Raw genomic sequence first — 82,440 nt, 5'->3', positions numbered from 1 at the left:
CCCTTTCCCTCACCCCTCCGACCCCCCGCCGCGCCCGCGCCCGCACCCGCGCCCGCGCCCTCGTCACCGCCGCCTGCGCCACCGCCCTGCTCACCGGCGCCGCCGCGTTGACCGCCCCCGCGAACCCGGCTCCGGAACTGGCCGCGGCACCGGTCGCCGCCGAGGCGCAGCTCGCGGCGTGCGGCGAGGGCTCGTACCAGGCGGAGGCCGTGCTCAGCGGCAGTACCTGGACCGCCCGGCGCGGCAGTACGGTCACGTACACCGGAACCGACATGCGCGCGGCGTTGCAGGCCGCCGTCAACAGCCTCACCTCCGGGCGCACCTCGAAGGAACGGGTCGTCGTGCGCGGCTCCGGGTCCATCGGCGCGGGCTCCCGGGTCTCGCTGCCGAGCTACACCGTGCTCGACGTGTGCGGCACGATCAACGTCACCGGCACGGGCTCGGGCGACCAGGCGCCGGTCTACTCCCGGGGCACCCGTGACATCGAGGTCCAGCACCTCAACCTCACCGGCACCCCGCTGTACGGGATCTTCCTGCGCAACGTGCAGAACGTCGTCCTCGGCCAGCTCGATATGCGTCTGACGCGCGGGCTCGGCGTCCGGATCGACAACCGGGGCGACACCAGCCAGTGGACGCGCAACGTCAGGATCGACAACGTGTACGTGTCCGGAGCGAGCAGCCACGCGGTCGAGACGTACGGCGTCGACGGGCTCACCGTGGGCACGGTGACCGCTCGCAACGTGGGCGAGTCCGGACTGCTCCTCAACCAGACCATCAACGCCACGGTCACCAAGGTCGACGCGGACGGCGCGGGCGCCGGCACCGGTTACGCGGCCTTCCGCATGGCCAACCGCAACGGCCGTGTGGGCAGCGCCTATCCGACCAACATCCGGATCGGCGAGGTGATCGCGCGCGGCGGCGGACGCGGCGTCTTCTGTGTCTCCGAGAGCGGCGGCGCCGTCATCGACCGGATCAACCTCACCAACACCGGCAACAACGCGATCCTGATCGAGAACTGCTACAACGTGAATCTCGCCGCCCAGAGCGGCACGGTCTCCGGCGGTGGTGAGATCCGGCTCGCGGCACGGTCGGAGTTCGCCAACAACCGTGACATCACCGTCCAGAACCTGACGGTCACCAACTCGTCCATCAGGGAGAGCCCCTGCGGCGAGAACACCACCTTCCGCAACAACCGCCTGGTCAACAGCGCCCAGACCATCTGCTGACCGGTCCCACCGCAGGGCGCGCCCGTCCCGCCGTTCCGGTCCGACCGCATCCCTAGGGAGGACGCGAGGGAGGGCGCGAAGGACGGCGCGAAGGACGGCGCGAAGGACGGCGTAAACGATCAGGGCGCCGCCGCATAGCACCGGACGGCGACCTTCTGGTCCGGCCCCCACCGCTGCTCGACCGTGGCCAGCAAGCGCCAGCCGAGCCGTTCGTACAGGGCCGCCGCAGCGGTGTCGGACGCCACGACGTCGAGTACCGGATGCAGTCCGCGCCGCCGCGCCTCGGAGACCGCCCGGGCCAGGAGCGTCGCCCCGAGCCCCAGGCCACGGGCCGACGGATCGACGAAGAGGCGGCTGACCACGGCGGTCTCGTCGACCCCCACCCCCGCCCGGGCGCTCCACAGTGCGGGCGCGGCGTCCGTCGCCTCGCTCCGGGACAGTCCGACGTGACCGGCGATCCGGCCGTCGTGTTCCGCCACCCAGGCGGCGACGAGCGAGGGCGGCGACAGCCACGCGTCGGGCCGGTCGGGCCAGTTCACCGGATAGCCGTCGTGTTCGTGGACCGCCGCGAGCGCGCGGACACAGTCCCCCAGGTCGCGACCGGTCCGAGGCCGGACACTCCGAACGGTGTCCTCACCGGACGCGTTCTCGCCGGCCGCGTTCTCACCAGAGGCGTTTTCGTCGGACGCGTTCTGACCGCATGCGTTCTCGCTCTTCACGGTGGTAGGGGAACACAGGGTCGAGACCGGCAACCACCCACTTTTCCGCCGGGCCGGGCGCAACGCGCGCGCCCCCGTCGTCGCGCCGTCCGGCATCTCCGCGTCCCCGCCGTCACACCCGACGCCGCTCGGGCAGACAGGCCTGCGGGCAATCTTGACGCCGGTGATGTTACCGGTAACACTGCGAGTGGCCCAGTCCCGGAGAGGCGGAGTTCCGCGTGCCCGACACACCGACCGCGCAAGAGGTGAAGGACATCCGACCGGCCCCGGTGACCAGGGTGTTCAGCCCCGCCGCCGTGGTCGCGTCCTGTGTCGGCTTCGTCCTCATCGGCGCGCTCCAGGCGCTCTACGGCCCCGCCATCCCCGCTTTCCGCGAGGCGTACGACCTCTCGCCGTCGTCCGCCGGGCTCGGGCTGAGCGCCCACTTCATCGGCGGTGTCGCCGGCGTGCTGCTCTTCGACCGGCTCTACGGGCGGATGGGCAACCGGCGGATCCTCGGCGCCTCCTACCTGCTGATGGCCCTCGGCGCGGCGGGCTTCGCGCTCGCCCCGAGCTGGCCCGCGGGACTGGCCGCCGCCCTGCTCGCCGGACTCGGGTTCGGCGGCATCGACTACGGCCTCAACCAGCTCTTCGCCGTCGGCTTCGGTCACCGCTCGACCGCCATGCTGAACATCCTCAACGCCCACTTCGGCATCGGCGCGATCCTCGGCCCCGCCCTGATCGCCGCCGTCGGCGCCGAGCACTACCCGGCGCTCTTCCTCGCCTTCGCCGCCGCCAACCTGCCCCTCCTCTTCTGCCTGCGGGGCGTACGCGACCAGGTGCCCCAGCCGGCCTCCGCCGCGACCGCCGCGACCGATGCGACCGCCGCGACCGACGCGACCGGCACGGCGGCGCCCGGCACGACGGCGGGCGGCTCGGCGCTCGGCCGCAGCCTGGGCTCGGTGCTCGCGGTGTTCGTCACCCTCTATGTGCTGCACGTAGGCATCGAGGCGGGTGTCGGAGGCTGGGAACCCACCCACCTGGAGACGGTCGGATACGGCGCCGGGGCCGCCGCGACCGCCACCTCCGTGTACTGGCTGATGATGACGGTCGGCCGTTTCCTGGTCGCCCCCATCGCCCTGCGCCACTCCGCGCAGACGATCATCACCGTCTCCTGTGCCGGCATGACCGTCTGTCTGCTGCTGGCCTCGGTGCCCTCCCTCGCCCCGTACGCCTACGCCGGCGTGGGCCTGTTCATCGCGCCGATCTTCCCCACCGGTCTGCCCTGGCTGAACGCGGCCGCACCCCGGGCCCGCCGGGCCGGAGCGCTCGTCATCGCCGCCTCCATGATCGGCGGCGTGGCGGCGGGCCCGGCGCTCGGCAAGGCCATCGAGTGGTCCGGCGTCCGCGCGGTCCCCCTGCTGCTCGGCGCGGTCTCGGCCGTGTGCCTGGCGGCGACCCTGTGGCTCATCCGGGCCACACGCTCCACCTCCGGTTCTCCGTGAGCCGGCAGTGCAGCCGCCCACCCCCCACTGTCCGCCGACGGACCCCCGTCGTCGCCCACCCCCCGCACGTCCCAGCCGAAGGGAAACAGCCTTGCGCTCGCCCGCTCTGACCACGTCGTCCGACGGTTTCCTCCTGCACGGTGAACCGTTCCGGATCATCTCCGGCGCGATGCACTACTTCCGCATCCACCCCGACCTGTGGGCCGACCGACTGCGCAAGGCCCGGCTGATGGGCCTGAACACCGTGGAGACGTACGTCCCCTGGAACCTCCACCAGCCCGACCCCGACAGCGACCTGGTCCTCGACGGACTGCTGGACCTGCCCCGCTATCTGCGTCTCGCCCACGCCGAGGGACTGCACGTCCTGCTGCGCCCCGGCCCGTACATCTGCGCCGAATGGGACGGCGGCGGCCTGCCCTCCTGGCTCACCTCGGACCCCGACATCCGGCTGCGCTCCAGCGACCCCCGCTTCACCGACGCCCTCGACCGCTACCTCGACATCCTGCTGCCCCCGCTGCTGCCGTACATGGCGGCCAACGACGGTCCCGTCATCGCCGTCCAGGTCGAGAACGAGTACGGGGCGTACGGCGACGACACCGCGTACCTCAAGCACGTGCACCAGGCGCTGCGGTCACGTGGCGTCGAGGAACTGCTCTTCACCTGCGACCAGGCCGGCTCCGCCCACCACCTGGCCGCCGGCAGCCTGCCCGGCGTCCTGTCCACCGCCACCTTCGGCGGCAGGATCGAGGAATCGCTGAAGGCACTGCGGGCCCACATGCCCGAAGGGCCCCTGATGTGCTCGGAGTTCTGGATCGGCTGGTTCGACCACTGGGGCGAGGAGCACCACGTGCGGGACGCGGAGAGCGCCGCCGCCGACCTCGACAAGCTGCTGGCCGCCGGGGCCTCCGTCAACATCTACATGTTCCACGGCGGCACCAACTTCGGCTTCACCAACGGCGCCAACCACGACCAGTGCTACGCCCCGATCGTCACCTCCTACGACTACGACGCCGCCCTCACCGAGTCCGGCGACCCGGGCCCCAAGTACCACGCCTTCCGCGAGGTGATCGCCCGCCACGCCCCGGTCCCGGACGAACCGGCCCCGGCCCCCGCGCCCAGACTCTCCGGCATCACCGTGGAGTTGGACCGCCGCGCCCCTCTGCTGCCGTACGCGACCGCCCTCGACACCTCCCTGGCGCGCAGCGAACACCCGCTCACCATGGAGGAGTTCGGCCAGCGCTCCGGCTACGCCCTCTACCGCACCACCCTCCCCGAGGCGGGCGACGGTCTGCTGCACTTCACCGGCGGCGTCGGCGACCGTGCCCAGGTCTTCGTGGACGGCGCCCCCGTCGGCGTACTGGAACGCGAACGCCACGACGAGACGCTGCCGCTGCGCGTGCCGCGCCCCGGCGCCACGCTCGACGTGCTGGTCGAGAACATGGGCGGCGTCAACTACGGCCCCCGCATCGGCGCCGCCAAGGGCCTCCTCGGCCCGGTCACCCTCAACGGCACCGCCCTGCTCGGCTGGGACACCCACCGCCTCCCGCTGGCCGACCTGTCCACGGTCCCCTTCGCCCCGGCCGAGGCGGCCCCGGTCACCGTTCCCGCCTTCCACCACGGCACCTTCGAGGTCGACACCCCCGCCGACACCTTCCTGTCGCTGCCCGGCTGGACCAAGGGCCAGGCCTGGATCAACGGCTTCCACCTCGGCCGCTACTGGAACCGGGGCCCCCAGCGCACCCTGTACGTCCCCGGGCCCGTCCTGCGGGCCGGTGCCAACGACCTGGTCCTGCTGGAGCTCAACGCCACGACCAGCTCGCGCGCGCAGTTCACCGACACGCCCGACCTGGGCCCGGTGAAGCCCTGATGACGCGGCCGCACCGCGTGCGCCTCCCGGGGCCCGGCGAACCTCCACGGCGAGGCCACCTGCCCTTCGCCGACGCGCCCGGCGTGCCCGACCCCATCGAGGTCGGCAGCCGGCTGTTCACGCGGGGCGGCCGCCCCTGGTTCCCCGTCTCCGGCGAGTTCCACTACTCCCGCTACCCGGCGGGGGAGTGGGAGGAGGAACTGCTGAAGATGAAGGCGGGCGGGGTGACGGTCGTCGCCGCGTACGTCATCTGGATCCACCACGAGGAGACCGAGGGCCGCGTCCGCTTCGACGGCGACCGCGACCTGCGCCGCTTCGCCGAACTCTGCGCCCGGCACGGCCTGGACTTCGTCCCCCGCATCGGGCCCTGGGTGCACGCCGAGGTCCGGGGCGGAGGCCTGCCCGACTGGGTCCTGGCCCGCACGGACGCCCCGCGCACCGACGATCCCGCCTACCTCGCCCCCGTACGCACCTGGTACGCGGCGATCGCCGAGCAGCTCCGGGGCCTGGGCCGGGCCGACGGCGGCCCGATCGTCGCGATCCAGATCGAGAACGAGCTGTACGACCAGCCGGACCATCTGCTCACCCTGAAGCGCACGGCCCAGGAGGCCGGCCTGTCGGCCCCCCTGTGGACGTCGACGGCCTGGGGCGGGGTGCGGCTGCCGCCCGACGAACTCGTCCCCCTCTACGGCGGCTATCCCGAGACCTTCTGGACCGAGGCGGACGGCGGCTGGCCCGACACCTGCCGCAAGCACTACTTCTTCACCCACCAGCGCGACGACGAGGGCATCGGCGCGGATCTCCGTCCCACCACGGTGCGGGGCGGCGACCCGGAGCTGCTGTCGACGCGATTCCCCTGGGCCACCTGCGAGTTGGGCGGCGGCATGGCGGTGGCGTACCACCGCCGACCGCGCGTCGAGGCCGCCGACGTCGGCGCCCTCGCCCTCACCAAGATCGGCTGCGGCTCGGTCTGGCAGGGCTACTACATGTTCCACGGCGGGACCAACCCGACGGGCGACCTCACCCCCCTCCAGGAATCGCACGCCACCGGCTACCCCAACGACCTGCCCCGCCTCACCTACGACTTCCAGGCCCCCCTCGGCGAGTACGGCCAGTACCGCCCCTCCTACGACGAACTCCGCCTGCAGCACCTGCTGTTGGCGGACTTCGGCGGACTGATCGCGCCGATGGACTCCGTCCTGCCCGAGCGGCGGCCGACGGGCCAGGACGACCGGGAGACCCTGCGCTGGGCGGTCCGCGCCGACGACCGCTCGGGCTTCCTCTTCGTCAACAACCATCAGCCGCACGAGCCGCTGCCGGAGCGCCCCGACACGACGTTCGAGGTGGAGTTCCCCGGGGACGGGCCGGTGCTGTCGCTGCCGAGCACACCCGTCGGGATTCCCCGAGGCGCCTATTTCTGCTGGCCGTTGCGGCTGGACGTGGCCGGGCTGCGGCTCGACTGGGCCACCGCGCAACCCGTCTGCACGGTCGACGACGGCCGTGGCCGGACGATCCTGGTCCTGGCCGCGACCGACGGCATCGCCCCCGAACTCGCCCTGGACCTGCGCACCGTGACGACCGTCTCCGCGCCCCCGGACGCCGACGTCACGACCGCGGGTGAGCGCGCCCTGGTGACGCGGCTGCGCCCCGGCACGGACGCCCTGGTCGAGGTCGACACCACCGACGGCCGCCGGGTCGGCCTGCTGGTCCTGGACGCGGCGACGGCCCGTGGCGCCTACCGGGGGCCCGCCTGGGGTGCCGAGCGGTTGATCCTGTCGGCGGACGGCGGCGTGGTCTTCGACGCCCACGCGGACGAGGTACGGGTCCACAGCGCGGCCGGGGAACCGTCGTTCGCCGTCCTGCCCGCCCCGGAGCGGGCTCCGGTGGTCGCCGGGGCGATGGTGAAGGAGGCGGTGGACGGGGTCTTCGTCCGCTACACGCTCCTCGCCGCGGACGACGCGCGACCGGTGGGCGACGGGCGTCACGCACCCGGCGACCCCGGCGGCGCGCTGCCGGTCACCCTGGTCCGGCCCGCCGGCGAGGCACCCCCCGTCACCACGGGCGTCCTGGGACGGGCGAGCGTGCCCGCCGACGCGCACTTCGACTCGGCGGCCGCCGAGTACCGCGTCCCCCTGCCGGCCGCCCCGCCCCCCGGCACCCTGCTGCGCCTGCACTGGACCGGCGACGTGGCCCGTGCGTACCTCGGGGACCACCTCGTCGCCGACCAGTTCCACTCGGGCCGCGTCTGGGACATCGGCCTCGACCGGCTGCCCGCGGGAGCGGCACGGTCCGAGGGACTCCGGGTGCGGGTGCTGCCGCTGCCGGCCGGGGCACCGGTGTACGTGCCCGGCTGGTCGGGAGACGAGCGGATCCCGGCGCAGGTGCTCCGGGCGGAGTACGTCACGACCCGCGCCTGGCACCTGCGCCCCGGCTGATCCAGGGGCCGCCGCCTCCGGGCGGTCCTATTCTGTGGCCCCGGGAGAGGACCGCCCTCGACAGCACCGCCCCTGACCGCATCCACCCCGACAGCACCGCCCCGGACAGCACCGCACCGACCGGACCCCGTGGAAAAGGAAACAGCCGTATGCCCCGAAGCACCACGGACGGCGGCGCGGCCGGCCACGACCCCGGCGAGACCGGCCGCACGCGCAGCCGGCGCAACTTCGCCGGCTCCCGCCCGGTGATGGACGACGTCGCCCGCCTCGCCGGTGTCTCCAAGCAGACCGTCTCCCGCGTCCTCAACAACCACCCGGCGGTCCGGGCGGAGACCCGTGAGGCCGTGCTGGAGGTCATGCGGACGCTCGGCTACCGTCCCAGCCGCAGCGCCCGCTCCCTGGCCAGCGGCCGCACCCGGATGCTCGGCGTGATCTCCTTCGACGCGGCCCGCTACGGTCCCGCCTCCACCCTGACCGCGATCAACACGGCCGCCCAGACGGCGGGTTACCTCGTCAGCTCCATCGCACTCGACACGGCCGACCGGGACACCGTCGTCCAGGCGGTGGACCGGCTGTCGGCCGAGGGCGCGGACGGGATCATCGCCATCGCCCCGCAGCGCCCCGTCGCCACCGCGCTCGCGCAGGCCCGCCCGGACACCCCGCTGGTGATGCTGGACAACGGCCTCGGCGACGGCACCCCCGTCGTCTCCTCGGACTTCACCGCGGGCGCCCGGCTGGCGACCCGGCATCTGCTGGACCTCGGCCACCCCACCGTCTGGCACATCGCGGGCCCCACCGGCTGGACCTCCGCCGACCGACGTGCCGCGAGCTGGCGCGAGACCCTGCGGGACGTCGGCGCGCACGTCCACGAACCCCTGGTGGGGGACTGGAGCGCCGACTCCGGCTACGCCTTGGGCCGGCGGCTCGCGGCCCGCCCGGACGTCACCGCCGTGTTCGTCTCCAACGACCAGATGGCGCTCGGCCTGCTGCGCGCCCTGCACGAGGCGGGCCGCCGGGTGCCGGACGACGTGAGCGTGGTCGGCTACGACGACATCCCGGAGGCGGCGCACCTGCTGCCACCGCTGACGACGATCCGCACGGACTTCCCCGAGATCGGCAGGCGGGCCCTGCGGTTGCTGCTGACGCAGTTGGACGATCCGGAGGACGCCGGTGAGGGGGTGGAGAGGGAGCCGGTCATCCCGGTCGAGCTGATCGTCCGCGACAGCACGGGTGCGGCGCGGTAGCCGCCGCGCGCTGCGGGGTGCGGGGTGCGGGGTGCGGGCTGGGGGGCTGGGGTCGTGGTGGGCTGTGCGGGCGGGCTGCGGGTCGGGCCTTGTAGTGGGCCGTGAGGGTGCGGGCCGCGGGTCGGCCCGGTTGCCCGTGTGGTTGCCCGCGCCCCCTTGAGGGCGCGGGTTCGCTTTCGGTTGCCGGGTGCTTCGGCTACAGGGTCTTGAGGTAGTCCGGGAGTTCGGTGCCGGGGGCCAGGTCAGGGTCCGGGATCGGGGGCTCGTAGCCCTTGCGGAGGGGGACGACGCCGGCCCAGTGGGGGAGCGTGAGGTCCTCGGGCTCGTCGTTGACGCCGCCGGTGCGGGTCTTGGCCGAGACCTCGTTCAGGTCGAGGCGGATCACTGCCGTGGCCGCGAACTCCTTGCCGTTGGCGGGCCGGGAGTCCCGCGAGCGGCCCGGTACGACATGGTCGACCAGGGCGTCCAGGGCGATCCGCCGCTCATCCGGGTCGGTCACCTGGTGCGCGGTGCCGTGCACCACCACCGAGCGGTAGTTGATCGAGTGGTGGAAGGCGGAGCGGGCCAGGATCAGCGCGTCGACATGGGTGACCGTCAGGCACACCGGGAGGCCCGGGTCGGCCTGGCCCGTCATCCGCAGCGGCCGCGAGCCCGTCGAACCGTGCACATAGAGCGTCTCGCCGACCCGGCCGTACAGCGTCGGCAGCACCACCGGGGCGCCGTCGCGGACGAAGCCGAGATGGCAGACGTATCCCTCGTCGAGTATCGAGTGCACGAGTTCCCTGTCGTACGAGGCCTTCTGGGCGGCTCGGGTGGGGACGGTGCGCTCGGTGGGGGTGTAGGCGGCGGGCGGTGGTGTCGTCCGCTCGGGTGTCGTCGTCCGCTCGGTCCCCGTCATTGCGATCTCCATTGCACTAGTGCATAATCTTCTTTGTGCTAGGAGAATACATGATCACTGGGCGGCGCGCAGTCGAGATTGCGGCGAGCGTCGAGCAGGCGGTGGCGGCGGGCGAGCTGGAGCCCGGTCAACTGCTGCCGCCCATGCGGGAGTTGGCGGACCTACTCGGGGTGAATCCGAATACCGTCGCGGCCGCCTACCGCACGCTGCGCGAGCGCGGGGTCATCGAGACCGCCGGCCGCCGGGGGAGCCGTGTGCGGTCCCGCCCGGCGACGACGGGGCGGGAGTACATCCGGGTGGAGGTGCCCGAGGGGGTGCGGGACCTCGCCGACGGCAATCCCGACCCCGCGTTGCTGCCGCGCCTGGCCGAGGTCTTCGCGGCCGCCGCCGAACAGGGCGACCGTGAACCGGTCCTCTACGGGGCGGGCGCCGTGGAACCCGAGTTGGCGCGGATCGCGCGGGCCGAGCTGGACGCCGACGGGGTGCCCGACGGACCGGTCGCCGTCACCTCGGGGTCGCTCGACGCCATCGAACGGGTCCTGGCCGTCCACCTCAAGCAGGGGGACGCCGTCGCCGTCGAGGACCCCGGGTGGGGGAGCGCGCTCGACCTGGTCCCGGCGCTCGGGCTGCGGGTCGTCCCGGTCGGCGTCGACGACGAGGGGCCGCTCCCCGACGACGTACGCAAGGCGCTGGAGGGCGGGGCGCGGGCCCTGATCGTCACCGACCGGGCGCAGAACCCCACCGGCGCGGCCGTGAGCGCCGCTCGCGCGCGTGCCCTGCGGTCCGTGCTGCGGGAGCATCCGGAGACCTTGCTCATCGAGGACGACCACGGCTACCGGATCGTCGACCAGCCCCTGCATCCGCTCGCCGGGGGCACCCGCAGCTGGGCCTTCGTGCGGTCGGTCGCCAAGGCGTACGGCCCCGACCTGCGGCTCGCGGTGCTCACCGGCGACGCGGCCACCCTCGACCGGGTGCGGGGACGGCAGCGGCTGGGGCCGGGCTGGGTGAGCCGGCTGGTGCAGCGGGCCGTCGTCCGGCTGTGGTCCGGCGGCGCGGTGGACGCCGTGAGTGTGGCGGCGGCCTACGGGCGGCGGCGGGACACGCTGATCGGCGCCCTCGCGCGGCGCGGGATCGAGGCGCACGGAGTCAGCGGGATGAACGTGTGGATCCGGGTGCCGGACGAGACCGGCGCGGTCGCCCGGCTGCTGCACGCCGGCTGGGCCGTGGCGCCCGGGGCGCGCTTCCGGATGAGCGCCCCGCAGGGGATCCGGATCACCGTCTCCACCCTCACCGAGGAGGAGATCGGGAGGGTGGCGGAGGCGGTGGCCTCGGCGATCGGGCCGGGGCCGGGCGCGGGGGCGGGGACGGGGTACGCGTGACGTCCGCGGGGCGGGCGCGCGGCCTGTCTGGTGTGTGCTGTGCCTCCCGTGGTGCCGTGTCTCTGCGGCGTGCGCGTGCCGAGGTGTCTCCGCCGTGCGTCGGATCAGGTGCGCGGCCTCACCTGTGTCAGGGCGGCGCCGGCCAGGACGATCGCCGCGCCGACCGGGGTCGACCAGGTCAGGGACTCGCCGAGGAGTGCGACACCGGCGGCGGTGGCGATGACCGGGATGAAGTAGGTGACCATCTGGGCCGTCGTCGGGCCGACCTCGGAGACGAGGCCGTACTGGACGAGCATCGCGACCCCGGTGCCGAGGGCGCCCAGTGCGACGACCGCCAGCAGGGGCAGTACCGGGTAGCTGCTCGGCACGCTCGTGAACAGCGGGGTGACGACGGCCAGTTGGGCGGTGGCGAGCAGCAGTTGGGCGCCGGTGAGGGAGAGGTGCGACGCGGTGGTGCCGGCCAGGGTGCGGCGGACGTAGATCCAGCCGACGGGATAGCTGAGGGAGGCCAGCAGGGCCATCGCCGTGCCGGTGGCGTCCAGGCCGTGGAAGCCCTGCCAGGCGCCGAGCACGGTGAGGACACCGAGAAAACCGAGGCCGAGACCGGCGACCCGCACCCGGGTGGGGCGGTCCTCGGAGAGCGCGACCAGGGAGAGGGCCATGCCCCACAAGGGGGAGGTCGCGTTGCAGATGCCCGCCAGCGTGGACGGGATGGTCAGCTCCGCGTAGGCGAACAGGGAGAACGGCAGGGCGTTGAGGAAGAAGGCGGCCACGGTCAGGTGTCCCCAGGTGCGGGCGCCGCGTGGGAGCCGCTCCCGCCGCACCGCCATCGCCGCCGCGAGCACCAGGGTGCCGAACAGCAGCCGTCCGAAGGTGACCTGGAAGGGCGCGTACGCCTCCGTGCCCACCTTGATCAGGAGGAAGCTGAAACCCCAGACGAGGGAGAGGAAGGCGAAGCGCACCCGCCAGTCGACGGCGGCGCGAGAGGGGTGGGAGACGCGGCCGGGGGCTCGGGTGGGCGTGGCGGTGGTCATGCGCACCACGATGACGCTCAATGATCTCGTAGCACAAGCGAGAATTGATGACGCGATTCTCGTAGTATCGCTTACATGTTGAACCTGGAGCGCCTGCGCACCCTGGACGCCCTCGCCCGGCACGGCTCGGTCAGCGGGGCGGCCGACGGGCTGCATGTGACGACCTCGGCCGTCTCGCAGCAGATGGCCAAGCTGGAACGAGAGGTGGGGCAGCGGCTGCTCGCCAAGAACGGGCGGGGTGTGCGCCTCACCGACGCGGGGCGGCTGCTCGCCGAGCACGCCGCGCGCATCCTGTCCCAGGTCGAGCTGGCGCAGTCGGCGCTGGAGGCACAGCGGGGGCAGGTGGTCGGCGAACTTCGGCTGGCCGCGTTCCCGACGGCCGTCCGGGGGCTGTTTCCCGCCGTCTTCCGCGCGCTGCGGGAGGACCATCCCGCGCTGCGCGTGCGGTCACGGGAACTGGAACCCGAACTCGCCGTCAACGCGGTGATCCGGGGCGACGTCGACCTGGCCGTCGTCCTCGACTGGTACAACAAGCCGCTGCCCGTGCCCGAGGGGCTGGCCAGGGCCGCGATCCTCGACGACCCGGTGGAGGTGGCCCTGCACGAGGACCATCCGCTCGCCGGCCGGGACGAGATCGACCTGCGGGAGCTGGCTCAGGAGCCGTGGGTCGCCTGGCCCGAGGGCGAGTTCTGTCACGAATGGCTGCTCTACACGCTGCGGGCCAACGGCATCGAGCCCCACATCGCCCACCGTGCAGGCGAGCACCACACCCAACTCGCCCTGGTGGCCGCAGCGTTGGGTGTCTGCATCGCGCCTCGGCTCGGCCGTGACCCGATGCCGGCCGGAGTGCGGACCGTGCCGGTGCGCCATCGGGTCCACCGCAGCGTCTACGCGGTGTGGCGCTCGGACGCCGACCGGCGGCCGTCCATCAGGGCGGCGGTGGAGGCACTGCGGGCGGCCGGGGACGCGTGCGGGGTGGGCTGAACATCACGGCGATACGAGTTTGCGGAAGTCCCAGGACGCGACGGCGTCCGGTGTCAGGCGCAGCCAGGCGTGCCTGCCGTCGTGGGGCATCTCGTCCATGCCGAAGTTCTTCCGGGCGAACAGCCGCTCCACCTCGGCGAGTTCGGGGACCGGCTCGCCCGTGCGCGGCGCCTCGCCGACGAACTCGACGGTGCCGGACAGCTCGACGCCGCGCAGTTCGCCGTACTCCTCTCCCGCGTCTACCACGACGGCCACGCGCGGATCGCGGCGCAGCGCGGACCAGCGTTTGCTGCGCGTGATCGAGTAGAGCCAGAGCGAGGTGCCGTCCCACAGGAACCAGAGCGGGCTGACGTGCGGGGCGCCGTCGGGCGCGACCGTCGCCACCCGGCAGGTCCGCCGCGTGCTCAGGAACTCGTCCAGTTCGGCGGGTTCCATCATGATCTTCCGGCCCCGGCGCTGGGTGGAGGTCATGGAGTCCTCTCTTCTGATGTGGCGTCAGAAGAGCATCGGTCGTCTTCCGTCCATGTGCAAGGGGCGTTACGCTCCACCGCCCGATCGCCGGTGACAGGGGGACGTCATGCCCGCGCACGCGAGTGAGCCGAAGCGGCGGCGGGAGCTGGGCGGGCTCCTCGACCCGGCCACCACCGTCCTGCTCACCGTCGAGTGCCAGCAGGGCGTCGTCGGGCCCGACACCGCACTGCCCGAACTCGCCCGGGAGGCACGGTCGTCGGGGGCGCTCGCCCAGGTCGCCCGGCTGGTCGCCGCGGCCCATGGGTGCGCGGTGCAGGTGCTGCACGCCGTCGCCGAGCGGCGGCACGACGGTCGCGGCGCCAGCCGCAACGCGCGGCTGTTCCGCGCCGCAGAACGGCTGCCCGTACGGCAGTTGACGGGCACCGCGGCCGTACGGGTCGCGCCGCCCATCGAGGTCGCCGAGGAGGACCTGATCGTACGGCGGCTGCACGGCCTGTCCCCGTTGGCGGGCACCGACGTGGACGCGCTGCTCCGGAACCTCGGCTGCCGCACCCTGGTCGTCGCCGGTGTCTCGGCCAACGTGGCCGTGCCGAACGCGGTGTTCGACGCGGTCAACCTCGGCTACACGGTCGTCGTGCCCGGCGACGCCATCGCGGGGGTGCCTGCCGACTACACCCCCGCGATGATCCGCCACACCCTCGCGCTGGTCGCCACGGTCGCGACCACGGACGAGGTGGTGGCCTGCTGGGAACGGCCCGTGGGCGGACCCGCGGGCGGCTAGTGCCGCGACAGGCAACGTTCGCCCCGTCGCGACGCCCGGCCCTGGCGAACGCTAGGCGAGGGCGATGGAGTCACCGGACACGGTGACCTCCTTGGCCGGCAGCGGCTTCGTCGCCGGTCCGCTCTTCACACTGCCGTCGGCGATCGAGAAGTTGCTGTTGTGGCAGGGGCAGTTGATCACGCCGTCGGCGATCGACTTCACCGCGCATCCCTGGTGGGTGCAGGCGGAGGAGAAAGCCTTGAAGGTGCCCGCCTCCGGCTGGGTGATGACGACGCCCTCGCTCTCGAAGATCTTGCCGCCGCCCTCGGGGATGTCCGAGGTCTTGGCGATCGCCGTACCGCCCCCGCCGCCCGTGCTGCCGCCGGTCGTGTCGCCGCCGGTGTCACTGCTCGCGTCGCCGCCGGCCCCGGCGCCGGACGAGCCGGCGGGTGACGGGTCGTCGTCCGATCCGCACGCGGTCAGCGCGACGGTGAGCCCCGCCACGCCGGCGGCCGCCATGACGGTGCGACGGCCCGGGATCGAAGCGGGTTTGGTCGTTTCGCTGGTCATGCTGACGGTTCCTTCCGAGATGGCTTCGCACTTTCGCCCATGGATACGGCGGGCGCGTGCTTGAACGTTCAGACAGGGTGCACATCTTGGCCTGTCCGGGATCACGACAGTGTCAAAACCAGCTGTCCGAATGCTGTCGGTCGGTGACGTCAGCGGGTACTTCTCGCGATGTTGCGGAGCCTCTCGCCGGAACGCGGGGCGTGGCCCGACCCTCTCGCCAGGTCGAGCCACGTCGTGCCGGGCCGTACGCGTAGTCCGCGCCGCACGCTCAAGCCGCGGCGTTCACCGCCGGGTCCGCCTGCCCCGCCGGGCTCGCCGCGTCCGTCCGACCTGCCTGGTCCGCCCGGCCCGCCGGCTGGACCGTTCGGCGGCGGCGGACCGGCATGCCCACCGTAGGGTGGGCCACGGCCCAGGCCGCACCCTTGCAGATGAGTTCCTTGTAGACGGCGGCGAGGCGACCGGTGAGGGCCTTGGGGACGGCCTGGTCGTCCGCGGTGACGAACTGGATCAGGCCCTCCCTGCGGCCGAGCGAGACGCACTGCTGGAAGTAGCGGATCGCGACCTTCGGAAGCTTCTGGCCGGTCAGACGGGCCGCGATGGCGTCGGCGGCCTGCCACGCGGTGGGGACACCGGAGGCGCACGACATCCGCAGCGGCTTGTCGCCGGGGCCCGTCACGAGGGCCGCGTCGCCGACGGCGTACACCTCCGGGTGCGAGACCGAGCGCATGCTTCCGTCGACCACGATCCGGCCCGTGCCGGAGACCTCCAGTGTGCTGGCCCCGGCGATCGGGTGGACCGCGAAGCCGGTGGCCCACACCGTGACCGCGGCCGGGACGGCCGGGCCGTCGGTCAGGACGCGGTCGGCCTCGACGGCGGTGACGGCGGTGTGTTCGTGCACGGTGATGCCCAGCCCTGCGAAGACCTTCCGCAGATGTCCTCGGCCCTTGTCGGAGAGCCAGTCGCCGAAGCCGCCGCGGGCCACGAGGGCGACGTCCAGGTCAGGGCGGGTCTCGGCGATCTCGGTCGCGGCCTCCAGACCGGTGAGTCCGCCGCCGACGATCACCACGGGCTGTCCCGCGTCCAACTGGGCCAGCCGCTCGCGCAGCCGGAGCGCTCCGGGGCGGCCGGAGATCTCGTGGGCGTACTCGGCGGTGCCGGGGACGCCCTGCGGGTTCCAGCCGCTGCCGAGGGCGTAGACGAGGGTGTCGTACTCCAGTTCCTGCTGCCCGGCGCCGTGCGCGTCGACGACGGTGACGGTTTTGCGGTCGGCGTCGATACCGGCGACCTCGGCGAGCTTCACCTCGACGCCGGTGCCCGCGAACATCTCGTCGAACGGGCGGGGCCGGAGCTCCTGGCCGACCGCGAGCTGGTGCATCCGGACGCGCTCGACGAAGTCGGGCTCGGCGTTGACGAGGGTGATGGCGACGTCTGCGCGGTGCAGCCGCTTGGCGAGGCGCCCGGCGGCGGCGGCCCCGGTGTAGCCGGCTCCGAGGACGATGATGCGGTGCTGCATTTCCTGCTCCTGTCTGCGCGGTTCGGACGCTTGCCCTTGCTCGGTCACGCCCCTTGAACCGGGCAGCCCTCGATTTCCTGACAGGAAAAGAATGTGAACCGGGTCACACCCTCGCTGGAGGGTGTGACCCGGTTCGTGGAAGGGCGCCGAATGCCCTCGGGAATGCCGCGGAGGGCGTTGGTCAGAAGGCGTGGAACAGGGGTTCCCCGTGCTCGGTGGCCGCCCACACCTCGGTGGCACGTTCCAGCTTGTCGGGGTTGACCTGACTGCGGAACGCGGCGATGCCGTCCCCGCCGATCTCCAGACAGATGATCCCGACGACCCGGCCGTCGACGACCGCCAGGACCGCGGGGCCGCCGTTGGCCGTCGAGATGTGGATCTCCGGTGAGCCGCCGACCATGGCCCGCTTGACCGGGGCCGGCTTGAACAGGCCCCGCATGAACTTCGCGACCGCGAGAGCGCCCTCGAACGCCTTGGCGCGGGCCGGGACCTTTCCGCCGCCGTCGCCGACCGCGATGGCGTCCGAGGTGAGCAGCCTGACCAGCGGCTCGGTCTTCCCGCTGGTCGCCGCCGCGAGGAACTCCTCGACGATCCGTCGGGCCGCCGCCTCGTCGATCTCCGTACGGGCCTTGCCCGCCGCCACGTGCTTCTTCGCCCGGTGGAAGACCTGCTGGCTCGCGGCCTCGCTGATGTCGAGGATCTCGGCGATCTCCCGGTGCGGGTAGTCGAAGGCCTCCTTCAGCACGTACACCGCCCGCTCGCCCGGGGTGAGGCGTTCCAGCAGGGTGAGGACCGCGTACGAGACGGATTCGCGCTGTTCGGCGGTGTCGGCCGGGCCGAGCATCGGGTCGCCGGCGAGCAGCGGCTCGGGCAGCCACTGGCCCACGTAGGTCTCGCGGCGGGCGCGAGCCGAGGTGAGCTGGTTGAGGCACAGGTTGGTGAGCACCTTCGTCAGCCAGGCCTCGGGCACCTCGATCCGGTCGACGTCGGCCGCCTGCCAGCGCAGGAACGTCTCCTGCACGGCGTCCTCCGCCTCGCCCGCCGAGCCGAGGAGACGGTAGGCGATCGCCTCCAGACGGGGCCTCGCCGCCTCGAACCGGTCCACGTCGTGCGTCGTCAGCGCCATGTCCCGGATCCTAGTGCCGGGGCGGGCAGCGTTTGCCCGTTGAGGAGCGGCGTCCGGTGCGTGAGAGCCGGTGATCACCCTTGGTTACTATGCTCACTTCACTGCCGGAGGTCGGCAGCACGGTGTGAGTGTGGATCGCAAGGTCGAAGAGATGGGTGGCCCGGGAACGTGCTGAAAGAGGTCGCCGCGACCCGCTACATCGCACCGCTGCGGGAAGGCGGCTCGCTGCCCGGTCTCGTCGAGGGCGACGACCGCGGGATGTACGTCCTGAAGTTCACCGGCGCCGGTCAGGGCCGCAAGACGCTGGTCGCGGAGGTGGTCTGCGGTGAGCTGGCGCGCCGGCTCGGACTGCGCGTGCCCGGTCTCGCGACCGTCGACCTCGACCCCGTCCTGGGCCTCGGTGAACCCGACGAGCAGGTGCAGGAACTGATCAAGTCCAGCGGCGGCACCAACCTGGGCATGGACTTCCTGACCCGGGCGATCGGCTTCGATCCGCTGGCCTTCGGGCTCGGGCCCGAGGAGGCCGGGCGGATCGTCTGGTTCGACGCGCTGATCAACAACGTCGACCGCTCCTGGCGCAACCCCAACCTGCTGATGTGGCACGGCGAGCTGTGGCTCATCGACCACGGTGCCACCATGATCTGGCACCACCACTGGCCCGGCGCCCGCGCCTCCGCCGCCAAGCCGTACGACGCCGCCGACCACGCCCTCGCCCGCTTCGGCCCCGACGTCGCGGCGGCCGCCGCCGCACTCGCGCCCCTGGTCACCGAGGACCTGCTCGACGAGGTGACCGCCGAGATCCCGGACGTCTGGCTGATCGACGAGCCCGGTTTCGACTCGCCGGACGCGCTGCGGCGGGCGTACGCGGAACCGTTGCTCGCCCGTGCCGCCGGCATTCACGAACGCATCGAGGGGATCAAGTGAGCGACCGCTTCCTGGGGACCGGGGCGACCGGGCAGGACGTCTACGAGTACGCGCTGCTGCGGATCGTGCCCCGGATCGAGCGGGGCGAGTGCTTCAACGCGGGCGTCCTCGTGTACAGCCGCTCCCGGGCCCTGGTGGCGGCCCGTACGCACCTCGACGAGGCCAAGCTGCTCGCCCTCGACCCGGGGGCGGACGTGGCGGGCGTACGCGCCGCGCTGCGCGCCGTGGAGGGCGTGTGCGCCGGGGGAGAGGCGGCCGGGCAGGCAGCCCGCGACGACGCCGGACGGCGGTTCCGGTGGCTTGTCGCGCCCCGTTCCACGGTCGTCCAGGCCGGACCCGTGCACACTGGGCTCACCGCGGATCCGGCCGCGGAGGCCGAGCGGCTGCTCGCCCTGCTGGTGAAGTAAGGGATCACACCTGGTGGAACGTTGACACCGGGTGCCAGGACTTCTAGCGTCACGTGTGCTGAAGGTACTAAGCGGTCGCTCACCGGATTGGGGGCGCCGCAGGAGCCGCATCCCAAGGGCGAGGAGAACCAGCAATGTCCACCACTGAGCAGCGTGTCGCCGTGGTCACGGGTGGCGCGCGCGGCATCGGCGCCGCGACCGCCGTACGACTGGCCGCCGAGGGGCGGGCCGTCGCGGTGATCGACCTCGACGAGGCCGCGTGCAAGGACACCGTAGAGAAGATCACCGCCGCGGGTGGCAGGGCGCTCGCGGTCGGCTGCGACGTCTCCGACGAGGCCCAGGTCGAGGCCGCCGTCACCCGGATCGCCGAGGAGCTGGGCGCCCCGACGATCCTGGTGAACAACGCGGGCGTGCTCCGCGACAACCTGCTGTTCAAGATGAGCGCGTCCGACTGGGACACGGTCATGAGCGTGCATCTGCGCGGCGCCTTCCTGATGGCCAAGGCGGTGCAGAAGTACATGGTCGAGGCCAAGTTCGGCCGGATCGTGAACCTGTCCTCGTCGTCCGCGCTCGGCAACCGGGGCCAGGTCAACTACTCCGCCGCCAAGGCCGGTCTGCAGGGCTTCACCAAGACCCTGGCCATCGAGCTCGGCAAGTTCGGCGTCACCGCCAACGCGGTCGCCCCCGGCTTCATCGTCACCGACATGACCGCCGCCACCGCCGCCCGCGTCGGCATGGGCTTCGAGGACTTCCAGGCCGCCGCGGCCACCCAGATCCCCGTGCAGCGCGTGGGCCGACCGGAGGACATCGCCGGAGCCATCGCCTACTTCACGGGCGAGGACGCCGGATTCGTCTCCGGCCAGGTCCTGTACGTCGCCGGCGGACCGCTCAACTAAGGGATCCAGAACATGACTTCGGTGGAACTCCCCGAGCCTTCGGGCAAGGTCGCGCTCATCACCGGCGCCAGCCGCGGCATCGGCTACGGCATCGCCGAGGCCCTCGTCGCACGCGGCGACCGGGTCTGCATCACCGGTCGCAACGAGGACGCGCTCAAGGAGGCCGTCGAGCAGCTCGGCGCCGACCGCGTCATCGGCGTCGCCGGCAAGGCCCACGACGAGGCCCACCAGGCCCACGCCGTCGAGCGCACGATGGAGGCCTTCGGCCGCGTCGACTTCCTGGTCAACAACGCCGGTACCAACCCGGTGTTCGGCCCGATCGCCGACCTCGATTTGAACGTGGCCCGCAAGGTGTTCGAGACCAATGTCGTCTCCGCGCTCGGCTTCGCCCAGCGGACCTGGCACGCCTGGCAGAAGGACAACGGCGGCGCCATCGTCAACATCGCCTCCGTCGCCGGTGTCTCCGCGTCGCCGTTCATCGGCGCGTACGGCATCAGCAAGGCCGCCATGATCAACCTGACCATCCAGCTGGCGCACGAGTACGCGCCCAAGGTCCGGGCCAACGCGATCGCGCCCGCCGTGGTGAAGACCAAGTTCGCCCAGGCCCTCTACGAGGGCCGGGAGGCCGAGGCGGCCGCGGCCTACCCGCTCGGGCGGCTCGGTGTGCCCTCCGACATCGGGGGCGCCGCCGCGTTCCTCACCTCCGAGCAGTCGGACTGGATCACCGGGCAGACCCTTGTGGTCGACGGCGGCATCTTCCTCAACGCCGGGGTGGGCTGACAGAGTACGGCGGGCGCCGGTACATGATTCACCGAACATCTCCGGCGCCCGTCCGCACCCCTCACGGGGCCTCGACAACGCCGTCACACGCGGACCGACCAAGGGCTCCCCCAGCCGGGCAGGACCGGCCGACGGGCCTGCGGTATCGTTCGGCCACTCTTGGTACGGCATTTCGAGGAGCATGCACGTGTTCAACCGGAACCGATACTTGCCGCCACTCGCGGTGATCGCGTCCATATCCATGGTGACCGGGTGTGGTGTGTTCTCCTCGGACGCCTCGGACGACGCGGACCCCATCATCGTGGGGACCACCAGTACGCCGAGCACCCTGGACCCGGCCGCGGCCTGGGACAGCTCCTGGGAGCTGATGCGCAACGTCTTCCAGCCCCTGCTCGGCTACTCGCCCGGCGGGTCCGAGCCCGAGCCGGACGCCGCCGAGAGCTGCGAGTTCACGGACAGCTCCAGCACGGTCTACAGCTGCACGCTGCGCGAGGGCCTGAAGTTCTCCAACGGGCACACGCTGGACGCCAAGGCCGTCAAGTACTCGTTCGACCGGATCAAGAAGATCAACGTCAACGGTGGCCCCGCCGGCCTGCTGACCACCCTCTCCCGGGTGCAGACGAAGGGCGACCGCGAGGTCGTCTTCCACCTCAGCCAGCCCGACGCGACCTTCCCCCTGGTGCTCACCACGCCCGCGATGTCGATCGTGGACCCCGCGGAGTACCCCGCGGACAAGCTCCGCGAGGGCGGGGACATCGCCGGCTCCGGGCCCTACAACCTCGACTCCTACGACGAGGGCAAGACGGCCGAGCTGGTCCGCAACGACAACTACAAGGGCATCGCGGACCTCAAGAACTCCGCCGTCACCATCCAGTACTTCCAGCAGTCGGACGAGATGGTCAAGGCCCTCAAGAACAAGGACATCTCGGTGATCTACCGGGGTCTGGGCGCCTCGGACATCGTGGACATCCAGGCCAACCACGACGAGGAGGGGCTCCAGATCGTGGAGAACCCCACCACCGAGATCAGCTACCTGGTGTTCAACCCCAAGGACCCCTGGACGAAGAACCCCGCGGTGCGCAAGGCCGTCGCCCAGGTCCTCGACCGGCCGGCGCTCGCGCACAACATCTACAAGGACACCGTCGAGCCGCTGTACTCCATGATCCCCAGGGGTCTGGTGGGCCACACGACGGGCTTCTTCGACGACTACGGCAACCCCAGCGCGACCAAGGCGAAGGCCATCCTCACCGAAGCGGGCATCACCGAAACGGTTCCGCTGGAGCTCTGGTACACCACCGACCGCTACGGCTCCCAGACCAAGCCGGCCTTCGAGGAGCTGAAGCGACAGCTGGAGGGCTCCGGCCTGTTCGAGGTCACGCTGAAGAGCCGCCCCTGGAAGACCTACTCCGAGGGTTACCAGAAGGGCGAGTACCCGGTCTTCGGGCGCGGCTGGAACCCCGACTTCAACGACGCCGACAACTTCATCGCCCCCTTCGTGGGCGAGCAGAACGCGCTCGGCACGCCGTACGACGCCCCCGAGATCACCAAGAAGCTCCTGCCGGAGTCGCGCGCCGAGAGCGACCGCGGGGCCGTGGCCGAGGAGTTCGAGGAGGCCCAGCAGATCCTCGTGGACGACGCGCGGCTGATCCCGCTGTGGCAGGGCAAGGCGTACACGGCCGCGAACGAGGAGATCGCCGGCCTGGAGAACGTCATCGACCCCGCGACGATGATGATCATGTGGCAGCTGTCGTGGAAGACCAGTTGGTGATTCCGGGTGCCGGGTCCCGTTGTCAGTGGGCGCCTGTAGGTTCTGTGCTCTGACGGCGGCCGTGCTTCGCGCGGCTGCCCATGGCCGCGCGCTGCGTGGCCGTGAAGTGAGCGCACACCGGAGGAAGTTGACGTGACCGACATCGCCATGCTGCCCGAGTCCTGGCGCGGGGTCCTGGGGGACGAGCTGCAGCAGCCTTACTTCAAGGAACTCACCGAGTTCGTCGAGGAGGAGCGTGCGAAGGGTCCCGTCTACCCTCCCCGTGAGCAGGTCTTCGCCGCGCTCGACGCCACGCCGTACGAGAGCGTGAAGGTGCTGGTCCTCGGCCAGGACCCCTACCACGGCGAGGGCCAGGGGCACGGGCTGTGCTTCTCCGTGCGGCCCGGGGTGAAGACCCCGCCGTCGCTGCGGAACATCTACAAGGAGATGCAGGCCGAGCTGGGCACCCCGATCCCGGACAACGGCTATCTGATGCCGTGGGCCCAGCAGGGCGTGCTGCTGCTCAACGCGGTCCTCACGGTCCGGGCCGGCGAGGCCAACTCGCACAAGGGCAAGGGCTGGGAGAAGTTCACCGACGCCGTGATCCGCGCGGTGGCCGACCGACCCGACCCGGCGGTCTTCGTGCTGTGGGGCAACTACGCCCAGAAGAAGCTCCCGCTGATCGACGAGGAGCGCCATGTGGTGGTGAAGGGCGCGCACCCCTCGCCGCTGTCGGCCAAGAAGTTCTTCGGCTCCCGGCCGTTCACGCAGATCAACGAGGCCGTCGCCCGGCAGGGCCACGAGGCGATCGACTGGACGATCCCCAACCTCGGCTGACGGGCCGCTCGTCCCTCCGCACCCGCCGCCGCTGCCCCACCCCTCCGTACGCGCGTGTCCGTCCGGCCCCTCCGTACGCGCGTGTCCGTCCGGCGGCCGTACAGCCGCCGTACGGCCGCCGGGGCACCCCCGCGGTCGTACGGAGCGGCCTGACCGGGATTGCGGGTGCCTGCCGTTAGCGTCGAGAGGGACAGGCGGGTCTCAGGGGCCGACGAGTGCGGAGGACACGGTGGTGGAGCGACAGGACCGGATGGCGTCGGACGCCGTGATGACCCGGATCGGTCAGGCGGTCATGCTGCACCACGGAGGTGACCGCGAGGAGGCCCGGGACCGTCTGCTGCGGCTGTGGGCGGAGCTCGGTGAGGACGGCGCGCCGCTCCACCGCTGCACCCTGGCGCACTACATGGCCGACACCCAGGACGACCCGGACACCGAACTGGCCTGGGACCTCAGGGCGTTGTCGGCGGCCGACGAACTCTGCGAGGGCCGTACGGCGCAGGCCGGCGAGGAGCTCGCGGTGCGGGCCTTCTACCCCTCGCTCCACCTCAACCTCGCCGCCGACTACGCCAGGCTGGGCCGCCACGACGCGGCCCGCAGCCACCTGCGGCTGGCCCGGGGAGCGCTGGCCACGCTGGGGGACGACGGCCATGGCGACACGGTCCGCACCGCCCTGGCCCGCCTGGAGGCCCGGCTCGACGGGACGGGCCCCAGCGGAGGGGAGACACCGGGACCGCCGCGACAGCGGTGAGGGGTGCTGTCGGGCCCAGCGGGGGCCTGGTGCGCGGGCCGCCGGGGATCAACGGCCGTAGACGTCCTTGCAGATGGCCGCCTGGGGGGTGTCCTTGCCCCAGCCGCCGTATCTGTGGCCGAGCGCGCAGACGTCGGAGTTCTTCGGCGGGGTCGTCGGGACGGACTCGGGCAGGGGCGGGATCTCGACGTGGGGGCGGGACCCGGGAGGTGGGCCCGGCCGCTCGCGGGGAGCCGGTCGCTCGTCGCGGGGCGGTGGCGGCGCGGCGGGGGCGGGTGCGGCACCGGTGACCGGCGGAGCGGACGTGGCGGGCCGCGGTTCCGGGGGCGCGCTCGGGGCGGCTTCCCGGGGCGGGCCGACCAGTTCCAGGGCCTCGCGCGCCGGGGCTTCCACGATCCGGGTCTCGGTGGTGCCGTCCGGGCGGGGCTCGGAGGGTCGGTACGGGTCGGGCGACGCCTGCGGCGGGGGCGGGTGGTGCGCGGTCACGCAGCCGGTGAGAGCCGAGACGGCCACGGTGACCAGGAGCGTTGCGGTGGTGGTCGGTCGATGCACGCGCGCAACTCTGCTGTGTCCCAGCCGCTTTGGGGAGGGAGCGGGCGGATGATGCCCCACACGGGTGACGCCCGCGGCTCCCCGACGACGCCACGCGCCGCACCCTGCGGGAACGCGACCCTCGCGACCCTCGGCCTTCGCTCCCCGGTCCCTCGCTTCCCCCGTCCGTCGTCTCCCCAGTTCTTCTCCCCGGGGCCCCGGTCAGTACCCGGTGACCCCGTCGATCCGCTCCCGGAGCAGGTCCGCGTGACCGTTGTGCCGCGCGTACTCCTCGATCATGTGGGTGTAGAGCCACCGCAGGCTCGGCGCCTCGCCCGACCGCCGGTGCGCTGCCTTGGCGACGTCGTCCAGGGCGAAGCCCTCGGCGTTGCGGCGGGCGACCGCGATCTCCGCCTGCCAGGTCCCGTACGCCTCCTCCCAGGTGTCGGCCGGGGTGAGGTGGAACTCCCCGTCCGGATCCGCCTCGCTGAAGTAGATCGGCCCCTGGTCGTCGTCCACGAGCACCTTGCGGAACCAGATGCGCTCGACCTCCGCCATGTGCCGCACGAGACCGAGGAGGGACAGCTGAGAGGGCGGCACCGAGGCGGTCCGCAACTGGTCGTCGTCCAGGCCCTCGCACTTGAGCGCGAGGGTCTGCCGGTGGTAGTCGAGCCAGCCTTCCAGCATGGCCCGTTCGCCGGCGGTGACGGAGGGTTCGGAGCGCAGTTCGGTCATGCCGGCCATCCTCGCAGCCCCCGTATGCTGCCGACGAGGTATTTCGACGGCACACCGTGGACGGGAGACCCCTGTGAAGGTCGGCTGCATCGGGCTCGGCGACATCGCCCGGAAGGCGTATCTGCCGGTGCTCGGCACCCAACCGGGGCTCGAACTCCATCTCCAGACACGGACGCCCGCCACCCTCACCCGCGTCGCCGACAGCCTCCACCTCCCGCCGGACCGGCGCCACACCGACCTCGACGCGCTGCTGGCCCAGGACCTCGACGCGGCCTTCGTGCACGCGCCCACCGCGGCCCACCCCGAGATCGTGGAACGCCTGCTGGAGGCGGGGGTGCCGACGTACGTCGACAAGCCGCTCGCCTACGAACTGGCCGACTCGGAGCGGCTCGTACGGTTCGCTGAGGAGCGCGGCGTCGGGCTCGCCGTGGGATTCAACCGGCGGTACGCGCCCGGGTACGCCCAGTGCGCGGACCATCCGCGCGAGCTGATCCTCATGCAGAAGAACCGCATCGGCCTGCCCGAGGTGCCGCGCACGATGGTCCTGGACGACTTCATCCATGTCGTGGACACCCTGCGGTTCCTGGTGCCGGGCGACATCGAGGACGTGACCGTACGAGCCCGGACCGAGGGCGGACTGCTGCACCACGTGGTGCTCCAGCTCTCCGGGGCGGGCTTCACCGCGCTCGGTGTCATGAACCGGCTCAGCGGCTCGGCGGAGGAGATCCTGGAGGTCTCCGGGCAGGACACCAAGCGACAGGTCGTGAACCTGGCCGAGGTCGTCGACCACAAGGGACAGCCGTCGATCAGGCGGCGGGGCGACTGGGTGCCGGTGGCCCGGCAGCGCGGCATCGAGCAGGCCGTCCTCGCCTTCCTCGACGCGGTGCGCGCGGGCCGGGTGCTCAGCGCGCGGGACGCGCTGGCGACCCATGAGCTGTGCGAGCGGGTGGTGCGGGCGGTGGAGGACCGGTCCGCCGCCTGACCCGTACGGCCCGCCCGCCCTCGAAGGCGCCCCAGGCCAGCAGGGTCAGCAGCGCCGCGTCCACCGGCCAGTCCCCGAACCGGACGTACGGCGTCGTACCGCTCGCCAGCGGCACGTCGTACACCCCCGTCGTGCTCTCGTCCGTGCCGAGCCGGGCGCCGACGCGCTCGCCGTCCGGTCCGTGCACCGCCGAGACGCCGGTGAGCGTCGCGTGGGCCATCGGGCGTCCGGTCTCGGCGGCTCGCAGCGCCGCCAGCGAGGCGTGCTGCGCGGGGGCCCAGCTCTCCTGGAACGTCGAGGTTGCCGACTGTGCGAGCAGCAACTCGGCGCCGTCCCGGGCGAGATGGCGGCTCATGTCGGGGAAGGCGGACTCGAAGCAGACCATGGGGCCGATCCGCAGTCCCTTCCCGGAGTCGAACACGACCTGCTCGGTGCCGCGCCTGCGGTCCTCGCCGGCCGCCTCGCCGACGGAGGTGGCCCAGCCCAGCAGCGAGCGCATCGGGATGTACTCGCCGAAGGGGACCAGGCGCATCTTGTCGTAGCGGTCGCCGGTCGGGCCGTCCGGCCCCACGAGCACCGAACTCTTGTAGATGCCGGGACGGTCGGAGCGGCGCGCGTCCACGTTCACCAGGATGTTCGTGTCCGTCTCGCGGGCCAGTGCGGCGATCCGGTCGGCGAGATCGGGGCGGTCGGCGAGGTCGTGGCCGACGCTGCTCTCGCCCCACACGATCAGGTCGAGGTCCTGCCCGGCCAGCCGTCGGGTGAGCGCCTCCTCACGGTCGAACCGGTTGTCGGGGCCGTCGGTGACACCGGGCTGTACGACGGCGATCCGCACCTCGCCCCGGACGTCGGGGCGCGGCGACCACAGCCACACCGCCGAGGTCGCGGTGGCCGTCGCGACGAGACCGGCGAGCGCCGGCGCCCGCGACCGGCGCACCGCGACCAGCACGGTGACCGCGACGTTGACGGCCACCAGCAGGAAGCTGATCAGCCAGACCCCGCCGACCGAGGCCAGCCGCAGCGCGGGCTCCACCTGCCACTGGCTGGACCCCAGCAGCCCCCACGGCCCGCCGAGGCCCTGCCAGGAGCGGACGAGCTCGATCGCCAGCCAGCCCGACGGCACCACCAGCAGCGCGGCGGCGACCCGGCCCGGCGACGGCGTCCCGGCCAGGAAGCGGCGCACCAGCCAGGCCCAGGGACCCCACAGCGCACCCACCAGACCGGCGATGACGAAGGTGAACACATGGAGGTTCGGCAGCAGCCAGTGATGCATGGCCAGCATCAACGCGCATCCGCCTAGCCAGCCGTCGTACATGGCCCGGCGGCCGGTCGGGGCCGTGCGGACCAGGAGCATCCACGGCACCAGCGCTCCCCACGCGAACCACCACAGGCCCGGTGCGGGAAACGCCAGCACGGGCAGGGCCCCGGCCACGACGAGCGCTGCTCGTCGCCGCCACGGGGAGGCCGACCAGTCCGCCGTCCGCCGCCATGGGGAGGCCACCCAGTCCGCCGTCCGCATACAGCGCCTCCCTGCCCACCGGTGAGTTCTTCCAGTGTGCGCGCCGAGGACGATCTCCGACAGAGGGCCTGGGCGGTGTGGGGGCGGTCAGGCCGGGGAGGGGTGCTGGGCGGGGGTGAGACCCTCGGGGGCGCGGCGCCATTTCTCCTGGACGACGACCTCGCGCAGGCGCCAGCCGTCCGGCGTGCGGACCAGGGCGAAGGCGTAGCGGCCGCCGCAGACGAAGTCGGGGGCGGTGGATCCCCCGTCGTGGCCGGCGAAGCGCATCGGGTTGACGTAGTCCGCGCGGACCCGGGCGGTGTCGCCGGTGTCCTGCTCCAACAGTTCGAAGCTCAACCGCCGGTTGACGATGAGGTGCTGGCGCATGGGGAAGAGCTCCATGCTCCGCGCCAGCCACCCGGCGACCTGCCCGGCGTCGCCCTCGATGCCGCCGGCCGAGCGGTAGTCCGCGCGGCCCCGCGGGGCGAACAGGCCCCGGTACGCCGCCCAGTCGCCGTCGTCCACCGCCACCGCGTACTCGGTGATCAGGCCGTCGACGGCGAGTCGGTCCATCACGGTCGCGAGCTCCACACGCTGCGTCATCGGCACAGTCTTGGGGCAGGACACGCGCCACGCCAAGGGGTGTGCGGTCGGATGGGGGATATTTCCGGGACGGGGGCGCGGCTCCGGGCTGCGCGTCGTCCGTGGATATTCGGTGGCTGAAAGGCGTCGCCGTGCTCGAACCTGGTCCCCGTGAGTGAAAGTGAACGCCCCTCGGCGACCGAGCCCAGGTTCCGTGTCCGTGCTCGCCACACGGCCGACACCGTCACCGTCTACCAGGCCTACCGCCCGGAGATAGGCGGCCCGGCCGCGCGGCACGGTCGTTTCCCGGCCGCGTGGAAGCGGGACCGGATGACCTGGATCAAGCCGTCCTTCCTGTGGATGATGTACCGCTGCGGCTGGGGCCTGAAGGAGGGCCAGGAGACGGTCCTGGCCGTGGAGATCACCCGGGAGGGCTTCGAGTGGGCGCTGCGCAACTCGTGTCTCTCGCACTACGTTCCCGAGCTGCACGAGAGCCGGGCCGCCTGGCAGCGGGAGGTGCGCCGGTCGCCCGCCCGGGTCCAGTGGGACCCCGAGCGCGACCTGAGGCTCACCCCGCTGCCGTACCGCTCGCTGCAGCTGGGCCTGTCGGGTGAGGCGGCGGCACGGTACGCGGACGAGTGGATCGTCGGCATCGAGGACGTGACGCCGCTCGCGCGGGAGGTCCACGGCCTCGTACGGGCACGGGAGCTGGACGCGGCCACCGCGCTGCTCCCCGAGGAGCGGCCGTACCCGGTCGCGGACGACGTCCTGGTCCATCTGCGGCACTGAGCCCGCAGCGGGCGTGCCCTGGAGCGGGTTGAGCCGGGCCGAGGCAGGCGCCGGGGCCGGGCGTGCGGTGTGTTCAGCCGCGGCGGGGGCCGAGCAGCGCGCAGACCGCGTTCTCCTCGACAGCGCGGAGCCTGTCCACCAGAGCGGGGTCGAGCGTCCTGTTCACCTGGGTGGTGAGCGAGAAGGTGAGGGACCTGCGGCCGTCGGGGGTGGCGGCGATCAGCTGGGTGTAGCCGGGGAAGTTGCCGGTGTGGCCCAGGACCACCCCGCAGCGCGTGTCGTAGCGGAAGATGGCCAGTCCCGCACTGTTGCGGCCGGGACCGGCCGGTTCGGACGCCCCCTCGATCCAGCGGCGCTGCTCGCGCAGGACCGCCCGCGACGTCAGCTCTCCGGCGGCGTAGCCCCGGATGAACCGCGTCATGTCACGCGGGGTGGAGACGATCCCGCCCGAGGCCCACACCCCGGACGCGCTGAGCGCCTCGCTGACGTCCTCCGGCGGCGCGGGCGGCTCGACGGCGTACCCGTGCATGTACGGCTCCGGCATCTCGTACCCCAGGGGAAGACTGGTGTCGGTCAGCCCGAGCGGCCGGTAGACGATCCGGCGGAGGAGCTCTTCGTACGGCTTGCGGGTCGCGGCCTCCGCCATCAGGGCGACGGCGATGTTGTCGGAGTTGGAGTACTGGTACCGGGAGCCCGGCGGGAAGCGCAGCGGTTCGTCCGCGACGAAGTCCAGCAGTCGGCGCGGGTCGAAGGTGCGGCGGGGGTCCGCGAGGAGCAGCTCCAGGAACTCCGGGTCCTCGCTGTAGTCGGGCAGTCCACTGGTGTGGTTCAGCAGCTGTCTGAGGGTGACCGAGGACCAGGCGTCCGGCAGCCGGGGCAGGGTGTCGCCGATGGTGCTGTCGAGGTCCAGCTCGCCCTGCTGCACGAGGCGGAGCGCGACGGCGCCGCTGAACGCCTTGGCCGTGCTGGCGATCCGCATGTGGTCGGTGGGCTCGATCGGACGGCCCGTCTCCAGGTCGGCGACACCGGCCCGCAGGACGCGTGGTCTGCCGTCCCGTTGCAGTACGACGATCACGCCGGGCGGTCCTCCGGGGGTGGCGACCAGCTCTTCGAGCTGCTGTTGCAGGGCGCGCTCACCTCGCCCGTCGCCACCGCCGTCGGAGGCGGCGCCCGCTGTCGGGGCGAGGAGCAGACCGCCGAGGCAGGAGGCGCCGAGCAGGGCGACCAGGGAGGGGCGGAGACGGGGCCGGAGGCGAAGGCGGCGGCGGGGGGAGCGCGGACCGCTGCCGGCGTGCGTACCGGCGTGCGGGCGGGAAGCGGGCGTGAGTGACATGGGGGTCCCGGGAGGATCGTCGGGCAGGGGCACCCTCAGCATCGGCCGGGACCACGATGACGCGCGCGCGAGCTTGGGCTGTCCGGGCGGCTCGGCCGCGCGCTCCGTGGTGCGGCGAGCCGCGCCCCCGGGGGCGCGGTCAGTGTGCCGCGAACTGCGCGCCGGTCCGCTGCACGACGTCCGGCCGCACCGTGAGGCCCTCGACGGTCAACCGCTCCCCGTAGATGTCGGTGATCCGGAGCGCGCCGCCGCACCCGGCGCCCTGCTCGGAGAGGAAGTAGTTGTACTCGGTGCGCGGCAGCGGGGTCCAGGCGCCACCGGCGCGGACCTCCAGCCGGGCCACCGGGTTCCGGTGTCCGATCACCTGGATGCCGCACCAGTACTGGCTGGAGCCGGTCTTGTACCGGATCGAGAGGGTGTCGGAGGTGGCGGGGCTCAGCAGGTTCCAGGTGATCGGTATCTCGCCGCGCGAGGGCGCGGCGAGCTTGGCGAAGGCCTCGGCGCTGAGGTCGAGTTGGCCGGGCCTGCACGGTGAGGGGCACTCGTTGGTGATCCTGACCGTGACGGCGGCGCCGCCCGCCGCGCGGACGCGCACATACGCCCCGCAGGCCTTGGACACCTCGTAGTCGGTGGTGTTCATCGCCGCCGTCATGACGTCGTCGCCCGCGCCGAACGAGCAGGCGCCGTTCCCGCCGGGTCCGGCGTCGTAGAAGGTGGCGACCCCCTCGTAGTCGACCCCGGGACGTATCCGTCCCGCCAGCTGTCCCGAGGCGGAGCCGGACCGTCCGGTGGCGGCGGTCGGCTGCCTGGTGGGCTCGGTGGCCGGGGTCGCCGACGGGGTGGTCTTCGAGGCCGACGGGGACGGCGACTTCGAGGGGGTGGCGGAGGGCTTCTTCCGCTCCGGTGTGCCGGAGGGCGGCGCGGGCGCCCGGGTGGTGGCCGCGGCGGGGGTGGCCCCGGTCTTTCCGGCGGCCTCGGTGTCGGTGTCGCGGTCGGGGCCGAAGGCGATCACGAGTGATGCGGCGAGCCCGACGGCCGCCACGGCGGCGACGGACAGGAGGGCGGTGCGCCGCCTGGGGCGGCGGGTGGAGCGGTGGGAACGGGCTGCCACGTTCAAATCCTTCGATTCCGTGCCTGGTTCGAGAGAAAGCGTGATGCATGTGTGGCTCGCGTGAAAGGAGCTTGCCACTCATCGGTTGCCGCCGGGGCCGGAATGGTTGCCTTCGAAAGGGAGCCGGCGCGAAGCTGCGATCGTAGAATGATCGATCGTTTTCTTCGTCGGGGAGGTTGGGGATGTCACGTCCGGTCACGGTGGTCACGGGAGGGAGCCGGGGGATCGGTGCCGCCACCTGCCTGCGGCTCGCCGCGGACGGGCACGACGTGGTGGTGGGCTATGTGAACGACGGCGCGGCGGCCGAGTGGATCGCGACGGGGGCGCGGGCCAACGGCGCGCGCTGTGTCACGGTGAAGGCGGACACCTCGGTGGAGGCCGATGTGGACCGGCTGTTCGAGACGGCGGCGGACCGGCTCGGACCGGTGACCGGGCTGGTCAACAACGCCGGGGTGACCGGCCCGTTCGGGAGGCTGGCGGACACCGACACGGAGGTGCTGCGGCGGGTGGTGGAGGTCAACCTGCTCGGCGTACTGCTGTGTTCGCGCAGGGCGGCCAAGGCGATGGCGGCCTGGGGGACCGGCGCCATCGTCAACGTGTCCTCGGCGGCGGCCACACTGGGCAGTCCCGGTGAGTACGTCCACTATGCGGCGACCAAGGCGGCGGTCGACACGCTGACCATGGGGCTGGCGAAGGAGCTCGGACCGGACGGCATTCGGGTCAACGCGGTCGCGCCCGGGGTCATCGACACCGAGATCCACGCGCGGATGGGCGACCCCGAACGCCCCGAACGGATCGCCGCGTCCGTGCCTCTGCGCCGCCCCGGTCGGGCCGATGAGATCGCCTCGGCCATCGCCTGGCTCATGTCTCCGGAGGCCTCGTACACGACGGGGGCGGTGCTGCGGGTGGCCGGGGGGCGGTGAGGCGCCGGGGGGGCGGCCGGCACAGGCCGTGTGGGGTTGCTCGCGCGGTTCCCCCCTTGGGCGGCGGCGCACTCACTCGGCCGGTGAGCGGACGCCGCCCCTCTGGTCGATCAGCCGTTGGAACGCGGTCGGTATGAGCCGGTCGGCCAGGAACTCCCTGACCCGGGCGGCGCATCGGAGCGGGTCCGACCGGCTCGTGTCGCACTCGACGTCGTAGAGCCCGTGGGCGTGGACCTGCTCCAGCTGCCGTGCCGCGAGCCCGGCAGGCCGGTCGCCACGCTCCCGTTCGCGCCGCTCCAGCTCGTCGCGGTCGCAGTGCACGCCGACGAACACGACGTCCTGGGGCGCGAACAGGTCGAGGCAGTCCCGCAGTCGCCACTCCGCGCTCAGGACATGGTCCATGACGACGTTGTTGCCGGCGGCGGCCATGCCGGCGATCGCGCGGTGGTAGCCCCGCCAGGTGCGGTGCAGGACGTCGGTGAGCTGGTCGGGCGGCATCTCCTGACGGGTCCGCATGGCGTGGAACGCGTCGACCGGGATGTGGAAGTACGGCTCGTCGAGGATGCGCAGCAGCTCCCTCGCGATGCTCGACTTCCCCGAACTGGACGTGCCGTTCAGGAAGATGATCAGGCCGCCGGGGGTGCGGTCCTGTGCGCGGGAGCTCCGTGACACGTGGGTGCTCGGTGGCACATGGGCGCTCCGCGGCTCCTGGGTGTGCTGAGGCGTCGCGGTCACGCGGCCTCGATCACCTCTCCCCGGATCGCCGCGGCCCACTCCACGACCAGCAGTTCGTACTCCGCCCGCTCCTGGGCCGACAGCGATGCGCCCGCGTGGCGCCACAGGGCTCTGATCCGGTCGTTCAAGTCGTCGGCGGACCGCACGGAACCACGGGCGGGGGAGTCGGGGGACATGCGGACAAGAGTAGGCGCCCGGCCTGACAGTGCGCTACCGGGCGGCTACGGATGTCGTATGTGGTTGGTCACGGAAGGGAGTTGGGGAGGGACGGGCTGTCCGGGCCGGCGCCCGTCAGCTCCCCGACTCGCCGGCGTGCGGGCTCAGGACGCCGGTGGAGACCAGGACGACGATGAGGATGCCGAGGGCGATGCGGTACCAGACGAACGGCATGAAGCTCTTGGTGGAGATGAACTTCATGAACCACGCGATGACCGCGTAACCGACGAAGAAGGCGATGACCGTGGCGAAGATCGTCGGGCCCCAGGAGACATGGCCGCCCTCCATCGCGTCCTTGAGCTCGTAGCCGCCCGAGGCGATCACGGCCGGGATGGCGAGGAGGAAGGAGTAGCGGGCCGCGGCCTCGCGCTTGTAACCCATCAGGAGGCCACCGCTGATGGTGGCGCCGGAGCGGGAGACGCCGGGGACGAGGGCCATGGCCTGGCAGAGGCCGAAGATCAGACCGTCCTTGACGCTGAGCTGTTCGAGGCTCTTGCGCTCCTTGGCGGCGCGGTGCTTGCCACCGGTCTCGTCGCGTGCGGCGAGGCGGTCCGCCACGCCCAGGACGATGCCCATGACGATCAGCATGGTCGCCGTGATGCGCAGATCGCGGAACGGGCCCTCGATCTGGTCCTTGAGGGTCACGCCGAGGACACCGATCGGGATGGAGCCCACGATCACCAGCCAGCCCATCTGGGCGTCGTGGTCGCTCCGCATCTCCTTGTTGAACAGGGAGCGGGACCACGCCGAGATGATGTTGACGATGTCCTTGCGGAAGTAGATGAGCACCGCGGCCTCGGTGCCGATCTGGGTGATCGCGGTGAAGGCCGCGCCCGGGTCCTCCCAGCCGGAGAAGGCGGCCGTCAGGCGCAGGTGCGCGCTGGAGGAGATGGGGAGGAATTCGGTCAGCCCCTGGACGAGTCCGAGGATGAGGGATTCAAACCAAGACATGAAGTTACGTGGTCCAAGCGCTGATCGTGGAGGGCCGACGGAAGACGTGCCGCGCCGCGGGGCGGGTGATCACAGGTGCTGGGGGCAGCCTAGCGCCCCGTGAGCACGGGGCTGTCACCGGGTTTCGCGGGGCCGTTCGGGGTCCGGGCGGAGAGTGTGCGGGGGACGGGTGGAGCGCGGGCGTTCCGAGGCGTGGAACGGCCGGATCCGTGGTGTTGACCAGTCACTATGTCCGCACATACTTTGCTGGCGAGGGAAAGCGCTTGCAGTGCGAGGGTCGCCGTTCCGCCGGAGCCCCCGCCACCAGGCGTCCGCCACCGTCCGATGTCACGTTCGATGGAGTGCTGATCACGTCCATGCCCACACCCAGCAACGACCCGAGCCCGACTCCGGACCACCGACCCGACCGTCACCCGGCCCCCCTGGCCGGCCGCCGGGTGCGGGCCGCGATCGTCGGCATCGGCGCCATCGGCGGCGGCTCCCACCTGCCCGCGCTCGCGCGCCTCGCCGAGGAGGGCGAGACCGAGGTCGTCGCCGCCGTCGACATCGACGCCGACGCCGTGGCCAAGTTCTGCGCCGGGCACGGCATCCCGCACGGCTACACCGATCTGGACCGCATGCTGGCGGAGCAGCGGCCCGACCTGGTCAGCATCTGCACCCCGCCGACCCTGCACCGCGACCAGACGATCACCGCGCTGCGGGCCGGCGCCTGGGTGTGGTGCGAGAAGCCGCCGGTGCCGACGCTCGCCGACTTCGACGCCGTCGAGGCCGAGGAGGGCGCGGCGACCGGGGGCCCCTACGCCTCGATCGTCTTCCAGCACCGTTTCGGTTCCGGCGCGCGCCACGTCCGGCAGCTGATCGCCGAGCGGAGCCTCGGGCGTCCGCTGGTCGCGCACTGCCAGACCACCTGGTACCGGGACACCGCCTACTACGCCGTCCCCTGGCGAGGCCGCTGGGCCACCGAGGGCGGCGGGCCCGCCATGGGACACGGCATCCACCAGATGGACCTGCTGCTCGATCTGCTCGGCCCGTGGAGCGAGGTCCGGGCCATGGCCGGGCGGCTGGTCCACGACGTGGAGACCGAGGACGTCTCCACGGCCCTCGTGCGCTTCGAGAGCGGCGCCCTGGCCACCGTCGTCAACAGCGTCCTCAGCCCCGACGAGGTCAGCCGCATCCGCATCGACTGCGAGCGCGCCACCGTCGAGCTGACCCATCTGTACGGCCACTCCAACGCCGACTGGTCCGTCACCCCGGCCCCCGGCACCCCGGAGGGGGACGCGGCGGCCTGGCGGGACTTCGGCGAGGACGTGCCCAGTTCGCACCTGGCCCAGCTGCGCGAGCTGGTGGCGAGCATGCGCGCGGGCGAGCGGCCGCGCAGCAGCGGCGCCGACGGGCGGACGAGCCTGGAGTTGATCGCCGCCCTGTACAAGTCGGCGTTCACGGACGCGACCGTACGGCGTGGCGAGATCGGACCCGGGGACCCGTACTACACGGCCATGCACGGAGGCGCCCCCGGCTGGGCGCCCGGAACCGTCCAGGTGTCCGTCGACGCGAGCTCCGTCGGCACGAGTGAGGAGATCACCGCATGACCTTCCACGACGGGCTGCGCGTGGTCCACGCACACGGCGACCGGATCACGGTCACCGAACCCACCACGGGCGTCGAGCTGGTGAGCTACGTCTACCGGCCGGAGGCGGCCTGGGAGGCCCCGAAGCCGTATCTGCACCCGATCCGGACGCTGGCCGGGGACGTCGTCACCGACTTCCGGCCCAACGACCACCGCTGGCACAAGGGGCTGCAGCTGACGGCCTCGCACCTGTCGGGCCAGAACCTGTGGGGCGGCAACTCGTACGTCCACGGCGAGGGCTATCTGCCGATCCCCGAGCGGGTCGGCTCGATGGCGCACGCCGGCTTCGACGTCGTCGAGTCGGACGGCGAGCGGGTCGTGATCGCCGAGCGGCTGACCTGGCGCCCGTACACCGGGGAGCTGTGGGCCGACGAGGAGCGCCGCATCGAGATCCACGACGTGGACACCGAGTCCGGATCGTGGGCGTTGACCTGGACGAGCGCGATCACCAACCGCCGGGACGAGCCGCTGCTGTTCGGCAGCCCGACCACCGCCGGGCGGGAGATGGCCGGCTACACCGGACTGTTCTGGCGCGGTCCGCGCGCCTTCCGGGACGGGCGGATCATCGGGCCCGACACCGAGGGGCCCGGGCTGATGGGCGAGCAGGCGCCCTGGCTGGCGTACTCGGGCGAGCACGACGGCACCGACGGTCACGCCACACTCGTCTTCGCGCACGCCCCCGAGAACGACCACACGGGAGCCGAGGGCGCCCACCCGGCGCACTGGTTCGTCCGCAACGAGCCGTTCGCCGCCGTCGCCCCCTCGTGGGCGTTCTTCGAGGAGCTGGAGCTGGCTCCGGGCGAGACGCTCACCCGCCGTTACCGGGTCGTCGTGGCGGACGGCTCCTGGGAACGGGAGGAGATCGCCAAGTACCTGGAGGCGCACCCGTGGTGAGCGGCTACGAGGGACTGCCGGGCGGGGTCGCCCTCTCGCACCTGTCCGTGTACGACTGGCCCGCCGCGGACGGGGTCTGCGGCGGAACTCCCCATATGCACCTGACCTGTTCGGAGGCGTACGTCGTCACCGGCGGGCGCGGGGCCGTGCAGACCCTGACGGCCTCGGGGTACGAGGTCACGCCGCTGGCGCCCGGGACGGTCGCCTGGTTCACGCCCGGCACCATCCACCGACTGGTCAACGAGGACGAGCTGCGCATCACCGTCCTCATGCAGAACAACGGGCTCCCGGAGGCGGGCGACGCGGTCCTCACGCTGCCTGCGGAGTACCTGACGGATCCGGAGACGTACGCCGCGGCCACCCGTATCCCGGTGGACGTCCCGGAGGAGGAGCGGGAGCGCGCCGCGCGGGCCCGGCGCGACCTCGCCCTGGAGGGCTACCGGGCACTGCGGGAGGCGTCCGGGCCCGAGCCGCTCGCCGCGTTCCACCGGGCCGCCGCGGCGCTCGTACGGCCCCGGCTCGCGCAGTGGCGGGCGCGGTGGGAGCGGGGTGCGCGTGCGGCCGCCGCCGCGACCGGGGAGCAGCTTCATCGGCTGGAGCGGGGGGACGTGTCCCATCTGGCCGATGCCGGGGTGTGGGCCGAGAGGCCTTCCGAGTCCGGGAAGTTCGGGATGTGTGGGCGGTTGGACGTCTACAAGGGGGACTGAGCAGGCGGTTTCGGTCGCCTGGAGCCCGGCGAGTGCTGTGGTTGAGCGGCTGCGCGTGGTGTGTGGTCGCTCGCGCGGTTCCCCGCGCCCCTATGGGGCGGGTGTGGTCGGGCCTTTCACCGACCATCCAGGGGTCTGGGGGCGGGCCTTGAGGTCCTCGTGGTGGATCTCGGTGCCGCAGGCCGCGCAGGTGACCGTCGGGACCAGTGCCTCGCCGCAGGCGTGTTCGACCACCATGGGGCGGTCGTCGTCCGTGCGCAGGTGGCGGTCGCCCCATGCCATGAGGGTCATCAGGACCGGCTCCAGTTCGAGCCCCGCCCGGGTGGGCCGGTACTCGAAGCGCCGCGGACGCTCGCTGTAGGCGTGCTTGTCCAGGACGCCCGCGTCCACCAGACGCCGGAGGCGGGTCGCCAGCACGTCGCGCGGTGCCCCGATGTTGCGGACCAGCTGGTCGAAGCGGCCGTTGCCGAGGCAGACCTCGCGCAGGACCAGCAGGGAGTACTTCTCGCCGACGATCGCCAGGGTGTCGGCGATGGAACACGGGCGCGGATCTCGGGAGGCGGGCATGTGCCCAGTCTAGGGGAGGGTTTGTTTTTCCAACTCACGCGGCTATGGTGAGTTGGAAATCCATACTGACTCGTGGTCGTGGAGGACGGATCCATGCGTGACGCCGTGATCGTCGAAGCCGTACGCACACCCCTGGGCAAGGGGAAGCCGAACGGCGCCCTCGCCCATGTCCACCCCGTCGAACTCCTCGCCCACACCCTGCGCGCCCTCGTCGAGCGTTCCGGCATCGATCCGGCGCTCGTCGACGACGTCATCGGCGGCACCGTCGACCAGGTGGGCGAGCAGGCCATGAACACCACCCGCTACGCCGTCCTGTCGGCCGGCTTCCCGGAAACGGTCCCCGCGACCACGGTCGACCGGCAGTGCGGCTCCTCCCAGCAGGCCGTGCACTTCGCCGCCCAGGGCGTCATGTCGGGGGCGTACGACCTCGTCGTCGCCTGCGGGGTGGAGTCGATGAGCCGGGTGCCGATGTGGTCCAACGTGCCGCCCGGCACGGATCCGTTCGGCCCGGGCGTCGCCGCGCGCTACCCCGAGGGGCTCGTGCCCCAGGGCATCAGCGCCGAACTGATCGCCGCGAAGTGGTCGATCGGGCGTGCACAGATGGACGAGTTCGCGGTGTCGTCCCATCACAGGGCCGCGGCCGCCTGGGAGAGCGGCCTCTTCGACGCGGAGGTCGCGCCGCTCGACGGGGTGACCCGCGACGAGTGCGTACGGCCCGGCAGCACGCCCGAGATCCTGGCCGGGCTCAGGCCCGCCTACCACGACCCCGGGTTCGCCGAGCGGTTCCCGCAGATCGAGTGGAACGTCACCGCCGGGAACGCCAGCCCCGTCAACGACGGGGCGTCGGCCGTGCTCGTCGCGTCCGCCGAGACGGCGGCACGGCTGGGGCTGCGTCCCCTCGCCCGGCTCCACTCCTTCGCCGTCACCGGCTCGGATCCGCTGCTGATGCTCACGGGCGTCGTCCCGGCCACCGAGAAGGTGCTGCGCCGGGCGGGGCTGACCCTCGACGACATCGATCTCTTCGAGGTCAACGAGGCGTTCGCCGCCGTCGTGCTCGCCTGGCAGCAGGAGACGGGAGCCGACCTGGACAAGGTCAACGTCCACGGCGGCGCCATCGCCCTGGGGCATCCGCTGGGGGCCAGCGGGACCCGACTGACGACGACGCTGGTGCACGCGATGCGGGAGCGCGGCGCCCGCTATGCCCTGCAGACCATGTGCGAGGCGGGTGGGCTGGCCAACGCGATGGTGCTGGAGGCCGTGTGAGGCGAGGGCCGTCCGGTCCCGTGTGAGGCGAGGGCCGTCCGGTCCGCGGGCCGGGTGCGGGTGGGTCCGCGGGCCGGGCGCGGGTGGGTGCGGTGTCAGCGGGCCCGCAGGTGGTGCCGCTTGCGCCACGCCACCGCCGCGCCGATCAGGGCCGGGACCGCGATGCAGGCCATGGCGATCAGGAAGGCCGGGGAGGTCGGCGACGAGGCGCGGGCACCGGCCACGGCGTAGGCGGCGGTGTTCGGGATGGAGCCGAGGGCGGTGGCCAGGAGGAAGGGCAGGTAGCCCATGCGGGAGACGGAGGCGCAGTAGTTGGCCGCCCAGAAGGGCACTCCGGGGAAGAGACGGGCCGCCAGCATCGAGCGGAACCCGTGGCGGCTGAGCTGGCCGTCCGCCGACTTCAGCCAGCGGTGGCGCAGCAGCGGACGCAGGGCGTCCTGACCGAGGAGCCGCCCCAGGCCGAAGGCGAGGCCGGCGCCGAGGACCGTGCCCGCGAGCGCCGACGCCAGACCGAGCTGGGAGCCGAAGAGCGCGCCCGCCGCGATGTTGAGGATCGGGCGGGGGACGAAGGCGACCGTGCACAGTCCGTACGCCACCGCGAACATCACGGCCGCGGCGGCACCGCTCAGCTGGGGCGGCCAGCCGTCGGCCAGCAGCCGCTGCGGCTCGAACAGCAGCACCGTGGACACGGCGGCCAGGAGCAGGGTGACGAGCAGCGAGAACCGCGCCCACGGCGAGAGCAGCACGCTGCCCCAGCGGGCGGCGCGCCCCGGTGGCACGGCCGGGACCGTGACGGGTGTGGCGACGGCGAGCTCCGTGGCGGCGGTCCGGGGAAGGACAGTGGCGGTGCCCCCAGAGCGGGTGGTGGCATCGAGCATTCGTCGACGGTAACCGACCCGTGTCCGGGTATGCCGTACGGGACGTCTCACGGGCGTCACAGCAAGCGGAACAACAGGCTCGCCGGGCGGGGTGCGTCCGGACCTCGGCCGGGCACGGCGCACCGTGCTGCCTGCGCCTTCCGGACCACGGGCCCGACCCGCGCACCGTTCACCCCGTGGGCTGCCCTGTGAAGCATCTCTCTTCCGCTTCCTCTCGGAACTCCCGCGCACCGAAAACCATTCGACGCGGGCCGACTTGTCGACGAGGATCGACCTCATGTTCCGGCACGCCTTCGCTCTCGCCGCATCCGCCACAGTCGCGGATGCCCCGAAGGCTGCCCTTCTGATCGTCGTGGCCGCCGCAGACGGCGCCCGAAGCTGACCCTTCCCGGACATTCCGGCGGACCCCGCAGGGGGAGGGTCGGCAGGACCTCGGGGTCCCCGTCCCGGCCGCCGACCTGTGCCGCCGGGGCCATCACCCAGTACCGCTGAAGAGGCTTCGAGGTACCGCCATGTCCAAGACTGCTTACGTCCGTACGAAACCGCATCTCAACATCGGCACGATGGGTCACGTCGACCACGGCAAGACCACCCTGACCGCCGCCATCACCAAGGTCCTCGCCGAGCGCGGGGCCGGCACGTTCGTCCCGTTCGACCGCATCGACCGCGCCCCGGAGGAGGCGGCGCGCGGCATCACCATCAACATCGCGCACGTCGAGTACGAGACCGACACCCGGCACTACGCGCACGTCGACATGCCCGGCCACGCCGACTACGTCAAGAACATGGTCACCGGGGCCGCGCAGCTCGACGGGGCGATCCTCGTCGTCTCCGCGCTCGACGGGATCATGCCGCAGACCGCCGAGCACGTGCTGCTCGCCCGGCAGGTGGGCGTCGACCACATCGTCGTCGCCCTCAACAAGGCCGACGCGGGCGACGAGGAGCTCACCGACCTCGTCGAGCTGGAGGTCCGCGACCTGCTCTCCGCGCACGGCTACGGCGGTGACTCCGTCCCCGTCGTCCGGGTCTCCGGACTGAAGGCGCTCGAAGGGGACCCGCGGTGGACGGCGTCGATCGACGCGCTGCTGGACGCCGTGGACACCTACGTCCCGATGCCGGAGCGGTACGTGGACGCGCCGTTCCTGTTGTCCGTCGAGAACGTGCTGACGATCACCGGTCGGGGGACCGTCGTCACCGGGGCCGTCGAGCGGGGCACCGTCCGGGTGGGGGACCGTGTCGAGGTGCTGGGCGCCGAGATCGAGACCGTCGTCACCGGCGTCGAGACCTTCGGCAAGCCCATGGAGGAGGCCCAGGCCGGGGACAACGTGGCGCTGCTGCTGCGCGGGGTGGGACGGGACGCCGTCCGACGCGGGCATGTCGTGGCCGCGCCCGGCAGCGTCGTGCCCAGGCGGCACTTCACCGCGCAGGTGTATGTGCTGTCGGCCCGGGAGGGAGGTCGCACGACCCCGGTGTCCAGCGGGTACCGGCCCCAGTTCTACATCCGTACGGCGGACGTGGTGGGCGACATCGACCTCGGTGAGGCCGCCGTCGCCCGGCCGGGGGACCGGGTCACGATGAGCGTGGAGCTGGGCCGGGAGGTTCCGCTGGAGCCGGGGCTCGGGTTCGCGATCCGCGAGGGCGGCCGGACCGTGGGGGCGGGGACCGTGACGGCCGTTCGGTAGGCGGGTCGCCGCGGGCGGGGGACCGAGGGCCGGCGTCGGCCGGTCGCGCGGTCCCCCGTGCCCGTCGCGGCGCGTTCGCTGCACCAGAATGGGGATCGTGAACGAAGCCATACCCGTGTCCCGTGCCATCGATCGGGGCACCGCCAAGCTCATGCCCGACGTAGACCGGGAGCGGGCCTGGCTGTTGACCGTGGACGGGGCGCCGCAGTCGTACGTCGATCTGGACGAGCCCACCCACCTGGAGTTCGAGTACGCGCGGCGGCTCGGGCACGTCCTGGACACGGTGGCGGAGCCGGGGCTGCCGCTCGACGTGGTGCATCTCGGCGGGGGCGCGCTCACCCTGCCCCGGTACGTGGCCGCCACCCGGCCCGGGTCCCGGCAGCGGGTCGTGGAGTACGACAGGGGACTGCTGGGCCTGGTCGTCGAGCAGCTGCCGCCGCCCGACGACGCGGGGATCGCGCTGCACGGGGCGGACGCGCGGGAATGGCTCGAAGCGGCCCCCGCCGACTCCGCGGACGTCCTCGTGGGCGATGTCTTCGGTGGCTCACGGGTCCCGGCGCATCTGTCGACCGTGGGGTACGCGCGGGCCGTCGAACGGGTGCTGCGCGCGGACGGTGTGTATCTCGCGAACCTCGCCGACGCCGCGCCCTTCGCCTATCTGCGGTCCCAACTGGCCACACTGGCGACGGTGTTCCAGGAGCTGGCGCTGATCGCCGAGCCGGCGGTGCTGCGCGGTCGGCGGTTCGGGAACGCCGTGCTGGTCGCCGCCCGTCAGCCGCTCGACCTCGCCGTCCTGACCCGGCGGACCGCCGCCGACGCCTTCCCCGCGCGGGTCGAGCACGGTTCGGCGTTGCGCGCGTTCGTCGGTGGTGCCGCGCCCGTGCGTGAGGAGGAGGCCGTGCCGTCACCCGAGCCGCCCGACGGGGCCTTCGGCATCGGCTGAGCCGGGTTCGCCGTCGGCGGCCGGGGCGGCCTCGGTCCGGGCCACCGGGGTGCCGCGCCGGGTCAGGTCGCGTACGTCCCGTACGCAGAGCACCGCCGCCGTCGCGACCACGCACAGCCCGGCGCAGCCCCACAGGGCCGCCGTCCGTCCGAAGGCGCTCTCCGCCGGGCCCGCCAGGGCCGCGGCGAGCGGCACCATGGCCACCGAGCCGAACCAGTCGTACGCGGAGACCCGGGACAGCTTGTCCTCGGGGATCTCCTGGTGCAGCGCGGTCATCCAGGAGACGCCGAAGACCTCGATCGACAGACCGCTGACGAACATGGCGAGGCACAGCACGGCGATCGGTACCGGCACGGCCAGCGCGGCGGAGGGCAGGGCGAAGGGGAAGACGCACAGGACGCCCACGAGGAGGAGACGGCGTGGTTTCCAGCGGGCCATGAGCAGCGCTCCGGCGGCATTGCCGGCCCCGAAGAAAGCCAGGGCCAGACCCCAGGGGCCCGGCCCGCCCAGGCTGTCCCGGGCGACCTGCGGGCCGTAGACCGCGTCGGCGGCGACGATGACCGCGTTCACCAGGGAGAACTGGACCACGATCGCCCACAGCCAGGTACGGCCGGTGAACTCCCGCCAGCCGTCCCGGAGATCCGCGAGCAGCCCGCCGCCCGCCCCGCGCTCGGGTATGTGGCTCACGTCGAGGAAGGCGCGCAGCGCGCCGGCCAGGGCGAACGCCGCCGCGTCCACCGCGAGCACCCAGCCGGGGCCGATCACCGCGATCAGGGCGCCGCCGAGCGCCGCGCCGCTCATGGTCGCGCCCTGCGACGCGAAGCGGAACAGCGCGAAGGCCCGGCCCGCCTGCTCGGCGGTGACGGAGGACAGGAGCATGCCCTCGGCGGCAGGGCCGAAGAACGCCTGGCCGACGCCGCCGAGCGCGGAGAGCAGCATCATCTGCCACAGAAGCGCCTCGCCGGTGAGGACGAGGACGGCGAAGGCGGCCTGGGAGAGACAGTTGAGGACGTTCGCCGCGACCATCACCCGGTGCCGGGGCAGCCGGTCGGCGATCGCGCCGCCGACCAGCAGGAACAGCACCAGCGGCAGGGTGCGCGCCGCCGCGACCAGGCCGACGTCCCCGCCGTCGCCGCCCGCCTCCAGGACCGCGAACGCGGCCGCGATCAGGGCGCCGTTGCTGCCCAGGTTGGTGACGACCGCGGCCGTCGTCAGCAGGGTGTAGTTGCGGCCGGCCCAGGCGGGGCGGCGACGGGGGGCGGCGGGAGTGGTCACCCGCCGACTATCGCCGCCCCGGCACCTTCTGCCAAACCGTTTCCGCACCGGGTACGGCGGGATCGGGCCAGGTGGAGCCGCCCCTGTAGCCGCCCCTGGAGTCGTGCCGTGAGCGGTGCCGTGGAGCCGACGCCGGGCGGGGCGGCCTCGTGGTGCCCGCTCAGCCGCCCGTCGGGTCGCCGTACAGCCGTACCGTGCTGAGGATCTTCTGCACCGTCGCGTCCGGGACCTCCTCCTGGACGTCCTTGGCGCCGTGGAAGGTCCAGGAGACGTAGTCACCGGCCGAGTTCTTGAAGGCGAACGTGGTCGCCTTGCCGTCGGTGTCGCACTTGTCCTTCTTGGTGACGCCCTTGGAGTACGTGGTGGCGACACTGCCCTCGACGCCCGACGCCGTGGTGTACGCCTTGGGCTTGCCGATGGTCATCTTCTTCTTGGAGGCGGCCTTCTGGTCCGTGTAACCGCCGAAGACCCACCACGCGGAGTCGTTGCGGGCGATGTCCTCGGTGCCCTTGGCGCCCTGCTGGCCCTTGGTGCCGACGGCGGCGAGGGAACTCGACTCCTCGTTGCCGTCCTTGTCGTCGTCGGAGACGCAGTACTTCTCCTTGAGGATGGCGGGTGCCGACATCCCGATGAGGACCGAGCCGTCGCCCTTCTCGGAGTCCTCGAAGCCGATGAAGGTGTCGGGCGACTGCACCTCCCACTCGGCGGGCACGTCGAAGGCCGTGCCCCACTTCGGGTTGACGACGACCTTCCACCCCTCGACGGTCGGCTTCGCGCCCGCGTCCTCGCCGCGCGGGTTGTCCTCGGTGCTCTCGGACGCGGTCGGCGACGGCGAGGCCGAGGGAGCCGACTGGGTCTTCGACTCGTCCTTGTCACCGTCACCGCCGAGCACCAGGAAGCCCGTCACACCGGCCGCGACGACGACGGCCGTGGCCGCGATGATCGCGATCAGCTTCGTCCGGTTGCCGCCGCCTCCGCCCGGCGGCACCGGCGGGCCCGCGGGGGCCTGCGCGCCCCACTGCGGTTGCTGCCCGTACTGGGCCTGCTGGCCCGTCGACTGGTATCCGTGCTGCTGGTAGGGGTTCGGCTGCTGGTACCCCTGCTGTTGGTATCCCGGCTGTACCGGCTGCCCCGACTGGTCGTACCCCGGCTGCTGGTACGGGTTCGGCTGCTGCGGTTGGTGCTCGCCCCCGGGCGGCTGCTGCTGTCCTGGCCACATGGCTCGTAACCATAGATGCGCCGGGGGGCGGGGTGCCACGGGAGTCCACGAAGCTGTTTCGCGGTCGGGACGAACGACTCCAAATCGCCACGGGCGGAGGACTTTTGTCCCGCCGCCGCCCGGGCCGGCAGGAGGTGAAGGGCTCCGCGCGGGGGCGCCGGGTTCTCGGACGCGAACGTCGTTGCCCGGCGAGCGCCCCTGGTCATCGCTGCCTACTCGTGGGTAACATCGCGCCATGAGCGCAGACCAGATGTCGATCGGCGAGATGCTCGCCGCCACCGTGCCGATGGCCAGGACCCTGAGGCTGGAGTTCCTGGAGACCAGTCCGGAGAAGGCCGTGGTGGCACTGCCGGACGAGGGCGAGTTCCACAACCATGTCGGCGGTCCGCACGCCGGTGCGATGTTCACGCTGGGCGAGACGGCGAGCGGGGCGGTCGTGCTCGCCGCGTTCGGGGACCAGCTCTCCCGCGCCGTGCCGCTCGCGGTCCGCGCGGAGATCGCGTACAGGAAGCTCGCGATGGGGCCCGTCACGGCCACCGCCACGCTCGGCCGGCCCGCGGCCGAGGTCGTCGCCGAGCTCGACGCCGGACAGCGCCCGGAGTTCCCCGTGGCCATCGCCATCCAGCGCGCCGACGGGGCCGTGACCGGGGAGATGACGGTCGTCTGGACCCTGCGCCCCAACGCCTGACCTCGGTGCCCCCGCTCCCGGCCCCGATGCCTCGGCCCTCGTCGCCCTCCCGCCCCTCAACGGCGCGGCGAGGGCGGCTTGTTCATGTCATTGACACGAGTCACCCTCGGCTCTAGTTTCCCGGCCGACACGCGCACGACGTCCACCACGACGGCCTGCACGAAGGAGTGACGGCTCATGTCAGAAACGGTGTCCCGGCGTTACGGCGCCCTTCGCCCAGGACGGCCGGACCGTGGCCCGAGACGGCGGGGCGCGGCGGCGACCTCCCTCGTGGCCGCCCTCGCCGCCGCGCTCTCCGCCGCCCTGCTGACCCCCGCACCGGCGCGGGCGGCGGCCACACAGCCGGCGCTCGTCCGTACCGAGGCGGGCTGGGTCCGGGGCGAGACCACCGCCGAAGGGCGGCAGTTCCGCGGCATCCCCTACGCCCAGCCGCCCGTCGGGCACCTCCGCTGGGCCGAGCCGCGGCCCGTCCTGCCCTGGCAAGGGGTGCGCGAGGCGGCCGAGTTCGGCGACAGATGTGTGCAGACGGCCAGTTGGGACCCCGGCTACGAGGAGCCGAGCCACACCGAGGACTGTCTGGACCTCAACGTGTACACCCCACCGGGCAGCGCACGCCGACCGGTCATGGTCTGGCTGCACGGCGGCGGGCTCACCGCGGGCGCCGGCGAGGACGTCGTGCCGGACGCCTTCGCCCGCCGCACCGGCACCGTCGTCGTGACCGTCAACTACCGCCTCGGCGCCATGGGTTTCCTCGCCACGCCCGACCTCGACGACGAGGCCCGCGACGGCGTCTCCGGCAACTACGGGATGCTCGACCAGCAGGCCGCCCTGCGCTGGGTCAGGACCAACATCGGCCGCTTCGGCGGCGATCTGCGGCGGGTCACCGTGGCGGGCGAGTCCGCCGGTGGCCGCTCGGTCTGCACCCAGCTGGCCTCGCCGACCGCGCGGGGCCTGTTCCGCGCCGGGATCGTGCAGAGCGGCGCGTACGGCGACTGCGCCGCCCGCACCCGTCAGGCGGCGGTGGACCAGGGCCGGACCTTCCTCGCCCGGCTGGACTGTGCGGACGTGGCCTGCCTGCGCGGCAGGCCGGCCGAGGAGATCCTCGCCGCCCAGGCGGGCCTGAACTGGGGCCCCGTCGTCGGCGGTGACTTCCTGCCCGTGCAGCCGGCCCAGGCCTACGCCGAGGGGGCGGCGGCCGGTGTGCCGGTCCTCAACGGCGCCAACCAGGACGAGGGCCGGCTCTTCGCCTTCGCCCGCTTCGACGGGGCCGGCGCGCCGCTCACCGCCGAGCGGTACCCGACCGTCCTGCGCACCGACTTCGGCGACCGCGCCCTGGAGCGCTACCCGCTGTCCGCCCACCCCTCGCCGACCGTCGCGTACGCCACCGCCCAGGGCGACCAGCGCTTCGCCTGCCCCGCGCTGCGGCTGAACCGGGCCCTCGCCGGACGCGGCCCGGTGTACGCGTACGAGTTCGCCGACCGGACCTCCCCGCCCTTCGCCTCGCTGCGCGACCTGGACACGGACTTCGACTTCGGCGCGACGCATGTCAACGAGGTGCAGTACCTCTTCCGCCACTTCGGCCTGGAGTCACCGCTGAACACCGAGCAGCGCCGGCTCTCGCGCCAGATGACCGACTACTGGGGCTCCTTCATCCGCGACGGGGTGCCGCGGGCCGCGGGACAGCCCACCGTCCCGGCGGGAGGCGGGAAGGTCCTCACGCTCCGCACCGCCGCGGAGGGCGGCAACGCATTGAGCACGGGCGTGCACGGTGAGCACCGGTGCGACCTGTGGGACAACCCGTAGGACTCCGACGCCGTCCGAGTAAGCGGGTAGGCTGCCCCGGCGCGCGCTCCGTCCGGAGTGCGCGCCGGGGGCCTGAGATCCGCCTGATCCACATCATCCGCTGCACGGGAGGAACCGGCTTTGCACGTCCAGGAGTGGCTCGAAACAGTGCCTCCGCTCAGCATCTACCTGTTGGTGGGGCTGGTCATCGGCCTGGAGAGCCTGGGCATCCCGTTGCCGGGCGAGATCATCCTGGTCTCCTCCGCGCTGCTCGCGTCCCAGCACGGAAAGATCGACCCGTTCGTCCTCGGCGCCTGCGCCACCGCCGGCGCGATCATCGGCGACTCCATCGGCTACGCCATCGGACGCAAGGGCGGGCGCCCCCTGCTGGCCAAGCTCAACCGGCGGTTCCCCAAACACTTCAGCGAGAGCAACATCGCCGTCGCCGAGCGGTCCTTCGACCGGTGGGGCATGTGGGCCGTCTTCTTCGGCCGCTTCATCGCCCTCCTCCGCATCTTCGCCGGCCCCCTCGCCGGCGTCCTGCAGATGCCCTACTGGCGCTTCCTCGTCGCCAACGTCCTCGGCGGCATCCTCTGGGCCGGCGGCACCACCGCCGTCATCTACTACGTCGGTGTCGTCGCCGAGGCCTGGCTCAAGCGCTTCTCCTGGCTCGGCCTGGTCCTGGCGGTCCTGATCGGCGTCACCTCGATGCTGGTGATCAAGCGCAAGGCGAAGAAGGCGGCGGAGAAGGCGGAAGCGGCCGAAGGAGAACTGGTCACCGCCGGGGAGTGAGGCACGCGCCGGGAGGGGCGCGTGACCGGCCGCGCACCGCCGGGGGCGGTCTACGCCCCGTACTCCTCCTGCGCCTCCCGGTGCGCCTTGGCCAACTCCGCGTAGTGCGTCCCGTTCAGCGTCACCAACTCCCGCTCCTCATCGGTGAGCGGCCGCTTCACCTTCGCCGGCACCCCCGCCACCAGCGACCCGGGCGGCACCCGCATCCCCTGCGGCACCAGGGCCTGGGCGGCGACCAGCGACCCCGCACCGATCACCGCGCCGTTCAGCACGGTCGCGCCCATCCCGATCAGACAGTCGTCCTCGACGGTCGCCCCGTGCACCACCGCGTTGTGCCCGATCGACACCCGCTCGCCGATCGAGACGGGAAAACCGGGATCGACGTGCAGCGTGCAGTTGTCCTGGACGTTGGCGTCCGCGCCGATGACGATCGGCTCGAACTCGGCCCGCAGCACCGCCCCGTACCAGACGCTCGCTCCCGGCCGCAGGGTCACGTCGCCGATCACCGTCGACGTGGGGGACACGAACGCGGCATCCTCCACCTCCGGCTTCTTGCCGCCGAACGTCGTGATCAGGGCCCGCTGCCGGTTCATCGCCGCCTCCAGATGCTGGGTGAAGATCAGTCCTCACCCGCACCGTAAGCCATGGGGTGGGCGTCGCGTGGGGTGAAGATCACAGCAGTACGGCGTCATGCGGGTGCCGCCCGGTGAGTACGGTGAGCGGGTGCCGAAGAAGAACACGTTCTCGTCCTGGTCGGGCCGCCTCGCGCAGCGCGCCGTCCACGCGGGCTGGGCGTGGCTGCAGCGCACGGGGTCGGTGACGGCCGAACGGCCCGGCCGCTTCCGCTTCGGCGCGATGGGAACGGGTACCAGGCTGGCCTTTCCGCTCGGCACCGTCTTCGGCGAACCGTGGATCCACCTGGGCTCCCACTGCATCATCGGCGAGCAGGTCACCCTGACCGCCGGACTGATGCCCGACCTCGACCTCGGCGCGGAACCGATCCTGCGCATCGGGGACGGGGTCGTGCTCGGGCGGGGCAGCCATGTCATCGCCGACACCACCGTCACGATCGGCAGCGACTGCTACTTCGGGCCGTACGTGTACGTGACCTCCACCAACCACTCCTACGACGACCCGCACGAGCCGATCGGCAAACAGTGGCCCCGCATGGATCCGGTGTCGATCGGGCCCGGCTGCTGGATCGGTACCGGGGCGGTGATCCTGCCGGGGGCGCGGGTCGGGCGGAACGTCGTGGTCGCGGCGGGAGCGGTGGTGCGCGGGGTGGTGCCGGACCACTCCGTGGTGGCCGGGGCGCCCGCGCGGGTCGTGCGCCGGTGGGACCCGGTGGAGGGGTGGCAGCCGCCGATCCGGACGCCCGTGCCGGTGCCGATCCCCGACGGGATCACGCCGGAGCAGTTGCTGGCGTTGGCCGAGTGGGACGCGGAGGGGGCGGAGGAGTCCGCCTAGAGCTCGGGGGCCCAAGGGGTGTGGTGCGTCGGCCGGTGGGTGTCCTGGTAGGGCTGAACGCGCGGTCTCAACCCGCCCCCTGAAGCGGCGCGGACCTCGCAGTACAGTTCGGTGAACGTCGGGTGCGTCCCACCTCCGTTCATCGTTTGGACTCTGTCACTGAGACATTGGACGGAATGTGTCGGACCTCGACCTGCTGACCCAGTCCCTGGCGCGGAACGTCAAGCGCTGGCGCACCGAGCGGGGGTTCACCCTGGACACCTTGGCCGCTCGCGCCGGAGTCAGCCGCGGGATGCTCATCCAGATCGAACAGGCCCGTACCAACCCCAGTCTCGGAACCGTCGTCAAGATCGGCGACGCTCTCGGTGTCAGCATCACCACACTGCTCGACTACGAACAGGGGCCCAAGGTCCGGGTCGTGCCGGCCGACCAGGTGGTCCGGCTGTGGCACACCGAGGCGGGCAGTTACAGCAGGCTGCTGGCCGGTACGGAGGCGCCGGGTCCGCTGGAGATGTGGAACTGGCGGCTGATGCCGGGTGAGGGCAGCCGGTCGGACCCGCACCCCGTGGGCACGGTCGAGATCGCCCATGTCACGGCGGGCGAGCTGACCCTCACCGTGGAGGGCGCCGAGTACCGGGTCCCGGCCGGCGCGAGCGTCACCTTCGAGGCGGGCGCGGCCCACGAGTACGCGAACCGGGGCGAGGTGCCGACCGAGATGGTGCTGACGGTCTCGGTGCCGGCCGTGCACTGACACACCGGTCGGGGCGGCCACACGCTTTGTTACCGTGCGGCCCATGCGCGCACCCATCGGAGACTTCGACCACGCCACCCCCGCCCCCGACTGCCTGGACGACCTCGTCCGCCCGGTCGCCGACGCCGTACGCGACTGGCCCGGCAGCGTGCCCGCGGACCAGATCCTGTACGTCGAGACGGACCCCGAGTGGGCCGACACCGCGGTGTTCGTCCAGCACTACGGGCAGGACCTTCTCGAACAGTCGGCGAACTGCGTGGTCGTCGCGGGCAAGCGGGGCGGCGAGTCGAGCCTGGCCGCGTGTGTCGTGCTCTCCACCACCCGCGTCGATGTCAACGGCGTGGTCCGCCGCCAACTGGGCGCCCGTAAGGCCTCGTTCGCGTCGATGGACACCGCCACCGGGGAGACCGGGATGGAGTACGGCGGCATCACGCCCGTCGGGCTGCCCGCTTCGTGGCCGGTCCTGGTCGACTCGGCTGTGGTCGACCTGCCGTACGTCCTGGTCGGCAGCGGACGGCGGCGCGGCAAGCTGCTGGTGCCCGGGAAGGCGTTCGCGGAGCTGCCGAACGCGGTGGTGCTGGAGGGGCTGGGGGTCACGGTCTGAACGGTGGCCCCGGTGCGGGGCCTCCGCTGCCGTCGACCCCGGGGCCTCCGGGACGCCGACGTCGGGCCCGAGCCGTGGCCCGGAACCCGACGAGGTGTGGCTGAGGAAGAACCTCAGGCGGCGGCGGTGCCCGCCTGAGCGGTGAGCTGGTTCAGGACGTCGGTGAGGCCGGTGACGACCTCGGCGTCGTCGGCCGGGTGGGTCTCCGCGAAGCGGACGACCGAGCCGGGGATGGAGAGCTTGGCGTCCTCCAGGACCGTGGCACCGGCGATGCCGACGGCCTTGCGGGTCTCGTCCTGCGCCCACACGCCGCCGAACTGGCCGAACGCGGTGCCGACCACGGCGACGGGCTTGCCGGTGAAGGAGCCGGCGCCGTACGGGCGGGACAGCCAGTCGATGGCGTTCTTCAGGACGGCGGGGATGGTGCCGTTGTACTCCGGGGAGAAGAGCAGGAAGCCGTCGGCCTGGCCGGCGGCCTCGCGCAGCCGCGCTGCGGTGGCCGGGAGGGCGGCCTCGTTGTCGAGGTCCTCGTTGTAGAACGGGACCTCGGCCAGACCCTCGTACAGCTCGATCTCGACGCCCTCGGGGGCGTGCTTCACGGCGGCCTCGGCGAGCTGGCGGTTGTGGGAACCGGCGCGAAGGCTGCCGACGAGCGCGAGGATGCGTACGGACATGAGCTGACTCCTAGCAAGGATGTGCATGTAGAGAACACGTAGGGCAAAGCCGACGGACCGGGGCCTGCGGGAGAAACAAAACGGACCGGGGTCCGTTGAAATTTGTATCAGCTATACGGACCGGGGTCCACTTGTGTGTGGTGAGCGTTACGCTCTTTTCATGAAAGAGTCGCTGCCGCCCTTCCCGGCGCCTCAGAACCCGGACCCCCTCGACGGACTGCTGAACCTCGCCCCCACCGCCACCGGCCGGCCCCGACTCCGCGCGGACGCGGCCCGCAACCGCACGCGGCTGCTGGAGGTCGCCGCCCGGCTCGCGGCGGAGTGCGGAGCCGCCAATCTGACCATGGAGGCCGTGGCGACCGCCGCCGAAGTGGGCAAGGGCACCGTCTTCCGACGGTTCGGCGACCGGCTGGGGCTCATGCTCGCGCTCCTCGACCACCAGGAGCGGGAGCTCCAGGCCGCGTTCCTGTCCGGCCCGCCGCCGCTCGGCCCCGACGCGCCCCCGGTCGAGCGGCTCCGGGCCTTCGGCGCCGCCGTCATCCGCCATGAGTACGCCCATCGCGACCTCTACCTCGCCGCCCGCACGGACGCCTCCCGCAGACACGCCAACCCGGCCACCCAGCTCCGCCTCGGTCACCTGTGCATGCTGCTGCGCCGCGCCGGGACGCAGGGCGACATCGAACTGCTGGCACAGGCCCTGCTGGGCTATCTGGACATCAACCTCGTGAACCACCTGGTGGAGGGGCGCGGGATGTCTCTCGACCGGCTGGAGCTGGGGTGGGGGGACCTGGTCACGCGGCTGGTCGTGACGGCGTAGAACGAACAAAGCGACCGCTTGGTAATTTGGAGGAGGGTGTCGAGGAGGGGCCTCGTACGCCGGGCGGAGCGGGGAGGGGCCACATGAGCGACACGGACACGAGCACGGACGCGGACACGAGCACGGACGCGGTGAACGGCGGGAGTGGCGCAGGCGACGAACGTGGCGCAGAGGGCGCAGAGGGCGTAGGCGGCGAAGGCGGTGAGCCGGGTCCGAACGGGACGCGCGGCCGGACGGACTTCGTCGGGACCGGGTTCTTCTCCTCCGTGGACGACGTCTCCGCACAGCTCGCCGAAGCGGGCTACCTGGCCTCCAACGCCGTCGCCACCACGGTCTTCCTGGCCGACCGGCTCGGCAAGCCGCTGCTGGTGGAGGGACCGGCGGGTGTCGGCAAGACCGAGCTGGCCAAGGCCGTCGCCCAGGTGGGTGCCGCGCGACTGGTCAGACTCCAGTGCTACGAGGGCATCGACGAGTCCCGCGCCCTGTACGAGTGGAACCACGCCAAGCAACTGCTGCGCATCACCGCCGGGCGCGACGAGGCCTGGGACGAGACCCGCTCCGACATCTTCAGCGACGAGTTCCTGCTCACCCGCCCCCTGCTGACCGCGATCCGGGGCGACGAGCCGACCGTGCTCCTGATCGACGAGACCGACAAGGCGGACGTCGAGGTCGAGGGGCTGTTGCTGGAAGTGCTGAGCGACTTCCAGGTCACCGTTCCCGAACTGGGCACGATCATCGCGACCCGACGCCCCTTCACCGTCCTCACCTCCAACGCCACCCGGGAACTCTCCGAGGCGCTCCGCCGCCGCTGCCTCTTCCTCCATCTCGACTTTCCGGACGCCGAGTTGGAACAGCGGATCGTACGGCTCCGGGTCCCCGGCCTCGACGCCGCGCTCGCCGACTCCCTGGTCCGGGTGGTGGGCGCGCTGCGCGAGATGGAACTGCGCAAGGCCCCCTCCGTCGCCGAGACCATCGACTGGGCGCGCACCCTGCTGGCCCTCGGCGCCGACACCCTCGACGAGACCGTCGTCCGCGACAGCCTCGGCGTGATCCTCAAGCACCAGGACGACATCGAGAAGGCCGCGCGGAAGCTGACGCTGGTATGAGCGGCGGTCCCGGCCCTTCTGGCCCTGCCGGCTCTCCGCTGGCCGAGCGGCTGACCGCGCTGGTACGAGCGCTGCGCGGCCATGGGATACGGATCGGGCCCGGCGAGACCGTGGACGCGGCGGCCGTGCTGGAGGTGCTGGGCCTCGCCGACCGGGAGCGGATCCGGGAGGGGCTGGCGGCGGCACTGCTGCGCGCCGACCGGCAACGGGCCGTCTTCGACGCGGCCTTCGAGCTGTACTTCCCGCTCGGTGTGGGCGAGTTGACGGGGGCCCGGGGTGCGTCGGCAGGGGACCGGGAGGAGTTCCGCGAGCGGCTCGCCGAGGCGCTGGCCGCGAACGACACGGCCGCGCTCACCCGACTCGCCGCCGAGGCCGTGGAACTGTTCGGCCGCTACGGCTCCCCCGGCTCGGACGGCTGGTCGGCCCACCAGACGCTGGACCGCCTCCGACCGCAGACGCTGCTGGCGCGGATCCTGGCGGGCGCCCGGGAACGGGGGGCCGGTGAGGAGGCCGGGCTCACCGGTGCCGGTGCCGGTGCCGGGTCCGGGGCGGGCGGGGGAGGCGGGGCCGGTGGGTTCCGTATGGGGTTCGGTGGGGGCCTCGCCTTCGGTTCGGGGGAGGGGGCGGGGGCGGGGACCGGAGCGGCAGGAGGCTCCGGGGCCGGGCTCGGTGCGACCGGCTTCACCGAGCGGTTGGACGCCGATGAGATCCGGCGCCGTATCGAGGACTTCCGCAACCGGGTGCGCACGGAGGCGCGGCGGCGCGTCGCCGAGCGCCGGGGCGCGGAGATGATCGCCGCGCGGGGTATCGCGCCGAGTGCCGACCAGGTCGACTTCCTCGTCGCGAACCGTGAGCAACTCGTCGAACTGCGCCGTACCGTCCAGCCGTTGGCCCGCAAGCTCGCGACCCGGCTGGCCGCCAGGCGACGCCGGGCCGCACGCGGTCAGATCGACATCCGGCGCACGCTACGGCGCTCGCTGTCCACCGGGGGCGTACCGCTGCGTCCCGCCTATCGACGGCACCGGCCAGCCCGCCCGGAGATCGTGCTGCTCTGCGATGTGTCCGGGTCGGTCGCCGGGTTCGCGAACTTCACGATGCTCCTGGTGCAGGCGATGCGGGACCAGTTCAGCAAGGTGCGGGTCTACGCCTTCGTCAACCGCGTCGACGAGGTCACCCGCCTCGTCACCACCGGGCAGGCCGATCCGGCCGAACTCGGCCGCCGGATCGCCATCGAGGCCGCGATCACCGGGTGGCACGGCAGCAGCGACTACGGCGCCGCGCTCGGTGAGTTCGCCGAGCGCCACCTCGACGCGGTGGGCCCCCGTACGTCGGTGATCGTGCTAGGGGACGCCCGCACCAACGGGTTCGACCCCAACGCGGAGGCCCTGCGGCGCATCGTGGCCCGAGCCCGCCGCGTCCACTGGCTGAACCCCGAGACGCCGAGCACCTGGGGGACGGGCGACTCCGCCGCGCCGGTCTATGCCGAGATCGTCGACATGCACACCTGCCGGAACGCGCGGCGGCTCGGCGAACTGGTGACGCGGTTGCTGCCGGTGTGAAGGGTCACCCCCGGCCGGTGTCGATCACACAGAAGCGGTTGCCCTCCGGGTCGGCGAGGACGACGAAGTCGGCGTCCTCCGGGTAGTCGTCCCAGTCGACGCGGTGCGCTCCGAGGCCCACCAGTCGCTCGACCTCGGCCGCCTGGTCCTTGGCGTTCCCCGCGTAGAGGTCCAGGTGCACCCGCGGCCGGTCCTGCACCGGGGTCTCGCTGAGGCCCAGGGAGATCTGCGTGCCGGCGCCCTCCGGATGCACCAGGACGACCCAGTCGTGCTCCGGCTCCTCGCGGGGGACGTACCCGAGGGCCTCCCTCCAGAACGCCGCCGCCCGCCGTACGTCGGTCGCGCCCATCACCACGGATCCGATTCTCAGCATGGTCCGATTCTCGCCCCTGACGATCCGTCGCCCTCTTCCGCGCCACCCTGGCGCCGACGAAATCCGATCACAAGGCGACCAAAGTCAGTCCTACAATGCCCACTTGCAGTCGCACGCCACCGACGCCGCGTCGCGTTCCGGTCCGTGTGGTTGGAAACGGGGGGTTTGGTGGGGGACCGAGCGATGCCTGCGGGCGTGTTGCGTTTCATCGTGCTGCGCGCGTGGGTGTATCGCGCGCTCCTCGGTGCCGTGCTGCTGACCGTGCTCCTGACCACGGCCGTGCTGGCCGCGCTCACCGCCTACTCGGGCGCGATAGGCGATGCGGCGCTGCGGCGGTCGCTCGCCGAGCAGCGCACCGCAGCCGAGGCCGCCCTGGTGCTCAAGGCCGACGTGCCGGCCGACGAGCGGCAGGCGGCCGACGACGCCGTGCGGGCGGGGGCCCGTACCGTCTTCGACGGGCTGCCCGTGCGGGTCCGCACTCTGCTGCGGTCCGGACCCTACGCCCTTCCGGGAACGCTGCGGCCGCCCTCCGAGCGGCGCGGGAACCCGGACCTCACCTACTTCGCGGCCCTCGATCGCACACAGGTGCGGACCGTCGCCGGGCGGCTCCCCCGTGAGGCGGTGACCGCCGGGACCGTCGAGGCCGCACTGCCGCAGAGCGCCGCCCAGCGGCTCGGGGTGGCGCCCGGCGCCCGCCTGACCGTCACCGACCAACTGGACGGCCCGGCCGTGCGCGTACTGATCACCGGCGTGTACCGGCCGGTGGACGCCCGGGCACCCTACTGGCAGTTGGACGACCTGGGCGGCCGCGGCGTGAAGGCGTCGAGCTTCACGACGTACGGTCCCCTGCTCACCGCCGCGGGCGTGCCGACGTCGGGCCGGGTGAGTGTCGGGGCGTCGGGCTGGCTGGTCTCGGCCGACTACTCCGCGCTGACGACGGAGCGGATCGGCCCGCTGCGCGACGCCGCCCGCTCGGGCACCGCGGAGCTGCGCGAGCGCCCCGCGCTCAGCAGCGCGACCGTGGCGGACACCGCGTTGCCCGAGGTACTGGACCGCGTCGAACGCTCCCTGCTCGTCACGCGTTCCAGCATGCTGATCGTCGCCGGTCAGCTCGGACTGCTCGCGGCCTGCGCCCTGTTGCTCGTCGCACGGCTGCTCGACTCCGACCGCGTGGCCGAGACCCGGCTGTTGCGTGCGCGCGGGGCCACCCGGGCACGGCTGGCGGGCCTCGCCGCGCTGGAGGCCCTGCTGATCTCCGTGCCGGCGGTGGTGCTGGCGCCGCTGTTGTCCGGACCGTTGACGCGACTGCTGGTCGCGCAGGGCGCGCTGGGCCGGACCGGGGTGCGCGTCGACGTGCCGGCCGGGGGGCGACCCGAGGTGTGGGCGGTCGCCGCGGGCGTGGCCGCGCTGTGCGCGCTGGCGGTGGCCGTCCCGGCCTGGCGGGCGTCCTTCGCGGGCACCGCCGCGATACGGGCGGGGGCGCTGCCCGCGCCCCTGCGCGCCGGGGCGGACGTCGGGTTGCTCGCCGTGGCCGGTGTCGCCTTCTGGCTGCTCGACAGCCAGGACTCCGGTGCCGTCACCGCCGACCGCGACGGGGTCCTCGGCGTCGACCCGCTGCTGGTGGTGGCGCCCGCGCTCGTGCTGCTGGCCGGAACGGTTCTGGTGCTGCGGCTGCTGCCCTTGCTGGCGCGAGTCGGCGAGCGACTGCTGACCCGCGGGCAGGGGCTGACCGCGGCCATGGTCGGCTGGCAGTTCAGCCGTCGCCCGATGCGCGGGGCGGGTCCGGTGCTGCTCCTGGTCATCTCCGTGGCGCTCGGTGTGGTGGCGATCGGGCAGGACGCGTCCTGGCGCCGTTCCCAGGCCGACCAGGCCGACTTCCGCGCGGGCGCCGAGGTGCGCGTCCTGGCGTCCGGGGGCGGTGGCGTGGGCCGTACCGACGTCTACGCGGACCTCCCGCACGTCGACGCCGTCGCCCCCGCCGTCCGAGGCACGATGTCGCTCTCCGGCAGCCGCAAGGCGACCGTCCTGGCCCTGAACACGAAAGAGGCCTCCGGCGCGGTGCTGACACGGTCCGATCTGACGGACGGTCCACTGCTCACCGGACTCGCGCCACGCGGAGCCCCCGCGGGCATCGACGTGCCCGAGGGCACCACCCGGCTCACCCTGACCGCCGCGCTGCACAGCACCACACCAGGGACGGAGGCGGACGTCACGCTCACGGTGCGGGACCGGCACGGAACCTCCTACGAGTTACCGTCCGGCCACCTCGCCGCCGACGGCCGCCCGCACCGACTGACCCCGGATCTGAACGGAGCCCGGGGCCCCCTGGCGCTGACCGGGCTCCGGCTGAGCACACCCCAGCCGACCGACCGTCCGCACCGGCACCGCCTGGTCCTCAGCGCGCTCACGGCGACAGTGGGCGACGGTGACGTCCGGCAGCTGACCCTGCCGACGAGCTGGACCACCGCGGTCGAGGCCGACTCGGCCGCCGCCCCACCCGACGACGACGCCCGGCCGACCCTTCCCCGGCTCACCTCGACGGCACCGGTCACCCTCACGTACAGCACGGGGTACCAGCTGCCCGACCTCCTGCCGCCCGCCCTGCCGCTGGAGGTCCGGCTCAAGGTCACCCAGCCCGCGGCGCCCGAGATCGTCGCGGTCGCCACCGACCGGTTCCTCACCGCGTCCGGGGCGCGCGAAGGACAACGCGTGGACGTGACGTTCGACGGCCGTTCCGTGCCCGTACGCATCGTCCGCACCGCGAGAGCCCTGCCCACCACGGAAGCCACCACACAGGACGGCGGGGCCCTGCTGGTCGATCTCCGGGCCGTCAACCAGGTCCTCCAGGCCCGCCACGGAACCAGCCTCGAGCCCACCGAGTGGTGGCTGAGCACGGCCGCGCCCGCCGCCACCGCGGCGGCCGTGCGCGCCCTGACCGACGCCGATCCGGAGCAGGTGACGGTGCGCGACGAACTGGCGGAGAAGCTGCGCGACGACCCGTTCGGGGCAGCCCCGGAAGCAGCGCTGATCGCGGCGGCCGCGGTGACGGTGCTCTTCGCCTCGCTCGGCTTCGCGGTGAGCGCGGCAGGGGCAATGCGCACCCGGGACGGCGAGTTCGCCGTGCTCCGCGCCCTGGGGGCACCACGCCGTCGGCTGGCCCGGCTGGTCGCCGTGGAGCACGGCGTACTGGTGACCCTGGCGCTGGTGGTCGGCACGGCCCTCGGCACGGTGCTGACGCACGCGCTGGTGCCCCTCGTCGTCCTGACCGGGCAGGCCACCCGGCCGCTCCCACCCGTGCTGGTCGAACTCCCGCTCCCGCGGCTGACCGTCCTGCTGGCGGCCCTGGCGGCGGGCCCCGCCCTCGTGACCGCGGCCCTCGCCCTCCGGCGGGCGAAACCCGTCACGGCTCTCCGGGACGAGGTGACGCAGTGACCCCGCGGTCGGTGCCCCGCAGGGACGGGGCGACGAGGACCGTGCCCCCTCGGGAGGAGAGGACGCAGGCGCCCTCACCGCCTGTACGGGCCGGGCTGCGCACCCGGTTGAGGGCCTTCGCCGGTACGTCCGTGGCCCTCGCGCTCCTGGTGGCCGTGACCGCGGCGCTGGCCGCCGCGTACCCGCGCGCCGTCGACCGGTACGGGGACGCGGGACTGCGCCGGGCCGTCGAGCAGGCCCTGCCCGACCAGACGACCGTGCAGACGCAGGTCCCACTGCCCTGGATGGACTCGGTCGAGGAGTTGGAGGCCGCCCTGCGCGCCGGTCCGCTCCACAAGGCGCGGGCCGAGATCCTCGCCGCCGCCGAGGCACCCCTGGTTCCCGACCCCGCGCAGTCCTCGTACGGCGTGCGCACGACCGTCCCCATGGAGGCGTCCGACCCCTGGCTGCCCCGACCCGCCGGCCGGCCGGCCCAACTGGTGCTCGCCGCCCAGCAGGAGCTGGCCTCCCACGTCCGGCTCAGCGAGGGCCGGCTGCCCCGCACCACGGACGCACCGGTGACCGCGGCGACCGAGCGGGTCGAGGCCGCCGTCACCGTGGACACCGCCCGCACGCTCCGCGTCCGGGTCGGCTCGGTGATCCACCTGCCGGGCTCGGCGCGCGCCCCGCTCGCCGTCCGGATCACCGGGATCGTCGCCCCCCGCGCTCCCGAGGGCGCCTACTGGTCGGCGCTGCCGGTGCTGCGCACCCCCGTGCTGAGCCGCCGTCCCGACCTTCCGCCGGCGGAGGTCCACTGGCTCGGTGGCCTGCTTCTCGCCCCCGACGCCGGCCCGGTTCTCCTGGGCACCCCCGGCCGGCCGCAGCGGTACTGGAACGTGGCCCCCGACGTCGCCGCCCTGCGTGGCCACGATCTCGACCGTCTGGCGTCCGCCGTGGCCGCCCTGGAGTCGGGGCCGGGAGTCCAGCGACTGCGGGCGGTCGTGGACGACGGCCTGGAGGCCCAGACGAATCTCGACGAGGTCCTCGCCGACCATGCCCGACTGCGGTCGGGGATCGACCCGCTGCTCCTCCTCGCCGCCGTCGGGACCGGCAGCCTCGCCGTGATCGTCCTGGCCATGGCCGGCGGCGTGGCGGCCGACCGACGGCGCGCGGAGCTGGCCCTGCTGCGGGCCCGCGGCGCCTCACTGCCCGGCCTGGCCGTCCGGCTGCTGGCGGAGACGGCGGTGGTGGCGGTGCCCGCCGGAGCCCTCGGCCTGACCGCCGCACTGCTCGTCCTGCCCGGCGCACGCACCGCGCCCGCCCTCGCCGCCGCCCTCACCGTCGTCCTGCTCGCCTGCGTGGCGCTCCCCCTGCGCGCCGTGGCGGCACACCGCACGGTGCGGATGCACGACGGGCGGGAGGACCTCACCGCCACCCGGCCGTCGCGACGCCGGACGGTGGCGGAACTGACCGCCCTGGTGATCGCGGTGGGCGCGGTCGCCGCACTGCGCCGACAGGGATCCGGCAGCACCGCTCTGGTGGCCGCCGCCCCACTGCTGACGGGCGTGGTCGCGGCGCTGCTGCTGGCCCGCCTGCACCCCCTGCCGCTCCGCGCGCTGAGCAGGGCGACCACACGCATGCGGGGCCTGGTGGTCCCGCTGTCGCTGGCCCATGTCGCCCGTGCCCCCGGCTTCGCCGTGCTGCCCCTGCTGGCCCTGCTCAGCGCCCTGACCACGGCCGCGTTCGGCGGCTCGGTCCTCGCGGGGGTCACGGCGGCCCGCGACCAGGCGGCCCTCCTCGAAGTGGGCGCGGACGCCCGTATCGAGACCACCACCGGTGTCCTCCCGCGAGCCCTGGCCGACCGCGTACGCCGACTGCCCGGCGTACGGGACATGACGGAGGCGGACGTCACCCACGACGCGAAGCCACAGCAAGGCAGCCAGCTGCTTCCGCTGGCCGGGGTGGACCCCGACGCCTACGCGCGGCTCTCGCGCCGCACGGATCTCGGGCCGTTCGACGCGGCGAGCCTCCGGCAGGCGGACGCCGGCACGACGGGCAGCGCCGAGCGGCCCCTGCCCGCGCTCGCCTCACCGCGCGTGGCCGAGGAGTACGGCACCGGCCCCTACGCCGTCCTGCTCCCGGACGGCACCTCCGTCACCGTCCGGATCGTCCTGGTCCGGGACCGCACCCCGGCCGTGTTCGGCGACGACTTCCTGATCGTGGACCGTGCCGGCCTCACCCGCGGCGCGGCGCGTACGACGACCCTGCTGCTGACCGGCGACGCCCTGAACGGCCGGGAACTGCGCGCGGCGGCCGACGGCACGGCGGCGAGCGTCCGTCTGCGCACCGAGGAACGCACGCGGCACGTCGACTCGCCGCTGCAGTCCGGCGCGGAACGCCTGTACGGCGCCGCGGTGGCCGCGGGCGCCGGGTACGCGATTCTCGCGCTCGTGCTGACCGTGCTGCGCACCGCGCCCGCGCGCGGCGCCCTGCTCGCCCGGTTGCGCACGATGGGCATGACCCGGTCCCAGGGCCGCCGACTGCTGATCCTCACGGCCCTCCCGCAGGCGTTCCTGGCCGCGGCCGGCGGCGTGCTGACCGGCTGGGTCGCCATTCACCTGCTGTCGCCCGGCGTCGACCTCACGGCCATCGCCCTGGCCTCCCCGACCGCTCTCGAAGGGGCCGTGCTGCGCACCGATCCGCTCTCACTGGCTGTTCCGGCGCTCGCCGTGCTGCTCCTGGCCGTCGGTGTGCCCGCCGGCCAGGCCTGGTGGACCGGCCGGCGCGGCTCGGTGCGCGAACTGCGGCTCGGGGACACCTGACAGTGACCGGACCCTCCCGACCGAGCCGCCCACGGCACCGGCCCGTGCCCCTCCGACCGCCCAGGAGCAGCCGATGACCAGCAGCCCGACCTTCCACGAACTCGCCGACCGCGCCCGCGCCGCGCGGGACGCCGCCGCCTACGGTCAGGACGCCCTGATCAGCTGCGACCGGCTGGTACGGATCTTCACCGCCGACGGCGTGGAGGTCCAGGCCCTGCAGGGCCTCGATCTCCTCGTGCGCGAGGGCGAGCTGCTGGCTCTGGTCGGCGCCTCCGGCAGCGGCAAGTCCACCCTCATGAACATCCTGGCCGGACTGGACAGACCCACCGCCGGCGCGACCCGCGTCGCCGACCACGACCTGGTCACGATGTCCGCCAAGGAACGACTCGCCTACCGGCGCAAGACCGTCGGCTTCGTCCGGCAGCAGACCTCCCACAATCTCCTGCCCTATCTCACCGCCACGCAGAACGTCGCCCTGCCCCTGCAGTTGGCCCGCGCCGGAGGCCGACGCAAGGCGCGGGCCGACCGCGCCATGGAACTTCTCGACCTGCTGGACGTCGCCGAGTGCCGCGACCGCCGGCCGCACGAGATGTCCGGCGGCCAGCAGCAGCGCGTCGCCCTCGCCGTCGCCCTCGCCAACGACCCCGCGGTCCTGCTCGCCGACGAGCCCACCGGCGAACTCGACTCCCACACCGCCGAACAGGTCTTCGCCGCGTTCCGCACCGCCAACGAGGAGCTGGGCACCACCATCGTGATCGTCACCCACGACCAGTCCGTCGCCGGTGAGGTCCGCCGTACGGTCGCCATCCGGGACGGCCGCACGGCGACGGAGGTCCTGCGCCACAGCGAAGTCGACTCCGCCACCGGCGAGGAGAACCTGGTCGCCCGCGAGTACGCCATGCTCGACCGGGCCGGCCGCCTCCAACTCCCCGCCGAGTACACCCGCGCGCTGGGGATGCGCGACCGCGTCGCCCTGGAACTGGAACCCGACCACATCGCCGTCCGCCCGGACGACGCCCGCGACGACCGCCACGGCCCGGGCTCCGCCGAGGAACGCCGCTAGGGGCCTAGGGCACTTCCGGCTCGGTGATCTCGCCGTCCCTCAGCTCCAGCACACGGTCGGCGAGGTCGAGGAGTGTCGTGTCATGGGTGGCCACGAGAGCCGTGATCCGTTCGCTGCGGACGACCGCGCGCAGCAGTTCCATCACGGAGTGCCCGGTCTCGGCGTCCAGCTGGCCGGTCGGCTCGTCGGCGATGAGGATCGAGGGGCTGTTGGCCAGGGCGCGGGCGATGGCGACCCGCTGGCGCTGCCCGCCCGACAACTCGCCGGGGCGCTGCGCGGCATGGTCCGCGAGCCCCACGAGGGACAGCAGCAGCTCGACGCGCTCGCGCCGCTCGCGCGGGTCCGCCCTGCGCAACCGCAGGGGTACGCCCACGTTCTCGGCCGCCGTGAGGATGGGGATGAGCCCGAACGACTGGAAGACGAAGCCGATGCGCTCCCGGCGCAGCGCGAGGAGGGCGTCCTCACCCTGGTCGCGCAGGCGCAGCCCGTCGACGGTGACGTGTCCGCTGTCCGGTTCGTCCAGACCGCCGACGATGTTGAGCAGGGTGGTCTTGCCCGAGCCCGAGCGTCCTTTGAGCGCGACGAGTTCTCCCCGAGGGACCTCGAAGGAGACACCACGCAGGGCATGAACGGCGCCGGCGCCCCGGCCGTACGACTTGTGCACGTCCGCCACCCGCAGCATGGCCGCGGTCACCGCCTGGCCCATCACGCCCCCGTATGCTCCGCCGATTCCGCAGCGCACCAGTGTGTCACCCGGCCGAACACCCGGCCAAGCACGAGGCGCCACGCGCTTTTCCGTTCTCCCACGCGGGCACGTGCGCTCCGGTCCGGCGCCGTGCGCTCCGGTTCTGCGCCGTGCGCCGTCAGCTCAGGCGGGGGATCTCGATCGCCGGGCAGCGGTCCATGACCATGTCGAGGCCGGCCTCGCGGGTGCGGTGGTAGGCCTCTTCGTCGATCACACCCAGCTGGAACCAGACCGCCCGGGCACCGATGCGGGCCGCCTCGTCGGCGACGGGCCCGGCGAGGTCGCTGTTGACGAAGACGTCGACGACGTCCACGGGGAAGGGGATGTCGGAGAGGGAGGCGTAGCCCTGTTCGCCGTGGACCGGCTCGGCCTTGGGGTGCACGGGGACGACGCGCTTGCCGTAGCGCTGGAGGACCTGGGCGACGCCGTACGCGGCCCGGTCGCGGTTGGTGGACAGGCCGACGACCGCCCAGGTGTCGCCGAGTTCCGTCAGGATCTTGCGGATCGTGGCCGGTTCGCCGTACATGTGTCGTCTCCTCAGTCCGTCTGCCTGGCCGCAGGTCTGTCTGTCCGTCGGCCTGTCTGTCCGTCTGCCGGTGCGGGAGCGCCCGGTGGCGGGGCCCGCCTGCGCCAACAGCGTGCGAAGTCCGGCGATTCCCGGCGCCGGGCACCCTCACGGGTGCGTTCACGGCGGCTCGCTGACCGGAAGGCCGTCCTCCGCACTGCGTTCGGCCGGTTCCGCGCCTACGCTCACCCCGTGCTGCGTATCACCGACGCCCGGACCGGCGAACCCGCCGAGATCCCCAGGGCGCTCACCAGGGTCCACGCCCATGTGCCGGGGGACGACATCTCGGCCCTGCGGGTCCTGCTGGTCGCCGACGTCCTCGCCCGTGCCCTGGAGCTGGGTGGGAGCCCCGTCCTCCTCGTCGCCGACCCGCCGGCCGCGCTGCGGCGGCGCGCCGACGACCTGGGCGTCCGGCCGAGCGAGACCACCGCTGCGAGAGGCGGCGGGCGGGTCTTGCGCGTGACCGGCTCGGGGGAGTCGGGGCCGAGGCCCGGCGAGCACGGCGACGCCGACGGTGCCGGGCGCGCCGACGGCCTCCATGGGCCCGCCGACACCGACGTCACGGTCGAGGTCGCCCCGGTGCACGGCGCCGAGGCGCCGGCCGCGTCGGGCACCACCCTCCGGCTCGCCCTGCTCACCCATCCCCGCCGGACCCCCGTGACCCTCGACGCGGCCGCGCTCAAGGAGGCCGCCGACGCCCTCGACCACTGGCGCACGGCGGTGGCCGCGTGGGCGACGCGACCGTCACAGCCGGTTCCCGAGCCCGTACGGCAGGCCTTGCGCGCCGCCTGGGAGGACGATCTGGACGTACGCGCGGTGCTCGACGTCCTGCGGGACGTGGAGGCCGCGCGGGACGTACCGGACGGGGCCCGGTTCGAGACGTACGCCTACGCCGACCGGCTCCTCGGACTGGAGCTCACCCGTCAGATCGGAGCATCGGCATGATGGTGCGCGCCGGAGCAGGCCCGCTGCGCAGACTGATCGTCCTGCGGCACGCCAAGTCCGCCTGGCCGCTGGGCGTCCGCGACCACGAGCGGCCCCTGGCACCGAGGGGCCGCCGCGACGCCCCCGCCGCCGGGCGCGCCCTCGCCGAGGCGGACAGTCTGCCCGACCTCGCCGTGTGCTCCACGGCCGTACGGGCACGTCAGACGTGGGAACTGACCGCCGCGGAGTGGGGCACCCCGCCGCCCGTACGGTACGACGCGCGGGTGTACGCGGCCGAGGTGTCCGAGTTGCTGGACGTGGTGCGCGAGACCCCCGACCGGGTGAGGACGCTGCTGCTCGTCGGCCACAACCCGGGTCTGGAGGAACTCGTCCTCGACCTCGCCGGAGACGCCCTGGACGACGCGCTGGACGAGGTGCGCGTCAAGTTCCCCACCTCGGCGATGGCCTTTCTCTCCTGGCACGGCGAGACCTGGGCCGCACTCGCCCCGGGCACGGCCCTGCTGACGGACATGATCGTGGCCAGGGGCGAGAAGCAAGCCGAGGGCAAGCACGGCAAGCGGGGCGCGAAGGGCGAGCGGGGCACGAAGGGCGCCTGAGCGGCTCGCGCAGGGCACCACGCGCGCCCCGGTCCGACGCCTCGTGCCGGCCCGCGCCGGCCTGCGCATAGGCTGGCCGGATGCAGGACGAGTACCGCACCGTCGCCCGCGCGGGAGTGCACGAGACCGAGGTCAACCGCTCGCGCTTCCTGTGCGCGCTCGCCCCGGCGGCCACCGAGCGGGAGGCGCAGGACTTCGTCGCGGCCGTCCGCAGGGAGCACGCCGACGCCACGCACAACTGTTTCGCCTACGTCGTCGGCGCCGATGCGGCCGTCCAGAGGGCCGGTGACGACGGGGAGCCCGGCGGCACCGCCGGCGTCCCGATGCTCCAGATGCTGCTGCGACGGGACATGCGGTACGTCGTCGCCGTCGTCACCCGGTACTACGGCGGGGTCAAGCTGGGGGCGGGCGGCCTCATCAGGGCGTACGGCGGAGCCGTGGGCGAGGCGCTGGACACGCTCGGCACCATCACGCGCCGGCGCTTCCGGCTGGCCACGGTGACCGTCGACCACCAGCGCGCCGGCAAGGTGCAGAACGACCTGCGGTCCACGGGGCGCGAGGTCCGTGACGTGCGCTACGGCGAGGCAGTCACCATCGAGATCGGGCTGCCCGACGCCGACGTGGACACCTTCCGCGCCTGGCTCGCCGACGCCACCGCGGGCACCGCCGGGTTCGAACTCGGCGGCGAGGCCTACGGGAACGGGTGAGCGAAAACACCCCTTGTGCCCCCTGAGTGCGACGGTGTCCGATTCTCGCCGGTCCGCGTTAAATATGTGGACTGAGACCCTCCGTCGACGGGACACTTCCGACTTCCTAACTCCGGGAGTGTGATGGGGACTACAGATACGCGAGGGTCGACGCCGGGCAGGAGCGCGGTCGTTCTGGCCCTGCGCCGCTACGGTCGGGAACTGCTGCGCCAACGACGACTGGCCCTGCCCGCGCTGCTGCTGCCGGCCGTGGGCAACATCGGCATCCGCTACGTCGCCCCCCTGCTGATCGCCAAACTGGCAGGTCAGGCCGCTGACGAGGGCGGTCTCACCCTCAGTTCGGCACTGCCGTACGTGCTGGGCTTCGGTGTGACGCTGCTGCTCGCCGAGGCCGTGTGGCGGGTCGGGCAGCACTGCCTGAACCGTGTGGACGCCCTCGGTATGGAGCACCTGTACGTGAGCGGCATGGACGAACTCCTCGCCAAGGACGCGGCGTTCTTCCACGACAACTTCGCCGGCTCCCTGACCAAGCGGGTGCTGAGCTTCGGCAAGCGCTTCGAGGACTTCGTCGACACGCTGACCTACCGGATCGTGGGCAGTGTCGTCCCCCTGCTGTTCGGGGCCGTGGTGCTGTGGAGCTACGAACCGATGCTCGTCGTCGGCCTCCTGCTGATGATCGCGGTGACCGTGGTGGCCGCGACACCGCTGATCCGTCGCCGGCAGCGGCTCGTCAACGACCGTGAGGCGGCGGTCGCCCGGGTCTCCGGCCATGTCGCCGACAGCCTCGTGAACATGGAGACCATCCGGGCGTTCGCGGCCGAGCGGCGGGAGGCCGAGGAGCACCGCAGCCGTGTCGCGGATTCCCGGCGCCTGACGCTGCGGTCGTGGGACTACGGCAATCTGCGCGTCGACACCCTGATCGCCCCCATGTCCGTCCTGACCAACGTGCTGGGGCTGTTGGTCGCCATCGCCTTCGGGGGCTCGGGCCGGGGAGTGGAGGAGGTCGTCGTCGCCTTCACCTACTACTCCAACGCGACCCAGATCATGTTCGAGTTCAACCAGATCTACCGGCGTCTGGAAAGCTCGATGACCGAGGCCGCGCAGTTCACCGAGCTGCTGCTGGATCCGCCCACGGTGCTCGACCCGACGGATCCCGAACCTCTCGCCCCGCGCGACACGGGCGTCCGCTTCGAGGCGGTGACCTTCGCCCACGCGGGCGCGAAGCCGATCTTCCAGGGACTCGACCTGGACGTGCCCGCGGGCGCGCGCATCGGTCTGGTCGGCAGGTCCGGCGGCGGAAAGACCACACTCACCCGGCTCCTGCTGCGGATGTCGGACATCGACGACGGACGCATCCTCATCGGCGGGCAGGACATCAGCCGGCTGCGCCAGACCGATCTGCGCTCGCTGATCGCCTACGTCCCGCAGGAACCCGCCATGTTCCACCGCAGCCTGCGGGACAACATCGCCTTCGCCCGGCCCGGCGCCACCGACGAGGAGATCCGTGCGGCGGCCGAGGCCGCGCACGTCACGGAGTTCGTCGGCCAACTCCCCGACGGATTCGCCACGCTGGTGGGGGAGCGGGGGGTGAAACTCTCGGGCGGCCAGCGCCAGCGCGTCGCGCTCGCCCGGGCCATCCTGCGCGACGCCCCTGTCCTGCTCCTCGACGAGGCGACCAGCGCGCTGGACTCGGAGAGCGAGATCCTCGTCCAGGACGCCCTGTGGCGGCTGATGGACGGGCGGACGGCCCTCGTGGTCGCCCACCGTCTGAGCACCGTCGCCGGCATGGACCGTCTCGTCGTCCTCGACCGCGGGAACGTCGTCGAACAGGGCACCCACGAGGAACTGCTCACCGCGAACGGCGCCTACGCCAAGCTGTGGCAGCACCAGTCGGGCGGCTTCCTCGTCGAGAGCGCCGAGAGCGCGGAGACCGACCTCGCGGGAACGGTCGGGGGAGCCGGTCTCGGTGGCCTGCCCGCACCGGCCGGCCCGGCGCCGACAGGGAGCTGAGAGCGAGCCCGACCAGGAGCCAGTGGGAGCCCCATCCGTACCGGGTGGGGCTCCGCGGTGCGTTCCCGGTGCCGGCCGGTCGTGGGGTGGCACCGGCCGGTGGTGGGGTGGCACCGGCCGGTGGTGGGCGTCGGCGCGCCGAGGTCCGTGACGGAGCAGGTGCCGACAGGCGTTAGCGTGGTCGGTGCTGAGAGCGGGGCCGCATCGGTCCGGTGCCGGGTCCACGGGTGAAATAGGGGGATGCATGCAGGTCGGAGCAGTTTCTTGAGAATTCTGCACACCTCCGACTGGCATCTGGGTCGGACGTTCCACCGGGTGAACATGCTCGGCGCGCAGGCCGAGTTCATCGGTCGTCTGGTCGCGACGGTGCGAGAGCGCGATGTCGACGCGGTGGTCGTGGCCGGGGACGTGTACGACCGGGCGGTGCCGCCGCTGGCCGCGGTCGAGCTCTTCGACGACGCCCTGCACCGCCTGGCCGAGCTGGGCGTGCCCACGGTGATGATCTCCGGGAACCACGACTCGGCGCGACGGCTCGGTGTCGCGGCGGGCCTCATCGACCGGGCCGGCATCCATCTGCGGACGTCGGCCTCGGCCGCCGGGACCCCCGTACTGCTGTCGGACGCCCACGGCGACGTCGCCTTCTACGGGCTGCCGTACCTCGAACCCGCCCTCGTGAAGGACGAGTTCGGGGTCGAGAAGGCGGGCCACGAATCGGTGCTCGCCGCCGCCATGGACCGCGTCCGGGCCGACCTCGCCACCCGGCCGACGGGCACCCGTTCCGTCGTTCTCGCCCATGCCTTCGTCACCGGCGGCGAACCCAGCGACAGCGAGCGGGACATCTCGGTCGGCGGCGTCTCCTCCGTGCCCGCCGGTGTCTTCGACGGCGTCGACTACGTCGCGCTGGGGCATCTGCACGGCAGCCAGACCCTCACCGACCGCGTGCGCTACTCGGGTTCACCGCTGCCGTACTCCTTCTCCGAGGCCGACCACCGCAAGAGCATGTGGCTGGTGGACCTCGGCGCCGACGGTTCGGTCGACGCCGAGCGGATCGACTGCCCCGTGCCACGCCCCCTCGCCCGGATCCGAGGGCGGTTGGACGACCTGCTGGCCGATCCGGACCTGGCCCGGCACGAGGAGGCATGGGTCGAGGCCACCCTGACCGACCCCGTCCGGCCGGCCGAGCCCATGGCCCGGCTCTGCGAACGCTTCCCGCACACGCTCAGCCTCGTCTTCGACCCCGAACGAGCCCCCGGCGACCCGGACGTCTCCTACGCCCGGCGCCTCGCCGGCCGGGACGACCAGCAGATCGCCGAGGACTTCGTGGCCCACGTCCGCGGGACCGGCCCCGACGAACACGAACAGACCGTGCTCAGGGACGCGTTCGACGCCGTACGGGCCGACGAGACGGTCCGGGAGGTCGCCCGATGAGACTCCACCGGCTCGACATCGCCGCCTTCGGCCCCTTCGGCGGCACCGAGTCCGTCGACTTCGACGACCTCTCGGCCGCCGGACTCTTCCTGCTGCACGGCCCGACCGGCGCCGGCAAGACCTCCGTCCTGGACGCCGTCTGCTACGCGCTGTACGGCTCGGTGCCGGGCGCCCGGCAGAGCGGCCAGGGCATGAACCTGCGCAGCGACCACGCGGCGCCCTCGACCCGCACCGAGGTCCGCCTCGAACTCACCGTCGCCGGACGCCGGTTGGAGATCACCCGGCAGCCCCCCTGGGAGCGGCCCAAGAAACGCGGCACGGGCACCACGGTCGAGAAGGCGCAGAGCTGGCTGCGCGAGTACGACGCGGTCGCCGGCTCCTGGAAGGACCTCAGCCGCTCCCACCAGGAGATCGGCGAGGAGATCACCCAGGTCCTGGGGATGAGCCGGGAACAGTTCTGCCAGGTCGTGCTGTTGCCGCAGGGCGACTTCGCGCGGTTCCTGCGTGCCGACGCAGAGGCGCGCGGGCGGCTCCTCGGCCGCCTCTTCGACACCCACCACTTCGCCGCCGTCGAGAAGCGGCTCGCCGACCGCCGCCGGGAGACCGAGGCCCGGGTGCGCGAGGGCGACGCGGCCCTGCTCGCCGACGCCCACCGGATGCAGCAGGCGGCCGGTGACGCCCCCGACCTGCCCGAGCTGGCGCCCGGGGACCCCGGTCTCGCCGACGCGGTCCTCGCCTGGGCCGCCGTGGCCCGCAGCACCGCCCGGGAACGGCTCACCATCGCCCACTGCGCGCGGGCGGCGGCCGAGTCGGCCCGGGCCGCGGCCGACCGCGTCCTGGACGACGTACGCGAACGGGCGCGGCTGCAACGGCGGTTCGCGGAGGCCCGGGAGCGGGCCGCACGGCTGGAGGAGAGAGCGGACGCCCATCGGCAGGACCGGGCGCGGATGGAGCGCGCCCGCAAGGCGGAGGCCGTGGTCCCGGCGCTGGAGCTGCGGGACGCGGCCGAGGCCGAGCACCGGCGGGCGAGGGCGGATGAGGAGGACGCCCGAGCGCGCCTGGACGGAGCGTACGCCGACGCGGGTGCCGCCGGACTCGCCGCCGCCGCCCGTCGGGCCTCGGAGGAGCTGGGGGCGCTGGAGTCGGCCCGTCGTGCCGAGCGGCGGCTCGCCGTACTCCGCACCGAGCAGACCGAGTTGGACAGCGAGGAGCGGGCGGACGAGGGCGTCCTGCAGGACGCCGAGGGCTGGCTCGCCGAGTGGGAGTCCACCCGGGCCGCCCTGCAGAGCCGTATCGAGTCCGCGCAGGAGGCCGCCGCCCGCGCCGAACAGCTCGCCGTGCGGCGGGAACCCGCCGAGCAGCGGCTCGCCGCCGCCCGTCAGCGCGACCAGCTCGGCCGCGACACCGACGCGGCCCAGGCGCGGGTGCTCCGGCTGGCCGAGCGGGCGGCGCGGGCCCGCACCCACTGGCTGGACCTCAAGGAACAGCGGCTGTCGGGGATCGCGGCGGAGCTGGCCGCAGGACTCGTCGAGGGGCAGCCGTGCGCCGTCTGCGGCGGCACGGAACACCCCGAACCCGCCCAGAAGGTCGCAGGGCATGTCGACCGGGAGGCGGAGGAGGAGGCGCTCGCCGCGTTCCAGCGGGCCGACGAGGAGCGGGCCGACGCGGAGCGGCAACTGGGTCTCGCGCAGCGGGCGTTGGCCGCCGCGAGTGCCGAGGCGGGCGACGCGCCGACCGAGCGGCTCGCGGAGGCGGCGGCGGAGCTGGAGCGGGAGCACACGCGGGCCCGGCGGGGCGCCGTCGACCTCCACCCCGCCCAGGAGGCGCTGCTGCACGCCGAGCAGGAGCGCGACCGGCGGGCCGCCGCACGGCAGGAGGCGGCGGTCAGGGCCGCGTCCCGCGAGACCCGGCGCGACACGCTGGCGCGGGAACGAGCCACCCTGGAGGCCGAGTTGACACAGGCCCGGGGTGACGCCGAGAGCGTGGCCGAGCTGGCCGGGCGGCTGGAGGCGTGGGCCGCGAAGCTCGGTGGGGCCGCCGAGGCCGCCCGAGTGGCCGACGACACCGCGCAGCGCCTGAAGGACGCCGACGCGCGCCTCGCCGACGCGGCGTTCCGCGCCGGGTTCGACACGCCACGGGACGCGGCCGCGGCCGTGCTAGACGACGCCGCCCACCGCGATCTCCAACACCGCCTCGACGCCTGGCAGTCGGAGGAGGCGGCCGTACGGGCGGTGCTCGCCGAGGCCGAGACGGCCGCCGCGGCCGAGCAGCCGCCCGCCGACCTCGCGACCGCCGAACGGGAGGCCGGAGCCGCCACCCGGCGTCTCCAGGACGCGGTCTCCGCGTGGGACGCCGCCGAGCGGCGCCGCACCGAACTCGACCGGCTGTCCGCGCGGGCCGCCGTCTCCGTGCGCGGGTTGGCACCGCTGCGCGAGGAGTACGACCGGGTGGCCCGGATGGCGGGTCTCGCGGCCGGCACCTCCGCCGACAACGAGCGCCGGATGCGCCTGGAGGCGTACGTCCTCGCCGCCCGTCTGGAACAGGTCGCCGCCGCCGCGACCGCACGGCTCCAGCGGATGTCCTCCGGCCGCTACACCCTCGTCCACTCCGACGACCGGGCCGGACGCGGTCGCAGCGGTCTCGGACTGCATGTCGTCGACGCCTGGACGGGGCGGGAGCGGGACACGGCCACGCTCTCCGGCGGGGAGACGTTCTTCGCCTCCCTCGCGCTCGCCCTCGGCCTGGCCGACGTCGTCACCGACGAGGCGGGCGGCGTACGGCTCGACACCCTCTTCATCGACGAGGGGTTCGGCAGCCTCGACGACCAGACCCTCGACGAGGTCCTGGACGTCCTCGACGCGCTGCGCGAACGCGACCGCAGTGTCGGCATCGTCAGTCACGTCGCCGACCTGCGCAGGCGGGTCCACGCGCAGTTGGAGGTCGTGAAGGACCGGACGGGATCGGTCGTGCGGCAGCGCGGTCAGTGACCCAGCGGGCGCCGGGGCAGCGGTGAGGAGTAGACGACGCTCGTCGTCACCGAACCGAGTGCGCCGATCCTGCCCGACACCTCCTCCAGATGGCGCATCGAACGGGCCGCGACCTTGATCACGAAACAGTCGTCGCCCGTGACGTGGTGCGCCTCCAGGATCTCGGGCGTGACGGCCACCAGGTCGTGGAACGGCTTGTAGTTCCCGTGGGGGTACCGCAGGCGGACGAACGCCAGGATCGGCAGCCCCAGCCGCTCCGGGTCCACGACGGCCGCGTAGCCCTGGATCACGCCCGCCTCCTCCAGCCGCCGCACCCGCTCGGTGACGGCGCTCGCCGACATCGACACGGCGCGGGCGAGCTCGGCGAAACTGGCCCGGCCCTCGCGCTGGAGGACCTCCAGGATGCGCCAGTCGGTGGCATCGGGCAGATACGGGGAATTCGTGGCCATGCCGGATGGATAGCAGGGGAATCCCCGGCCGATCAAGGTCCGGGCCGTGGATCGCCCCTTCAGGGCGGTGATCACCCGTCGTAGATTTCCGGTGAGGGAAACAAGGGCTTCCCCGAGGGAAAGGCCAGCTCATGACCGTCGCCGACGCATCCGCCGTCAACCCCGTCCTGCGTGTCGCCCCCGCCGCCCCGGCCGAGGCCGCCGCGTACTTCCGGGCAAGCCTCGTCTTCCACGCCGACGTCTCCGACGTGGCCGCCGCCCTCGCCGCCGACGGCGACCCCGGCTTCGTGGTCCTCGACTCCCGCTCCACCGCGGCCTGGGACCAGGGCCACGTCCCGGGCGCGGTCCACCTCCCCACCGCCTTCATCCCCGAGCAGGCCGAGCGGCTGCTCGACAAGTCCGTGCCGGTCGTCACCTACTGCTGGGGCCCCGGCTGCAACGGCGCGACCCGCGCCGCCCTGGCCCTCGCCGACCTCGGTTTCCAGGTCAAGGAGATGCTCGGCGGCTTCGAGTACTGGGCGCGCGAGGGCTTCGCGTACGAGACCTGGGAGGGCGAGGCGCGGCGCGCGGCCGACCCGCTGACCGCGCCCGTGGACGCCGGGGACTGCGGTTGCTGAACCGTTGCCGGCGCCGGACCCCCGTTGCTGACAATCTGTCAAGAAGCGTGTGGGGGTGGCGAGTTGGGCCCGCCCGACGCCGTGTAGCTTCTGGGCATGGCTGGATACGCGGACGCGGCGGTGGTGCCCGATGTGGTGCGGTGGGTGGAGTCGAGCGGTGGACCGCTCATAGCGATACCGGAGGCGGTGCTGCCGTTCTGGGCAGGCGCCGACGGCGACGAGACGTCCTCGGACTACGACCGGGCCTGCGAGGTGGAGGGACACGTCGGCCTGCTGCCGGTCGGTGACACCCGCGCTCTGGTCCTCGGCGACGAACCCGCGTCCACCACGTATCTGCCCGAGTACGGCACCTTCGTCCGCTGTTACGCGGGCGACTCCGAGACCGAGCTCCTCGCGGGCGTTCCGGCGGCGCTCGACACCGCGGCCTGGGAGCCGGAGCTGCGCTGGCGGGTGCCGGGGTCGGTCGTCCTCCTCGACGCCGTCTGGCCCGGCAGGTCGCTGCGGGAGACGGACCATGTACGGGTGGAGCTGGCTCCCGGCCCGTACGGGATCAGCGCGGCCCAGGTCTGGACGAGCCCGGAGACGTGGCTCGGCCTGGTCCGGGTGAGACCGCTGGCCGCCATGTGAGGCCTCCGGCCGGGAGGCCAGACCTCTGGCCGGGAGGGGCGAACCCGGCCGGGCAGTGAGGCCTCCGGCGGGGCGGCTGGCCTCCGGCCAGGGAGCGGGTTGGAGCGGGCTCTCCGGCCGGGCTATTCCGGCCGGGCGCGCGGGGTCTCCGGTGCGGCGCGAGAACGCTGGTGTGGCGTGGCTCTGTCCGCCGCGCGCGGGGTCTCCGGTGTGGCGCGGGGTCTCCGGTGCGGCGGGAGAACGCTGGTGTGGCGTGGCTCTGTCCGCCGCGCACGGGGTCTCCGGTGCGGCGCGGGCCCTCTGCGGTGCGGCGTGGAAGCTGCGGCACGGCGCGGGACTCCCCGCCGCCGAAGCCGGCGCGGCGGCCGGTCCCCCGCCGTCGAACGGCGGGGGACCGGCCTGCCCGGATCACAACCGGGACAGCTCGTCCACCAGGTCGTCCAGGCCCAGGGAGCCCTGGGACAGCGCGGCCATGTGCCACGCCTTGGCGTCGAAGGCCTCGCCGTGGCGCCGCTGGGCGTTCTCGCGGCCCAGCAGCCAGGCCCGCTCGCCGAGCTTGTAGCCGATGGCCTGGCCCGGCATCGTCAGATAGCGCGTCAGCTCGCTCTCCACGAAGTCCGCCGGACGGCTGCTGTGGGCGCCGAAGAACTCCTGGGCCAGATCCACGGTCCAGCGCTCGCCCGGGTGGAACGGCGAGTCAGCCGGGATCTCCAGTTCCAGGTGCATACCGATGTCGACGATGACCCGGGCCGCGCGCATCATCTGCGCGTCCAGATAGCCCAGCCGCTCCTCCGCGTCCTTGAGGAAGCCCAGCTCGTCCATGAGCCGCTCCGCGTACAGCGCCCAGCCCTCGGCGTTGGCGCTGACCCCGCCGATCGTGGCCTGGTAGCGGGACAGGTCGTCCTTGACGTACACCCACTGGGCGAGCTGGAGATGGTGGCCGGGAACGCCCTCGTGGTACCAGGTGGAGACCAGGTCGTACACCGGGAAGCGGGTCGCCCCCATCGTCGGCAGCCAGGTGCGGCCCGGGCGGGAGAAGTCCTCGGTCGGGGCCGAGTAGTACGGCGCCGCCGCGCCGCCGGGCGGGGCGATGCAGGACTCGACCTTGCGCACCGGCTCGGCGAGGTCGAAGTGGGTGCCGTCCAGCGCCTCGATCGCCTCGTCCATCAGCGACTGCAGCCACGCGCGGACCTCGTCGACGCCCTCGATGTGCCGGCCGTGCTCGTCCAGGTGCGCCAGCGCCACCCATGGCGTCTCGGCGCCGGGCAGGATCTTCGCGGCCTCCTGCCGCATCTCACCGAGCAGCCGGTGGAACTCCGCCCAGCCGTACGCGTACGCCTCGTCGAGGTCCAGGTCCGAGCCCGTGAAGTAGCGCACCAGCCTGCCGTAGCGCTCCCGGCCGACCGTGTCCGGCGCCCCCTGCACCGCCGGGGCGTACACGTCACGCATCCAGTCGCGCAGCTCCACCACGGCCCGGGTCGCGCCGCGAGCCGCCTCGTCCAGCTCGGCCCGCAGCGACGCGGGGCCCGCCGAGGCGAAGTCCTCGAACCAGCCGCGCCCCGAACCGTCCGTGTCCGCCCACTCGGTGAGCTGGCCGATGAAGGTCGCGGTCGGACGGGGGCCCGCGTACAGCTTCCGCTCCAGCCCGAGCGCCAGGGACTCGCGGTACCCGGCGTAGGCCGTCGGCACCGCGCGCAGCCGCTCGGCGATGGCCGCCCAGTCCTCCTCGGTCTCCGCCGGGGTGATCGTGAACACCTCACGCACCTCGTGCGGCGGCGTGACCATGTTGCCGACGGCGCGCAGCCCCTCCTCGGCCTCGTGCACGGCCAGCTCCGCCGTCAGCCGCTCCCGCAGCAGGCGCGCACACCGCCGCTCGGCGTCACTGTCCGCGCCCGGTCGCCGCTCCGCCTCGTCGAGCCGCGCGAGTGTCGTCCGGATCAGCTCCGCACGAGCCTCCTGACCGGCCGGCGAGGTGTCCGGCAACTTGCTGGAACTCTCCTTCACGCCCAGATACGTACCGGTCACGGGGTCGAGGGCGATGAGGTCGTCGACATACGCGTCGGCGACCTCACGGGGCAGCGGGCTCTTGGTGTCAGACATGCCGACAATCTTGGTACGGCCGCGGGGGCGGCGTCAGCTGCTTAACGGGCGCTTGGGCCTTACGTCGGCCGGATTCCGCTCAGGGCGTGATCAGCGTGCGAGGCCGGTCGGCGTTCGCCGGTTCAGGGCGAGGGCCGGTCCGCGTCCGGCGGCAGCAGGGGCCCGCACTCCCACTGCTGGAAGATCAACCGGGTCTCCACCCGTGCGACCTCGCGCTGTGACGTGAACTCGTCGAGGACCAGGCGCTGCAGATCCGCCATGTCCGCCACCGCGACATGCACCAGATAGTCGTCCGGTCCGGTGAGGTGATACACGGTCCGCGACTCCGGCAGGGCCCGGATCCGCTCCACGAACGGCCCCACCAACTCCCGCCGGTGCGGCCGGACCTGCACCGACAGCAACGCCTCCAGCCCCCGCCCGAGCTTGGCCGGATCCAGCCGTAGCTGATGGCCGAGGATCACGCCCGCACGGCGCAGCCGTGTCACCCGGTCCAGACAGGTGGACGGCGCGACCCCGACCTGCGCCGCCAGGTCCCGGTACGTCGTCCGGGCGTCGTTCTGCAACAGCCGCAGCAGATGGAGGTCCACCGGATCGAGTACGACGGAATCGGCCATTGTTCGAACGTAGCACGGTGTTCGAACGCCGACGTCCGGTCGATGTTCACCCTGACGTCCATGAACTCAGCGAGCACGCACGCGTACGATCACGCACGCACCACGCCGAGAGCACTCGCCACCGAGGCGGTGCACGCCGGCCGCGACGACCTCGCGCGCCAGGGCCTGCACGCCCCGCCGATCGACCTGTCGACCACCTACCCCTCGTACGACAGCCGGGGCGAGGCCGCCCGTATCGACGCCTTCGCCGGTGACGGCGCCCAGCCGGAGGGCCCGCCGATCTACGGACGGCTCGGCAATCCGACCGTCGCCCGATTCGAGACCGCCCTCGCCCGTCTCGAAGGCACCGAGAGCGCGGTCGCCTTCGCCAGCGGTATGGCCGCTCTCAGCGCCGTCCTCCTCGTCCGCGCCTCGATGGGCCTGCGGCACGTCGTCGCCGTACGGCCCCTGTACGGCTGCAGCGACCATCTCCTCACGGCCGGGCTGCTCGGCACCGAGGTCACCTGGGTCGACCCGGCCGGCGTCGCGGACGCGCTGCGCCCCGACACGGGTCTGGTCCTCGTCGAGTCCCCGGCCAACCCGACCCTCGCCGAACTCGACCTGCGGGCCCTCGCGCACGCCTGCGGCTCGGTCCCGCTCCTCGCGGACAACACCTTCGCCACGCCCGTCCTGCAGCGCCCCGTCGAACAGGGCGCCCGGCTCGTCCTGCACAGTGCCACCAAGTATCTCGGCGGGCACGGGGACGTCATGGCCGGGGTCGTGGCCTGCGACGAGGAGTTCGCCGGACGGCTCCGGCAGGTCCGCTTCGCCACCGGCGGCGTCCTGCACCCGCTCGCCGGATACCTCCTTCTGCGGGGCCTGTCGACGCTCCCGGTCCGCGTCCGGGCGGCCTCCGCGACCGCCGCCGAACTCGTCCGCCGCCTCGCCGCCGACCCGCGCGTCGCCCGCGTCCACTATCCGCGCATCGGCGGCGCCATGATCGCCTTCGAGGTCCACGGCGACCCCCACGACGTCATCGCCGCCGTCCGCCTCATCACCCCGGCGGTGAGCCTCGGCAGCGTGGACACGCTCATCCAGCACCCGGCCTCGATCAGTCACCGCATCGTGGAGGAGACGGACCGCCGCGGTGCCGGGGTGAGCGACCGGCTCCTGCGGATGTCGGTGGGCCTGGAGGACATCGAGGACCTGTGGGCGGACCTGGACGGTGCGCTGGGGGACCGGATCGCCGGCACACCGGGCGAACGGATCACGGCCGAGGCGGCCGCCCGCTAGGCCGCCGGGGCGAGCCAGGTGGCTGGGGGCGGGCCAGGTGGCCGGGGGCTGCCCCCGCCCACCGCACCCGACCCACCCGTCACCCCTTGCTCCGGCCCTCCACCGCTTCGACGACCCCCACCTCGGACAACCGCGCGGTGATCACCAGCGTCCCCTCCTCGATCTGGTAGTCGAGCGGCAGCTCAAGACCCCGCATCGCCGCGACCATCCCCGTGTTGGACGACTGCGTCACCACGTACACGTTCTCGCAGCCCGTCTCGGCCGCCATCTCCACCAGCCGGCGAAGCAGCTCACTGCCGATGCCCCGCCGCTGCCACTCGTCCTCGACGAGCAGCGCGATCTCGGTCTCGTCCCCGTCCCAGAGGAGGTGTCCCAGCCCGACGAGGCGCCCCGAGGCCGTCTGCACGGCGAGCGTCCGCCCGAAGCGCGGGCTGAGCAGGTGCTTGAGGTACCGGTCGGCGTCACCCACGGGCCCGTGGTACCGCATGGTGAGGGTGCGTGCGGAGCACCGCTCGTGCATCGCCTTCGCCGCCCGCAGGTCGCCGGCGTCCGCGCGGCGCACCGTGATGTCGTTGCCCTCCGGCAGGGTCAGGACGTCGTGGCTGCGCGGGATGCGGGGCCCGAGCCGCGCGTCCAGCTCCACCAGAGCCCGCGCCCGGGCGAACTCGGTCGGCGTGAACGGCAGATACGGCCGCTCCACCGTGATCACCCCACCCTCCGGTGCTCGCAGCCGCATCACCGTGTCCTCCAGGGCCCCCTCGACCGGGACGCCCTCCTGGGCCCGGCCGGAGCCGGGAGCGGTGGCGGGCAGCGAGCGGATGGTGCAGCGGCCGAGCAACTGCCGCAGCGCGAGCGGCAGTTCCGCCGCGTCCAGTGCCGTGCGCGTGGCCAGGGCGAGGATCCTGGTCGGCGCGTCCACCAGGTCGTGGGCGTCGCCGCGCTCGATCCAGGTCCCGGTGCCGCCCGACTCCGCCACGGCCCGGCCGATCTCGGAGGCCGACAGTTCCTCGGGCGCCCTCAGCAGGAACTCGTCCACCGTGCCTTCGGCCAGGGGGTGCGTCTGCAGGCTCAGGATGTCGACCCTGAGTGCCGCGAGCGCCGTGCACAGCGCGGCCAGCGAACCCGGCTGGTCCTTCACGGTCGTCCGCATGCGCCACATCAGGGTCACACCGGAGACCACCGGAAGGACCGCCTCCGACGGCCCGGCCTGCCGCCCTTCGGGGAGCGGCGGCCGGGCGTCGGTATCGCTCGTCGGCGGCGCGTGACCGTGGCGCCGTTCCCACCAGCCACGGAACCCGGCCGTGACGGAGCGCAGTCGGTGGTGCGGGGGGCGGCCGTTGCCCGCCCGGGTCACGTCAGTCATGTCCTGAGTCATGTGGCCACTGTGAACGAACGGTGTTGCGTGATCACGAACGCTTTGTGACTGACCGGTAAAAGCATCGTTCCGCACCTTTTGTTGCTTTTTCTATGACCGAGGCTGTCGAAACCGATGCCAGCGATGACCGGGGAGGTCAGACCAGCGCGGAGGCCTCCCGTCGGGTCACTGCCCGACGAGACCCGGCTGGAGCACCTTCGTGTACAGCACGGTCCCGTCCTGCTCCCGCAGCCGGACCGTCAGCTCCCCGCTGTGGCCGTCGATGTCGACCTCGCCGAAGAACTGGTAGCCCCCCGCCGGAGACACGTTCGCCGTGGTCGGCGCCTTGACGAAGACCCGCTCGGGGCCGAAGGTGCCGTCCAGCGCGTTCGCCGGGAAGGCACCGGCGTTCAGCGGGCCGGAGACGAACTCCCAGAACGGCTCGAAGTCGGTGAAGGCGGCCCGCGACGGCTGGTAGTGCTGCGCCGAGGTGTAGTGCACGTCGGCCGTCAGCCACACCGTGCCGGTGACCTTGCGGTGCTTGATGAACCGCAGCAGCTCGGCGATCTGCAGCTCCCGCCCCAGCGGAGCGCCCGGGTCGCCCTGCGCCACGGCCTCGATGTTCGGCTTGCCGTCCCCGGTGTCGGGCACGACCAGGCCGAGCGGCATGTCGGAGGCGATCACCTTCCACACCGCACGCGACCGTGACAGCTCCCGCTTGAGCCACTCCAACTGCTCGGCTCCGAGAATGCCCACCGGGTCGGTGGTCTGCGTACCGGGCGAGTTGGCGTCGCGGTACGTCCGCATGTCCAGCACGAACACGTCCAGCAGGGGACCGTGGCGCACCACCCGGTGCACGCGGCCCTCCCGGGGGCCCGGCCGCAGTGTGGAGATCGGGAAGTACTCGCTGAACGCCCGCCGCGCCCGCGCCGCCAACACGTCCACGCTCTTCTCGGTGTACCGGGTGTCGGTGAGGATCTCGCCCGGGTACCAGTTGTTGGTGACCTCGTGATCGTCCCACTGCACGATCGCGGGGACTTGGGCGTTGAACCGCTTGAGGTTCTCGTCGAGCAGGTTGTAGCGGAAGTTGCCCCGGAACTCGGCGAGCGTCTCCGCGACCTTGGACTTCTCCTCGGTGGTGACGTTCCGCCAGGTGCCGCCGCCGGGGAGCGCCGCCGTCGCCGAGAGGGGACCGTCCGCGTAGACGGTGTCACCGCTGAACAAGAAGAAGTCCGGGTCCAGCGCGCCCATCGCGTCGAAGATCCGGTAACCGCCGCGGTCCGGCTCGATGCCCCAGCCCTGCCCGGCCAGGTCGCCCGACCACACGAACCGTGCCCCGGAGCGGCGCTTCAGCGACGTCGTACGGAACGTCCCGGTGACCGGCTCCCCGGTGCGGCGCGGGTCGTCCGGGTCGGCGAGCAGCACCCGGTAGTGGATCTGCTCGCCCGAGGGCAGCCCGCGCAGCCGCGTCGTACCGGTGAAGTCGGTGCCGGCGTCCAGCAGCGGGCCGTGCCATCTGCGCGGATGGCGGAACGACTCGGTGGCGGACGTCTCGACGATCATGCGCGCCGGACGGTCCGACCGCACCCACACCAGCCCGGAGTGCGCCGTCACGTCCCCGGCCTGCACACCCCAGCCCGCCTCGGGACGCCCCGAGAGGGCCAGCGCGGGCGCCGAGCCGAGCGCGACGGAACCGGGCAGCGCCAACGCCGCCGACGCGGCGAACGAGCCGCGCAGCACGCTGCGGCGACCGGGCAGGGAACTCGGCGGACGGTGTGACATGAATGCGCCTCCAGCAACGAATCCGGCCAATGTGCACAGCCACAACTACGCGCACGCCGCAGCGCGCACGGAAACGACAAGTGAACAACTACGCGGGACGAGGGGGAAGCCGACACCGCGGGGACCAGTGCGTTGCCGGGTGCGGGCCCGGTGGGGCTTCTCGCGCAGTTCCCCGCGCCCTTGAAAGCTCCAGGCCCTGCGGGCCTGGAGAAAGCCGGGGCGCAGCCCCGCTTTGTCCAGGGG

The 82,440-nt window shown here is 72.9% G+C and carries 75 protein-coding genes; 45 read left to right on the top strand and 30 right to left on the bottom strand.

Annotated elements, in window-relative coordinates:
* The first annotated feature begins 86 nt into the window (after positions 1–86).
* Positions 87–1,226 (top strand): hypothetical protein, encoded by a 1,140-nt coding sequence (locus tag RM704_RS38555; RefSeq protein WP_311592533.1) that lies wholly within the window; start codon positions 87–89, stop codon positions 1,224–1,226.
* Positions 1,227–1,345: 119 nt separating this feature from the next.
* On the opposite strand, the gene RM704_RS38550 is transcribed toward RM704_RS38555, so the two are convergent.
* Complete coding sequence (locus tag RM704_RS38550; RefSeq protein WP_033529466.1) at positions 1,346–1,819, bottom strand: GNAT family N-acetyltransferase; 474 nt, start codon at positions 1,817–1,819, stop codon at positions 1,346–1,348.
* 344 nt (positions 1,820–2,163) lie between these two features.
* Between RM704_RS38550 and RM704_RS38545 the strand changes: the two genes are divergently transcribed.
* The 4 genes from RM704_RS38545 (at position 2,164) to RM704_RS38530 (ending at position 8,975) form a co-directional block, all read left to right on the top strand.
* Positions 2,164–3,429 carry an MFS transporter gene (locus RM704_RS38545; RefSeq protein WP_192829742.1) on the top strand — a complete coding sequence of 422 codons (1,266 nt, stop codon included), beginning with the start codon at positions 2,164–2,166 and terminating at the stop codon, positions 3,427–3,429.
* Between the two features lie 91 nt (positions 3,430–3,520).
* Positions 3,521–5,296 carry a glycoside hydrolase family 35 protein gene (locus tag RM704_RS38540; RefSeq protein ID WP_033529378.1) on the top strand — a complete coding sequence of 592 codons (1,776 nt, stop codon included), beginning with the start codon at positions 3,521–3,523 and terminating at the stop codon, positions 5,294–5,296.
* A complete protein-coding gene (locus RM704_RS38535; protein ID WP_033529377.1) occupies positions 5,296–7,731 on the top strand; it encodes a beta-galactosidase in 2,436 nt (811 codons plus the stop codon). Before RM704_RS38540 ends, RM704_RS38535 begins: the two co-directional genes overlap by 1 nt.
* A gap of 149 nt (positions 7,732–7,880) precedes the next feature.
* Positions 7,881–8,975, top strand: a complete 1,095-nt coding sequence (locus RM704_RS38530) for a LacI family DNA-binding transcriptional regulator (protein ID WP_033529376.1) — start codon at positions 7,881–7,883, stop codon at positions 8,973–8,975.
* Between the two features lie 196 nt (positions 8,976–9,171).
* Here RM704_RS38530 and RM704_RS38525 read toward each other — a convergent pair whose 3' ends face one another.
* The gene (locus RM704_RS38525; RefSeq protein ID WP_033528936.1) at positions 9,172–9,873 is read right to left on the bottom strand and encodes a pyridoxamine 5'-phosphate oxidase family protein; all 702 of its coding nucleotides are present in this window, start codon (positions 9,871–9,873) and stop codon (positions 9,172–9,174) included.
* Between the two features lie 35 nt (positions 9,874–9,908).
* Between RM704_RS38525 and RM704_RS38520 the strand changes: the two genes are divergently transcribed.
* Positions 9,909–11,252 carry an aminotransferase class I/II-fold pyridoxal phosphate-dependent enzyme gene (locus tag RM704_RS38520; protein WP_107072347.1) on the top strand — a complete coding sequence of 448 codons (1,344 nt, stop codon included), beginning with the start codon at positions 9,909–9,911 and terminating at the stop codon, positions 11,250–11,252.
* 104 nt (positions 11,253–11,356) lie between these two features.
* Here RM704_RS38520 and RM704_RS38515 read toward each other — a convergent pair whose 3' ends face one another.
* On the bottom strand, positions 11,357–12,286 hold the full coding sequence (locus tag RM704_RS38515; RefSeq protein ID WP_033529098.1) for a DMT family transporter: 930 nt from the start codon (positions 12,284–12,286) through the stop codon (positions 11,357–11,359).
* 75 nt (positions 12,287–12,361) lie between these two features.
* Here RM704_RS38515 and RM704_RS38510 point away from each other — a divergent pair, with 75 nt between their 5' ends.
* Entirely contained in the window at positions 12,362–13,270 is a 909-nt protein-coding gene (locus RM704_RS38510) for a LysR family transcriptional regulator (RefSeq protein ID WP_033528938.1), read from the top strand.
* 3 nt (positions 13,271–13,273) lie between these two features.
* Here RM704_RS38510 and RM704_RS38505 read toward each other — a convergent pair whose 3' ends face one another.
* Positions 13,274–13,741, bottom strand: a complete 468-nt coding sequence (locus tag RM704_RS38505) for a pyridoxamine 5'-phosphate oxidase family protein (RefSeq protein WP_033528939.1) — start codon at positions 13,739–13,741, stop codon at positions 13,274–13,276.
* A gap of 106 nt (positions 13,742–13,847) precedes the next feature.
* Between RM704_RS38505 and RM704_RS38500 the strand changes: the two genes are divergently transcribed.
* Positions 13,848–14,522 carry an isochorismatase family protein gene (locus RM704_RS38500; RefSeq protein WP_033528940.1) on the top strand — a complete coding sequence of 225 codons (675 nt, stop codon included), beginning with the start codon at positions 13,848–13,850 and terminating at the stop codon, positions 14,520–14,522.
* A 51-nt stretch (positions 14,523–14,573) separates the two neighbouring features.
* Here RM704_RS38500 and RM704_RS38495 read toward each other — a convergent pair whose 3' ends face one another.
* From RM704_RS38495 to sigJ, 3 genes are all read right to left on the bottom strand, one after another.
* Entirely contained in the window at positions 14,574–15,071 is a 498-nt protein-coding gene (locus tag RM704_RS38495) for a Rieske (2Fe-2S) protein (RefSeq protein WP_033528941.1), read from the bottom strand.
* Positions 15,072–15,339: 268 nt separating this feature from the next.
* The gene (locus tag RM704_RS38490) at positions 15,340–16,584 is read right to left on the bottom strand and encodes an NAD(P)/FAD-dependent oxidoreductase (protein WP_033528942.1); all 1,245 of its coding nucleotides are present in this window, start codon (positions 16,582–16,584) and stop codon (positions 15,340–15,342) included.
* Positions 16,585–16,765: 181 nt separating this feature from the next.
* Positions 16,766–17,710 (bottom strand): RNA polymerase sigma factor SigJ, encoded by a 945-nt coding sequence (sigJ, locus tag RM704_RS38485; RefSeq protein ID WP_033528943.1) that lies wholly within the window; start codon positions 17,708–17,710, stop codon positions 16,766–16,768.
* Positions 17,711–17,878: 168 nt separating this feature from the next.
* On the opposite strand from sigJ, the gene RM704_RS38480 reads away from it, so the two are divergent.
* The 7 genes from RM704_RS38480 (at position 17,879) to RM704_RS38450 (ending at position 24,049) form a co-directional block, all read left to right on the top strand.
* Positions 17,879–18,634 (top strand): HipA family kinase, encoded by a 756-nt coding sequence (locus tag RM704_RS38480; protein ID WP_033528944.1) that lies wholly within the window; start codon positions 17,879–17,881, stop codon positions 18,632–18,634.
* Positions 18,631–19,041 (top strand): DUF3037 domain-containing protein, encoded by a 411-nt coding sequence (locus tag RM704_RS38475; protein ID WP_033528945.1) that lies wholly within the window; start codon positions 18,631–18,633, stop codon positions 19,039–19,041. The genes RM704_RS38480 and RM704_RS38475 overlap by 4 nt, the downstream gene beginning before the upstream one ends.
* 134 nt (positions 19,042–19,175) lie before the next feature.
* Complete coding sequence (fabG, locus tag RM704_RS38470; protein WP_033528946.1) at positions 19,176–19,937, top strand: 3-oxoacyl-ACP reductase FabG; 762 nt, start codon at positions 19,176–19,178, stop codon at positions 19,935–19,937.
* Between the two features lie 12 nt (positions 19,938–19,949).
* Positions 19,950–20,717, top strand: coding sequence for an SDR family oxidoreductase (locus RM704_RS38465; protein WP_033528947.1), 768 nt, complete (start codon positions 19,950–19,952; stop codon positions 20,715–20,717).
* 187 nt (positions 20,718–20,904) lie between these two features.
* A complete protein-coding gene (locus tag RM704_RS38460) occupies positions 20,905–22,485 on the top strand; it encodes an ABC transporter substrate-binding protein (protein ID WP_033528948.1) in 1,581 nt (526 codons plus the stop codon).
* 132 nt (positions 22,486–22,617) lie between these two features.
* Entirely contained in the window at positions 22,618–23,301 is a 684-nt protein-coding gene (locus RM704_RS38455; protein ID WP_033528949.1) for a uracil-DNA glycosylase, read from the top strand.
* Positions 23,302–23,530: 229 nt separating this feature from the next.
* Positions 23,531–24,049 (top strand): tetratricopeptide repeat protein, encoded by a 519-nt coding sequence (locus RM704_RS38450; RefSeq protein WP_033528950.1) that lies wholly within the window; start codon positions 23,531–23,533, stop codon positions 24,047–24,049.
* 48 nt (positions 24,050–24,097) lie between these two features.
* Here the strand turns inward: RM704_RS38450 and RM704_RS38445 are convergent, their stop codons facing one another.
* Positions 24,098–24,601 carry a hypothetical protein gene (locus RM704_RS38445; RefSeq protein ID WP_033528951.1) on the bottom strand — a complete coding sequence of 168 codons (504 nt, stop codon included), beginning with the start codon at positions 24,599–24,601 and terminating at the stop codon, positions 24,098–24,100.
* Between the two features lie 201 nt (positions 24,602–24,802).
* On the bottom strand, positions 24,803–25,315 hold the full coding sequence (locus tag RM704_RS38440; RefSeq protein ID WP_033528952.1) for a DinB family protein: 513 nt from the start codon (positions 25,313–25,315) through the stop codon (positions 24,803–24,805).
* 73 nt (positions 25,316–25,388) lie between these two features.
* Between RM704_RS38440 and RM704_RS38435 the strand changes: the two genes are divergently transcribed.
* A complete protein-coding gene (locus RM704_RS38435) occupies positions 25,389–26,297 on the top strand; it encodes a Gfo/Idh/MocA family protein (RefSeq protein WP_033528953.1) in 909 nt (302 codons plus the stop codon).
* Here RM704_RS38435 and lnt read toward each other — a convergent pair.
* Positions 26,218–27,816 carry an apolipoprotein N-acyltransferase gene (gene lnt, locus RM704_RS38430; protein ID WP_052146193.1) on the bottom strand — a complete coding sequence of 533 codons (1,599 nt, stop codon included), beginning with the start codon at positions 27,814–27,816 and terminating at the stop codon, positions 26,218–26,220. The two genes, RM704_RS38435 and lnt, sit on opposite strands and share 80 nt — an antisense overlap.
* 87 nt (positions 27,817–27,903) lie before the next feature.
* The gene (locus RM704_RS38425) at positions 27,904–28,398 is read right to left on the bottom strand and encodes a nuclear transport factor 2 family protein (RefSeq protein WP_033528954.1); all 495 of its coding nucleotides are present in this window, start codon (positions 28,396–28,398) and stop codon (positions 27,904–27,906) included.
* 150 nt (positions 28,399–28,548) lie between these two features.
* Here RM704_RS38425 and RM704_RS38420 point away from each other — a divergent pair, with 150 nt between their 5' ends.
* Positions 28,549–29,166, top strand: a complete 618-nt coding sequence (locus tag RM704_RS38420) for a DUF4291 domain-containing protein (RefSeq protein WP_033528955.1) — start codon at positions 28,549–28,551, stop codon at positions 29,164–29,166.
* Positions 29,167–29,239: 73 nt separating this feature from the next.
* Here the strand turns inward: RM704_RS38420 and RM704_RS38415 are convergent, their stop codons facing one another.
* Both RM704_RS38415 and RM704_RS38410 read right to left on the bottom strand, forming a co-directional pair.
* Positions 29,240–30,499 (bottom strand): serine hydrolase domain-containing protein, encoded by a 1,260-nt coding sequence (locus RM704_RS38415; RefSeq protein WP_033528956.1) that lies wholly within the window; start codon positions 30,497–30,499, stop codon positions 29,240–29,242.
* A 139-nt stretch (positions 30,500–30,638) separates the two neighbouring features.
* Positions 30,639–31,610, bottom strand: a complete 972-nt coding sequence (locus RM704_RS38410; protein WP_033528957.1) for an expansin EXLX1 family cellulose-binding protein — start codon at positions 31,608–31,610, stop codon at positions 30,639–30,641.
* Between the two features lie 182 nt (positions 31,611–31,792).
* Here RM704_RS38410 and RM704_RS38405 point away from each other — a divergent pair, with 182 nt between their 5' ends.
* Positions 31,793–32,533, top strand: coding sequence for an SDR family NAD(P)-dependent oxidoreductase (locus tag RM704_RS38405; protein WP_033528958.1), 741 nt, complete (start codon positions 31,793–31,795; stop codon positions 32,531–32,533).
* Between the two features lie 72 nt (positions 32,534–32,605).
* On the opposite strand, the gene RM704_RS38400 is transcribed toward RM704_RS38405, so the two are convergent.
* The 3 genes from RM704_RS38400 to RM704_RS38390 all read right to left on the bottom strand — a co-directional run bounded on the left by RM704_RS38400 (position 32,606) and on the right by RM704_RS38390 (position 34,435).
* Positions 32,606–33,205 carry a chloramphenicol phosphotransferase CPT family protein gene (locus tag RM704_RS38400; protein ID WP_192829726.1) on the bottom strand — a complete coding sequence of 200 codons (600 nt, stop codon included), beginning with the start codon at positions 33,203–33,205 and terminating at the stop codon, positions 32,606–32,608.
* Between the two features lie 59 nt (positions 33,206–33,264).
* Positions 33,265–33,444: a hypothetical protein gene (locus RM704_RS38395; RefSeq protein ID WP_033528960.1), complete on the bottom strand. Its 180-nt coding sequence runs from the start codon at positions 33,442–33,444 to the stop codon at positions 33,265–33,267.
* 115 nt (positions 33,445–33,559) lie between these two features.
* The gene (locus RM704_RS38390; protein ID WP_033528961.1) at positions 33,560–34,435 is read right to left on the bottom strand and encodes an undecaprenyl-diphosphate phosphatase; all 876 of its coding nucleotides are present in this window, start codon (positions 34,433–34,435) and stop codon (positions 33,560–33,562) included.
* Between the two features lie 356 nt (positions 34,436–34,791).
* Between RM704_RS38390 and RM704_RS38385 the strand changes: the two genes are divergently transcribed.
* The 3 genes from RM704_RS38385 to RM704_RS38375 are packed head-to-tail and all read left to right on the top strand — an operon-like array spanning position 34,792 to position 37,663.
* Entirely contained in the window at positions 34,792–36,024 is a 1,233-nt protein-coding gene (locus RM704_RS38385) for a Gfo/Idh/MocA family protein (RefSeq protein WP_192829719.1), read from the top strand.
* Positions 36,021–36,956, top strand: a complete 936-nt coding sequence (locus RM704_RS38380; protein ID WP_033528963.1) for a DUF6807 domain-containing protein — start codon at positions 36,021–36,023, stop codon at positions 36,954–36,956. The genes RM704_RS38385 and RM704_RS38380 overlap by 4 nt, the downstream gene beginning before the upstream one ends.
* Entirely contained in the window at positions 36,950–37,663 is a 714-nt protein-coding gene (locus RM704_RS38375; protein ID WP_033528964.1) for a cupin domain-containing protein, read from the top strand. The genes RM704_RS38380 and RM704_RS38375 overlap by 7 nt, the downstream gene beginning before the upstream one ends.
* A gap of 90 nt (positions 37,664–37,753) precedes the next feature.
* Here the strand turns inward: RM704_RS38375 and RM704_RS38370 are convergent, their stop codons facing one another.
* The gene (locus RM704_RS38370; RefSeq protein ID WP_033528965.1) at positions 37,754–38,230 is read right to left on the bottom strand and encodes a winged helix-turn-helix transcriptional regulator; all 477 of its coding nucleotides are present in this window, start codon (positions 38,228–38,230) and stop codon (positions 37,754–37,756) included.
* A 93-nt stretch (positions 38,231–38,323) separates the two neighbouring features.
* Between RM704_RS38370 and RM704_RS38365 the strand changes: the two genes are divergently transcribed.
* Complete coding sequence (locus RM704_RS38365; protein ID WP_033529100.1) at positions 38,324–39,493, top strand: thiolase family protein; 1,170 nt, start codon at positions 38,324–38,326, stop codon at positions 39,491–39,493.
* Positions 39,494–39,588: 95 nt separating this feature from the next.
* Here RM704_RS38365 and RM704_RS38360 read toward each other — a convergent pair whose 3' ends face one another.
* Positions 39,589–40,371, bottom strand: coding sequence for a TVP38/TMEM64 family protein (locus RM704_RS38360; RefSeq protein WP_033528966.1), 783 nt, complete (start codon positions 40,369–40,371; stop codon positions 39,589–39,591).
* A 512-nt stretch (positions 40,372–40,883) separates the two neighbouring features.
* Here RM704_RS38360 and tuf point away from each other — a divergent pair.
* Positions 40,884–42,053 (top strand): elongation factor Tu, encoded by a 1,170-nt coding sequence (tuf, locus tag RM704_RS38355; RefSeq protein ID WP_033528967.1) that lies wholly within the window; start codon positions 40,884–40,886, stop codon positions 42,051–42,053.
* Positions 42,054–42,150: 97 nt separating this feature from the next.
* Positions 42,151–42,996 carry a spermidine synthase gene (locus RM704_RS38350; protein WP_078937245.1) on the top strand — a complete coding sequence of 282 codons (846 nt, stop codon included), beginning with the start codon at positions 42,151–42,153 and terminating at the stop codon, positions 42,994–42,996.
* On the opposite strand, the gene RM704_RS38345 is transcribed toward RM704_RS38350, so the two are convergent.
* Complete coding sequence (locus tag RM704_RS38345) at positions 42,958–44,271, bottom strand: MFS transporter (protein WP_033528969.1); 1,314 nt, start codon at positions 44,269–44,271, stop codon at positions 42,958–42,960. The two genes, RM704_RS38350 and RM704_RS38345, sit on opposite strands and share 39 nt — an antisense overlap.
* 160 nt (positions 44,272–44,431) lie before the next feature.
* Positions 44,432–45,490 (bottom strand): DUF8017 domain-containing protein, encoded by a 1,059-nt coding sequence (locus tag RM704_RS38340; RefSeq protein ID WP_033528970.1) that lies wholly within the window; start codon positions 45,488–45,490, stop codon positions 44,432–44,434.
* Between the two features lie 250 nt (positions 45,491–45,740).
* Between RM704_RS38340 and RM704_RS38335 the strand changes: the two genes are divergently transcribed.
* From RM704_RS38335 to RM704_RS38325, 3 genes are all read left to right on the top strand, one after another.
* Complete coding sequence (locus RM704_RS38335; protein ID WP_033528971.1) at positions 45,741–46,178, top strand: DUF4442 domain-containing protein; 438 nt, start codon at positions 45,741–45,743, stop codon at positions 46,176–46,178.
* Between the two features lie 177 nt (positions 46,179–46,355).
* A complete protein-coding gene (locus tag RM704_RS38330) occupies positions 46,356–47,981 on the top strand; it encodes a carboxylesterase/lipase family protein (protein WP_078937239.1) in 1,626 nt (541 codons plus the stop codon).
* Between the two features lie 120 nt (positions 47,982–48,101).
* On the top strand, positions 48,102–48,752 hold the full coding sequence (locus RM704_RS38325) for a DedA family protein (RefSeq protein WP_033528973.1): 651 nt from the start codon (positions 48,102–48,104) through the stop codon (positions 48,750–48,752).
* A gap of 50 nt (positions 48,753–48,802) precedes the next feature.
* On the opposite strand, the gene RM704_RS38320 is transcribed toward RM704_RS38325, so the two are convergent.
* The gene (locus RM704_RS38320) at positions 48,803–49,345 is read right to left on the bottom strand and encodes a gamma carbonic anhydrase family protein (protein ID WP_033528974.1); all 543 of its coding nucleotides are present in this window, start codon (positions 49,343–49,345) and stop codon (positions 48,803–48,805) included.
* Between the two features lie 97 nt (positions 49,346–49,442).
* Here RM704_RS38320 and RM704_RS38315 point away from each other — a divergent pair, with 97 nt between their 5' ends.
* The 3 genes from RM704_RS38315 (at position 49,443) to RM704_RS38305 (ending at position 51,574) form a co-directional block, all read left to right on the top strand.
* Positions 49,443–50,219, top strand: a complete 777-nt coding sequence (locus RM704_RS38315; protein ID WP_033528975.1) for an acyltransferase — start codon at positions 49,443–49,445, stop codon at positions 50,217–50,219.
* A 178-nt stretch (positions 50,220–50,397) separates the two neighbouring features.
* Positions 50,398–50,970, top strand: a complete 573-nt coding sequence (locus RM704_RS38310) for a helix-turn-helix domain-containing protein (RefSeq protein ID WP_033528976.1) — start codon at positions 50,398–50,400, stop codon at positions 50,968–50,970.
* Between the two features lie 43 nt (positions 50,971–51,013).
* Complete coding sequence (locus RM704_RS38305; RefSeq protein WP_033528977.1) at positions 51,014–51,574, top strand: YbaK/EbsC family protein; 561 nt, start codon at positions 51,014–51,016, stop codon at positions 51,572–51,574.
* 113 nt (positions 51,575–51,687) lie between these two features.
* Here the strand turns inward: RM704_RS38305 and RM704_RS38300 are convergent, their stop codons facing one another.
* Complete coding sequence (locus RM704_RS38300; protein ID WP_033528978.1) at positions 51,688–52,248, bottom strand: NAD(P)H-dependent oxidoreductase; 561 nt, start codon at positions 52,246–52,248, stop codon at positions 51,688–51,690.
* Positions 52,249–52,408: 160 nt separating this feature from the next.
* On the opposite strand from RM704_RS38300, the gene RM704_RS38295 reads away from it, so the two are divergent.
* From RM704_RS38295 to RM704_RS38285, 3 genes are all read left to right on the top strand, one after another.
* Positions 52,409–53,065: a TetR/AcrR family transcriptional regulator gene (locus RM704_RS38295; RefSeq protein WP_033528979.1), complete on the top strand. Its 657-nt coding sequence runs from the start codon at positions 52,409–52,411 to the stop codon at positions 53,063–53,065.
* A gap of 83 nt (positions 53,066–53,148) precedes the next feature.
* Positions 53,149–54,171 carry an AAA family ATPase gene (locus RM704_RS38290; protein WP_311592482.1) on the top strand — a complete coding sequence of 341 codons (1,023 nt, stop codon included), beginning with the start codon at positions 53,149–53,151 and terminating at the stop codon, positions 54,169–54,171.
* On the top strand, positions 54,168–55,730 hold the full coding sequence (locus RM704_RS38285; protein WP_033528980.1) for a VWA domain-containing protein: 1,563 nt from the start codon (positions 54,168–54,170) through the stop codon (positions 55,728–55,730). The genes RM704_RS38290 and RM704_RS38285 overlap by 4 nt, the downstream gene beginning before the upstream one ends.
* 4 nt (positions 55,731–55,734) lie before the next feature.
* On the opposite strand, the gene RM704_RS38280 is transcribed toward RM704_RS38285, so the two are convergent.
* Positions 55,735–56,103 carry a VOC family protein gene (locus RM704_RS38280; RefSeq protein WP_033528981.1) on the bottom strand — a complete coding sequence of 123 codons (369 nt, stop codon included), beginning with the start codon at positions 56,101–56,103 and terminating at the stop codon, positions 55,735–55,737.
* Between the two features lie 183 nt (positions 56,104–56,286).
* On the opposite strand from RM704_RS38280, the gene RM704_RS38275 reads away from it, so the two are divergent.
* The 3 genes from RM704_RS38275 (at position 56,287) to RM704_RS38265 (ending at position 63,399) form a co-directional block, all read left to right on the top strand.
* Positions 56,287–59,535, top strand: a complete 3,249-nt coding sequence (locus RM704_RS38275) for an FtsX-like permease family protein (protein WP_033528982.1) — start codon at positions 56,287–56,289, stop codon at positions 59,533–59,535.
* A complete protein-coding gene (locus RM704_RS38270; RefSeq protein ID WP_107072348.1) occupies positions 59,532–62,336 on the top strand; it encodes an ABC transporter permease in 2,805 nt (934 codons plus the stop codon). Before RM704_RS38275 ends, RM704_RS38270 begins: the two co-directional genes overlap by 4 nt.
* A 73-nt stretch (positions 62,337–62,409) precedes the next feature.
* Positions 62,410–63,399, top strand: a complete 990-nt coding sequence (locus tag RM704_RS38265; protein ID WP_033528983.1) for an ABC transporter ATP-binding protein — start codon at positions 62,410–62,412, stop codon at positions 63,397–63,399.
* 4 nt (positions 63,400–63,403) lie between these two features.
* Here RM704_RS38265 and RM704_RS38260 read toward each other — a convergent pair whose 3' ends face one another.
* Both RM704_RS38260 and RM704_RS38255 read right to left on the bottom strand, forming a co-directional pair.
* Positions 63,404–64,105 (bottom strand): ABC transporter ATP-binding protein, encoded by a 702-nt coding sequence (locus RM704_RS38260; protein ID WP_033528984.1) that lies wholly within the window; start codon positions 64,103–64,105, stop codon positions 63,404–63,406.
* A gap of 157 nt (positions 64,106–64,262) precedes the next feature.
* On the bottom strand, positions 64,263–64,670 hold the full coding sequence (locus RM704_RS38255; protein WP_033528985.1) for a CoA-binding protein: 408 nt from the start codon (positions 64,668–64,670) through the stop codon (positions 64,263–64,265).
* A gap of 231 nt (positions 64,671–64,901) precedes the next feature.
* Here RM704_RS38255 and RM704_RS38250 point away from each other — a divergent pair, with 231 nt between their 5' ends.
* The 6 genes from RM704_RS38250 to RM704_RS38225 all read left to right on the top strand — a co-directional run bounded on the left by RM704_RS38250 (position 64,902) and on the right by RM704_RS38225 (position 73,382).
* Positions 64,902–65,654, top strand: a complete 753-nt coding sequence (locus RM704_RS38250) for a hypothetical protein (protein WP_033529103.1) — start codon at positions 64,902–64,904, stop codon at positions 65,652–65,654.
* The gene (locus RM704_RS38245) at positions 65,651–66,250 is read left to right on the top strand and encodes a SixA phosphatase family protein (protein ID WP_052146194.1); all 600 of its coding nucleotides are present in this window, start codon (positions 65,651–65,653) and stop codon (positions 66,248–66,250) included. Before RM704_RS38250 ends, RM704_RS38245 begins: the two co-directional genes overlap by 4 nt.
* A gap of 80 nt (positions 66,251–66,330) precedes the next feature.
* Positions 66,331–66,957 carry a YigZ family protein gene (locus tag RM704_RS38240; protein WP_033528986.1) on the top strand — a complete coding sequence of 209 codons (627 nt, stop codon included), beginning with the start codon at positions 66,331–66,333 and terminating at the stop codon, positions 66,955–66,957.
* 123 nt (positions 66,958–67,080) lie between these two features.
* Positions 67,081–68,967 carry an ABC transporter ATP-binding protein gene (locus RM704_RS38235; RefSeq protein ID WP_033528987.1) on the top strand — a complete coding sequence of 629 codons (1,887 nt, stop codon included), beginning with the start codon at positions 67,081–67,083 and terminating at the stop codon, positions 68,965–68,967.
* Between the two features lie 264 nt (positions 68,968–69,231).
* Positions 69,232–70,395, top strand: a complete 1,164-nt coding sequence (locus RM704_RS38230) for an exonuclease SbcCD subunit D (RefSeq protein WP_033528988.1) — start codon at positions 69,232–69,234, stop codon at positions 70,393–70,395.
* The gene (locus RM704_RS38225; RefSeq protein WP_033528989.1) at positions 70,392–73,382 is read left to right on the top strand and encodes an AAA family ATPase; all 2,991 of its coding nucleotides are present in this window, start codon (positions 70,392–70,394) and stop codon (positions 73,380–73,382) included. Before RM704_RS38230 ends, RM704_RS38225 begins: the two co-directional genes overlap by 4 nt.
* On the opposite strand, the gene RM704_RS38220 is transcribed toward RM704_RS38225, so the two are convergent.
* Complete coding sequence (locus RM704_RS38220; RefSeq protein WP_033529105.1) at positions 73,376–73,831, bottom strand: Lrp/AsnC family transcriptional regulator; 456 nt, start codon at positions 73,829–73,831, stop codon at positions 73,376–73,378. The two genes, RM704_RS38225 and RM704_RS38220, sit on opposite strands and share 7 nt — an antisense overlap.
* Positions 73,832–73,962: 131 nt before the next feature.
* Between RM704_RS38220 and RM704_RS38215 the strand changes: the two genes are divergently transcribed.
* The gene (locus RM704_RS38215; protein ID WP_033528990.1) at positions 73,963–74,448 is read left to right on the top strand and encodes a rhodanese-like domain-containing protein; all 486 of its coding nucleotides are present in this window, start codon (positions 73,963–73,965) and stop codon (positions 74,446–74,448) included.
* A 96-nt stretch (positions 74,449–74,544) separates the two neighbouring features.
* Positions 74,545–75,075, top strand: a complete 531-nt coding sequence (locus tag RM704_RS38210) for an immunity 21 family protein (protein ID WP_033528991.1) — start codon at positions 74,545–74,547, stop codon at positions 75,073–75,075.
* A 408-nt stretch (positions 75,076–75,483) separates the two neighbouring features.
* On the opposite strand, the gene RM704_RS38205 is transcribed toward RM704_RS38210, so the two are convergent.
* Positions 75,484–77,175, bottom strand: a complete 1,692-nt coding sequence (locus RM704_RS38205) for a DUF885 domain-containing protein (protein ID WP_033528992.1) — start codon at positions 77,173–77,175, stop codon at positions 75,484–75,486.
* A gap of 122 nt (positions 77,176–77,297) precedes the next feature.
* Positions 77,298–77,789: an Lrp/AsnC family transcriptional regulator gene (locus tag RM704_RS38200; RefSeq protein ID WP_033528993.1), complete on the bottom strand. Its 492-nt coding sequence runs from the start codon at positions 77,787–77,789 to the stop codon at positions 77,298–77,300.
* A 60-nt stretch (positions 77,790–77,849) separates the two neighbouring features.
* On the opposite strand from RM704_RS38200, the gene RM704_RS38195 reads away from it, so the two are divergent.
* Positions 77,850–79,061 (top strand): trans-sulfuration enzyme family protein, encoded by a 1,212-nt coding sequence (locus tag RM704_RS38195; protein WP_052146201.1) that lies wholly within the window; start codon positions 77,850–77,852, stop codon positions 79,059–79,061.
* 79 nt (positions 79,062–79,140) lie between these two features.
* On the opposite strand, the gene RM704_RS38190 is transcribed toward RM704_RS38195, so the two are convergent.
* A complete protein-coding gene (locus RM704_RS38190; protein ID WP_033528994.1) occupies positions 79,141–80,424 on the bottom strand; it encodes a GNAT family N-acetyltransferase in 1,284 nt (427 codons plus the stop codon).
* Positions 80,425–80,601: 177 nt separating this feature from the next.
* Positions 80,602–82,197 (bottom strand): alkaline phosphatase D family protein, encoded by a 1,596-nt coding sequence (locus RM704_RS38185; protein ID WP_033528995.1) that lies wholly within the window; start codon positions 82,195–82,197, stop codon positions 80,602–80,604.
* Between the last annotated feature and the right edge of the window lie 243 nt (positions 82,198–82,440).

This window comes from Streptomyces gottesmaniae (assembly GCF_031845845.1).
Lineage (GTDB): Bacteria > Actinomycetota > Actinomycetes > Streptomycetales > Streptomycetaceae > Streptomyces > Streptomyces akebiae.
Note: the sequence above shows the minus strand (reverse complement) of the source record. Positions and strands in the feature narration are given on the sequence as shown.

Excerpts from the sequence above, each read along its gene's own strand:
- RM704_RS38535 (WP_033529377.1), top strand. The coding sequence starts at position 5,296 with ATGACGCGGCCGCACCGCGTGCGCCTCCCGGGGCCCGGCGAACCTCCA.
- RM704_RS38530 (WP_033529376.1), top strand. The coding sequence starts at position 7,881 with ATGCCCCGAAGCACCACGGACGGCGGCGCGGCCGGCCACGACCCCGGC.
- RM704_RS38525 (WP_033528936.1), bottom strand. The coding sequence starts at position 9,873 with ATGACGGGGACCGAGCGGACGACGACACCCGAGCGGACGACACCACCG.
- RM704_RS38515 (WP_033529098.1), bottom strand. The coding sequence starts at position 12,286 with ATGACCACCGCCACGCCCACCCGAGCCCCCGGCCGCGTCTCCCACCCC.
- RM704_RS38510 (WP_033528938.1), top strand. The coding sequence starts at position 12,362 with ATGTTGAACCTGGAGCGCCTGCGCACCCTGGACGCCCTCGCCCGGCAC.
- RM704_RS38505 (WP_033528939.1), bottom strand. The coding sequence starts at position 13,741 with ATGACCTCCACCCAGCGCCGGGGCCGGAAGATCATGATGGAACCCGCC.
- RM704_RS38500 (WP_033528940.1), top strand. The coding sequence starts at position 13,848 with ATGCCCGCGCACGCGAGTGAGCCGAAGCGGCGGCGGGAGCTGGGCGGG.
- RM704_RS38495 (WP_033528941.1), bottom strand. The coding sequence starts at position 15,071 with ATGACCAGCGAAACGACCAAACCCGCTTCGATCCCGGGCCGTCGCACC.
- RM704_RS38490 (WP_033528942.1), bottom strand. The coding sequence starts at position 16,584 with ATGCAGCACCGCATCATCGTCCTCGGAGCCGGCTACACCGGGGCCGCC.
- sigJ (WP_033528943.1), bottom strand. The coding sequence starts at position 17,710 with ATGGCGCTGACGACGCACGACGTGGACCGGTTCGAGGCGGCGAGGCCC.
- fabG (WP_033528946.1), top strand. The coding sequence starts at position 19,176 with ATGTCCACCACTGAGCAGCGTGTCGCCGTGGTCACGGGTGGCGCGCGC.
- RM704_RS38465 (WP_033528947.1), top strand. The coding sequence starts at position 19,950 with ATGACTTCGGTGGAACTCCCCGAGCCTTCGGGCAAGGTCGCGCTCATC.
- RM704_RS38440 (WP_033528952.1), bottom strand. The coding sequence starts at position 25,315 with ATGACCGAACTGCGCTCCGAACCCTCCGTCACCGCCGGCGAACGGGCC.
- lnt (WP_052146193.1), bottom strand. The coding sequence starts at position 27,816 with ATGCGGACGGCGGACTGGGTGGCCTCCCCATGGCGGCGGACGGCGGAC.
- RM704_RS38425 (WP_033528954.1), bottom strand. The coding sequence starts at position 28,398 with ATGACGCAGCGTGTGGAGCTCGCGACCGTGATGGACCGACTCGCCGTC.
- RM704_RS38415 (WP_033528956.1), bottom strand. The coding sequence starts at position 30,499 with ATGTCACTCACGCCCGCTTCCCGCCCGCACGCCGGTACGCACGCCGGC.
- RM704_RS38405 (WP_033528958.1), top strand. The coding sequence starts at position 31,793 with ATGTCACGTCCGGTCACGGTGGTCACGGGAGGGAGCCGGGGGATCGGT.
- RM704_RS38395 (WP_033528960.1), bottom strand. The coding sequence starts at position 33,444 with ATGTCCCCCGACTCCCCCGCCCGTGGTTCCGTGCGGTCCGCCGACGAC.
- RM704_RS38390 (WP_033528961.1), bottom strand. The coding sequence starts at position 34,435 with ATGTCTTGGTTTGAATCCCTCATCCTCGGACTCGTCCAGGGGCTGACC.
- RM704_RS38385 (WP_192829719.1), top strand. The coding sequence starts at position 34,792 with ATGCCCACACCCAGCAACGACCCGAGCCCGACTCCGGACCACCGACCC.
- RM704_RS38380 (WP_033528963.1), top strand. The coding sequence starts at position 36,021 with ATGACCTTCCACGACGGGCTGCGCGTGGTCCACGCACACGGCGACCGG.
- RM704_RS38370 (WP_033528965.1), bottom strand. The coding sequence starts at position 38,230 with ATGCCCGCCTCCCGAGATCCGCGCCCGTGTTCCATCGCCGACACCCTG.
- RM704_RS38365 (WP_033529100.1), top strand. The coding sequence starts at position 38,324 with ATGCGTGACGCCGTGATCGTCGAAGCCGTACGCACACCCCTGGGCAAG.
- RM704_RS38360 (WP_033528966.1), bottom strand. The coding sequence starts at position 40,371 with ATGCTCGATGCCACCACCCGCTCTGGGGGCACCGCCACTGTCCTTCCC.
- tuf (WP_033528967.1), top strand. The coding sequence starts at position 40,884 with ATGTCCAAGACTGCTTACGTCCGTACGAAACCGCATCTCAACATCGGC.
- RM704_RS38340 (WP_033528970.1), bottom strand. The coding sequence starts at position 45,490 with ATGTGGCCAGGACAGCAGCAGCCGCCCGGGGGCGAGCACCAACCGCAG.
- RM704_RS38335 (WP_033528971.1), top strand. The coding sequence starts at position 45,741 with ATGTCGATCGGCGAGATGCTCGCCGCCACCGTGCCGATGGCCAGGACC.
- RM704_RS38330 (WP_078937239.1), top strand. The coding sequence starts at position 46,356 with ATGTCAGAAACGGTGTCCCGGCGTTACGGCGCCCTTCGCCCAGGACGG.
- RM704_RS38320 (WP_033528974.1), bottom strand. The coding sequence starts at position 49,345 with ATGAACCGGCAGCGGGCCCTGATCACGACGTTCGGCGGCAAGAAGCCG.
- RM704_RS38315 (WP_033528975.1), top strand. The coding sequence starts at position 49,443 with ATGCGGGTGCCGCCCGGTGAGTACGGTGAGCGGGTGCCGAAGAAGAAC.
- RM704_RS38305 (WP_033528977.1), top strand. The coding sequence starts at position 51,014 with ATGCGCGCACCCATCGGAGACTTCGACCACGCCACCCCCGCCCCCGAC.
- RM704_RS38300 (WP_033528978.1), bottom strand. The coding sequence starts at position 52,248 with ATGTCCGTACGCATCCTCGCGCTCGTCGGCAGCCTTCGCGCCGGTTCC.
- RM704_RS38295 (WP_033528979.1), top strand. The coding sequence starts at position 52,409 with ATGAAAGAGTCGCTGCCGCCCTTCCCGGCGCCTCAGAACCCGGACCCC.
- RM704_RS38290 (WP_311592482.1), top strand. The coding sequence starts at position 53,149 with ATGAGCGACACGGACACGAGCACGGACGCGGACACGAGCACGGACGCG.
- RM704_RS38285 (WP_033528980.1), top strand. The coding sequence starts at position 54,168 with ATGAGCGGCGGTCCCGGCCCTTCTGGCCCTGCCGGCTCTCCGCTGGCC.
- RM704_RS38280 (WP_033528981.1), bottom strand. The coding sequence starts at position 56,103 with ATGCTGAGAATCGGATCCGTGGTGATGGGCGCGACCGACGTACGGCGG.
- RM704_RS38275 (WP_033528982.1), top strand. The coding sequence starts at position 56,287 with ATGCCTGCGGGCGTGTTGCGTTTCATCGTGCTGCGCGCGTGGGTGTAT.
- RM704_RS38265 (WP_033528983.1), top strand. The coding sequence starts at position 62,410 with ATGACCAGCAGCCCGACCTTCCACGAACTCGCCGACCGCGCCCGCGCC.
- RM704_RS38260 (WP_033528984.1), bottom strand. The coding sequence starts at position 64,105 with ATGGGCCAGGCGGTGACCGCGGCCATGCTGCGGGTGGCGGACGTGCAC.
- RM704_RS38255 (WP_033528985.1), bottom strand. The coding sequence starts at position 64,670 with ATGTACGGCGAACCGGCCACGATCCGCAAGATCCTGACGGAACTCGGC.
- RM704_RS38245 (WP_052146194.1), top strand. The coding sequence starts at position 65,651 with ATGATGGTGCGCGCCGGAGCAGGCCCGCTGCGCAGACTGATCGTCCTG.
- RM704_RS38240 (WP_033528986.1), top strand. The coding sequence starts at position 66,331 with ATGCAGGACGAGTACCGCACCGTCGCCCGCGCGGGAGTGCACGAGACC.
- RM704_RS38235 (WP_033528987.1), top strand. The coding sequence starts at position 67,081 with ATGGGGACTACAGATACGCGAGGGTCGACGCCGGGCAGGAGCGCGGTC.
- RM704_RS38225 (WP_033528989.1), top strand. The coding sequence starts at position 70,392 with ATGAGACTCCACCGGCTCGACATCGCCGCCTTCGGCCCCTTCGGCGGC.
- RM704_RS38220 (WP_033529105.1), bottom strand. The coding sequence starts at position 73,831 with ATGGCCACGAATTCCCCGTATCTGCCCGATGCCACCGACTGGCGCATC.
- RM704_RS38215 (WP_033528990.1), top strand. The coding sequence starts at position 73,963 with ATGACCGTCGCCGACGCATCCGCCGTCAACCCCGTCCTGCGTGTCGCC.
- RM704_RS38210 (WP_033528991.1), top strand. The coding sequence starts at position 74,545 with ATGGCTGGATACGCGGACGCGGCGGTGGTGCCCGATGTGGTGCGGTGG.
- RM704_RS38205 (WP_033528992.1), bottom strand. The coding sequence starts at position 77,175 with ATGTCTGACACCAAGAGCCCGCTGCCCCGTGAGGTCGCCGACGCGTAT.
- RM704_RS38200 (WP_033528993.1), bottom strand. The coding sequence starts at position 77,789 with ATGGCCGATTCCGTCGTACTCGATCCGGTGGACCTCCATCTGCTGCGG.
- RM704_RS38195 (WP_052146201.1), top strand. The coding sequence starts at position 77,850 with ATGAACTCAGCGAGCACGCACGCGTACGATCACGCACGCACCACGCCG.
- RM704_RS38190 (WP_033528994.1), bottom strand. The coding sequence starts at position 80,424 with ATGACTGACGTGACCCGGGCGGGCAACGGCCGCCCCCCGCACCACCGA.
- RM704_RS38185 (WP_033528995.1), bottom strand. The coding sequence starts at position 82,197 with ATGTCACACCGTCCGCCGAGTTCCCTGCCCGGTCGCCGCAGCGTGCTG.